Genomic DNA, 99,767 nt, shown 5'->3' with positions numbered 1-99,767 from the left:
CCCATGAAAACTTTATCTTCCCCGAAGAGGTACTCCCCCGTGGTAACGCTCTCTAGTAATTCAATTTTTGCCACCAATCGGGATCAGGAATCCTCTGGTTTCGCCTGGTGGGCCGGTAATGCTCGCTTAATCAATCTCTCTGGCAAATTGTTGGGTGCCCACGTTGCCCACGCTGGCCTGATCGTCTTTTGGGCCGGAGCCATGACCTTGTTTGAAACGGCTCACTTCATCCCCGAAAAGCCGATGTATGAGCAAGGGTTAATTCTCCTGCCGCACATTGCCACCCTGGGTTGGGGCGTGGGGCCTGGTGGAGAAGTCGTGGATACCTTCCCATTTTTTGTGGTGGGTGTCTTGCACTTAATCTCCTCGGCTGTGCTTGGCTTTGGCGGTATCTATCATGCCGTGCGTGGTCCAGAAACCTTAGAAGAATATTCTTCTTTCTTTGGTTATGACTGGAAAGACAAGAACAAAATGACTACCATTCTTGGCTTCCACTTGATTGTCTTGGGTATTGGTGCCTTGCTCTTGGTCTTAAAGGCCATGTTCTTTGGCGGTGTCTATGATACCTGGGCCCCCGGTGGTGGTGATGTCCGTGTCATTGCTAACCCCACCTTAAATCCAGCTATTATTTTTGGCTACATCCTGAAGTCTCCTTTTGGAGGTGATGGCTGGATTGTTAGTGTTGACAACATGGAAGATATTATTGGCGGCCATATTTGGTTGGGTATTATCTGTATTTCTGGTGGGATTTGGCACATTCTGACGAAGCCGTTTGGTTGGGCCCGCCGTGCTTTCATTTGGTCGGGTGAGGCTTACCTCTCCTACAGCTTGGGTGCCTTGTCCCTGATGGGCTTTATCGCCTGCTGTTTTGTTTGGTTCAATAACACTGCTTATCCAAGCGAATTCTATGGCCCCACAGGCCCCGAAGCGTCTCAAGCCCAGGCCATGACCTTCTTGGTTCGTGACCAAAAACTCGGTGCTAATGTCGGCTCGGCTCAAGGCCCGACTGGTTTGGGTAAATATCTGATGCGCTCTCCGTCTGGGGAAATCATCTTTGGTGGTGAGACCATGCGCTTCTGGGATTTCCGTGGCCCTTGGTTAGAACCGCTGCGTGGCCCCAATGGTTTGGACTTGAATAAAATCAAGAACGATATTCAACCTTGGCAAGCTCGCCGGGCGGCTGAATACATGACCCATGCGCCGTTGGGTTCCTTGAACTCTGTCGGTGGTGTGGCTACTGAAATCAACTCAGTGAACTTTGTTTCGCCCCGGTCTTGGCTCTCTACTTCCCACTTTGTCTTGGGCTTCTTCTTCCTCGTTGGCCACCTCTGGCATGCGGGTCGGGCTCGGGCTGCGGCGGCTGGGTTTGAGAAAGGGATTGAACGGGAAACTGAAGCTGTTCTCTCTATGCCTAGCTTGGATTAGTGATGATCTGAGTTTAGAAATCTAATTGATTGATTGAGGCTCCCATAATTTTGTGGGGGTCTTTTTTTATAGACTTGGCTGTATCTGCTCTAGCTGTGGAATCACTTATCGTCATTTCTGCTAAAGGTGAGATACTCAAGAGTAACGCTCGTAACGGTTTCAAGCTTTTTTGTGTTCCATTCCTAAGCGAAATGACTATAGATGTTGAATCGCATCACTCAGGTTTGGTTGCTGTTGTTAGCTCTCGGCATAGCCTTGTGGTGGGGGACTCGTTTTGAGATTGAGGGCCATTCCTTTCAAGTGCTTGGGCCCGTTAATCAGGAATTAGTCGGTCGCTACTATTTGCCTAACGATACTCAATCCCCTTACCCCACCGTGATTCTCTGTCATGGGATTTCCTCGCAAAAAGAGACGATGGAGCCGTTAGCTCTTGAACTGGCCAATCAGGGAATTGCAGCTGTGACGTTTGACTTTGGCGGGCAAGGCGAATCTTATCCACGGGAAATTAGTCAAGCCGATAATCAAACGGATCTTGAGCAGATTATGGCCTGGGTGAAAAAGCAACGGATATTTGATCCAATGCGTTTGGGGTTGGCCGGTCATTCCATGGGCGGAACCACAGCCTTAATCTATGGTTCTGGTGATCCCAAAATTCGGGCTACGGTGCTGTTGGGGATTGGCGGGGAAGCAACTCCAGATACACCTAATAATTTCATGGTGGGGATTGGGGTTTATGAGCAGTTAAATCCGGTTCCCGTGACCCAGGCCCTGTTTAACGCTGCCATCTCTCCCAGGTCTAATTTTGTCAAAGGAACTGCCAGAAATTTAGTTATTTCAACCACATCGGAACACGCCAACGCCCCCTATGACCCAGAATTAATTGCCCAAACCGTGCAGTGGATGCACCAGGCCCTGGGTTTACCGCCTCACCAAGTCAATATTCGAGGGCAGTGGCAGATTGTTGGCCTAGGTTTGATCTATCTTGCCGGAATTGGCCTGGGCACAGGCGTGTATCAATGGGTGGCAAGGAAGAGCAAGGATAAAATTCTCTTGCTGTTGATTCTCGTGGGATTTGTTCTCACCCAATTTCAGGGGGCAATGGGCGGCTACTTTATTTTGTGGGTTCTGCCAGTGGTTCTGTTAGCTCATTTCTGCCAGCGTTACCAGGCCAGCCATCTTAGAACCATTGCCCTCTATGGTGGGGTTTTCTATCTCATGTACAGCGTGAGTCTGGTTGCCCATGGCCTGTTCTCTGGGTCTTTGATCCGAGTTCCTACGGGATTCTTAGGTTTTCCGATTCTGCTACTTTATCTTCCCTTTGGCATTAGCTACAATCTCTTTTTCCTCCTGCTGCACAAACTTAACCATGGCCAGGCTTGGGTGTGGATCATGTTTCTCATTCTGTGGGGGGGAGAATTGCTCCGGCCGGGGATTGTCCTCCATTTGGGAGATTGGCTAATTCGAGGCGGGGCGGCATGGATACGGCAACCATTCAATTTGCAGTGGCGGCGACCCTCAAACCTGGCCTTGATTAGTTTACCCATTGCCTTGGGAATCTTGGGGGTGCTGGCCTGGCAACAATGGCAGGCGGGGTTCTTTACGGGGGAAGCATTTGTCTTTGCTGCGAATATTCTTGGCTTTTTTGTTGTGTTACCCGTGGGGCTAACCTTGGGGATTCTGCGCTCATCCTGGTTTGTCGGCCTGGAAACGCGGTTAGAAGGGGATTAAGGCAAATGGGTTCTCTAAAGCACGCATTAGGGCCTGAACTTTAGCCAAGTCTTTATTGCCCGGAGAGTGTTCAACGCCACTGGATAAATCAATGCCATCAGGTTGGGTTTGAGCGATGGCAGAGGAGGCATTATTGGGGGTTAATCCTCCTGCTAACCACCAGGGGCATTCGGGCTGAAAATGGCTGAGTAAATTCCAATCCCAGGCCTGGCCGGTACCGCCGAGTTGTTCAGGATGATAGGCATCCAAGAGCAAAATATCAACAAGAGGGGCATAGGCTTGGGCCTGGTCTAAGCTGGCTTGATCTTTGATGCGTAAGGCTTTGATTAAGGTGTGATTGGCAAATTTGGCTCTGATGGCTGTCACAAATTCTGGTGACTCTTGCCCGTGAAGTTGAATGGTGTTGATCCCGGAAGTATTGACAGTATCATTGATAGTCTCGAGTTCTGCATTAGCAAAAACTCCCACCGTTAAGAGCTGAGGAAACTCGGTGAGTTGGGTAATGATGTTCCCGATCTGGCCTGGGGCAATATAGCGGGGAGAACTGGGGACACAAATAAACCCAATGGCATCGACACCGAGTTGGGCAATGGCAACAGCTTGCGGGGCCTGGGTCAGTCCACAGATTTTGAGTTTCAGCATTTTCTCTAGAGCTAACAGATTATCATTTTTACACAAAATACTTATTTAATAAACTGCAGTAAATCAAACTCTTGCCGAATATGTAACAGAGATTGATCCAGTAATGGCTCAAATTCGAGAAAAGGAACGCGCTTTTGCCACTTACGAGTTTTGAACCAGGTTGCGATGAGTTCCGGAATAAGTAAAGGCAGGACTTTCAAAATGGCTCCATAAAGCCAAAGCACCCCCTTCTCCTTGATCATGTCATCGTACATCACATCTACGGCAGGTGTGCTTCTCATTTCCCGAAACTGCTGAAAAGTACACTCACTTGTCCACCAAAATAGGGGCAAAATTTTCAGTTCGTCATACATTCCTGTATCACAGCCATAAATGACATGACCAACATCGTGAGCCAGCAAGATTTTGGCAAACTCGGGTGGCTGAGTATCGGGAGGCGTGATATGGGGGTTAGACGCATAATACTCTGCCAACCCTTCCCGGAGCGTTTGCGTGCTATTTCTATCCATGTAGGATGGACAAGGAAGTTTACCCATGATATTTCGATACGACTTAGTTTCGTAATTAATCCTAACATACAGAGACAGAATGAATAAAAAATCTCCGGGGAGGCCCCGTAGTGCTGAATCTCATCAGGCCATTTTGAAAGCGACCACTGAATTGCTAGGAGAAGTTGGTTTTGATGCGATCAGGATTGATGCAATTGCGGCCCGGGCGGGAGTCGGTAAAACCACCATCTATCGTCGCTACAGAACTAAAGAAGAATTAGTTGCAGATGCAATTGAGAGCTTTCGGCAAGATATTGTCATTCCAGATACAGGTTATTTCTGGAGTGATCTGGATCAATTAATTGAAAATGCAGCACAGATTACTCTCAACCCTTTGGGACGACAAACTGCTGCCATGATTATTAGCAGTGCTTCGAGTAATTCTCAGTTTGCAAAAATATACTGGTCTAAATATATGAAACCGCGACGGGAAGCCTTTGCAGTTGTGCTAGATCGGGCAAAAGCCAGAGATGAAGTTCAGCCAGATTTAGATAGTGGTTTAATTTTTGACATTATGAGTAGCATTATGCTTTATGCACTCATCTTTGAACCCACTTCTGAATCATGGACGGAATATATTCATCGCGCTCTAAACCTGGTCTTTAAAGAGGCTTTAGCGTCATGCAATACAAACTCTGAGATGAGAATTTTTGGATCATTTAAATCTTAAACGACAAAACTGGCACTTTCTCCTTGGGCAGCTTGCCAACTGCGGGCATCATAGTATAAATCTTCTAGAGAAATATTAAATAGTGCCTCGCGCAGTTTTTGATGCAGGCGTTTCCATAAGCTGACTGTGACCCAATCCGCAGCAGCTAAATCTGGGGGGACATCCTCTAAAAATAGGGGCTGGATCGATTCACCGACGGCCTGGAGGATTTGCCCAAGGGAGATGTTGCTGGGGGGATGGGCCAATTGATAGCCACCTTGAGACCCGCGCAGGGAATGAACCAGGCCAGCCCGGCGCATTGCAATCAATAACTTTTCTAAGTAGGGAGCTGGCAGGTCTTGGCGTTGGGCAATCTCGCGTACGGAAGCAGGGCCAAAATTAGGGCGCAAACTTAAGTCCAACAAGGCTTTAACACTGTAATGACCACGAGTCGTTAATTTCATGGGCTTTAGGCGGGAACTCCCAAGGTGGTTAAATACAAAACGGCATCATCCACCGGAATCCCCAAGACTTCATTCACCTGATCATCAAAAAATCCGGCAATGCCACTGGCTCCTAAATTTAACTGCATCGCTGCTAAGTTTAAGCGTTGTCCTAAATGGCCCGCATCCAGGTGGAGGTAGCGATAGGCGCGTTCCCCATGAGCGGTAATAGCAGCGGCTAAGTTGGCCGTCTGAAAGACAACCGCAGCAGCATCTCGGCCTAAGTCTTGTCCTAAGCTGAGGTGGTGGAGTTCGGCCCGGAAATTTTTGAAGCGAATTTGCCGGAGTTCCTGGGACTGGGGCGCGTAGTAATAACATCCCGCTTCTAACCCTTGCACTCCTGAGATGGCGACAAAAGTCTTAATCAAGTCCAGGCCAAAATAATCTGGGGCGGCATCTAATCCTTGGGCTTGATAATGTTCGGGGTGGTAGGCAAAGTCTAAGATTTGAGCCAACTGGGCCTGGGTGATTGAACCTCCTGTATAGGAACGGGTCGAACGGCGGCGCAATATTGTGGTTTCCAGGCCTTGCAAATCCGGCTGCCAATTAATCGCAGGCGCGCTCAAATGGACACGGGTTAACCCTGGAAAATCGTATAAATCGGGGCTAGGGTCAGCGGGACTATCAACGTCAGACTCTGGTTCGGATTCCGATGTTTTCAGGGTAATCGTCCCCAGGCAGAAATCAATGATCACGCCATCGGGATTCCCTTGGGGTTTCGGGGTATAGGTGAGATCAGTGGCTGTAATTTGACTGGCCTGGTTTGATAAAGCCTAAAAAAAGACCCAAGCGGATCAGGCCTGGGTTATTCACTGAAAAAATCTTTCACTGGTGATTGTCCCATGTCTGAATGAACCTCCAAATTTCCAAAATCAAATAACAAGCTGACACCTTAACTGTCCATACCAGTTCTGGGGCTGGCAGATGAAACACCGAAGACAGGGAATTTAATCCCGGTCGTTTTGACTCCAGTCCGACCTGGGTCGAGGGATTTTGTCGGAAGAGGTTGAGAATTCTATGTCGAATCAAAGCAACGTTTTCAGGGGTATGGTCTTTGCAAATGCATGAATGCCCTTTCCTCAAGGCCACATCCAAGACCCAATGGCGTTGATGCTTAATTCCCCAATGGCTACGCACCGCTTGGGCAAAAGTTTGTGCTCCCAACGCCTACGGCAGGCTTTGCCAACGCAATCACCATCTGATTTTTCTGACTGGTCAGTATGGCTCCTTTTTTCCCGCCCCAGTTGTCGGTGTGACGCGCTGTTTCCCCATCAATAGTGATAATTTTCCCCTCATTCAGTTGAGCGACTGATTAGACCCAGTTGAGGAAACACTCTTTTGACATCCTCCCCGCCCTATAGCTTGCGTGCAAAGCAGGGCTAGGATTCCTTGTTTCACAGGGAGTCTCAAGACTTTGCCCTCCACAAGAGTTCTTTGCGATGTGTCCCACCGCTGTTGTTTGCCCTGATCCTCCAGGTTCCTCCGTTCTAAGACGTGAGCCTCTGGCGATGTGGCAGATTTCCTGTCCCGATTGTAACAAAGCCGCCCTAAAGTGCGGGGCTTGTATCCCATTTCTTTGGTACATTCCCATCTTTATTTCTTTGGGTATGCGTTTGCGCTGCTCTCCACCTAGGCACATCTGCAGCCCCCGCCCAAAACAAGCTAGGATCGAAGAAAACTTAATCACGGCAATTTTTAGCTCATGTCTGCTGGCCCCACTCGCTTTGCCCTGACCACTCCCCTCTATTACGTCAACGATCTCCCCCACATTGGTAGTGCATACACCACGATTGCCGCCGATGTTCTAGCCCGGTTTTATCGCTTACAGGGGGCAGAGGTTCTGTTGATTACGGGCACCGATGAACATGGGCAAAAAATTCAACGGACTGCCGAGAAATTAGACCGCTCCCCCCAGGCCCATTGTGATCAAATTGCGGCTGGCTTCCAAGACCTATGGCAAAAATTGGATATTCACTACGACCGGTTTAGCCGCACTACGGATCCCCGCCATGCCCAAATTGTCGAGGAATTTTTTCAACGGGTTTGGGCAAAGGGGGATATTTACCTCGGACAACAACAGGGTTGGTATTGCGTAGATTGCGAAGAATTTAAGGAAGAACGGGAATTACTGCCCAATCAACATTGCCCGATCCATATCAACCGGCCTGTGGAATGGCGAGATGAGCGCAATTATTTCTTTCGACTATCTGGCTATCAAGAAGCACTCTTAGCCCACTACCAGGCCAAGCCAGACTTTATCCAACCCCCTAGCCGCCGCAATGAAGTCCTCAGCTTTGTGGAAGGGGGCCTGCAAGATTTTTCAATTTCTCGGGTGAATATGAACTGGGGCTTTCCCATTCCGGTTGATCCTAGCCATACCATTTACGTTTGGGTTGAGGCCCTGTTGGGATATGTCACTGCCCTGTTGGAACCCGACCAGGCCCCGACCTTAGAAAATGCCCTCAAAACCTGGTGGCCAATTAACCTACATCTGATTGGCAAAGATATTCTCCGCTTTCATGCCGTCTATTGGCCTGCGATGTTAATGTCTGCCGAATTGCCTCTCCCACACCGGGTCTTTGCCCATGGCTTTTTGACAAAAGACGGGCAGAAGATGGGGAAAAGTTTGGGGAATACCCTCAATCCCTATGACCTGATTGCAAACTTTGGGGCCGATGCTGTCCGGTATTACTTCATGAAAGAGATTGAGTTTGGCCGGGATGGGGACTATGCCGAAACGCGATTTATCAATATTGTCAATGCCGATTTAGCCAATGATCTGGGAAATCTTTTGAATCGCACCTTGAAAATGGCCGGAAAATACTGCCAGGCCAAGGTTCCAGAGATTAATGTGGGCAGCCTCAGTCCTGAACATCCCCTGGTGATCTTGGGTAAAACGGCGGGAGAAACGGTGAACAATGCCTATGGAGACTTAAACTTCACCTTGGTGTGTCAAACCGCCTTGAACTTGGCCCGCACAGGGAATAAATATCTCGATGATCAGGCCCCCTGGAGCTTATATAAAAAAGGTGCGCTAGAACAAGTTGCTGAAATCCTCTATACCGTTCTAGAGGCGGTGCGGTTGGCAGCCTATCTACTCGCCCCGATTATTCCCAATACAGCGAGCAAAATCTATCAACAACTGGGCTATGGCATAGATTTTAATCACCCAGAAACATTGCAACATTTAGGATCTCATCAAGCCTGGGGCATCCTCCGGCCTGGACAAGCCCTCGCCCCACCCGAGCCTGTATTTCAGAAATTAGTCGCCCCAGAAACCCCAGTAGCCTAAGTTGCCCCCAACAAATGAGAGTTTGAGCTAGGCTGGAGTGAGTATTTATACTATAAAATTTTCTTTTTTGAAATTGAGGATAACATCGTTTTAATGATTACACCAGAGCAAGGGGTCATTTACACTCCTGAGCAGGTTCTAGAGAATCGCGGTCGGGTAGCCATTTTCATTGATGGTTCTAATTTATTCTATGCGGCCCTGCAACTCGGAATTGAGATTGACTATTCCAAACTTCTCTGTCGCTTGACAGCGGGGTCGCGGCTGTTTCGGGCCTTCTTTTATACAGGGGTTGACTCCACTAACGAAAAACAACAAGGCTTCCTCCTCTGGATGCGCCGCAATGGCTATCGGGTTGTTTCTAAGGAACTGGTGCAGTTACCAGACGGCTCCAAAAAAGCGAATCTGGATGTGGAAATTGCCGTCGATATGATGTCCCTGGTCGGCTGCTACGATACGGCAATCTTAGTGAGTGGGGATGGGGATTTGGCCTATGCCGTAGATGCCATTAGCTATCGAGGGGCGCGGGTCGAGGTTGTCAGTTTGCGTTCAATGACCAGCGATACCCTGATTAATGTTTCCGATCGCTACATTGATCTCGATACAATTCGGGAGGACATTCAAAAAGCCCCCCGCCCGGCCTATACCTATCGTCCCCTCTCTGGAGTGACCACCCCTGATGTTGTTTCGGAACCTTGGTTATCTCCCAAACGCCCGGAAGACATGGAAACACCCTAAAAAGGCTGGTGGCCATCCCTCTGCTGCTAAGTCCCTCATCCTTTCTGTGCTCTTGGTGACTGGCCTGGTGGGGGCATTGGCCGGCTGTCATTGGGGTCAAAGCACTTCTACCACAGATTCCCCTATTGAGACTGAAGTGGAAGGGGGCGTTAAGTTCCGAAATCTTGTTCTGCGCCAAACCAATCCCAAGGGAGAACTGCTTTGGAAAATTCAAGCGGAAACGGCCACCTATAGCCCGGATCGCAAAGTTGCCCACCTCAAAAATGTCCAAGGCGAACTCTTAAACGCGGGCAAACCTGTTTATAAACTCACCACCCCCCAGGCCCGGGTACAGCAGCAACAAACCCAACTGATTCTGAATGGGCCGGTGAGAGTACAGGACTTACGCAATCAAGTCGTCTTAGTCGGCCGAGAATTTATTTGGCAGCCCAATCAAAACCAACTCCTGGCCCGCCAAAATCCCCAGATCCGCTATCCGAAAATTACCCTGACCGCCAAAGAGATCACCGCCAATAGTAAAACCCAGCAGGTACGGGCCCAACAGAATGTCCAAGTGGTATCCCAACGTCCAGATTTCCAAGACTTGCAACTGACGGCCCAGGTGCTTTTGTGGAATGTGAACGAAGCCCAACTGATCGCCGGTTCCCTGACTAATCAAAAACTGCGGGGGGTAGAAGTCAAACGGATCAAGGGGCCCAATATGGGGGAGCGGGCCGTTGGGGCAGAACTGGCCTGGAATTTAACCGAGAAAGTCCTGACCTTACGGGAACAAGCCCAAGTGAATCTGGTGAATCCCGATGTCCAGGTGGCCGGCAATGCCTTAATGTGGCGGGTTGAGCAGCAGGAAATTTCTAGTCAGGCACCGCTCCAGATTTTTAGCCCCAGTCAAACCCTGACCGCCCAGGCCCAGGCCGGCCGCATGGATCTGGCTCAAGAACGAGTTGAATTACGGGGGCAAGTCCAACTCAATCGAACCCAAAATCCAGCCCAACTCAACGCCGATCAACTCACCTGGTTTTTGCCAACTCAGAAAGTCAATGCGCTGGGGAATGTATTTTATCAGCAGCAAACCCCCTTTCTGCGGGTCAAAGGAACTGAGGCGGTGGGTTGGTTAGATAAACAAGAGGTGATTGTCTCCGGGCGAGTTCAAACTCAGGTGATTCCGGTGCAGTGATCCTGGCCTATTCTTAAATTGCCGTGGTTAGTGAGAGAGGGTCAGGCTTTGCCCACTTGCTCTGGGATAGCTGCCAGGGGTTCCATGTCTTGATTAACCCGCCCATCTTCCCCCGTAATTAGCCTTGCTCCCCGATTGCGGGTGAAATAACTCCAGGCCCATTGGGTCATGACGACTAACTTATGATCAAATTCAATCAGGTAATAAATGTGGGCAAAGACCCAGATCAACCAGGCCAGGGGGCCAGTCAATTTCAACCCCCAAAGATTCACCACCGCTTCATTTTGCCCAATCACAGCTAGATTGCCAGAATCGCTATAACTAAAGGCAGGTAGGGCTTCCCCTTGGACTTTAGCTTGCAGATATTTGGCTAAAAATTCCCCTTCTTGAATGGCAACGGGGGCAATGCCGGGGAGAGGATTACCAGTTTGATGGGCATAGTGGGCCAAATCCCCAATCACATAAATATTTGGATAGTTGGGTAAGCTCAAATCCGGCTCGACAATCACCCGCCCCACACGGTCTAAACTCGCCCCCGTAGCTTCGGCCAAGACCCGCCCTAATCCAGAGGCCTTCACACCCGCGGCCCAGAGAATCGTCTGTGCGGCAATTTTCTCTACTTCTTCCCCCTGTTTGGTGGTGACAATCTCATCGGTAATGTTGGTAACGAGGGTGCGGGTTTTGACAGTCACGCCCAATTTAGTCAGAGAGGCCTCGGCTTTGGCAGACAAATCTTCGGGGTAAGGGGGCAAGACCCGATCCAGGCCCTCAAGGAGTAAAATCTTGGCTTCTCCGGTGTCAATATTGCGAAAATCCTGTTTCAATGTGGCATAGGCCAACTCGGCAATGGCTCCGGCTAATTCAACACCTGTGGGGCCACCCCCGACAATCACAAAGGTTAACCAGGCCTGGCGTTTGACGGGATCCGGTTCTTTTTCGGCAGCTTCAAAGGCCATAAAAATCCGGCGGCGCATTTCTAGGGCATCTTCAACCGTTTTCAGGCCTGGGGCTGTTTGTTGCCAATGATCATTGCCAAAGTAATGATGACTTACCCCGGTGGCCACCACTAAGCTGTCGTAATGCAGTTCTTTGCCTTTAGTTTTCAAGGTCTGGGCCTGGGGATCAAAACCAATCACTTCTTCGAGGAGGACTTGGACATTTTTGTAACCCCTGAGAATCGAGCGTAAGGGTGAGGAAATATTGGCCGGCGAAACGCTGCCCGTGGCCACTTGGTAGAGGAGGGGTTGAAAGAGGTGGAAATTGCGTTTGTCAATCAGAGTGACTTTAACAGGCCCATTACCGAGGGACTTGGCTGCATACAACCCGGCAAACCCACCGCCAACAATCACCACATGATGTAACGTTTTGCTCATACCACTCCAGGCCTGGAAAATAGCCAAAACTTTAAGCAACTTAACATTGTCTGACTCAGTTGTAACCTATTCTTTCAATTAAGTTAAGTGCTTTAGGTAACGAATTCTTGAAAATTAGGGGGAGTCTGAACGTTTATTCTGCCAGGCCAGGTAGTCTAGGAGCCATTGTCTGAGGTAATGCGCGTATGGTGGTAATAAGCTGTTTCTGTTCGTTTTCTGAGAGCCAGTCATTCATGTAAATAAAGCCAGTATGGCCGGCTGCTCGCGCCCGTTGCTCTCCAAGTTGGAATAAGGCCTTCATCTTTTCTTTTTCTTGCTTAGTATTGGTTTTAGTCATAATCACTACCTGCGCTAACTAAGTTACCATCTGGCAATATTCCTATCACGATTGTAATCGGTGGAAAAAAATCTATCCATAGCGTTCCAGTTTCAGGGTCTAATATTGCAAATCGAGCAACATCAATAAATTGATAAGTAGTGAGAATAATGTATTGTATTCCTGTTAAATTCATTAGACTTTTATATCCTGTTTGTAGAGTGATTTTAAGAGTTTTTCGAGTGATATTCCAGCTTTTGATTCCTAATGGGGGTGATGCTCATGTCCAGAATGATAGGCTCCCAATTCCGGCTGAAAGGGATGCGACCCTACTTCAACTTTTAGTCCCCGTTGGATCAGGAGCTTTTCTAAAACAGGATCGGGGCCAATGCGTAAATAGGTCGGTTGAATTTCGATGGGGACATGGCGATTGCCGAGGTGGTAGGCCGCTTGCAGGAGTTCCAGGGCAGTGGGGGCTGTGATCGTTAAGACGGGTTCGGCCTGGGCCTGGATGCCAACTATAATCGCTGCGGTCTGATTCTCGGCAATGGTGGTTGCTGGCTCGGCCTGGAGTAAGTCCCCATCCCGCAGAACTGTCCCCCGAGGTAATTGCAGAAAAACACGCTCTCCAGTGGTAGTGACAAACCAATGGCGCGATTTAGTCCGTTCTGTGGCCGTGAGGGCGAGAAAAAGACTCGGTGCTTGGTCTGGAGCAGGATTAAGGCGGGTGTGGGCAACTAGGTTCATGGGGATTTAAGCACAATTTAAAAAAAAATAGGTCAGGTGGCAGTCTTGAGGGCCTGGAAAAGTGCTTGGGCTTTTTGCAACGATTCATCCCATTCGCGCCTGGGATCACTATCGGCGACAATACCCGCCCCAATTTGTCCCCAGGCCTGGGTTTGGTCAGCATTTACCAATAGGGTGCGAATGAGAATATTCAAATCCAAATGGCCCCGCCGATCAATATAGCCACAGGAGCCATAAAATAAATTTCGCCGCACTGGTTCCAATTCTTCAATAATTTCGAGACAGCGCACTTTCGGACAGCCCGTAATCGTTCCCCCCGGAAACACAGCTTTAATGACATCCAGGCCACCAATCCCTGGTTTTAAGAGGCCGCGGATATTACTGACTAAATGCATCACATGGCTATAGGATTCCAACACCAAGAGTTCATCCACATTCACCGTCCCCCACTGACAAACTCGCCCCAAGTCGTTGCGTTCTAAATCCACCAGCATGATGTGTTCGGCCCGCTCCTTGGCATTGTTGAGGAGTTCTTGGCCTAACTGGGCATCAGTGGCAGCATCTTGGCCCCGTGGGCGCGTTCCAGCAATGGGTCGGGTTTGTACCTGTTGATTGTGGACTTGCACTAAGCGTTCTGGGGAGCAACTGACAATATGGCCCCAAGGGGTTTGGACATAGCAACTAAAGGGGGAGGGGTTAATGGTTTGCAGTTGTCGATAGAGAGACCAGGCCGAGATTTGCCCCGTGACTTGAAACCGTAAAGAGAGGTTGGCCTGGAAAATATCGCCAGCGTGGATATATTGCTTGGCCTGGTTGACGCGGGCTTCATAGTCTGTTTGGTTCAAACCTAGTTGGGGCGGCGTTAAATTGGGCCGAGGACGGGAAGACTGTTTTAATTCTCCGGGCTGATCACCATCTCTACCCAGTAACCGGTGAGTTAACGCCTCTAAGCCTTCTGAATCCCCAGCCGCTAACCATAGTTGATCCTGATGATGATCTAAAACAGCAAAACAAGCAGGTTGATACCAAAACGCAATGGGTAGGGGGAGAGAGTCGGGTCGGGTGTAGGGGAGTTGCTCAATTTCCCAGGCCAAGTCGTAGCCCAACCACCCCAACCATCCGCCAATAAACGGTAAATGGGCTGGGACATGATCAGGGAGTTCTGAGGTTGTAGCGGCAAAAAGATGTTCTAAACAGGGGATGATTTGCCCAAGTTCAGGAGTCCAGGCCTGGCCGGGTTGGGGATTACCAGCACAAATGGAATACCGGGCCTGGGGTTGGTCGCTATCCTGAGGACTTTCTAGTAAAACCGCAATGGCCTGGTCTAAAAAAAGTCGTCCAAAGATTTCGGAGCCAGTGCGCCCTTCTAAAGGTAAATTTTGCCAAAGTCGTTGATCCGTCACCCTTACAAACTCAGACCTTTTTAACTCAACTTTAGATAATTGGGTAACATAACTCGTCCGACCAAGACCAGGCCCATGACGGCCAAGGCCAACCAGTCCCGTCCCCGCCATTGGAGAGCTTGCCATTGATTCCGATAGTCACTGGCCTGGGTAAAGCCCCGTACCTGCATCGCCCCCGCCACCTGTTCGGCCCGCAGTAATAAATTCTCTAAAATCCGCCCGGCCAGCATCACCCAGATTTTAATCGCCCCCCCCAGGCCCAGTTTGCGCCAATCAATCGCCCTTGTCCGAATCGAACGCCCGAGGTTTTGAATTTCTTCTAAGACCAAGGGAATAAAGCGCAGGGATAGGGTCAAGGTCAAGGCTACTTCTGTCACCGGCACTTTGAAGGCCCGCAGGGGCAACATCAGGGCTTCCAGGCCAGCCGTAATTTCCTCAGGCGCAGTTGTCAGTAAATAGAGACTCGTCCCATAAATCAAGGTGAACAGGAGGGTACTCAGGCGAATCCCCAATTCTAGGGAGCGGCGGGTAATTTGCAGGGGCCCTTGGCCTGGCCAGAGGGGGGGATGACTCCAAAGCACATAGTTGTAGTCGGTGGTGGGAATTGTTTCGGGGGTAATTTGGCGGGGTTGGTAACTAAGGGCAAAACCATCGGGCATGAAGGAGGTAATCACCAAAATTAAAGACCCGACCACCACTAACCAGACCAACTGCCGCCCAAAGGCCCGCAAGGGGATTCTGGCCAATGCCGTTAAGAGTAAGAGTAGCCCCACTAAAAGCAATCGCCAGAGGGAATCAGCCATTAGCGGCGAGAGTAAAAAAGTCATTAACCAGGCCAGCTTCAGGCGTGGATCCAGCCGATGCAGCCAAGTTACGGGTTGTTCGAGGTATAGCCCTAAGGGTAAGGAACGCAATAAATCCATTGTGGGCAGGGTCTCAGGTTAAAGAGGCGGTTTCAGAGAAAGGCTTGGCCCAAAAAGGGTTGCAGGGCCTCAGGGATTTTCACAGAGCCGTTGGGTTGTTGATGATTTTCGAGAATTGCGGCCATTGTTCGTCCCACCGCCAGGCCAGAGCCATTCAAGGTATGGACAAAGTTGGTGCCTTTTTTCCCCGTTTCCTTATAGCGAATTTTTGCCCGTCGGGCCTGGAACTCACCAAAATTAGAACAACTGGAAATTTCCCGATAACAGCCTGCCGAGGGGAGCCAAACTTCCAGGTCATAGCATTTGTTGGCCGAAAAGCCTAAATCGCCCGTACACAGTTCTATGACTCGATAGGGTAATTCAAGGGCTTCCAGAATCCCCGTGGCATCCTGCACCAAGGCCTGGTGTTCTGCGGCTGAGGTTTCGGGAGTCACCAGCTTAACCAGTTCCACCTTATTAAATTGATGCAGGCGAATCAGCCCCCTGGTATCCCGCCCATAACTGCCCGCTTCCCGCCGAAAACAAGGGGTATAGGCACAGTGGTAAATGGGTAAATCCTCAGCCGCCAAAATCTCGTCTCGATACAAGTTGGTGACGGGAACTTCAGCCGTGGGGGTCAACCAGAGATCATCATCGGCACACTTAAAGCTTTCTTCGGCAAATTTTGGCAGTTGCCCCGTGCCTGTGAGGGAGTCACTGTTGATTAAAAACGGGGGCAGAACTTCCACATAGCCGTTTTGGGTATGCCGACTGAGCATGAACTGAATCAAAGCGCGTTCGAGGGCAGCAGCGGCACCGATCAACGTTACAAACCGGCTTTGGGCCACCTTAACGGAGCGTTGCACATCCAGCAGGCCCCGTTTTTCCCCCCAATCCCAGTGGTTAATCACAGCATGGGTCGGTTTGAGGTCATCCCCCCATCGGCGAATCTCGACATTTTCCGTTTCATCGCTCCCGATTGGCGTAGTCGGACTGGGTAGGTTAGGAATGATCAATAATAAAGCCTCGAGATCCGCCCGCAGTTGCCGCTCTTGGGGTTCTAGTTCGCTGAGTTGGCGTTTAATCTCGCTGGCTTCTTGACGGAGGCTTTGGAGTTCCGGGGCCTGGGGATCTGTGCCTTTTTTAATTTTTTGCCCAACTTCGGCTCCAATGGCATTACTCCGGGCCTGGAGTTGGGAGCGTTGCTGTTCCAGTTGCCGGATTTGGGTATCTAGGTCTAAGGGGGCCTGGAGATCATAAGTCCCGCGACGGCTGAGTTGGGCTTGTATGGCTGTCGGGTTTTCCCGCAACTGCTTGAGATCAATCACCGGCACATTTCCATCCACTAGCCCCGATCCTACAGTGATTCCAGGCCGGTGAGGAGCTACCCCCATGTCTAACCTGAAAACCCGGATTGTCAAGATTACGAAATTTTGTAAATGTAATGTCAGGGTTTGGCAACCTTATCTAAAAAACCGTATAATTAGATACAGAAAGAGCCAGAGTTAAGCCTATCAAAGCTGGCAACCTCAAGAAGGCAATCGAAGTCAAAGGGTGAGATTGTTGTAGCCATTAAATTAATTTTCGGGAGTTTTTAAGATGAAACTGACTTATCGTGGTATTCCCTATGATCGTCCAGACAACCAAGTAACCACTACCCCTGGGGATGTCATGGGCAACTATCGGGGGGCGGCCTGGATCGCTCGGATTGTGACTTCTCCTTTGAAATCAGTTCCTGCCCAGACGCTTTGCTGGCGAGGTGTTGTTTACAATACCGATGGTTCTGCTGTTCAGTCCGCTGAAGTTGTGGTTCCGGCCCTGCCGACCCCGGTTAAAGTTCAACATCAAGGGGTCAATCTGGGTGATGCCCATCGGCAATGGATTCTCAAGAGCCTAGAACACCGCATGGAAGTGGCTCGGAATCGGGGCGATCAAGGCCTGGTGCAGATGCTCGAAGATGAATGGAAACAATTTGCCTAGGGCCAACTGACAATAGATCTCCGAACTTAAGGCGTTAGTCTCCGTAATAACCCAGGTGATCACCATCCAATTTGGGCAGCTTATTCTTGCTCCAAACGGATTAGATTATAGGAGTTATGAATGAGGCTAACGCTTTACCAAGGCCCCATGATGATCGTTCCGGTTGAGCGGCTACAAATAACTTTTGCATGACCACCAATATCTTTCAGCAGTCTGCTTCAATCGGATTGTTATGCCGTGGCTGCTGCAATCATCTTTCTTCATGGAATACAGCTTTGTCTTGAACATATCTAAAGCCTAGTTGAATTGATAGTTCTGCCCTTGCTAATTCCTCTCCTAAATATGCAGCATGATCTAACTGAGTGACCCAACCATTTTCAATAATTGTCCAATACAAACTTCTGGCGCTATTACCTTCGATGACTCTCAAAAGGGTGTTGTCATAGGAGTAGTGTTCAGCTAAAATTATTCTCTTCTCTAATTTCGGAAGAATCACAAAGTAGCCTGTTTTATCCATCCGAAACCGTGTAGGCTGCTCTGCCTGAATTGTGGATACATCTGATAGTTGTAGCACCTCAGCTTTTTTGCTCTGTTTCGCGCAACCACATGAAGAAAACTCTTCTTGGGAGAGTTCCTTCATCTTCCCAACGATTCGGTCTACATCCTCACAGTCAATCAGATCAACAATCTGCACTTGTTTGCGGAAAACTTCAACTTCTTCATGAGTAACGTTTTTCAGGATTGGACGCTTGCCAGGAGAGCCGATTACCTTCATCCGATCGTCTACCCCATTTGCAGCAAGCGCAAGTAGAGTTTTTCCGCTGTAGTGTCCCTCAGAGTCTTTTCCTGTCAGCAGCAGAAACCGAATGGTTGGATTACTCACGATATTTTTAACAACCTTATCAATCCCAATGTTTTCTGTCTCAGTTTTACCAACGATACAGAGTTCTCTGGGTTTGAGGTTTGCGAGTTGTTCAGCCAGTCCAACGCTAGCAAGAGTTGAAACTGCCACTGGACAATCTCCACCATGACAAAATGCAAAATACTCACCAGGAACTGGGAAGCGAGCATCTTCTCGGATCTCAAAAGAGCAGCCCGATGAGTCATTTTGAGCAGATTCAGGAAAGGCTTGATGAATCAAATTGGTTGCCACTGCGGGGAAACAGTGAGCGCATCCAATACAGGGGTACTGAATTGGCTCCATTTGATCCAGCCAGTTTTGAGTATTTTTGAGCAAATCCGAGTTGGTGTCAGCCAGGTTGGAAGATAACGTGGATTCTAAATCTTCCAACGTTTCCTTCATACACCCACATTTTCGGCACTTGGCAAGTGACATTCCTTCTTGAAGTTCAGAGTGGATGTTGCTAATTTGACTGTCTTCTGGCATGTCCAGTTCTCTTAGTGTGAAGCCTAAACTTTATTGTGAATTCAACAATACTTTACTTTTAAGGAGCTTGTCCCCACAGATAACTTCTAAACTACTGCCTCACCCATATAGCAAACAGTAATGATTCGTGAGATTAGTCCAAGATTATTTGTGTCTGATAAATTTTGACTTAACCCTAGGCTTAAAGAAGGGCTACTCCTTACCAAGGGCATTCATGATCAAATAGTCTCACAAATGAAGACGGATTGCTATATCTCTACAGCATAACAATCATTCTCGCAAATCAAGACAGACTGCTATAGCCTTACTCATTTCGGGTGAGGTGGGGGCAAATTAGAAAATGATTTATGGGAAGTCTTCTAACAGTTCTCCTCTCTCAGAACAGTCTGCGTAACGCTATAGGGCTAGATCTGTTGTTCTGAGTTTTGATCTGGGTTCCTAGACATGAGGGCCTGGGCGGTTGTCAGATGATTGGCCAAAGTTTGCCTGGGTAAGGGCCCCTGTAAATGGTGCCAGGGTAAAACCCGCTCTAAGTTCCAGTCGGTAAAAATATAATCCTCCCAGGCCCCAAGATTATTTTTTAATTCCTTAAAAGCCCGCTTATAACTGCCCAAGGAATCTCCATAATGGCGCACCCTTTCCAAGACCGAACTCAAGCGGCGATCTCCCCGCGCTAACAGGGCTTGAATTACCGACCATTGATAACTTTCCGGGCGAAATTCCACCCCCACCTGTCCTAGGCCCTTTTGGAGTTGTTTCAGACGCTGTTGGGCTTGCGGATTAACACCCAGCCATTGGAATGGGGTCTGGGCCTTCGGGACAAAGGTACTACAACCGAGGGTAAAGCGAAATCCGGGGGTTCTTTTTTTCAACTGCTGCATTAACTCCAAGGTGGCGGCCACATCAGCCGGGATTTCACCAGGAATACCCACCATGCCATAGAATTTAATCCCCTTAAGTCCCCCGGCCTGGGCCTGTTTAGCAGCCTCCCAAATCTGATCATTTTCTAGTTTTTTATTCACAATTTCCCGCAGGCGGCTGGCACCACTTTCAATGGCAATCGTAATCGAGCGGGTATCGCGCTTGGCTAAGGTTCGGGCTAATTTTTCCGTGACCGTGTTTGTCCGCACCGAAGCAATACTTAAACGGAGATGATCAAACTGGGATTGCCCCAAATAATCCAAGAGGCTTTCAAATTCTGGATGCTGAGTCACAGAAGCCCCTAATAAACCCAGGCGATTCGTCACTGTTAGGCCCTTTTCAATTACCGGAATCAGTCCCTCTAAACTGGGTGTCCGAAATGGCAAGGTTAAATAACTCGCTAAACAAAACCGACACAGTTCGGGACAACTACGAACCACTTCCACGAGGTAAATGTTTTCCCAGGCCGCCTGGGGTGTCACAATGCAAGAGGCAGCTAAGGTATTTCCCCGATAGGTTTGTTTAACTACTGTCGTTGGAACATCAGGATGAATCCCTTGAATCCGCTCAATTGTTCCAGTTGGCTCCCGGTAAACAACTTCGTACAAACCAGGAACATAAATTCCCGGCACTTGGGCTAAGGTAAGCAGTTGTTCTAAACGGGGGGCAGATTGGACTGACCGATAGGCCTGGATAAAATTTTCGAGTAAATCCTCCCCATCACCAAGCAAAATAACATCAAAAAAGTCAGCATAGGGTTCCGGGTTTGCGGTTAGAACTGGGCCGCCGCCAAAAACGAGGGGATGATTAACCTGCCGTTGTTGGCTCCAAATTGGAATCTCTAGCTGCTCCAATAAACTTAATATATTCCCGTAGTCAAGCTCCCAGGAAAAGGAAAACCCCACTAACTTTGGCTCACGAGGCAACGACTCAGCTAAGTCTGTAAATAAACGACTCACGGCCAGGCCGGGGTGTTTGCGCAGCAGGCCATAGACGACTTGAAAGCCCAAACTGGTAATCCCGACACTGTAGGTATTAGGAAAGGCATAGATGAGGGGAATTGCATCGGCACAGACAGGGCCTGGGGTAAAAAGCCACTGTTCTTGGGCGAGGATGGCGGTTGATGGCGGGGTGGTGCGATTACTCACGCGGGAATAAGGGTTTCCTCAGAGAAGGTCAAGGCTCAAGATTAATCATCTCGCTCTAGTTGCATCGTCTTACACAGGTAGCAATAAACTTTGTTTATGGTATTCCTAAAAAAGCTTTGAGGGCTGTTTTATATCGTTTCTTTAACCGCTTAGAAACTAAGCCACCTTGCTGAATTTTTCTAAGAACCACAGAAGAACAGGCACCTTTGGGGATAGGGCTACCCGGAGTTATGAGACTAGCTAATTCAATTACATTCATCTCACGAGCAAACTGATAGGCAATAACAGATTCGTGAACAATAAAACTTGTCACCTGTGATCCTGGCAACAGAACACAAGAGGTGTCTGAATTATTTCTTCTAGTAGTCACATTTACAAATAGATAATCATTTTCAGTGGTTTGTGCAATTGCAATATAGAGATGTTGACCATTAGGAGGTGTATCGATCAAAAATGCATCTCCCAGATTAATAATGATGTTGGTCATGGAGGACTCTATCTAGATAAGCTTCTCGAATCACCTCTCTCTGAATTTGTTGTATTTCTTCATTCGTTTTGCCAATATTCCTCAGAACATCTTCTACTGAAATTGGTATTAGGCAGCCGTGGGGATTTGTCCATTCTGGAAGAGTATGCGTCCACCCAGCGACATCGAATGGATCAAGATGCCCAAAAGATTTATAAACCTCCTGAATGATTTCCTCTTCCTCTTCACAAAGATCTTCATTGCCTGGATCATTGATCAACGAAACAAATTTGTTATTCTGGGTGCAGATAAAATCAGACCATCGAGGTAAAGCCTGATCAACGGGTTGCCCTTTAATTAAATCGTAAACACCACCAAGCACAGGGCCATAATCCATCGCAACATAATGATCCCCAGTAATGGGTTGCTCGATCCGTTGAAGCGCAAGACGATCAGCCATATATAGCATCTTCAGCAAGCCTAGATAGTTCATCGGCTGGCCATGGAGCTTTAGAAAGGTTCCTGTAGCTTCGATTGCTTTTTCAGGATGAAACTGAAACTGGATTGACATAGCCACTTAGAAAATCACCCTATGCACCCTCATTGTAGGAGTTTTCCCTCCCAATCCCTCTTGTATAGAGCAGCCCATTTATACCTGCTTGTGTAAGTTCATAACTCAAAGTTGGCGGCTACGGTTTGCATATCGTCTAAATCCTCAAGGGCATCCATGAGCCGTAATATTTGCCGGGCCTGGTCGGGTTGAGTAATTTGGACTGTGTTCAAGGGCAGCCACTGTAACTCTGAGGACTCAATGGGATAGCCCGCCGCGTCTAGGAGGCCGGTTAGTTTCGCCAATCCGAGGGGAGCCACTTTGACGGCAACTAATGTTTGGCCTAGTTCTTCATCGGTAACTAGTTCATACTCCTCTGTCTCCCCTTGCAACAGCACCTCTAAAAATTGCTCTTCATCGGCTGGCAATGGCAAGGTAATCATTCCCCACTGCTCGAACATCCAGCCCACACAGCCCGTTTCCCCTAAATTCCCATCAAATTTGTTAAAGGCGGCACGAATATCCGCGGCGGTGCGATTGCGATTATCGGTTACTGCTTCCATCAAAATAGCGACCCCACCAGGCCCGTAGCCCTCATAGCGAATGGTCTCCCAGGCCCCGCCGTCTCCTGTCCACGTTCCCGCCCCCTTAGCAATGGCCCGCTCAATATTTTCCTGAGGAATCCCCGCTGCTTTAGCCTTAGTAATTGCCGTTCGCAACTGAAAATTCCCGGCCGGATCCGGTAAACCCTGGCGGGCTGCGACAATAATTTCTCGAGAAATGCGCGCAAAAATCTTGCCTTTTTGAGCATCAACCCGAGCTTTTTGGCGCTTAATATTCGCCCACTTACTATGTCCAGCCATCTGTGCCCGTCTAAAGTCTCAACATTATTCAGCCAGGATCAACCCATCGCCGATGCAGTAGCTAAAACCCAAAAAGATTAGGGATTGCCTGGGTTTTTCGGTTCAGTCGCGGCGGGCGTTGGTGGGTCTGGTTTGGGGTCTGGTGCTGGGGGCGGTTTGGGGGGATCCACCGGAATGGGTTCTGGTGAAACGCTCGGGGCTGGCTCTGGGGGTGGAGTTTCTGTACTCGGTGGAGTTGGAGTCACTTCTGGAGCCGGAGTCCCGTTCCCATCTGGAGTCGGGGTAGGCAGTTCTGGGCGAGGGGTCTCCTCTTCCGGCAGGGGGGGGGATATTTCCGGACTGGGCAAGGAGGGCGTTGGAGAACTCTCAAAGGGTGGGGGAAGGTCGAGGACCGGGGGTTGGGGTGTTACCGGCGGGCGGGTGGGCGGGAAGGATTCATCCTGCTGAATTAAGGGGGGTGCGCCAGGTATGCTGGTTTGTTGTCGTAGCCATAACCCCAGGCCCGCCCCGATGCCACTGCCCACAATTGCGGTTCCCAACAACCAAAACCAAGGACTGTGCCACATTGAGCGGGAGGAGGACGGTTGTGAGCGAGATTTACGGGCTGAAGCTAATTCTGGTTGAGTTGCCGGAATAATCGGGCGGGCTTGCGGGAGAACTGCTACGGTACTGGTAGTCATGGCCGATACCCCAGCGCGACCGTTGCCCGATTCGGTTTCATCAAGGAGATCTAGCCACTCTGCCACCGATTGGGGCCGATCCCGCGCATCCAAGGCCATGCCTGCTAAGACCGCAGCTTCCAGGCCAGGACTCAAATTTCGTTGAAACTTTTGCAAACTATCCAAAGGAACTCGATCCCGCAAGACAGAAGCAACTGGGGGTTTCGCTGCTAACAACGCATAGAGGGTTGCCGCCAGAGCATAAATATCGGTAGCCGGACTCCATTGATGCTTTGGTAAATATTGTTCTACGGGCGCATATCCGGCTGAGAGCATTCCCGTATTGGTTTCTACTTTGCCAGGGGTATATTCTCTTGCAATGCCAAAATCTATTAACACCACTGAGTCCGTGCCCTGGCGAAGCATAATATTGTCTGGCTTCACATCCCGATGCAGGAGGCCATGATCATGAACCAGAGCCAAGGCCGAACCCACCTGTTTGATGTAGTGAATGGCCTGGTCAGGGCTGAGGGGCCGGTTCCGGACTAAAGCCGCCAACGTTTGCCCCGGAATATAGTCCATGACAATAAAGGGTAGCCCCCCCTCAATGAAGCAATCGCTGACCCGGACAATGTGGGGATGTTGAAATTTGGCCAGACGTTGAGCTTCGTGGATAAATCGCTGCCCTATTTGGGCCAGTTGTTGGGGATCATGCTGGGCCGGGTTAATGGTTTTTAAGACCATCGTTTGGTGCAAAAGCGTATGGGTAGCCCGATAGGTGACCCCAAATCCACCTTGGCTCAGGAGGGCATCAAGACGATATTTGCCACCTTGGAGAGAGTTGCCGAGAGCGAGGGGAGTAACGGTCATATCACAAGCAGGGGTTAAGGGCCAGGACTAGGCAGCAGCGGAGGGGCGGGCGGAGTAAAGGGGGCATCAAGCACAGCCGGATTACTGGGGGGATCACCGAGGGGATCACTAGGCAATGGGCGAGGCGGTGGGGACAAAGACGCGGGGGGAGCACTCGGGGAGCTAAGTTGCAGGCTGACCAGGCGATAGGCTAAATAGGCCGGGAGAGCAGTCATCGTTACGGCAATGATTCCAGAAAGGATCGGGGTCAAGCTCCAACGACTCCCATAAAAACTCCGATAGGGATCGTAATTGGGATTGGGGTTTGTTTGCTTACGGCAGGTGGTGGGACGTTTGAAGCGTAATCGCCGATCATCTAACTTTTCCAGTAATATCCACCCCCCCTGACTCTCCTCTTGACAGACTGTTTTTAACGTTTCTGGTTGCTGAAAAATACTCCGTTGGGCCCGGACAATCTTAAATTCCCACCCAACCGTATTTGTCTTGGGGGCGGTGGCGGTGGGATTGGGCGGGGTTTGATACTGGGTCAAGTCTTCCTCTTCTTCTTGCTGAACCAAGGCCTGGTCACTGAGCCAAAACCACCACTGACTCGTGACGACCAAAGATAATCCTAAGCTACCACTGAAGAGACTCAGGAGGGTGATCAAGACAGGACTCCGGGGCAGGGCAAGGGTCTAGCTGGGCAAAGTTCTCTACATCTTACAAGTTAGGGGCAGGAAATGGCCCTTGGGCATATTGGCTGGGGGGGATATAGGCCTGGAGTAACATTTCGGTGCCAATGGGCTGCCACTGGACTCGTTCAAGGGTAATCGCCTCCGCCATCGTTTCCAGGCCCAGATCTCGAAACGGAGTCGCCTCTCCCTGGCCACCAATAATTTTCGGTGCAATAAAGGCCCAGATTTTTTGAATCATCCCCTCTCGCAAGGCCTGGGTACTGAGGATGCCGCCGGATTCCCACAGCACCGTATTGATCCCGCGCCCGCCCAGAACATTCAAGGCTGTGGTTGGGGTTAAGCTGGGCAAGGTTTGGAGTTCGACCCCTTGATTTTGCAGGGTTTGGGCCACGGGATGATCAGGGGCGGCTTCCGTTAAGACAAGGGTGGGGGCGATATCCGTTTGCCAAAGCTGGGCGGGGTAGGGCAGGTTTAATTGCCGACTCATGACGACGCGCAGGGGATGATGGTCACTGGCCTGGTGGCTGGTTAAGGAGGGGTTATCTTGCCGCACGGTATTCCCCCCGACAATCACCGCATCGGATTCGGCCCGGAGTTGATGAACCACATGGCGGGCTGTTTCCGAGGTAATCCATTGGCTGTGACCACTGCGGCTGGCAATTTTTCCGTCCAAAGTCATGGCATATTTGAGAATTCCAAAGGGCCGCTGGTATAAGACCCGATGGACAAACGCCTCATTCAAGTCCCGACAGGCCGCCTCTAAAACTCCGGTGATTACCTCCAGGCCAGCCTGACGTAAACGGGCCACTCCACTCCCGGAAACCCGTGAATCTGGATCAATCAAACCGACCACCACCGTCTTAATCCCGGCCTGGATCACCGCTTCAGTGCAAGGAGGCGTACGCCCATAGTGATTGCAGGGTTCGAGATTGACATAGAGAGTTGCCCCCCGCGAGTTATCTCCAGCCGCTTGTAAGGCAAAAACTTCTGCATGGGGTTGACCGGCCTGGGGATGCCACCCTTCACCGATAACTTCTCCGGCCTGGACAATGACACAGCCCACCAGCGGATTAGGCGAGGTGCGACCCCTGGCCTGGGCTGCCAGTGCTAAACATCGGGCCATGTAGGATTCGTGGAGAGTGAGATTGGCAGACAAAGGGGCAACTCTAGCGTTATACAGGCTGGTACATGGAAAATAAACGTTAAGGGAGATGGCTTCATGATTTCCTAACGGGCTGACGTTTAACCCACCATAGGCAACACCAGAGCCAGGCCAATCTTGGTTTACTGTCCGCTCTAGTCACTATGTAAGCACTGTTCTGAAAAAATCGCATCCTGGTTCAAACCCCGTTAGTAGGCCCCGTCTGCCATCAAAACCACCCAAATAGTCCGTAAGAGAATATAAAAATCTAGCCATACCGACCAGTTACGGACATAGTAGGCATCTAGGTTGACTCGTTCTTCATAGGAGATATTATTGCGTCCTGATACCTGCCACAGGCCCGTAATCCCTGGTTTGACGCGGGTATAGAGGGCATATTTTTCCTCATATTTGGGAATTTCATCGGTGACAATCGGCCGCGGCCCCACTAAGCTCATTTCCCCCCGCAGTACATTCCAGAGTTGGGGCAATTCATCTAGGCTTGTCCGCCGTAACCACCAACCGACACGAGTTAAGCGGGGATCTTGTTTCAGCTTGTGATCCTGCTCCCATTCCTGTTGATACTCGGGAAAACGTTCCAAATAGGCCGCCAGAATTTGATCAGCATCGGGGAGCATGGAGCGAAATTTCACGGCGTAAAAAGTTTTGCCATTGCGACCAAGCCGGGCCTGGGTGTAGAAAATCGGGCCCGGGCAGTCCAGGTAAATGAGAGCCGCAATGATCAGCAACAGGGGAAAGCAGGCCAGGCCAATCACCACCGAGAGGCAAAAATCAATGCAGGCCTTGGTAAATCGGGGTAGTGGCAGGAGGAGTTGTTGTCTGACTTCCAGGGATAATAAACCGGCTAAATCCTTAGACTCGACCCATAAACTGGCCAGGCCAAAGAGATCTGGAATCACTAACAGATGCTCAAAACAATGGCCGTAGTTTTCTAAGATTTGGACTAATCGCCGTGGATCAACCCCTGGCATGGCCACAATCGCATAGGAAATTTTCAACTTTTGGGCTAACTGCGGGGCCTGGGCGACCCCTCCCCGAATCACAACCCCCTCCAGCACCTCTCCCTGTTTAGCCGGATCATCGTCGAGGAGGACAACGGGTTTCAGACCCAGGCCAGGGTTATGGAGCAAGGTTCTTAAGACCAACTCCCCCGTTTTCCCGGCCCCCAAGATAATCACGGGTTGCCCCCACCAGGCCTGGCCACTGGCAAAATGCCGCAACATCCCCCGCCCGATTGGAATCATCAACAGCGATAAAACCCAGGCAATTAGAAAGACTAACCGGGAATAGGTCTCACCCTCTCGAACTAGAAAAATTACGGATCCCAGCACGGTATAAACCAGCGTGGTCATTAAACTCAGCCAGCGTAACTCATCCACCGGACTCATCCCCACCCCTGGATATAGACCGACAATGGCATAGGCCAGGGGAAAAAATACTAAGAGGGGCAACCAGGCCAGGTAGAGGGAGGGGTAATATTGTCCGTCAAAAATCCAACGTCCCCAAACACTGAGGGTAACGGCTAACCCGAGGCTCACCACATCCCCCGCCAGGAAGCCCAGGGACATCATCCATGCATAGCCCAGCCGTAATTTTGGCCAACCCCAAGCTTGCTGTCTGGTTTTTAACATTACCTGGCCTGGGCTAACCCATAAGAACCCATGCTTTGTCGATCCATCCCATTTCCAAGAGAACAGCCCAATCTTACCAAACCCCTTTCCCCTTCTAAATCTTGGGCCAAATCAAGGAACACTCTCGGCGGACTGACCTAAATTCAGAATCAACCAGAATAACCGTCTCAGGATAAAATTTTTCTATTGCGGTTAATCTCCGTTTCCAGCCCGATGATGAGTAACTCTCTATGACGACTGCCCTCACCCTGCTCGCCCCCGATACCTGGCAGATCCGGCCTGGAGATTATGCCTTACAGGGAACAGTCATGATTCCTGGGGACAAATCCATTTCCCACCGGGCCTTGATGTTGGGGGCCTTGGCAGCGGGGCAAACTGAAATTCGGGGCCTGCTGTTGGGGGATGATCCCCGAAGTACGGCCGCCTGTTTCCAGGCCTTGGGAGCAACCATTTCCGAGCTAAATAGTGATTGTGTAGTCATTCAGGGAATCGGAAATCTTCAGGAAGCGGCCGATGTGTTGGATGCCGGTAATTCCGGAACCACATTGCGCCTGATGTTGGGAATTTTAGCCAGTCAGCCCGGAAAGTTTTATGCCGTGACGGGAGATAGTTCACTCCGGGGCCGGCCGATGAAGCGGGTTGTCCAGCCTTTACAATCAATGGGCGCAACGATTTGGGGGCGGGGACAGGGGAATTTTGCGCCATTGGCGGTGCAAGGACAGACCCTCCAAGCCATCCACTACCATTCCCCGATTGCCTCGGCTCAAGTCAAATCCTGTCTCCTCTTAGCTGGACTCCATACCCCCGGCATCACCACAATTACCGAACCCGCCCTCTCCCGGGATCACAGTGAACGGATGTTGAAGGCCTTTGGGGCGACCTTAGAGGTGGATCCAGAATTATGTCAGGTCAGCATTACGGGGCCTGGGCAATTACAGGGGCAACAGGTCACAGTCCCAGGGGATATTAGTTCGGCGGCCTTTTGGTTGGTGGCGGCGGCAATTACACCCGGCTCAGAGCTATTTTTACCCAATGTTGGTGTTAATCCCACCCGGACAGGCGTTTTAGAAGTCTTGGAGGCAATGGGGGCAAACATTACCCAGGAGAATATGCGGATTGTGACCGGGGAACCCGTGGCGGATTTACGAGTCAGTAGTAGTCCCCTCCAGGCCACGGTGATTGAAGGTAAGATTCTACCTCGCTTGATTGATGAAGTCCCGATTTTGGCGGTGGCGGCGGCCTTTGCCCAAGGAACAACAGTGATTCGGGATGCGGCGGAATTGCGGGTGAAAGAAAGTGATCGCCTCCAGGCCATTGCCACCCAGTTAGGTCGGATGGGAGTGAAAGTCACGGAATTACCCGATGGCCTGGAAATTATCGGCGGGGAAGTCCTTCAGGGGGCAGAGGTGGATAGTTGGGGGGATCACCGCATGGCCATGAGTTTGGCGATTGCCGGATTACAGGCCAAGGGAACAACCACCATTCAACGCGGGGCAGCGGCCACAGTCTCCTATCCCAACTTCACCGAGAGCCTAGAGGCCGTGTTGCAATCCCCATAACCCTGGGCCTGTGTCACCCTAGAGATAGAATTTTTGCTTTAGAACCTCATGCCCCCCAGCCGCAGCACCATTCCCAGCCCCCAGACCCAACTTGATCTACTCAACTCCTTGGAGTTAAGCGGTGTATGTCATCAGGGGAATTTCCAGGCCACCTTAGCCGCCCATGATCAACATTCTCTCTGGCGGGGAAATTTGGAGATTTTGCAAATTAACTTGGGAAAGCTTTGTAACTTGGCCTGTGAACATTGTCATGTGGATGCCGGGCCAACTCGTACCCAAGAAAATATGGATCGGCGGCTGGTGGATACCTGCTTACGGGCCTTGGATTTGACGGCTGCAACAACGGTGGATATTACGGGGGGCGCGCCAGAACTGAATCCCCATTTTCGCTATTTGGTTGAGGAGTCTGTAGCGCGGGGCAAAAAAGTCATTGATCGCTGTAATTTAACGGTGCTGCTGTTACCAGGGATGACGGATTTACCGGCCTGGTTGGGGGCGCGCGGGGTAGAAATTGTTTGTTCGTTGCCGGATTTTGCCGCAGTAGGTACTGATCAACAACGGGGAACTGGAACTTTTGCTAAATCAATCACCGCCTTACAGGCCTTAAATGCCGCCGGTTACGGACAAGGGGATCCCCAACGGCAACTCGTCTTAGTTTCTAATCCAGTTACCCCCCAACTTGCTAAATTCAATCCTTGTATTGAAAAGTCTTGGCGCGACACCTTGCAAAGTAATTATGGAGTCACCTTTGACCGCCTGATTACCCTCAATAATATGCCCATTGCCCGCTATTTAGATTACTTACAAACTCAAGGAGAACTAACAACCTATTTAGAACTCCTCGTCAAATCCTTTAATCCCCAGACTATTTCTGGCTTGATGTGTCGCAACACCCTGTCCGTGGCCTGGAATGGCAAGTTATATGACTGTGACTTTAACCAAATGCTCGATTTACCGATCCTCAATGCCAAGGGAGAACCGCTTCTAATTCAGGATTTTGAGCCAAGCCAACTCCAGCGGCGTGCTATTATGACCAATCGGCATTGCTTTGGCTGTACGGCAGGAGCGGGGAGTTCCTGTAGTGGTGCAATAGCAACTTAACCTCAATGTTCTAGTGTAGCTCTAAGCAATGGAAATTGGGATTATTAACTAGTTCTTGAATGGCTGACATTCCAAAATGAATAATTGCTTCCATTTAATAGGTTGGTGCATTCCCACAACGGAGCTAGATCACTTTTGGTGGTGAGCCATATAAACGACTACGCTCAACAAAATCTGCATCTTGAGTGACAAGACAAAAGTTATAGATTTTGGCAAATTCCCAAATCTCAGTATCGGTCTTTTCTTGTCAATCATGTAGTTGAACATGACTAGAACCAGGGCAAATATCTGCCAACCTGATCACCAGTTTATGACTCAAATTTTGATCAAATAGAAACTTCAACTAATACCTGCTGAGGCAACAAGGCGATGGTCGCGATCGGCTGCAAATTCTCGGCAAGCGCTGATATCCGCTTCAGTTAACTCGGGAAAGTCATCTAAAATTTCAGCCTGAGACATCCCCACAGCTAACCAACCTAAGACATCATAAACAGTGATTCTCATGGGCCGAATCCAAGGTTGCCCCCACGTTGATCAGGCTCTATGGTAATGATGTGATGACAACTCATATCTTATCTGGAAAGCATTACGCTTATTTTAGGTTAACTGACCATACATTATGCCTGGAACTTCAATCATTATTCCCACCTTAAACGAAGCGAAAACCCTTGAACGCACCCTCAACCATTTAGCGATTCTGAATCCCACTCCCGAAGAAATCATTATTGTCGATGGGGGCAGTCAAGATGCAACCCTAAATATTGCCCAGGCCAGCAATCTCAAAAATCTCAAATTAATCACATCACCCCAACCCGGCCGATCCATCCAAATGAATTTAGGGGCAGCCCAGGCCAAGGGAGAGTATTTATGTTTCCTCCATGCCGACACCCTCGTTCCTGATGATTTAGTGGCCGTGATTTGTGAAATTTTAGCCCAACCTCAAATTGCTGGCATTGGTTTTATTTCCCTGATGACCGGGAGTCAGATCACACGCTGGGGAATTTCGCTCCATAACTATCTCAAAACCTATTATGCTCCGTTTTTATTTCGGCCTTATTTATTTTGGTGGCGAGGGTTACGGCTGCTGTTTGGGGATCAGGTGATTTGTTGTCGGCGGTCTCAATTCCAGGCCTGTGGGGGCTATGATCCAACCTTACCGATTATGGAAGAAGCCGATTTATGCTTAAAACTCACCCAATTTGGTGCCATTAAACAGGTGAATCGAATCGTGGTGTCATCAGATCGGCGGGTGGCAGCTTGGGGGGCCTGGAAAGCAACGGGAATTTATCTAGGAATTGGGGTTCTCTGGGGCCTGGGAGTGTCTGCCAATACCTTGAAAAAATTTTATCAGGATGTTCGCTAGGCTAGAAAAAGTCCCAATCAGAACCAACGCACCTTAAAAATGACAATGGCTTCATTTCAATCAATCATTATTTGCGTAAATTAGGCCGTGCCAAAGCTGTCTATGACTTAGATAAAACTGGTCGAGGGGCAACTTGTTCTAACCACCCAAACCAATCTCCCAGGCCGGCTCCAGTCTTGGCAGATACGGGAAAAATCGCAACATCCGGGTTAATTTCTCGGACATTACTGATAATTCTTTCTAAATCTGCATCCACATAGGGAGCTAAATCCGTTTTCGTAATCAGTAAACAATCCGCCTCCCGAAACATGATCGGATATTTGAGGGGTTTATCTTCTCCTTCCGTCACACTCAGTAAGGCCACCTTGTAATGCTCACCAACTTCAAACTCCGCCGGACAGACCAAATTACCGACATTTTCCACTAACACCAAGTCAAAATCAGCGGGATGGTAATGTTCAGAAAACTGATCTAACCCCCCGGCCACCATTTGGGCATCTAAATGACAGGAACGCCCCGTATTGATGGCAATCACTGGCACACCATATTGGCGCAAACGATTTGCATCTAACTCGGTGGTCATATCCCCTTCAATCACGGCCATTTTCAGTTTCAGGCTCAGGTGTTGCAAAGTGGCTTCTAATAAACTTGTTTTCCCCGCCCCTGGGCTACTCATGATGTTGCAGCAGGTGATTCCCCACTGGTCAAAATGGGCCCGATTATGATCCGCCCCGGTTTGATTGGCATGGAGCAGATTTATCCCTAAAGCAGCGTCAAAGGTTTGGTGCATTAACTTCCCCGACTCAGCGGGTTGAGGATTCAGGTTGTTGGGGTAATCAATACTCTAGCTCACCTTGGGGCAAAACTTTCTGATGCTAGGGTTGGCCCCCAGAACAGAGATTTAGATAACGCATTCCCGGCTGTTGGCTCACTAATCCTAAAAGTTCAAGTTGGAGGAGCGCGCTGGATACAGATCCGGAGTCAAGTTCACAGGCCTGGACAATCAAATCAAAGGGAATCCCGCTGGCCTGGCCTTGGTTGAGGTGGAGAATCTGATCTAAAACGTGATCCAGTTGGGGATCAAGCCGGGGCCTGGGGATTAGGTTAGCGGTCTGACTAGAAGCAGAATTAGGTGCATCCAGAATCGGAGTCCGGCCCAAGAGTTCCAGTAAATGCCCTGCGCCCAAAATCACCTGCGCCCCCCGATTGAGCAAACTTAAGCAACCGATGGCCTGGTCGTTATCAAGCATTCCGGGCAAAACATAAATATCCCGCCCATATTCGTTGGCCATGTCAGCGGTGATCAAAGCTCCAGATTTACGCGGAGCTTCCATGATTAAAATTGCCCGACACAGGCCCGCAATAATCCGATTTCGGCGGGGAAAGTGGGCCCGATCCGGTGGGGTTTGACTCGGGTATTCACTCACCACCAGGCCTTGGTTGATAATTTCTCCAAATAACTCCCGATTGCGGGGCGGATAAACTAAATCAACCCCTGTCCCCAACACAGCAATAGTGCGGCCACCCCCCTCTAAACATCCCCAATGGGCCTGGGTATCAATCCCCTCTGCCAACCCTGAAACAACTACAAACCCATGTCGCCCCAACAGTTCAGCCAGTCGTCTTGTCCAGCGTTTGCCATATTCAGTCGGTTCCCTTGTCCCCACCATGGCCACCATCGGAATTTGCCCAGCATTTTCTGCGGGTTGAGCTTGACCACTGTAATAAAGGATTGGTGGCGGATCGGGAATTTCGGCCAGGGTGCGGGGATAGTCGGGGTCGGAGAGAGTCCAAAACTGAGGATTTTTCTGCTGATGTTGCTCTAGAAGTTGACCCGGATTTATTTTTGTCCGATTGATTTTTAATTGCTCCAGCACCTTAGGGCCAATTCCCTCCACCTGGGCAATCCTGTCTAAATCCGCCTCCCAGGCCTGGGCCATGGAACCAAACCGCTGCCAAATTCGCTTCAGAAGCACTGGCCCCAAACCTGTCACCCGCGACCAGGCCAGCCAATAGCCCCTCTCTAAATCACTGACCATGAACGGATAATACATTCCCTGGAGGAGATTGTAGCTTGTTTGCAGAATATTAATTTTTCCTGATGATCTAATTCATGGCTTCGGTCAAGAGACTATAACAAAGGGGAGGGGCCTGGTCATCACGACAAGCGGGAGAGTTAGAAAATGGGTGAATTCTTTGGGTTTTTGATCCTGTTAGCCTTAGGCGGATCGGGAGTGGCCAGCACTGTCCGGATTATCAATCAAAGCAACATGGCCCTAGTCGAGCGGCTGGGAAGTTACAGTCGGCGGTTAGAACCCGGTCTCAATTTTGTCGTCCCAGTCTTAGATAAAGTCGTCTATCAAGAAACGATTCGCGAAAAAGTCCTCGATATTCCCCCCCAACAGTGCATTACCCGTGACAATGTAGCCATCAGTGTGGATGCCGTGGTCTATTGGCGCATCTTGGACATGGAGCGGGCCTACTACAAAGTCGAAAATCTGAAAATGGCCATGATCAACTTAGTCTTAACCCAAATCCGCTCTGAGATGGGGAAATTAGAACTCGATGAAACCTTCACTGCCCGCTCTCAAGTCAATGAAATGCTCTTGCAAGAACTGGATGTGGCCACGGATCCCTGGGGAGTGAAGGTAACAAGGGTGGAGTTGCGGGATATTGTCCCCTCCAAGGCCGTGCAAGAATCCATGGAAATGCAAATGACCGCCGAACGCCGCAAACGGGCCGCCATCCTCACCTCGGAAGGGGAACGGGAAGCTGCGGTTAACAGTGCTAGGGGGAAAGCGGAAGCCCAAGTGTTAGATGCAGAAGCTCAAAAAAAGTCCTCGATTTTAGCGGCCGAAGCCGATCAAAAGGTGGTGATTCTCAAAGCCCAGGCCGAGCAACAGGATCAAATTCTCCGGGCCCAAGGCACTGCGGAAGCGATGAAAGTGGTGGCCAAGGCGTTGCGAGAAGATCCCCAAGCTCGGGAAGCCCTCCAGTTTCTTTTGGCCCGTGGCTATTTAGATATGGGTGAGAAAATTGGCAACAGTGACAGCAGCAAAGTGATGTTTATGGATCCCCGAGCTATTCCGGCCACATTGGAAGGGGTGCGCGCCTTGTTGGAGAATACCCCGAACGCCTAAATTGGATGGTTGAAGCTCTCAAGAGATTTTAGCTCTATGCCCCAATTCCAGGCCAACGTGTATGTCACCTTACGCCCCTCGGTACTAGACCCGGCCGGTGTAGCCGTGCAAGCAGGTATCCATCACCTCGGTTACAGTGGGGTCGAGCAGGTGCGAATTGGCAAATTTATTCAACTATCACTGACAGCAACGGATGAAGCTCAGGCCAAAACCCAACTGGAAAGTATTTGCGATCAACTCTTAGCTAATTCTGTCATTGAAGTCTATCGGTTTGAGTTAATGGAAATTGTACCGAAAACTCCCTTAACCACTAATTAGTCTCCAAGTGCAAGGAATTGGTTAAACCCATCTCTGGCCTGGAGTAACGGATTGCCATAAAGTTTTACCCACTGATAATGAGTATTACCGATCATCAAGGCCAACCATAATCCTGAGCCAGAACTATTTTGGCGTATGTGTAAGAGTCAAATCCTGATGAGATATGAGCTATTCCAGTTTTAGTCAATGGTATCTTGAAACAGTGAAGGGCTTTTGCTGAGTAATCACGGAAAGGAGGTCGTTGATGAGCGAGTCTATAACCGCTTCAGAAGCCAAACAGATTTTAGACGCGATTCAGGCCCTGACCCTAGAAGTTAAAGTTAGCCAGGCCAGAACTGATGAGCAGTTTAATACGCTGCGGGCTGAAGTTAAAGCAGAAATCAATGAGTTACGGGTTGAATTTAAAGCTCTTAGTGACAAAGTAGATGAACTGTCAGAGCGGCAACGGGTTACAGATAATCGTCTCTGGAGTTTCATTGTCACCTTAATTGTGTTGCTGACGGGTGGCCTGGTGAAGTTGACATTTTTTGATAAGGTCTAATAACACTTGTAATAATCTATAACTCCCCATTTTTGTCTGCTGCACCCCCTATGAGTTTAATTGTTCAAAAATATGGCGGTACTTCCGTTGGTTCTGTAGAGCGCATCCAGGCCGTGGCCCAGCGAGTCATTCAGACGGTCAAATCCGGGCATCAAGTCGTGGTCGTGGTGTCGGCGATGGGGAAAACAACCGATGGCCTGGTCAAACTTGCCAATGAACTAAGCCCCAATCCGTCTTGCCGGGAACTGGATATGCTGTTGGCCACCGGGGAGCAGGTTTCCATTGCCCTTTTGAGTATTGCCCTCCAAGCCCTGGGACAGGATGCCATTTCCTTGACTGGGGCCCAAGTTGGCATCACCACCGAAACAGCCCACACCCGGGCCCGGATTTTAGATATTTCCACTGAGCGGTTGAAACGGCATTTGTCCGAAGGCAAGGTGGTGGTTGTCGCTGGATTTCAAGGGATTAGTAACAGTGCTGATTTAGAAGTGACAACCTTGGGCCGGGGTGGCTCGGATACTTCAGCGGTGGCCTTGGCAGCGGCCTTAGAAGCAGATCTCTGTGAAATTTATACGGATGTGCCAGGCATTTTAACCACTGACCCGCGCCTGGTTCCCGATGCCCAACTGATGGCGGAAATTACCTGTGACGAGATGCTGGAATTGGCCAGTTTGGGAGCCAAAGTCCTCCATCCCCGCGCTGTGGAAATTGCCCGGAACTACGGCGTGCAGATGGTGGTGCGCTCCAGTTGGACCAATGAACCGGGGACAAAAGTGATTTCCCCAATAGCCCCCAAAGCCCCAACCGCAAACTTAGAACTGGGTAAGCCGGTAGATGGGGTTCGCCTCGATTTAGACCAGGCCAAGGTGGCGTTATTGCGGGTGGCGGATCGACCGGGAATTGCTGCAAGCTTGTTTGGCGAATTAGCCCAGCAAAACCTGGATGTAGATTTAATTATTCAGTCCATCCATGAAGCGACCACCAATGATATTGCCTTTACGGTGCAAAAAGCTTGTCTCAATCCTGCTGCGGCCGTTGCTTCTGCCTTTAACCCCAGCAATCCCGGTCAATCCCCCCTCCAGGCCCCGGAAGTGCTTGTGGATGACAGTATTGCGAAAGTCAGCATTATTGGCGCGGGAATGATTGGGCGGCCAGGGGTGGCGGCGCAAATGTTTTCGACTCTCGCCCAGGCCGGGATTAACCTACAACTGATCTCCACCTCAGAAGTAAACGTCAGTTGTACCGTGAGCCAAGCCGATGCCACGAAAGCCGTACGATTACTCCAGGATACTTTTGACGTTCATACTGCCTTACCGGAATTTGACCCCCAAACCACAGCGGATCAGCCTCCTGTGCGCGGTGTTGCCCTAGATATTCAGCAAGCCCAATTGGCCGTGCGTCAGGTTCCCGATTTGCCGGGGATGGCTGCCCAAATTTTCCAGACCTTAGCCGATGCCGGGGTGAGTGTAGATATGATCATTCAGTCCCAGCGGTCGCGGCCAGTGAATCATCAAATGACCCGCGATATTGCCTTTACCGTGGCCCAAGCGGATGCTGATATTGCCCATGGAATCTTGAAAGATCGCGCTCCAGCCTGGGGGTGTGGCGATATTGATCTCCTGCTTGATGTGGCGAAAGTTAGCATTGTTGGGATCGGAATGATTCGGCGGCCAGGGATTGCAGCGAAAATGTTTGCGGCCTTGGCCCAGGCCGGGATTAACATTCAAATGATTGCCACCTCGGAAATTCGAGTCAGTTGTGTGGTCGCCGAAACCGATGGGATCACAGCCCTCCAAGCGATTCATGCGGCCTTTGGCCTGGGAACACCAAGCAAAATTTAATCTATGCCACTAGTGTTACCAATACAGGTGAGGAAACACCACCGGGCCTGGGTCAAATCTTGATGAATTTCTATAGCTCTCCTTAGCATCAGGAATTAGAAAAGCCGCTAAAAATGCCTCTCTGAAAATCGTTAGAAAACCTAAACCATCATGACGATTCAATATACCCCCCGTGCACATGGCTTACTCACCTATCTGGTCAGCGATCGTCTGAATACTTCTGGTCAGAGCAGCTCCCTGAATACAAATATCCTGCTCAATAGTGATTTATTTTCAGTCCAAGCTGGGATATTTACCGCCAATTACGGCTTTGAGGGCTACATGGGTATTCCAGGTATGGATAGTACCGATGCCACCTCCCAGCAAATTGCCTTTGACAACAATGTGGCCTGGAATAACCTCGGCAACCTGACTACTACTCTTCAACGGGCTTACACATCGGCCATTAGTACCGATACAGTTCAGCGGACTTACGGAGTTGACCTAGAGAAAAACGATAATATTCCGATTGTACTCACATGGCCGCTATTACCTAAGACAGTTAACCCCACCGACTTTCAAGTCATTCTCAACACTGGCACTATTGTCACCCCGGCGATTGCTTCTTTTCTGCCCAATAGTGAATATAACGAGCGACAAACTGTTGTGATTACCGGCGAATTTGGCAATCGTTTAACCCCAGGCCAACCAGGTGCCATTTATCCCATCTCCGTCAAAACGATTTTAGATAGTACGCCGTTAGAAATGGTGGGGCCAAATGGGCCAATTAGTGCCGTTGGGTTGACGATTGACAGCCTCAATCCCTATGTAGAAGGTAATGGGCCCAAAATTATCGCTGCCAAACTCAACCGTTTTAGTGACCTCGGCGAAGGCGCGCCCATTTGGTTAGCAACTAATCAAAAAAATAGTGGCTCAGACCTCTACGGCAACCAATCCCAATTTCGCTTACGAACTTACACCAGTGCTGGATTTTCCCCGGATGGTATTGCGAGTTTATTGCCCACAGAATTTGGACGCTATTTTCGACTCCAAGCGGAAGGTATTAATGGACAAACGATAAACCTCACCCAAACTGGCATTAATTATGACATCCCTGGATTTGGCATTGTGCGTGTTGTGGGTTTAGCAGACTTGGCCGCAGTGCAAGATACCTACGATCTAACTTACATTGAAGACCACGACAACTATTACGACATTATTTTGGCCGGAGATGAGACCGCAGTTCAGCAAATTAGACGGGTAGAAATGCCTTCCGCGGGAGATTACTCACCCGTTTATAACCCCGGTGGGCCGGGTAATGATCCTGAAAATGGCCCGCCTGGCCCCTTTACCGTCCCCAGTAGCCCCCACAGCATCAACGTTCAAGATAACCTGACTCAAAACTCCAATGTCTCCTATGTGGAGGTGGATGGCCCAGTTATGCGCAACCCCTTCAGTGGCACTCCCATCGGTAACAATCTTGGTTTAGCGGTCAAAGACTTGGCAACAGGCCATCAGATCTATCAATATGTTGACCCCGATGGCAAGAATTTTTATGCGTCTTTTGCTGCGGCTACGGATGAGGCAACGGATTTAGCTCTACCCCTGAGTCATCCCATTCCCATAGATTTAATTGATGCTAGGAATTTCACCCAAGGGACAACCGTAACGGTTTCTGGTTCCTATAGTCGAGAAGCAGCGTTTGAAAGCTCGATGGGTTTTTATCGCCTGTTGGACAGCAATGGTAGTGTCCTAGATCCCCTGACGGGCACTATTCTGGCTCCAGGCCAAGCAGGTTATTCTGAAGCTGCCTTATCAACCGCAAACCGTCTCCAAACGTCCGGCTCCACCCTAACCATTGGTAATCTGGAAACCAAGAGTTTTTCCTTCAATATTATGGGTGGAGGGTTATATGCACCGTTCTTGCAGGTGAATGCACTTGATGCCAATGGTGTAACCAAAATAGTTTATTTTACCTTTGGAGCCGCCAACCAAGATGGACTCAGCCACGGGACTAAATGGGGAGCTAATGTGATTGGGTTTGAAGATCTGCTTGGCGGAGGAGATTTTGACTTTGATGATATTATTTTGCGCTTTAGTTTAAATCAGTAAGTTGCTAACGATTCGATCAACTCACTGCACCTTAGTTTTATTAAACCCACGAGCCATTCCAGCCCCTATCGTCAAACCCAATATCTCTCTAGGCTAACTATGATTACCCAGCCTGAAAATCTCGCCCTCTCACCTCAGGAGTATTTGGCCTGGGAAGCGACTAGTGAGACAAAACACGAATATTATCAAGGGGAAATCTATGCCATGGCCGGGACTACTCAGGCTCATGGTTTAATTACCCTCAACTTGGGAACCCTCTTCCGTCAACAACTCCGGGGACAAAATTGTCGGACATTTGTCACAGATATCAAAGTTAATATTGAAGCTGGAGCCTTTTACTTTTATCCCGATGTTGTTGTTACCTGTAATCCTCGCGACCAGAACCTAATGGCTTCCTTGGTCAATTATCCAATTTTGATTGCTGAAGTGTGATCAGAAACTACTGAAAGCTTTGATCGAGGACGCAAATTTATCGCCTATCAAAAATTAGACTCTCTCCAGTACTATCTCCTGGTTAGCCACACCGAGGCTCGCTTAGAGTGTTATCACCGCCAGGCTCCGCAGCAATGGCTCTTAACAACCTATAAAGCTGGAGATACGCTGATTATTCCAGGCCTGAACTTTACCTGTGCAATTATGGATATTTATGAAGATGTAAACTTGAAACTTGGGCTAATGGGTGAAGGCGCGCAACCGGAACGGCTTGAGGGAAAATAGAACTTATGGACACAGGTACACCCTCAGACTTCCAGGCCGGAGATCAGGTTCAACTGATTCGTTTGCCTAGTTATGTAAAAACCGCTGAACCCATGCCCATGCTGCGCCCACCGGACGTTTTGACTTTGGGGGAAACAGGGGTCATTTTGGGCCGACATCCGGGAAATTATTGGGCCGTGCGTTTAGGGCGGGGGGCATTTTTACTAGAGGCTCAATATCTCGCTAAACTTGAAACCCAGAACTCCGAGGCCTAAACCAATGCCAACCATTGCTAGTTACGGGGCCTGGGAGTCACCGATTACAACGGAAGTTTTAGTCGCTGATGCGGTTGGCCTGGACGGGATTGGGCTGGACGGGATTGGGCTGGATCAAGATCGGGTTTATTGGTTAGAAAGTCGTCCCCAGGAAAAAGGGCGCACCGTCTTAGTCCAGCAAACAAACCCTGGCCAAGTCCAAGACTTAACTCCTGACCCTTGGAATGTCCGTTCCCGAGTGCATGAATATGGGGGCGGGGCCTACGGCGTGAATCAGGGGGAGATTTACTTTATTCACAACGCCGACCAACAGGTTTACTATCTCCCGACCAATTCCAGCCAACCCCAGGCCCTGACCAACTGCCCGACCTGTCGCTATGCCAATGGAATCTGGGATCGAACTCGGCAGCGTTTAATTTTTGTCCAGGAAGATCATCAGTCACCCCCCGTCAGCAATACCCTGGTGACAATCCCGCTCCCGGATTCTGTGTCATATCTCGATGCCCCCACCGTTCTCGTAGAAGGAGCCGATTTTTATTCTTCCCCCGCTTTAAGTCCTGATGGGCAATGGCTGGCCTGGTTGAGTTGGCATCACCCACAAATGCCCTGGGATGGTTGTGAATTATGGGTTGCGCCAGTTCTGGAGACAGGGAAACTAGGGGATAGGCGCAAAATTGCTGGCAGTCAAACTGAATCGGTGGGGCAACCGCGCTGGCTGGACAATCAAACCCTAATTTTTATTAGTGATCGCAGTGGTTGGGGCAATCCCTATCAATGGCAGGTCAATCACCCCCAACAAATCCTTCCCCTCCTTCCCCAGGCCTTGGAGTTAGAATTTGGGACTCCCCACTGGGTTTTTGGCCAATCAACCTATGCCATCGCCGATCAAACACGACTGATTTGCACCGTCGGCCATCAAGGCATTGGGCAACTGGGAATTCTCGACCTGGCCCATCAAACCTGGGAGATCATTGATCTGCCCTTCACCGACTTTCACAGCATCCAGGCCAATGCCCAGACCGCCTACTTTGTCGCCAGTTCCCCAACCAACCCCAGCGCAATTATTAAACTAGACCTCAGGAGCATGACCTCAGAATCTACCTCCTACAAAATCCTCAAAACCTCAACCCACCTCCCGATTGACCCAGATTATTTAGCCGTTCCCCAGGCCCTTTGCTTTCCCACCACCGCCGATACCGTTGCCTATGGCTTTTATTACCCCCCCACTAATCCCAACTTTGTCGCCCCTGCTCGTGAAAAACCACCCCTACTGGTCAAATGTCACGGTGGCCCCACTGCCGCAACCAGCACAGGCTTTAACTTAGGGATTCAATTTTGGACGAGTCGGGGCTTTGCTTGCTTGGATGTGAACTATCGGGGTAGTACGGGCTATGGCCGGGACTATCAGGATGCCTTGCAGGGACATTGGGGGGTTTATGATGTCGCTGACTGTATTGCGGGGGCGGAATATCTGGTTCAGAACGGCCGGGTTGATCCGCAAAAATTAGCGATGCGGGGGAGTAGTGCCGGGGGCTATACCACCTTGGCCGCCTTGACCTTTAGCAAAACTTTCCAGGCCGGGGCTAGTTATTACGGGATCAGTGATCTCGAAGCCCTGGCTCAGGATACCCACAAGTTTGAAGCCCGCTATTTTGATAGCCTGGTGGCTCCCTATCCCGCTGGTCAAGAGGTTTATTACCAACGCTCCCCGATTCACTTTGTTGAGCAACTGGCTGCCAGTGTGATCTTTTTCCAAGGTCTGGAAGATAAAGTCGTCCCCCCCAACCAAGCGGAAATGATGGTTAATGCCCTAATCGCCAAAGGCATCCCGGTGGCCTATCTCACCTTTCCCGCAGAAGCCCACGGATTTCGCCAGGCCAGCACCATCCAGCAGACCTTAGCAGCTGAACTGTATTTTTATGGTCAAATTTTTGGTTTCACTCCTGCCGGAGAGATTCCCTCAATTCCAATCCAAGGGCTATCTGAACCGACTTAGGGCTGCGCTCATCTTGCGTAATTCCTTGGCTGACTGCTATCCATTGCCCGTCCAAAAAGTCGATGAAATGCAGCAGTTGCTTGGGGAAGAGGTTTTGATTAAGCCCGCAGATTATGAGTATTTTCTGGAAATTCCCACAGCCAGCTAACTGTCTTCCCCCAGGCCCGGTTTCACACCTTATCAATTTTGATCGAGGCTTCCGCATCAATCAATCACGGTTGAGCAATGTCAGGCTTAATTACGGCGGCGGCCATCGGGCATGATCGTTCCCCGCAAATCCACTTCACTGAGATTAGAACTACTTAAATCGGCGGCGGTCAGATTAACACGAGTCAGGTCTGCCCGAGACAGGTTAGCCCCAAGGAGTTGCGCATCTCCCAAATCAGCCCCACTCAAGTTCACACCGCTTAAATCCACTTTGCCAATGGTGTCCCCACTGAGGGTAACGCGGCTGAGGGTGGCTCCACTGAGGGTGGCTCGGCTCATATTGGCTTCGCTGAGGGTGGCCCGACTCAAGTTAACGCCAGCCATTTTAGCCCGACTCAGGTTAGCCTCAATCAGATCAGCGCGACTGAGGTTGGCCTGGTTGAGTTCGATTTCCCGTAAATTAGCCCCGCTGAGATTCGCGCCCCGCAAAATCACCCCATTTAAGAGAAGGCCACTCAGGTTGGCACTGCGCATATCGGCCTGGGATAAGTCCGCCCCATCTAAAGTTGCCCCGGTCAAATTGGCCCCGACCAAGTTCGCCCCCCGTAAATTAGTCCCCACCAGTTTGGCCCGACTGAGATTAACCCCCCGTAAGTTGGCCCCACTCAGATCGGCCCGACTCAGATTAGTATTGGCCAAGTTAGCGCCACTTAAGTTAGCACCGCTCAAATTGACATCACACAACTCGAGGGCGGAGAGATCGGCTTTCCCCAGTTCTGCCCCGCTGAGGTTAGCTTTGGTCAGGTTGGCTTCACTAAGCTTGACTTCCGTTAAATCCACCCGACTCAGATCCGCCCCACTTAAATTCGCATTAGCCAGATTGGCACGACTGAGGTTAGCTCCACTCAAATTGGCCCCACTGAGATTGGCATTGCTTAAATCGGCCTCAATTAAGTCGACTCGTCCTAGGTCTGCCTGAACTAGTTCTGTGTTGTGGAGATTGGCCCCCTGGAGATTTGCCCCCCGCAGGTTGACTTGATTAAATCCCAGGCCCCGCAGATCTGCCTCAGCTAAATCCACCCGACTGAGGTCAGCCCCCTCTAGATTCGCCCCCCGCAGTGTCGCTTCGCTGAGTTCCGAGCGACTGAGGTTTGTGTGACTCAGGTTAGCCCAACTCAAATCTGTGCGGCTGAGGTTAACACCCGTGAGGTTGGCCTGGGAGAGGTCTGTTTTAATCAAGATGGCATTGATCAGTTCGGCCCCACTTAAGTTAGCGTTGTTCAGCTTGGTGCCACTCAGGTTCACCCATTCCAAGTCAGCCCGGGCTAAATTAATCCCAGATAGGTCTAGATTAATTAACTCAGCATTGCTAAGACTGGCCCGGTTGAAATCGCGCTGACCACTGGCATAACGCTTCAGTAATTCCTGGGGGTTCATAGAATGACGATGCCCTGTAAATACCGAAGATTCAAATCAGCCAGTCGGTACAACGCTTCTATCCTAACGACCGAGTCAAACAATTGGTTTCATATCCTTATGTGGTGTACTCAGCATTGATTTTTACATAGTCATAACTCAGGTCGCAGCCCCAGGCCCGCCCAGTTCCCGGCCCTTGACCAATGCTGACTTTGACGAGGACGGGATGTTCTACAGATTGCCCCCCTTGGTTACTGAGTTGGGCCTGGTGAGTCAGGTAGGCATTGGCGGCGGCTTTGTCATAGTTCAGGGGTTGGCCCCGCTGCATCAGTAAAAAATCTCCCAATTGAATTTGTAAGTTTTCCTGATCAAAAAAGACACCTGCCCGCCCGGCCGCTGCTGCAATCCGGCCCCAGTTGGGATCTCGGCCAAAGACAGCCGACTTAAACAACATGGATCCGGCAATGGTACGAGCGACTTGGCGGGCGGCGGCCCCATCACTGGCTCCACTCACTTCGACTTCTAACAAACAGGTGGCCCCTTCGCCGTCGCGAGCAATGGACTTAGCCAGATAGGCGCAAACTTCAGTTAACATCCCTGCTAAGAGATCCGCGGCTGGGCCAGGTTCAGTAATGGCGGGAGTCCGGGATTGACCATTGGCCAGAGCAATCAGGCTGTCGTTGGTGCTGGTGTCGCCATCTACGGTGATTTGGTTAAAGCTGTTGTCATTGGCCTGGCTAACCATTTCTTGCCATAAGTGGGGGGAAACCGCTGCGTCACAGGTGACAAAGGCCAGCATTGTGGCCATGTTGGGATGAATCATACCTGAGCCTTTGGCAATGCCCCCGACCCGAATCGTTTGATCCCCTAATTTTGCTTCTAGGGCAATAGTTTTGGGAACCAGATCCGTGGTCATGATGGCCTGGGAGGCGGATTCTGACCCTGTTTCCGAGAGCAGCGTTTTCAGTTCGGGGACAGCGGCACGAATTTTCTCAATCGGGATTTGTTTGCCAATCACCCCCGTGGAGGCCACCAAGACGGCATCAGCGGAAATCTCCAAGGACTGGCTGACAATTTGGGCTTGTTCTAGGACGGTGGCCCAACCCTGTGCCCCAGTCGCAGCATTGGCCTGGCCGGCATTACACAAAATGGCCTGGGCCGTAGATTTAGCTTGTAAACGTTGGCGACAATAATCCACGCAGGCGGCTCGGACTTGGCTGGTGGTAAAAACTCCCGCAGCAATGGCCGGCACATCAGAAACAATCAAGGCTAAGTCAGGGAGTCCTGATGGTTTTAGCCCAGCCCGCATCCCAGCGGCTCGATACCCTTTTGGGGCTGTAACTCCCCCCGGAATCCGTTGCCAGTTGGTCATTGCCGCTCCTTTTAGACTGAGGAAATCGCTGTAATTATACCAAGATCATTTAGTCTTCTCGAAAACTGTTAAAAAGCCTTAAGTATTAAAGTATCCACGCATCTGCTTCCTTAATTAAATTCTGAGGAAGTAGGATTACCGTGGCTAAATTCATCGAAATCTTCCAAAGAATAGATAAAATAGGCTCAAGGATGGGAGACCAAAATTATGGGTGATTCAAAGCGGCGGAAAGAAACCTTAGGTGAAAAATATGGGCAGGAGGAGCCTGTTGTCTCCTGGTTGCCGTTAACAAAGTCCCAGGCCAGTCAAATTCAAAAAATTGTGACCCGGAGCACTTGGACTGGGATTGTTCTTTTAGGCCTGATTTGGATCATGGTGCGGTTTATTGGCCCAGGCCTGGGGTGGTGGCACGTTAGCGATGTTTAATGGGGTAATGTATCTAAATTTCTAGAAATGTTACTCATTGCAAATAATCATCGGGTTTTGTTGCATTTATTGATTAAGTTTTATGTCTGCATATATCCCAACATGAACAACTGTAAATATATTTCAATAATTAACGGCCAGTCCGGGTAATTGTTTTAGAGTATTAACTAATCTGAGGGCTTACTTATTACTTCAATTAAGCAATCAGAAATCTTGCTCTTTATTTGGCCTTATACCAATATGACTACGACCATTCAACGCCGCGAGAGTGCGAGCGCATGGGAGCGGTTTTGTAATTGGATCACCAGTACCGACAACCGGATTTATATCGGCTGGTTCGGCGTGATCATGATCCCAACCCTCTTAGCCGCTACGACTTGCTTTGTAATTGCCTTCATTGCTGCTCCTCCTGTCGATATTGATGGCATCCGGGAACCCGTTGCTGGTTCTTTGATCTTTGGCAACAACGTCATTACGGGTGCTGTAATTCCGTCTTCCAACGCCATTGGTTTGCACTTCTACCCGATTTGGGAAGCTGCTTCCTTAGATGAATGGCTTTACAACGGTGGCCCTTACCAGTTGGTGATTTTCCACTTCTTGCTCGGGGCTTCTTGCTACATGGGGCGGCAGTGGGAATTGTCCTACCGTTTGGGAATGCGCCCCTGGATTTGCGTTGCCTACTCCGCTCCTTTGGCTTCTGCTTTTGCCGTTTTCTTGATCTATCCCATTGGTCAAGGTTCTTTCTCAGACGGGATGCCTTTGGGTATTTCCGGTACTTTCAACTTCATGATTGTCTTCCAGGCCGAGCACAACATTCTCATGCATCCTTTCCACCAAATTGGTGTGGCTGGTGTCTTCGGGGGTAGCTTGTTCTCTGCCATGCACGGTTCCTTGGTAACTTCTTCCTTGATCCGGGAAACCACCGAAACCGAGTCGCAAAACTATGGTTACAAATTCGGTCAAGAAGAAGAAACCTACAACATTGTTGCCGCTCATGGTTACTTTGGCCGCTTGATTTTCCAATATGCCAGCTTCAACAACAGCCGGGCTTTGCACTTCTTTTTAGCGGCTTGGCCGGTGGTTGGCATCTGGTTTACTGCTTTGGGCATCAGCACCATGGCTTTCAACCTTAACGGCTTCAACTTCAACCATAGTGTGATTGATTCCAAAGGTAATGTGATCAATACCTGGGCTGACATCATCAACCGGGCCAACTTGGGCATGGAAGTCATGCACGAGCGGAATGCTCACAACTTCCCCTTGGATTTGGCTTCGGCTGAGTCTGCTCCTGTGGCTTTCATTGCTCCGAGCATTAATGGTTAAAACCTGACTCTAAGTCAATAATTGATGGTCTATGAAACCGCTTTCTTGATTGAGGGCGGTTTTTTGTTTATGAAAGTTGCGATCTCAGCAGGTATGGGATTAGCCAAACTGTTCTGTAAACTCACAGTCGCAATCTTATGAATCTTTTGATATTGACTTTGACATCGTTTGGGAGGTCATCACTGAAGATTTCCCGATATAGCGTTAAAGTTGACCTTGAGCTTTCCTGATCCGAGGGATATCTAATTGTCGTTGCGATAGAATTAGCCACGATGTAATTAAGTCCGGCCCGTGAACACTGCCCATTAACGCAGAACGTAGGGATCGCATCACCAGGCCCTTTTTGACTCCCAACTCTTTAGTTACTTTTTTAATGACTTCGTTGACAATTTCAGGGGTTAGTTCAGATGGCTCTTGCCGATAGGCCAGGATCAACTCTAGAGCTTTTCTGCTATCGGGTTGAGCGAGTTGGGCCGTTGCTTCCGGATCACAGGTAATCATGGTTGCAAAGAAAGGTGCTGCTTGCTCAATGGCATCCGTCAGTTTGGTCAGGCTGGCCTGGAGCAGTGCGGTTAAAGGTTCTAACCAGGCCTGGTCGGTTTCAATCTCAAACTGATAGCCAGCCCCTTGCCAAATTGGCATTAATGCTTGCAGTAAATCAGGAACAGGCATGGAGTGGAGATATTGACTGTTGAGCCAATTGAGTTTGTCCCAATCAAACTTGGCCCCAGCCCGATTGACTCGTTCAAAACTGAAGTATTTGGCCGCTTCCTCTAGGGTAAAAATTTCGGCCATACCTTCCACCGGCGACCATCCCAAAAGGGTCATGTAGTTGACTAGGGCAGGAGCGACATAGCCCATGGCCTGAAAATCAGAAATTGAGGTTACACCATCGCGCTTTGAGAGTTTCTGGCCAGACTGATTCAAAATTAAGGGGGTATGGGCAAATTGAGGTACGGTTGCTTGCAGGGCCTCGTAAAGGAGAATTTGCTTGGGGGTGTTGCCAATATGATCCTCACCGCGAATCACCTGGGTAATCCCCATGTCAATGTCATCCACGACCACGACTAGGTTGTAGAGGGGCGGGCCAATTTCTCCAGCCGGGGCAGCGCGAGCAATCACCATATCACCCCCCAGATCGCGCCCCTGCCAAGAAACCTCACCCCGCACTAGGTCTGTCCAGCGAATTTCTTGGTCATCTGCAATTTTGAAGCGAATTACGGGCTGACGGCCGGCGGCAACAAAGGCGGCTTGTTCGGCTAGGGTTAAATTTCGATGGCGATTATCATAGCGGGGGGCCTGGCCGCTCGCCTTCTGGGCCTGGCGCATGGCATCAAGTTCTGCTGGAGTGCAATAGCAGTAGTAGGCCTGGCCATTGTCTAGGAGGGTTTGAATGGCCTGTTGATAGAGTTCCGTCCGTTGAGATTGAAATGCAGGCCCCTCATCCCACTGCAATCCCAACCAGGCCAGGCCCGTCAAAATATTGTCTGTATATTCAGGGCGTGACCGTTCTAGATCTGTATCTTCAACTCGGAGAATAAACGTCCCGTTGTGATGTCGGGCGTAGAGCCAGTTAAAGACTGCTGTACGGGCTGTCCCAATGTGTAAATTTCCGGTCGGGCTGGGGGCAATACGGACACGCACAGTCACAGAGGGTTTCTCCTATGATGCTTAAGGTTAGTCATCCTGGAGCTTTAATTTTATCCCTTGTTTGACCCTCTCACCGGTGGTGGTGGTGGATTGGCTTTGACCTTCTAAAAGATTGCTCAAACAAGGGAAACGGAAAGAAGCTTGACTGGCCCAATTTAAAATAGCCGTGATTCTCTTCTTCATGATCCACAGGTTTTAAATCTTGAGATAGGGATGTGGCAATTTCAACAATTCCCTTTTGCTCTTGAGATACACAAATAGGATGCTTGTTATTTTAATGAAAGGATGGCCGCGCGTTGTTTATCCCTAAACCCTATGACTAATGCCCCTGCAATGATCACCCCAAAGACACAACCCCTGATTCTGTTTTGGCATCGCCGGGATCTCCGCATTCAAGATAACCGGGGCCTGGGGGCAGCGCGGGAAAAAACCGCAAAAGTTGTCGGCTTGTTTTGCTTTGACCCTAAAATTTTGGGTGGTGATGATATTGCCGCAGTGCGGGTTGCCTATCTGGTTGGTTGTCTCGAAGATTTAGCCCAACAGTATCACCAGGCCGGGAGTCAACTCCTCATTCTTCAGGGTGAACCCGCAACGGTAATTCCCAAACTAGCCCAGGCCCTCAACGTTCAGGCCCTGCATTGGAATTGTGATGTCGAACCCTATGCCCAGGCCAGAGATCAAGCCGTCACCCAGGCCCTGAGCAAACTCAACATTGAAGTCAATACCTTTTGGGATCAATTATTAGTCGCTCCTGATGCAATTCGGACAGGGGCCGGAGCCATTTATACGGTTTACTCTCCCTTTTGGAAAAATTGGCAACAACAACCGAAAGCCCAACCCACTAAAGCACTCCACCAGGCTCAGGGGTTAACAACTCAAGAACTTGAAATTGCCAAAAAACAAGGGATGATCCCATTGCCAACTGCCAAAGAATTAGGATTTATCTGGAACGCTCCCCTATATTTAGACCCTGGAGTTGCGCCGGCCCAGGCCCGTCTTGCGGAATTTTGTCAGCGAGCCATTAATAGCTATGAACCGGATCGGAATTTCCCAGGAATTGCCGGAACCTCAGGCCTGAGTGCGGCCTTGAAATTTGGGGTTTTGGGGATTCGAGACATTTGGACCGCAAGTAGGGAAGCCCAAGCCCAGGCCCGCAGTGAAGAAGCCTTAGGCGCAATTCGGACATGGCAACAGGAATTGGCCTGGCGGGAGTTTTATCAACACGTTATGTATGCCTTTCCAGAACTAGAACAAGGCCCCTATCGGCAACCCTTTCAGAATTTTCCCTGGAGCAATAATCAAGACCATTTCCAGGCCTGGTGTGAGGGCAGAACGGGCTTTCCAATCGTGGATGCGGCCATGCGGCAACTCAACCAAACCGGCTGGATGCATAACCGCTGTCGGATGATTGTGGCCAGTTTTTTGACTAAAGATTTGATCATCAATCCTCAATGGGGCGAGAAATACTTCATGCAACGGTTGATTGACGGGGATTTATCGGCCAATAATGGCGGCTGGCAGTGGAGTGCTTCCAGTGGGATGGATCCCAAACCCCTGCGGATTTTTAACCCCCATACCCAGGCCCAGAAGTTTGATGCTGAAGCGGAGTACATTCGTCACTGGTTGCCAGAATTGAGAGGTGTAGAGACAGCAGATTTATTAACCGGCAGAATCAGTCCCTTAGAACGCCAGGCCTGTGACTATCCGATGGAAATTGTTGATCATAAGGTGCAACAACAAAAATTCAAGCAACTCTATGCCCAACAGAAAAATTAGGAAATTGATCCACCATTAAAGTATTCTTAGCTACCCCCATAATCCCGCCCAAATTAACGGCAAAATTGTCCCAAGGTTGGGATTGGCATAGTAATGAACCAGAGCTTTTGAAAGTGCTAACAAATTACGATGATCCACAAACCAGGCCGGGGTCGGGACAATCATAAAGGGGGCGTGAATCACTGACTTCTGGGGATAGTCAAACAGAAAGGTGTTGTGGACAAACCCCAGGCCAGAGCCAGCCGCTTCTAGGTCATGTTTTGGAAAAGCCCCCCAAGGTGTCACTCCCAGAGAAAAGGCAACGGCAGCCCAAAGATTAATCGTAATCGTGCCATAGTCCAACTCACTAATGGCCTGGTCAAATTCTGGTTGATATTCCGTTTCTGTCCGCGGATCAATGATTAAGTTACATCCTAAGGTGCCTTGAACCCGTTGATTCAGACAGTCCACCATTAACTGGAGAAAAGTGGGAGTATCAGCAGCATTGAGGGCAACAATTCCTAAGATTCCACAAAAAACTTCCTGCTCTAGGAAAAACTCCCCGGCCTGATCGGGAATATTGGGAATGAGCGTCCAAGGAATTGCCTCGTCTGGGGTTAACCCATTGCTAGGACTGGTGATCACCTTGGCCTGGGGATAGTGGCTTAAAAAGTGGTGATAACGTTCTTTGGCCCCAGGATAATAGGCCTTGCGTTGCGGGGTTTGGGCCAAAATTTGCTGGATGCGACTCAGGAATTCCTGTTTTTGGGGCCAGGCCTGACTGATGACCAAAACTTGCGCGCCGACACAATTAAAACTGGCATTATGGGTTAATAAACTCACGACTTGCCGGGCCTGGAACTCCAACTCGGAGGCTGACCATTGCCCGGGGATAAGCACCACTGGGGTAATATTGCCCAATTCGGAGGTAATGGTTTTTTGGAGGCGGGGGGTTTGGTTTTGTTTATTTTCCGTTTGTTCGGCTTTTGTTTTCCCCCAAACAATCAGATCATGGGTGGCCTGGGAACCGGTAATATGGACGGACTCAACACTGGGATGCTGACACAGATAGTCCCCAACTTCTGCCCCCCCATAGACAATGGCCAGATACCCGGCCTCGATCAACGCCCGCCAGGCCCGTTCCAGATATGGCCCCAAGGCTGCATTTAAGGGATTCATTTTCAGAATCACAACTTGGTTTTCGGCGAAGAGTTTATACAGGACATCTAACGGGGCAATGGAGCTAATATTCCCGGCCCCCAAAACTAAGGCTACTCCCCCCGGCCCCGGTGGTTGGCGATAAATTTTCCCCTGAGTCCGAGGTTTGCCCGGCTCTAACCAAACTTCAGCCCGATAGCCAAACCAAATAAACTTCTCTTGCCAATTGGCCGGTAAGACTTGGGCAATATCCTGACCTTGGGGGCCGGTGCGCCATTGGGGAGGTTGGGGTTGGCCCTCGGCCTGGAGGGTGACAATTAACTGTTGGAGCTGAATCAGAATTGCCGCGGGGCCGGTTGTCCACTCTTCTCCAGCCAGGTTGCCATGGGGGTCTATGCCTTTAAGCTGACAACTGGTGTTAGCCCAATCCTCAGCCACTGCGGTAATGCCCTGAATCAATTGCTGGATAATCCTAATTCGCGCTGGGATTGGCACGTTGGGCCATTGAGACTTGCGGGCCTGGAGTTGATCTAAGCTGCTGTCTAGGATTTGAAAATCTGGAGTCAAAATCGTCATCGGAACGTCAGGGGCAATAAGAATGGGAGCCTGAAGGGTTAGACATTAAAGAGGGCCTGGAGACGCTGACGAAACCAAGCAAAGGAAGGGAGAGGACGGTCATTATTTCCATCTTCACTCATAAACCCCAGTTCTTGGAGGACTTGTTGCCGGGCTGATAAATCATTGGCAATACTTTCGGCGAGTTGGGGATCTTCTTGGAGGAGATTCTTTAAGGATTGCAAATTAATCACAAAGACATTACAAGACTCAACCGCAATCACAGTAGATAGACGGGCCATGCCAGTTAAGACGGTGACATCCCCAAAACTTTCTCCCCCATGGCAGGTGGCCAAACTTTGGTTTAATCGTTCTGAACGAATCTCTACACTGCCGGAAATGATCAAATAGATTTCATGGCTGGGATCTCCAGGGCGAAAAATGACAGTCCCAGTGCGATAGGTGCGAGGCTTGCCTTGTTCAATGAGTAAATCCAATTGCTGATCCGTACATTGGCCAAAATAACTCACCTTCCTGAGCATATTCCGTAATTCCCGGTGTTGACGGGTTGGAGTGGCTGGGCTGGTTTCCGGGGCCTGGTTGCGAAGTTTTTGCACGGCACTGGTCAAGTTCTTAGAACTACCCTCAAGTCCATGTAAATAAATATCCCGTTGGGGAAAAGGAATTTGGATCCCTTGGCGTTGGAGTTCCTGCTCAATCAAAAAATTCAAGGCACTTCTAATCGGTTCCGCGTCTTGGGGGCGATTGATCCACACCAACAGTTCAAACAGATAGGCGTTATCACCAAAGCCCCGAAACCAGACACAGGGCGGTGGATATAACAAAATTCGGGAATCTTTCCGGGCCGCATTCAGTAAAGCTTCTGTAACTTGGCCCGTGTTACTCCCATAGGCAACTCCGACCGGAATATGGAGCCGACTTTCGGGACTTTGGTAGCTCCAGTTAATCACATTTCGTTCAATAAAACGATTATTGGGGACAATCACAAATTGGCTATCATTGGTGCGCACGACTGTAGAGCGAATCGAAATCTTCTCGACTGTGCCTGATAGGCCATCAACTTCAATAAAATCGCCAACTTTAATTGGTTGTTCAATCAAAATCGCCAGGCCACTGACAAAATTACTGGCTAAATTCTGGAGGCCAAAGCCAATCCCAATCCCCAAGACCCCAGCAACGACCGTCAGGGAACTGAGATCCAGCCCGGCTGTTTGGAGCAAAATCATCAAGCCAATTAAGGTGAGGCAATAGCTAATGATCCGGGTAATGGTTTCTTGGGCCCCCCGTTCAACCTCCAGGCCGCGGAGAACACTGCGCTTAAACCATTCGCTTAGCCAATGGGAGGTAAAGAAAACCGCCACACTCAGAACAATCAGTAGGACTAAAAATCCTAGGGATATTTTATTGCGGCCCAAATCCAAGAGGGGGCGATTAAATAACAGGCTAATTTCCAGCCCAGCCCAGCTAACCAAATTCCCCAGGGGCTGCTCTAGGGGTTGCAGGGCGACACTCAGACGGATAATTGTTGTTACTAAGGCAATCCAGAGAATAATTCGCCCGGCCTGGCGCAATAACCCCGAACCAAATTTCAGCCAGGCCCGCTGGTTAGGATGAATTTTTTGAATCAGGAGCCGCTCCAGGGATTGCCAGCCCCGACCCAACACCAATCGATCGAGGGCAACAGCCACGCCCACCAGGCCGGTCATTAACAGCAAATCGGCAAAGACCGCCATCCAATTGGTCGTGACATCTGACTTCTTGGCAGCAACTAGGAGGGGAATCAACGCCAAGATGAGGAAAAAACGAAAGTTAACAGCAATCATCCCACCAGTTTGGCACGGGCAGCCTTGAGGGCCTGGACAACTTCAGTATGCCCTGCTTCCAAGGCCCAGACCAAGGCTGTCCAAGAATTTTGATCGCGCGCTCCCAGGTTGGCCCCCGCTTTTAAGAGAAACTCTGTCGTTGCCAATTGTCCTTTAGCTGCGGCCGCCATTAGGGGGGTTAATCCAAAGCTCGTTTGAGCATTGACATCAGCCCCAGCCCCCAAGAGGAGTTCGACAATCTCCAGGTAATTGCCCCCGGCCGCTGCCATCAGGGGAGTCCAATGATCCCCATCCCCTTGATCAACAGTTGCCCCAGCGGCTAATAGTAGCTTCACGGATTCCACTGCGCCCACCTCTGCGGCCAACGCCAATAGGGGAATCCCCTCCGCATTGACACTATTCGGGTCTAGGCCTGTTCCTAGGGCATCAGCCACAGCCCCACTATTATCATTTTCCAGGGCGATAATTAAAGATTCCAAGACCGATTGGCTAGGGACTGATGCCGCCATAGATTTTCCAAATGCGAGGGGTTCTAGTTTGGGATTTTACCCTGAAAGGCCCTAACGCCAGCCAGCCCGATCCATTAACCGCAGTGCTTCAGGATTGTTCCGGCCAAATACGGCTGCACTCACGGTTTCGGCTTTGAAATTTCCGAGCTTGGCGACCGCAGGATAAAGCGGAACACCTCGGACAACTGGAAATTCAAAGTTCCCTTGGGCAAACATGGCCTGGGCTTTGGGGCTAACGAGATATTCCAAAAAGCGAATTGCCGCCGCTCGGTTTGGTGCTCCCTTGGCAACGCCAGCCCCGCAGATATTCACATGGGTTCCCTGAGCTTTTTGATTGGGGAAAAACAGCCCGACCTTGGCAGCCACGTCCCGATCCTCTGACTTACTCGACTCCATTAACCGGACCAGATAGTAATGGTTAGCAATGGCCACTGAACCAATCCCTGCCGCAACAGCCCGAATTTGATCTGTATCACCACCTTGGGGAGAGCGGGCAAAGTTGGCGACTAAGCCTTTGGCCCAGGATTCAACCTTCGGCACACCGTGAATTGCAATGAGAGCTCCTGTCAAAGATTGGCTATAAACATTGCTAGATGATCGCGTTAAAACTTGTTTTCGCCATTGGGGATTTACAAGGGCTTCATAGGTGGAGAGTTGACTGGGCTTAACCCGAGCTTTGTTGTAAATCAACACCCGGGCCCGGCGGGATAGTCCATACCAGTTGCCTTGGGGATCCCGTAAATTGGCAGGTACAGCCCGATTCAAAACCGCCGACTGAATAGGCTGAAACACCCCTTGCTCTTGGGCCCGCCACAACCGACCTGCATCTACGGTCATCAGCACATCCGCCGGACTGTTGGCCCCTTCATTTCTGATCCGCTCGATTAAAGCGTCCGCCTCAGCCTCAATCACATTGACGCGAATCCCAGTCGCCTGGGTAAATCCGGTGTAAAGGGCTTTGTCCGTGTCGTAGTGGCGAGCCGAATAGAGGTTGAGGACCCGATTGGCTTGGGCAATCTGAGGATTAGCAGCATCAGCCTCATCCCAACCTGACCCACCTCGATAGAGTTCGTGGGCTAAATATGCCGTTGCCGCAGCACCCAACCCTAATACGCCGCGTCGGGTCAACTTGTCCATAGTTGCGAATTACTCCTAGTAACTTTCCGTAGAATATGATAGCAGTTCATCATGACTATTGCTACTAATTCTTATTTGATTAATTTTGGTCTGGATTACCTTGTGCTTGGGGATAGTGCAGAACTATGCCAGAACCCCATAATTTGCAGGACAGTCCCTACAATAAAAAAGGTTTGGGCTTGTGCTGTTGTGGAGTTTATTGGCCGGATGGAGCAGTTATCTGATACAACAATTTGGGTGTGTGAACAGCTAGACCCCTCTGGGTTACTCTATGCCTGTATTGCTTGCTGTGACCAGGCCCAAGGGGAGGAATGTCAACACTCCTTTGAAGAAAACCTGACCCCAGAACAAAAGTCTGCTGGCTGGCTGACCCGCTTACGCACCGTGAAAACTTGGGATGATGTGCCGGCATCAGCGTTGAAGCTCAGTTAAGGCTTTTCCTTTGACCGTTGCGGGTAATCTCTTCACCACCACAGGCATCCATGTTATGAAAATTGCAGTTACTGGCGGCACTGGCCTCGTTGGCACCCGACTAATCACCCGACTCCAGGCCCAGGGCGATGATTGTTTATTGTTAACGCGGGATCCAGTCAAAGCAACAGCCCAATTTCCCCGAGTGGAAGTTGTGGCCTATACCCCCCAAACCTCCGGGGCCTGGCAGCAGGCGATTGCGGGTTGTGATGCGGTGATTAATTTAGCCGGTGAACCCTTGGCCCAAGGTCGTTGGACTCCAGCCCGTAAGCAAGAAATTCTCAATAGCCGTCAAGTCGGGACTGCAAAACTTGTCGAAGCTATTGCCCAGGCCAATCCCCGGCCACCAGTTTTGATTAGTACCTCGGCCATTGGCTATTACGGAACCAGCGAAACAGCCACCTTCACGGAAACGAGTCCAGCCGGCCAGGATTTTCTAGCCTCGGTCTGCCAGGCCTGGGAAATGGAAGCCGCAAAAGTTAGCGCATTGGGAACCCGATTGGTAATTTTACGCTTTGGGATTGTCCTGGGCCTGGGGGGGGCATTGGGGCAGATGTTACCCACCTTCAAGCTGTTTGCGGGTGGCCCCATTGGTTCAGGGCGACAATGGTTTTCTTGGATTCATCAAGATGATTTAGTAAACATCATGCTCCAGGCCCTTCAGGATGGGCAAATGGCAGGAATCTACAATGCCACGGCCCCTACCCCGCAACGGATGACGGATTTTTGTCAAACTCTGGGGCAAGTAATGGGGCGGCCCTCTTGGCTACCCGTGCCGGATTTTGTCTTGGAGTTACTCTTAGGGGAAGCGGCCCAGGTTGTTCTAGAAGGACAACAGGTTTTACCCCAACGGCTCCAAGCAGTGGGTTTTAGGTTCAAGTTTCCCGATGCCCAGGCGGCTTTGGCCGACATTCTCAAGGAGGATGCTTAGGAACACCATGACCCCAACTGAAGGCACTGGCAAGGTGAAGAAGCAGGCTGTTTACTCTCCAGTTTTGCGGCCTCCACTGGACAATGGCCACGGTGCAGAGTAGCCATTGAACCCCCTCGGCGATTGATTCAGGCCCCTCTATTGAAAACTATCCGAGGCGATAAGAAGGGGATAAGATCAGAAAAGTTACTCTAGGGCATGGGTTTGACAATGCAGCCACTTGAATGGATTAACTTGGGTCTGGGCCTGGTCTTGGGGCTGTTGACGTTGTTGTTTATTTTACGCATCGTTTTAACCTGGTATCCCCAGGCCAACTTGGGACAATTTCCCTTTAATTGGGTTGCGACACCAACGGAACCTTTTTTAGTCCCGACCCGGAAAATTATTCCTCCCATTGGTGGTGTGGATATTAGCCCGGTGATTTGGGTGGCGATTATTAGTCTATTGCGGGAATTATTAGTCGGTGAACAGGGATTGCTCTACTTACTCTGGCGGTAGTTCATCGTCAAAGGGCTGGGGAGAGGTTGGGCTGGGTGAAGGTTGATCTGGGCCAGATGACACGGCTGTAATCGGTGAGCAATTTCCCCCACAGGCCGGGGCGGGATAGGGAGATCTATAGGTCTGACTGCGGCCCCCAAACCAGGCATAGCGGTGATCGCGGAGGGTGGCGTAGGTTGCATCTCCCAGGCCCTTGAGGGTGGCCCAATTTCGATAGGCCGCAATTAAACCATTTCCACCAGGTAATAAACGGGTAATTTCCTCAGCCGCAGCACTCCCTTGAACATAGGCTTGGGGATGAGCCGGATCCAACAAAATCATGCCGGCCTGGCAAGCTGCTGGGGTGATGTGCCATTGGGCTAGGGTGGCTTCATCCTGCATTGGAACATAAACAAAGCGTTGCCCCTGATCCCATTGCTCCAACAGTTTGACAAAGGTGACACAGAAATTACAGTTGCCATCATAAATGACGACCGCTGGCAGGGTGATACTTGGGGCTAGGGGAGGAGTGGTTGCAGTCATGGCTCGGCCTCAAGAGTAATTGGCGCAGGGGGATATTACAGATTGTAAAGTGAGCTAGGCTAAACTAAAGTCACCGTCAAAATTATTAGAAAGTGCCAGGATCGCGAGGCCCAGTCATTATGTCTGTGCAAACCATTGAAAAAACATCTACAGTTCGGAAACTTGCGCCCCGTTATCGGGTGTTGCTCCATAACGATGACTTTAATTCAATGGAACATGTGGTGGAAACCCTGCTGAAAACAGTCCCCAGTCTGACCCAACCCCAGGCCGTGGACATCATGATGGAAGCCCATACCAATGGTGTGGCCCTCGTGATTACCTGTGCCTTGGAACATGCTGAGTTTTATTGTGAAGCTCTGAAAATGGCTGGATTGACAAGTACCATTGAACCGGACGAATAAGTATTCCCAGGCCCGGCCCCAACCATTGGCCCGCCTCCCAGCCGCGGCCCGGGTGGGTATGTTTTTGTTGACATTGTTGGCCCTCTGGCTCCCTTGGGCAATTCCCTTCTATCTAATTTGGGGTGAGGTTGGCCCCGTGAGTGGGTTAAGTCTGGGCCTGCTTTACAGTCTGTTTATCCTCCTCCTCCGGGAGTGGGGACAGCGGGTTCATCGGCAAAAACAGCCCTTCAGGTTCTATGGCTTACCCTTGAGCCGGCAACTTGGACGGGAAGCGGGCCTCGGCTGGTTGCTGGGCCTGGGGTTGATTGGGATTCTTTTTGGCAGCCAGTGGGGCCTGGGTTGGGTCGGCTTTGAGGGCTTTTCGGGACATTTCCTGAAGATTGTGCCTGAGGGGCTACTGGTTGGCCTGGGGATAGGGTTTGCGGAGGAATTGCTCTTTCGGGGCTGGCTGCAACAGGAGTTAGAACTGGACTATCAACCCAACAGTGCCGTGCTGATCCAGGCCCTGATCTTTGCGGCGTTACATTTTATTCGCCCCTTAGAGGTCATTTTGGCGACGGCTCCCCAATTTCTCGGTCTGGTTCTCCTCGGCTTGAGCTTGGGATGGGCCAAACAGGCCTGGGGCCGGCGGTTAGGAATGGCCATTGGACTGCATGGGGGTTTGGTTGCGGGCTATTACTGGGTCAATGTGGGTGGTCTTTTTCGGCCCAGTGCGGGTATTCCAGAGTGGTTAACGGGGGTGGGTGGAAATCCCTTAGCCGGATTGATGGGCCTGGTGTTGCTATTGGCCTTGGCTGGGGTCATGGGGTATCGCGCTGCAACCGCACCATAAAAAATCCATCCATTTGTTGGCGCTGGGGCCAGGCCTGGAGCCATCCTTGGGCCGACTGGAGATCGGGGCGGGGAAAGGTTGGCGGTAAGGGGGCAATATGCCAATGGGGGTGAGTCTGGAGAAAATTCGCAATTTGCTCTTGATTTTCATCGGGATGCAAACTACAGGTGGCATAGACCATAATTCCCCCTGGTTTAACCCAGGTTGCGGCATTTTGCAGGAGTTGGGACTGGAGGCTGACTAATTGGGCCAGGGTCGTGGGGGTTTGTCGCCAACGGGCATCGGCATGGCGGTGGAGAGTTCCCAGGCCGGAACAGGGGGCATCAACTAGGACGCGGTCGGCCAGGGGTAACATGGTTTGCACTTGGGTACTATCGGCCAACTGGGCCTGGAGGCAGGTTAACTGGAGCCGTTGTTGATTTTGCTTCAGTTTCCGGAGGCGTGAGGCGACCCGATCCAGGGCAATCACCGTACCCCGATCCTGCATTAATTCAGCGATGTGGGTGGTTTTTCCCCCAGGGGCTGCACAGGCATCAATAATCGTCTCCCCTGGTTGTGGATCCAGTAAATGAGTGACAAGTTGAGCCGCGGCATCTTGGACAGACCACCAACCTGTGTCATAACCGGGCAACGCGGCAATAGCCCCCAGGCCAGGCCCGAGACGAATTCCCCCCGGTAAGTTGGCAATCGGGGTAGCCTTGATTTTGGCACTGGCCAGGGCCGCTAAAACCTCTGTGGGGCTGACTTGGAGAGAATTAACCCGCAGGTCAAGGGTGGGGGGCTGGTTAAAAAACTGGCAAAGAGCCGTAGTTTCCGGGAGATCCAATTGGCCCACCCAGGCCTGGACAATCCAATCGGGAAAACTTTCTTGAACAGCCAAATTGAGGAGGGGATCCGCCACGGGAGGGAGAGGGTCTCGATCTTGACTGATCCGTAAGTAGGCCCGCAAGACCCCATTCACCACTCCAGCCAGGCCCGTCAGACCACAGCCCTTAGCCAACTCCACACTGGTATTCACGGCCGCTGCGGCGGGAATTTGCCCCAAGTACCGTAACTGATAGAGACCCAAGCGCAAAATTAACCGCAGGTTTAAGGGCTGTTGCCGCTGCCGACACAGGTGATCAATCAAAACATCGAGGGTGCGTTGCCGCCGGACTGTGCCATAGACCAATTCCGTGACCAGGCCCCGATCTACAGCACTTAAGGGCGACTGATGTAAAACCCGACTGAGGGCAACATCGGCATAGGCTCCCTTGGCAATGGCTTGGAGCGTCAGATAGGCCTGGTAACGGGGGGTTGCTTTGAGGTTGACCGCAACAGAGGACAGCAAGCTAGGGGCAGACATGGACAACAGTGAGCCAAGGGTAGAAACGTAAGGATGTGGACTTAAGAGCGTAACCGATCCCCAGGCCCTTGACTAGGTTGGTGAATTAATCTCTAGTCCTTGATTTAATCCTCAATCCCCCAGCACCCAGGCCAACAACCCGACCAAAACCCCAAGCCAAATTAGTTGGGGCACATGAATCCAGTTGAGAATATCCAAGGGCAAATGCACCGTTAGCTCAACAATCCAAACACTCAAAAAGGCAAAAAAGATCACAAATAAAATTTGCATCGGCGCTGTCCCTCTCCACCCAGGCGGCAAGGCTGATTTTATAGCTCACGACTGGCCAGGGGCCATCAATGGATAATTTGCGAAAAGCTCCACTGTAAACTTAAGCCATGCCTGTCCCTTTTTCTAACGGTATGCCTGATCATGGTCTCCCGGATGCGCCAAACCCTCACGGTCTGGATACAGCGGTTCTATGCCCAATCTCCCCGCCAGCAAGCCCAACCCCTGAATAAACTCAGTCTGGGCATCATTATCGTTATTGATATCTTCATTCTCTGGCAGGTTTTTTCGGGGCTATCTGATATTGCACGTTGGCCCCTGAGTCCAAGTCAAGCCTATCCCTGTTACTCGGCCTGGTACGCCTATCGAGAGCAGACCACAGAGTCCCAACCCAACCGTGATTTTGCCCAAGTTCGGACTGCCCTAGAGAACGCAAGTAATGATTCTTTAGAGTTGCAATATCGCCGCCAAGCCCAGGATCGCCTCGGTCAACTTTCCCCCGTTTGCTTAGACTATGCTGCTCGCCGTGATGCCATGGTTACCCCCAGCAGCCGTAATACCCTGACTCGGATTAAACAACAGGAACAGGCCATCGATTCCCTTGCCGCTGCTAATCGCCAAATCCGCCAGGAATATGACTCAACTTTATTAGAGCAAATCGCCGGCCAGGCCCCCTCCCAATCCATTAATACCGTTGCCGCGGCCCAAGCCCGCCAAACCCTACAAGCCAATGAAGAAAAAATTCAAACCCTGAAACAAGATATTCAGCAACTCCAGCAAACCCTACTCCAGCAACCCAACAGTCAAAAATTTATTCAATTCCTCCAGGAAGATTCCGCTTTTCAGGCCGTCCAACAGGGCTATGACAGGGCACGCTTTTGGCATCCAACCCAACAATTAATCCTTCAAGTCCTCTTTTTAGCTCCCTTAATTGGGATTGCGGGCTGGGTACAAGGCTGGGCCTGGCAGCGACAATTTGGCCTGTTAGCCCTGATTAGTTGGCATTTATTTATTATCTTTTTGATTCCCCTAGTTCTGAAAATCTTTGAGGTCTTGCAATTTGGGGCAGTCTTTTCAGTTGTTTTCGGCCTGGTGACGACCCTGTTTGGGCAACTTTTATTTTTAGTTAGCTATGTCTATATTTTCTTAATTCCCCTCGTGGGTTTTGGGTTAATTAAATTAGGGCAGCGACTGTTTTTTCATCCCGCGACCCAGGCCAGCAATCGCTATCAAAAATGCCGTTGTCTCCAATGCGGTCGGAAAATTCGCTTAGCAGATCCCCATTGTCCCCACTGCGGTTTTCATCAATATCAAGACTGTCCCCACTGTCATCAACCCACCTATACCTATCTTCCCCATTGCAAAGAATGTGGAACTCCCCTAGAACAGTCCGGCCATTCTTAAACCCAAAGCTATGGCGTGAGGCAGACTGTTCTGAGAGAGTAAAAATATTAAAAGAACCGCCCATAAAGAATTTCCTGACTTATGCCAATTACGGCTCAAAAGCATAACGCTATCAATCAGTTTGGCTGGCGATAATCTCTGCATAGCTTTGGCCAATTTTAGCCGTCACAGTTTGGACTATTTGGCGGGCCTGGCGACGATTCTCTTGGTAATTGGGCCAATAGTCCCGCAGCGGAATTGCCGGGGCAACGGTTAAACAAACGCGGCGCGGGCCAAGGAATAAACTATCGGGCTGGGGTTTATCTTCAATCCAACACAGCGTCCGGGCCAGGATAAATAAAACTTCGGCAAAGCGGTCGGGGCTAGTTTTCTCACGCACATATTGCCCCGTGATGGAGGTAAATCGTTCTGCCAATCGCATATGCCGGAGTCGGAGTTCTGCTTCTTGGACTAACCAATTGGCAAATCCGCGCTCAACCGGTGACAACTGCTCCAAGTCTTGGCGAAACATCCGCTCCCAGGCCGCCTGTTCAACTTTCCGACACCGATCCACGAGGTTTTCTGAAGGTTTAATCCCAAAAAATTCCTCCGCAACTTGCAAGACAATATTCAGGAGCCGTTTTAAGCGTGTGCCTAGTTCTTGATTTGCACCTTGACAGGGGGGTAATTCTGGCATTGTGATCTGGTAGGAGGCAAGATAAAATTTTTCAATAATGCTCAAGAGATGGGTCGCTAGGTGAAAGAGCCGCTGATATAGACTTTCTGGATCCTGAGCTTGGGTGGGGGGCTGACAGCCAGACTGGGTTTCCAATTGCCTGAGAACTTGCCCTAATTTATCCCAGCTTGGTTTCAGTAAGGAATATTGAATCCCAATTGGGATGATCAGCACCTCTTCAGGCCGCCCAGCTTTGACTAAATCTTCCAAACACCAAAATCCCATCTGGGCAATTCCGGGTTCTAGAGGGCTAACCAGTTCACTCTGATTATTGGTTGCGCCTTCCGGGGCCGCCGCTAAGGGAAATTCACCCTGGACTAATAGCTCACGGGCAGCGCGCAGGGCCTGGGTATCCAACTTCCCCCGCATGATGGAACTGCCCCCCAATTTGCCAAACAACCAGCCCACCCCATCCCCGGCCCATAGGGGAATCCCCCGGTCATAAAGAAAATAACTATGAATTGGATACTTGAGCTTGATCCCCATTTGCCGGGCCTGGCGGGGGACTAAATGCCAGAGTAAATAGCCCATACAGAGGGGATCATCGGTACTTGGATGGCGAAAGGCTAATAAAATCCGGGCCTGGCCCTGTTGAAACTGTTCATAGGCCTGGACAAGCCGCTCTAAATGAACTCCTTCAATTTGCTCCAGGCCCATTTGCCAGCGCATCCACAGGGGCAACAGTTGGGCAAATCCCCAGCGCACGGCAGGATTGTAGGTCGGGGGTAAAAACTCTAAGGGAGGTTGAGCTTGCCGGCCAGCACTAGACATGGGGAGTTCTCACAAGGAAGATTGAAGGGAGGGGATAAAACCCAATCGCCTCGAGTCTAGCATTATTATATCGAGACGAATATTTACCATGTGCCAATCCCGCCCCTGGGCTACGGTCATTTTAGCGATGAGTTTAGATGGCAAAATTGCGGCGGCGCGTGGGCCAGATCAGTTATTTGGTTCCCGCCATGATTATGACCATTTAGAAGCATTAGTAGCCCAGGCCGATGGGGTGATTTTTGGAGCAGCAACCCTCAGATCCGGTGGCACAGCGATGCGCGTCCAACGGGAATTCCTAATCCAGGCCCGACTAGCCCAAGGGAAATCTGCCCAACCGATCCAAATTGTCTGTTCCCAGTCTGGAAAAATTGACCCGAATTTACGCTTTTTTCAACAACCCATTCCCCGTTATTTGTTAACAACCAAAGCTGGAGCCAGGGCCTGGTTAGATCAAGACAATTTGGATCAAGACAATTTTGCACAGGTTCTTTCTCCCACCACGTCTGATGATCAAATTGATCTGGTTGCGGCCTATGAACAACTCCATGGCCTGGGCATCAAGAAATTAGCTGTTTTAGGGGGGGGTGTTTTAATTGCATCCCTTTTGGCGGCTGGTTTGATTGATGAATGGTGGGTGACGCTTTGTCCTTTGGTTTTAGGGGGAACAATGGCTGCAACTCCTGTGGCGGGATTGGGTTTTTCTGTCGCAGATGCCCCCCGGTTTCAGTTAGTTCAAAGCAAGCAAATTGGAGATGAATTATTTTTGCATTATCAGGTCAAATCCAATAAAGATGGGGCGTTGACGGATAGTTCTGCGAATTGGTCTAACACATAAAATAGGGTTTGTTCTAACTCTAGTAAATACTGACATTGGGCTTGAATTGCTGTGGCAGATTGAATGTAGGTTCCTGGAACTAATTCATCAGCACAATGATTTAATAAGGCTTGAATACTCTCTTGGGTAGATTCTAAATGGCATTGCAAACCCAAAACCCGCTGATTATAGAGAAACCCTTGCTGGGCACAGGCATTACTACTGGCCAAGGCCCAGGCCCCGCTGGGAATCGTAAAGGTATCCCCATGCCAATGAAAGACCATAAATTGATCCCGGCCGGGGGGAAACAGTTGATATTGCAAACCCTTCACCGTCAGTTCAATCGGAAACCAACCAATTTCTTTGGCGGGGCCTGGGTAAACCACACCACCCAAGACAGAGGCGATCAACTGTGCCCCTAAACAAACTCCCAGAACCGTTTTGCCCCGATCAATTGCGCTGAGGATAAAAGCCTTTTCTACTGCCAACCAAGGATAGTCGGCTTCTTGATCCACATTCATCGGGCCACCCATCACCACCAGCCAATCAAAACTGTCCAGGCCCGGCAAGGGGTCATTTTGATCCAGATGAGTGCCTGTTAAGGAATAGCCCCGGCTTTCTGCCCATTTAGCAATATTTCCTGGGCCTTCAAAGGGAACATGACGGAGGTAATGGAGGCGAGACATAGGAAAGAGGGGAAAGGAATTTAACAAGAGGCAGACTGATTACATCTTAACCAATTGCAACCTATCCCCAAGAGATCAGCCGATAGAATCAAGAAGTAAGTCTTTTTAAGGTTCCTGGGCTAATCATGGCGAATCCGACTCTCCCTGGCCAAGATCATGATGTAGTGATTGTCGGAGGGGGCCTGGCGGGCTGTCGAGCGGCCTTGGAACTCTGTCGGAAATTGCCGGATGTCAATATTGCCCTGATCGCTAAAACCCATCCGATCCGATCCCATTCCGTTGCCGCCCAGGGGGGAATTGCCGCCACCCTGAAAAATGTGGATGATACCGATACCTGGGAAGCCCACGCCTTCGATACGGTCAAGGGTTCTGACTTTCTAGCGGATCAAGATGCGGTGGCGATTTTGACCCAAGAAGCCCCCGATGTGGTTATAGATCTAGAGCATTTGGGCGTGTTATTTTCCCGTTTACCCGATGGTCGCATCGCCCAGCGCGCCTTTGGCGGCCATAGTCACAATCGCACCTGTTACGCCGCCGACAAAACCGGCCATGCCATTCTCCATGAGCTTTATTGCAATCTCCTCAAGTACGGGGTGCAGTTTTATGAAGAGTGGTATGTGATGCGCCTAATCTTGGAGGATAACCAGGCCAAGGGGGTCGTGCTCTATCACATTCGGACAGGTTCAATTCAGGTGATTCGGGCTAAGGCGGTGATGTTTGCCACAGGCGGCTATGGGCGGGTCTTTAACACCACATCCAATGACTATGCCTCTACAGGGGATGGCCTGGCGATGACAGCAATGGCAGGGTTACCCCTGGAAGACATGGAATTTGTGCAGTTTCATCCCACGGGGTTATATCCGGCCGGAGTTTTGATTTCCGAGGCTGTCCGCGGTGAAGGGGCTTACTTAATCAACGCCGAGGGAGAACGGTTCATGGCCCGCTATGCCCCAAGTCGGATGGAATTGGCCCCCAGGGATATTACCTCACGCGCGATTGCCACCGAAATTCGGGCCGGCCGGGGGGCAAACAAAGATGGATCAGCAGGTGGGCCGTTTGTCTATCTGGATTTGCGCCACATGGGGCGGGAAAAAATTATGAGTCGGGTGCCATTTTGTTGGGAGGAGTCTCATCGGCTGGCAGGTGTGGATGCTGTGGTGGAGCCAATTCCGGTACGGCCGACTGTGCATTACTCCATGGGCGGAATTCCGGTCACGACTCACGGGCAAGTTAAATCGGGCGCGGATCAAATTGTCACGGGCTTTTTTGCGGCCGGGGAAACCTCCTGTGTTTCAGTCCATGGGGCCAATCGTTTGGGCAGTAACTCCCTCTTGGAATGTGTGGTTTATGGCCGGCGGACAGGGGCAGCGATTGCCAACTATCTCCAAACCGCGAAACTCCCGGAACTATATGCCCAACCCTACTATCAAACTGCCCAGGCCCAGTTAGACAACCTACGCCAAAAAAATGGCCCCTATCGGATTGCCGAGATTCGCCAACAGGTGCAGGACTGTCTAACCGAGCATTGTGGCGTGTTTCGGACGGCAGAACTGATGGCAGAAGGATTCAAACAACTCCAAGCCCTCCAGGCCAAAGCCGAGCAAATTCGCTTGGATGATGCCGGCTTAGTTTGGAATACGGAAATTACGGAAGCCCTTGAGTTACAAAGCCTAATTATTGTTGGCGAGATGATCTTAACTGGAGCCTTAAACCGTCAAGAAAGCCGCGGCGCCCATGCTCGGGAAGACTACCCCAATCGAGATGATGAAAAATTCCTCAAACATACCTTTGCCTACTACTCCCAAGCGGGTGTGCAACTGGAATATGTCCCCGTGAATCTGAGTTTATTCCCCCCCCAAGAACGGAAGTATTAGATGTTTACCGGATTGATTCAAGGCCTGGGAACCATTTCCCTCACCTCAGCCTCCCAACTCAAAGTCCATTGTCCTAACTGTCAATTCTTAAAAGCTGTAGAAATTGGCGACAGTATTGCCGTGAATGGGATTTGTTTAACTGTCGAAACCTATGATGCCCAATCCTTTACCGTCACCGTCTCCCCCGAAACCCTATCCCGCTCTAATTTGAAAAACATTGCCCAGACCCAGGCCCCAGTGAACTTAGAACCGGCCTTAAGGGTTGGAGATAAAGTAGGCGGACATTTTGTCAGTGGTCATGTGGATGGGGTGGGCACACTGACTCAAGTTGAAGACTCAGAAGCCAGTTGGGAATTGAGTTTCCAGGCCCCCAAGAGTGTGGCCGCGTATATTGTCCCCAAAGGCAGTATTGCGATTAACGGCATTAGTTTAACCGTGGCAAATTGTGATCCCAGTGGGAGCGTATTTACCGTTGCTGTGATTCCCCACACCTACCAGGCCACGAACTTAAAAGATTTATCCCTTGGCTCACCTGTGAATCTTGAGGCGGATCTGCTGGGAAAATATGCCGCCAAGTTCCTCCAACCCCATCGAGACACAGAACCACCAAACTCTAACTATGGCCATGATTTAATTACCCTTGAGTTTCTGGCGGAACATGGTTATGGTTAGCTAAAATAACCCCATGAATCCCAAGACTCCCCAAACCCGCGCCGAAGCTGAATTTCGCCAACGTCTCCTCAAAGAAGCCCAGGCCCCCTACCGAGGATTACGCCAAGTCATGTATTTGGTTTTTGCCGCCTCGGGACTGATTGGGGCGATGATTTTTTTACTGAAATTGATTGCTGGCCAGGCCGATCAAGAACTATTAGGAAACTTTGCTCTCCAACTGGGGGTGATTGCCCTGATGATTAGTCTCTGGCGGTGGGAACAAAAAAACTCAACCAAGTCATAATCAAACCTGATCAAGCCCTCGTTCAATTACCCCAGGCCGTTGCGTAAGATAACAACATAGTTCTTTTAGTCCCTGAGTCGGAAGCCCTATGACTGTAAAAAAAGGTGATTTTGTCCAAGTTATTGCCGAGAAACTGACCAACAGCCTTGAGAGCCAGGCCAGTGACCCCCGCTTTCCCAGCTATATTTTTGAGGGACGGGGAGAAATTGTGGATATCAAAGACGACTATGCCCAAATTAAATTTCCAGTCCCAACTCCGACCATCTGGTTACGCCTCGATCAAGTGGAAGCTGGCAAATAAGTGGTTGGGCGGCAGGCCAGGGTTGGGATCATTGGGGCCGGCAATGTTGGCAGTACCCTAGCGCGCCGGATTCTGGAACTGGATCTAGCCCAAGTTGTGCTGTTGGATGTCATCCCCGGCCGGACCCAAGGGCTTGCCCTCGACTTAAACCAGGCCCAGGCCATCAGCGGCAATCATTCCACCATCCTCGGGACTGAAAGCTATGGGGATTTAGCGGGGGTAGATATTGTCGTGCTCACGGCTGGGTTCCCTCGTAAACCGGGCATGAGTCGGGAAGATTTACTCAAAATCAATGGCCAACTGGTTCAAGAAATTACCATCAAAGCCATCAACCAGGCTCCCAATGCTGTTTTAATTGTTGTCACCAACCCCTTAGATGTGATGACCCACCTGGCCTGGCAAGTCAGTGGCCTGGAAAAAGAACGGGTTTTGGGAATGGCGGGGATCTTAGACTCGGCCCGGTTTGCCAGTTTTATTGCGGCAGAAATGGGCATCAGTGTCCGTGACATCAGGGCCATGGTGTTGGGGGGTCATGGGGATTTAATGGTTCCACTGCCCCGCCATACCACGGTCAATGGCATTCCTTTACCGGAATTATTGCCCCTGAGCGTTATTGCCCCCCTGATAGACCGAACTCGGAATGGGGGAGCCGAAATTGTTAGCTTCTTGAAATCGGGAAGTGCCTACTATGCCCCTGCCGCTGCCACAGCCGAAATGGTGGCCGCAATTTTAGCGGATCAACACCGGATTCTCCCCGCCTCAGTTTATTTAGAAGGGGAATATGGTCTGACAGACGTTTGCATGGGTGTCCCGATTAAACTGGGAGCTAGGGGGGTTGAACAGGTTATTGAACTGCCTTTAATTGGGGAAGAATTAACTGCCTTACAAACTTCGGGCGCGAATATTAGGGACAACATTCAACTGCTGAAGACAATGTTGGTGTAATGGACTGGAGAACTGGCCAATGAACAAGACTTTAGCAGCAACCTATCACAACGGGAGTTTAGGATTTAAAGACCATAGCTGGATCCAACCGAGTCACTTTTTGAATTGCAAAGACTGCAGCCCCACTACACATGGCCACCGTTACCCCAAAAATAACCGCAGCGGAGGTGGGGCTAACTAAAATCTGAATTGCCCGAGTTTGCATCGTCCAACTGCCTAAGCCCATGGCTAACCCCAGGCCGGGTAAGTAGCCCAACACTGCCATCCACAGGGCCTGCTCAAGGATCACCCGATAGAGATAGCGATCACTGGCCCCCATGGCTTTGAGGGTTCCATATTCCTTCAGATGATCCGCCACAGAGGCATAGAGGATTTGCCCCACTACCACCGTACCCACCACAATGCCGACAATCGCCCCCAGGCCCAGGATAAACCCGACTCCCGTACTACTGCGCCAATAGACTTGGGTAACTTTGGACATCTCGGCCTGGGTCAATATCCGACTATTGGGAATTGCGTCTGCCAGCTTAGTTTTTAGGGCCGCTAGATCCGTACCGGGCACAACCTGTACCAGCACATAGCTAATGGGAGAGTCGGGGGCCAGGGGCGGGGCTGCATTGAGGGGCAGTTGGCCGGGAATTTGGACGAGATTGGTATAGAGATTGGCATTTTCAGTGGACATAAACACATAGGGACTCGCCACCAACGACCGGACTCCCACCGTCATCCCCTTCACCAATAATCGCTGCCCATTTAAGGCGGCCCCTTGGCCCACCGCCGTAATCCCCAGGCCAGTTGCATCAATCCGGTCAATAAAGGCTGTATTGGGACGTTCTAAATCCTCCAGGGAACCCGTTTGAATATTCCAGGGTTGAAATAACTCTCCTTTCGGGTCAAATCCAATCACTCGCACGGGGGCAATATCACTGGAACTCAACCGTTGCCAGATACCGCTTTGAATAATCAATGGCTCGGCCCGCACAACCTCTGGTAATTGTTGGATGGTGGCAACACGACTGTAGGGCAAGGGTAGGGTGAGATCAAAAAAACGCATACTTTTGGAAGCCACCCAGAGATCTGCTTTCACCCCATCAATTAATAAACTGGATGACTTGGTAAATCCCTCCAACAGGCCCGTCTGCACCGTCACTAAGGCCACCGCAAACATAATCCCGGCCTGGGCGACCATAAAGCGAGGAAAGTCTTCAAAGAGGTTTTTGCGGGCAATGGAAACCATAGGACGGCGGTTAAATTCCTTGGGGGTGAGTCATGCAAGGGAGATTGTTACTAACCATGACAAAAAAACGGGCCGGGGTTCCCAGAAATTCTGCCTTGCTACAATCAACAACAATAGCGGTTCTTGCTTCCCTTAATACCCAGGAAATTCTCAGTTCACGATTTCCAAATGTTTCTTGACTGAGTCCATTTAGGCAACATTCACGCTCACAACGGTGTAATTCTCAGGAAGGAACTTAGCTCCATGAACGTCAAACCCCTTAGCTCCATTAGCCGCAATCCCGCCAAACTATTGAAGCGGCTGACCCTGCCTGGGATTATTTTCCTGTGGACTATTGCCAGTCTCAGTTACGAAGCCCAGTGGGATTTTAATCTCATTTTTCGCTACTATGGCTGGGTTTTTACGGCTCAGGTGGCATTCTTGATTTACTTTTTACCTAAGATCAATTGGCAACAGATCAAGGGGTCTTTCCTGAACAAAAACAATTCCTAGGGATGGGCCCGGGGCTGGGAAGCTCGCCAGATGCCAATCAACAAACAGGCCACACCAAGGTTAATCCAAACATCTGCCAGATTAAAAATGGGAAACCGAATCAGCCGGAAATCTAAAAAATCAACGACTTCCCCCGTTAAGAGCCGATCCACCCCATTGCCCAAGGCCCCAGCCAAGAGAAACCCATATCCGAACTGCTCCCAACGCCCTAAGCGCGGCCCCCAAATTCCATAGGCAACCAGGCCCAGGCTGACCCCCAAAGACAACCAGCGCAACCAACCACTGCCATTGGCAAAGAGACTAAAGGCGGCCCCGGAGTTAGTCACATAGGTAAAATGAAATATTCCTGGCCAAATTGGGATAGATTCGGGCGGACTGGTTAGATCAAACACAGTGATCACCCACCATTTCGAGAGGCGATCCGTCAGAATCCCCAGCCAGGCCACCAGCCAAAACCAAATATTTTTCTGCTTCATAGCTTCATTTTCTCCCATGCCAGGCCTGGAGTGGAAACCAGTTGCTCCTCGTCCCGATGGAAAAGGCAGACTCCTGATGCCCAAACGGAAAAAGGTATTCCCCTGTGGTCACAAAGGCTTTAGCCAATCCTGTCATCTTTGTCAGCAGAGGGATATCCAACGTCAACAGCATTTAGCCGAATTAGGGATTAAAAAAGAAGAAAAGCAGGCCTGGTTAGCGACATTTGCTGAGGATGTAGTGGATTTCCCAAGCCGATTGTGATCAAGGCCCGCACATTATCACTCGATTAGATCAGGGGGCTAGTTATCTGGAATTTGGAGGTAAACGCCTCAGCTATAATCGCAACATCATCAGTATTCCCATCACCCATCACTACCGGATGATTTGTCAAGATACAGGTAACGACATTGCTCCCAAGGAAGTTTTATCCCATGAAGCCTACAATATGACCAAATCTGGCTCTCGGATTTCATGAGCTTTGGGCAAGATTGAGTGTGGTAAATCCAGGCCAACTTGCGCCTAGAGACCAGAGCCGATTACTGTAACGATGTTTAGACCTGGTAAAAGGATTGGCGTTCATGGCAGAGCAACTCAATTTATTAAGCGAGGGTAATATTATCCCGACGGCTTTGCACACCGAAATGCAACAGTCCTACCTTGAATACGCCATGAGTGTGATTATCGGGCGGGCTTTACCGGATGTGCGGGACGGGCTAAAACCAGTGCATCGGCGAATTTTATATGCCATGTATGAGTTGGGCTTAACACCGGATCGGCCCTATCGCAAATGTGCCCGTGTTGTTGGGGACGTGCTCGGTAAATATCATCCCCACGGTGATCAGTCGGTTTACGATGCCCTGGTGCGGTTGGTCCAAACCTTTAGTAGTCGCTATCCCCTCTTAGACGGCCATGGCAATTTTGGCTCTGTTGATGATGACCCGCCCGCGGCCATGCGTTACACAGAAACTCGGTTAGCCCCCATTGCCAATACGGCCATGTTGACGGAAGTGGGCCTGGCAACCGTGGATTTTGCCCCCAACTTTGACAATTCCCAACAGGAACCCCTTGTCCTCCCGGCCCAGTTACCGATTTTGCTCTTGAATGGCTCTTCAGGCATCGCGGTGGGAATGGCAACAAATATTCCGCCCCATAACCTGAATGAAGTGGTGGATGCCCTGATTGCTCTGATTGACCGGCCCGAGATTTCTTTACCAGATCTGATGCAGCATCTCCCCGGCCCTGACTTTCCCACCGGCGGGCAGATTATTGATACGAAAGGAATTATCCAGGCCTATGAAACGGGGCGCGGCCTAGTCACGATGCGGGGGGTAGCTCAAATTGAGGAAATTCAACCCGGCCGGGGGCGGCATCTACGAACGAGCAAGGCTCTACGGCGCAGTGCGATTATCGTGACCGAACTCCCCTTTCAAGTCAATAAGGCGGCCTGGATTGAAAAAATTGCCGATCTGAGTAACCAAGGGCGTTTAGAGGGCATTGCCGATCTGCGGGACGAAAGTGATCGGGACGGAATGCGGGTGGTAATTGAACTGAAACGGGAAGGGCATCCTCAAAAAGTCCTTGAGCAGTTATATCGGCAAACGGCCCTACAAAGTAATTTTGGTGTGATTCTCCTGGCCATCGTCAACGGTCAACCCCGGCAACTTTCGCTGGTAGAATTATTACAAGAATTTCTGAAATTTCGGGAAGAAACCCTTAGCCGCCGCTATCAACACGAACTGGATCAGGCCCAGGCCCGCAGTCATATTGTTGAGGGTTTATTGGCGGGCTTGAATGGCTTGGATCGGTTGATTGATCTCCTCCGCCAGGCCCCCGATGGCCCCACTGCAAAAATTAACCTTCAAGAGGAATTTGACTTAAGCGACCGTCAAGCCGATGCGATTTTAGCGATGCCCTTGAGACGCTTAACTGGCCTGGAACGGGAGAATTTAGAACGGGAATTTCAAGACCTTAGCCAGCGCATCCAGGAATTGCAAACCCTCCTTGGTAGCCGCCATGAACTCCTCAAAGCCCTGAAAAAAGAACTGCGCCACCTCAAACGGCAATTTGCAGATCCCCGCCGGACGCAGATACTGACTGATGTGCCAAGCCTGCCAACCCTAACCACCGCAGAAATTGACATCAATCCCGATCTGCCCGTCATGGTGGAAGTGAGTCAAAAAGGCTATGGCCGCTGTTTAACCTCCCTGGCCCGGAATAGTTTTGTGATTCCCCCCCAGGCCAAGGAGCAATGGCAAGAGGCCAAAAAAGACTATCCAATGTTCCAGGCCCCCAGTCAACGTCAAAACACCCTTTATTTAGTTGGCAGCAATGGCAAAGCCTATAGTGTTCCCGTGGCCCAAATTCCCCTCACTGAGCGCAACCAAAAAGGTCAACCGCTGCAAACCCTCTTACCCACCTCAGCCCAAGGGGAACAACTCCTTCAAGTTTGGTTAGAGCCAGCCACCGATGCCCCGGAAAATTACCCTGATTTTGTCCTGATTACCCACCAGGCCAGGGTCAAGCGAATTCCAGCCACCGAACTTACTAGCATGAATCAACGGGCATTGCAGTTAATCAAATTAAAAGACGATGATGCCTTGGCCTGGGTAATTCCGATGCTGCCAACCCAAACCCTCATTGTCGCCACCTCTACCAGTCGAATTTTACGCTTTCAAGGGGAAACCATACCGATCATGAATCGGGCCAGTGCCGGGATTGCGGCCTTTAAGTTGGGCACTCAGGAGCGAATTATTGGCGCAATTGCCACTTCAGAGACAACTAATCTGCTGCTGGTAACAGCCCAAGGGTATGCCAAACAAATTTCCTTGAATGAGGTGCGGCCAATCCAACTGGGACAACTGGGAACAATGACCCTTAAGTTTACCAATCCTCAAGATTATTTAGCAGGTCTGGTGGCGGTTTCCCCCCCAATTGGTGCAGAAGTGCCTGAGGTGGGCCTGGTCACGAATCGGGAGCGGTGGCGGCGAATGACCATTGATCAAATTCCCTGTGGCCGGAATAGCAGCAGTGTTCAAGTTGTCTCAATGGAGCCGGAGGAAGTGATTAGCCAAATTTTGTCCAGCAGTTAATTTATGCTTATAAGGATACAAGCTGAATCAAAAGAATAAGGCCTTTGTTTTGTCCGATTCAATAGGTTTAAACATCATGACATCTGAAAAACAATTCTACCCTCTCGCAAGGTTCAAGAAAATATTTTCGTTGTTGAGGAAGATATTGAAGGTGGCTATGTTGCCTGTGCCGTAGGAGAGTCGATCTTCACCCAAGCTAATGATTTGGAAACGCTGAAAATGATGGTTAAAGATGCAGTGAAATGTCATTTTTTTAAAAATAATGACTAATAAAAGTGTTGAACAGTTGATGTCCACCGAACATTTACCCGAAAACTTCCAGGCCATGGATGGGTACTTTGGTGATTTCTTTGGTTTGATGCGTTCAGCCCTATCAGCGGGGGGATCAGAATTTGGTTTGGGCATGAGTTTATTTTCCTTAGCAGTCAGTATCAAAGCAAATCGGATTGTGGAAATTGGCCGGTTTAAGGGATTTTCTACCCTCTGTTTGGCCAGTGCCTTAAAGTTCTTAGATATTGGTTGGCAAGAGCCGCAGCAACATAAACAACGACCGGATATAAACTATCCTGAACTGGAAAAACCTCAGACTCGGAAATTATATTCAATTGATCCATTTCCAACAACAGAAGCAACTGAATTAATCACTAAAGCCAATCTTTCAAGTTATGTAGAACTTATCAACACCCGCTCCGATCAAGTCACCATTAATGAAACTGTAGATTTGATTTTTATTGATGGTGATCACAGTTACGAGGGGTGTAAGGAAGATGTTTATAACTATGTGCCGTGGATACTCAGGCCCGGTGGCTATTTTATTCTCCATGATTACTATGGTTGGTATGATGCCCAAGGAATTAATAACTCACCGATCAAAAAAGTTACAGATGAAATTATTGCTGAGGGAATTTATGAACATATTTTGATGGATACCGGGTATATGTCCTTCACGATTTTTAGAAATCCCACTGACTGATTGGCATTTGGTCATTCCCATCTGCGCTAACAGTGCCAGAACCTCCCACCGTGAAAATTGCCGAAATCAGGCCCGATAATTAAGATTATGGATGCACAAAATCAATCAATCAATCAATTTCATCTCGCCCAGGCCTGGTTGGTCAAGCTCTGGAAAAAAGACATTCTCCCGATGCTGGCCGATTTGCGCTTGGCGATTGTCCTGCTGTTGGTGATTGCCCTGCTGAGTATTGCCGGAACTGTGATCGAACAGGGCCAGGCCCCGGAATTTTATTTTGCTAACTATCCCGAAAGTCCAGCCCTCTTTGGTTTTTTAACGGGAAAACGCCTCTTATTTCTGGGCTTGGATCGCGTCTATCAAACCTGGTGGTATTTAGCCCTGCTGGTTTTGTTTGGGACGAGTTTAACTGCCTGTACCTTTACTCGCCAATTTCCAGCCCTTACTGCCGCTAGACGGTGGAAATATTATGATCAGCCCCGGCAATTTCAAAAACTAGCTTTAAGTACGGAACTGTCTGGAGTTGAGCTAAGGGATATTGGGGAAATATTGGCCACCAAGGGCTATAAGGTGTTCCAGGCCGATGATCGTCTCTATGCACGCAAGGGCCTAGCCGGACGGATTGGGCCGATTATTGTCCATGCCAGTATGATTTTGATCCTGTTGGGGGGAATTGTCGGCTCCTTGACTGGATTTATGGCTCAGGAGTTAATCCTCAGCGGGAATACATTTAACATTGCCCATCTGATCCAGGCCGGGCCCTTTTCCCATGCGCCTCAAGATTGGTCAGTCCGGGTAAATCGCTTTTGGATTAACTACGATACTGCTGGGGAAATTGATCAGTTTTATTCCGATTTGTCGGTTCTCGATCAGCAGGGCGCAGAAGTTAAGCGGGATACGATTCATGTCAACCAACCCCTAAAATATCACGGTGTCAGCCTTTACCAGGCCGATTGGTCAATTGGCGGCGTGCGGTTTCGGATTAACCAAAGCCCCGTCTTACAACTTCCCATGGCTCAACTGGATACGGGGGGCAAAGGGCGGCTTTGGGGCACTTGGATTCCGACCAAGACTGATTTGAGTGCTGGAATTTCCTTAATTGCCCGAGATTTACAGGGAACTCTGCTGGTTTATGACACCGATGGTAAATTCCTGACCAGCTTACGAGCCGGGGTTAGTCAAGAAATTAATGGCGTGACCTTGACTATTGAGGAAATTCTGGGTAGTACGGGCTTACAAATTAAAGCGGATCCGGGGATTCCTCTGTTCTATTTGGGGTTTGCCCTCTTGATGGCGGGGGTGATCATGAGTTACGTCTCCCATTCTCAAACCTGGGGCCTGGTCCAAGGGGAAACCCTGTATTTCGGCGGGCGCACCAATCGGGCCCAAATTACCTTTGAGCAGGAACTCTGTCAGATTATCGAATGTCTCCAGGCCCGCTCAATCACCTGCCCCAGCAACGCCACATCTAAACAGGGATAAACCGCCACACCGGGAATTTGATAGGCTTGGCGCGTGATTTGCTCATCCAAGGTGACTAAGGGTAAACGGGATAACAGGGGATAGTCCGGTAAGGTTGTCAGTTCGTTCAGGCCTGTTGGGAGGGGTAAGTCCCAAAGTAAAATATCCGGCTGCCAAATTTCAGCTAAAAGTTGCCCTTGTTCCAGATCCGTTGCCTCTAGAAATCGGTGGAGTTGAGGCGTAAAGGCATGGGTCGCCCCCAGACGCAAAACAGTTAAGACCGTTGTTGGTGCTGAGGTCTTCACGGGTAAGGATTTAACCGGGGTGAGCGGAGGGGAACTGCTCGGAAATTTTACCGTCGCCAGTTGGTTAATCAAGGCGGCTAATCCAGACAAATCTTCTGGTTCAGTGAGGAGATACACACCGGGATGGGGTTCTGGGACGCTCCCTTGACTCCAAGAAATTAAGGGGATTTTGGCAGTTTCCGCCATTGCGGTTAAAAGATTCCGCAGGCTGGCTAAGAAGAGATGTTGCCCACCGGACTGATAGAGTTGGGGTTCCAAAACAATGGCCTGGGGTCGGAGTTGGCGACTTTTATCCAGAAGTTCTAAATCTTGCCGAGCAATAGCCGTTGCATAACCCAGGCCCGCCCAATAATCTGAGAGTTGTCGCAGCCAGGCCGGGTCATGGCCATAGAGCAAAATCAACTGCCCCTGATGCTCCAAATTGACCGGAAACAAGAGACTAAATTCCAGGCCAGCCCCAGCAGCCCCATCTTTAGCCCAAAAGGATAGTTCTCCCCCGTGGAGGCGAATGAATTGTCGGGATAAGATGATCCCCAGGCCAACCCCGGCCCCCGATGTCCCTGCCTCAGGCATTGCATCGAGTAAGTGACATTGTTCCGTGATCGGAATCCCCCGACCGGTTTGCCAAAACTGCAACTCTTGCCAGCCCGGCCATTGTTTGACCCGGCAGCCCCAATCCTCCCCCTGTGGACTGTCTAAATTCCCTTGCCCCAGACCAGCCAACACCATCAAGAGATAGCCACAACTCTGCCGCAGTCGTAACCGATCCCCAGAAAGATGGGTCAAGCCAGGGGGTATTTCTATGTGAAAGTGCTCAAAACGTTGGCCAAGTTCCGCAGCCGTTAAGCCACCGCCAAAACTGGGTAACTGTTGAATCAGCCATTCCTGGGCCTGGTGAACAAGGAGCCGTAAAGCTAGGGGTTCCCAGGTTAAATCCACATTCCCTTGGGCCGCCTCCGTTAACTCTAACCACTGATTCAGCAAAAAACTCAGTTGACGACTGGCCCGCTCCATCAATGCTAGGCAATCCTGTTGGCGCAACTCCCCATGCTCTGGATCAGATTGCAGTAGCAGTTGGGTCAGGCTGAGGAGGCTAGTGACTGGGTTTTTTAGCTCGTGATTGAGGGCAGATAAAAACTTTTGTTGGTATTGATAACGTTGCCGCAGGGCGGTCAGGTTGGCATTTAGTTCCTCTGTCCAGGGTTCTAGGTGGGGAATTTCCAGGCCGAGGACTAGCCAAAGGGTGACAGAGGCGGCGGTGGCGATCTCAAGACTATTCACCAGCGACTGCCCCAGGCCCGTTAGACATAAGGCAGGTAAGAGTTCTGGCTGGGTTTTTAAGATGTGAGTCGAGGCTAAGATCCCATGATGACTACTGAGGGGCAAGGGATAGAACTGCCAGCGGCTGCCATAGGTCGCATTGAGGTTCAACCCAGGCCGGCTCCCCTGCCGATCTACGTTCAAGGCAATGCCCCCAGGCCCCAGTTGAGTTTGCCAGGCCGAGTTTTGCCAAATGGCCTCCCCTTCCCCTGTTTGAATTAAGACTGGCCAAGCCAACGCCTCCCAGGCCCGCAGCAACTCTGGGGGAATTTCACTCCCGTCACCGCCCTGCCAACTGACCTCTGCGAATAGGCAATATCGTACTAAAGCCCCTAAATCCAATAGACCCAAGTACTGGCCATTCAAACCCACCAAGGCCACCAAGTCTGGCAGGGTTGGAGTTTCGAGCCACTCTTCCACAGCTAAATCGGCCCGGACGGTAATCATCGGTAACGCCCAGGCCTGGAACTGTTCACAGTCTAGGGTTTTAGACTTCAGTTTCGGATCGACTTGTACCTGCGCGGCAATGGCCCAACCATTGACCACGGCCTGGGGACACCCTAAGTGATCCAGTAGCATCACCGCCCCCTCCCTGGTCTGATCCGCTGACCAATGCCCTAACCAATCCGCCACCCCCATGGAGGCTCTGTAGGTCGGGACAAGCTTGAGAAATGCACCCAGGGTGATCCTAGTCATGGGAGCAAACAGCTACTACTAAACAAAAACGTGAATTTTATCAATGCTGACGATAGTATCTTTTCCTATTATGCGCTGAATTTCTCAGGCCTACGGCTCAAATCCGGGGGATTCCAACTAGATTTCAGTCCGATGATTGTTCTTCCCCATTAAAATCAGGGATAAACCTTGATCTTGTTTCTACGCCACCTTGGCCCAACCCAGTTTCTAGTTTCTCTAGGATTGAAAATAGCCTAGACCATCCCCTCCATCCACGAGCAACGCTCTACAACTAGCCATGAGTCACGCGACGATTCAACCTGCCCTGATTAGTGGGGTTCTCCCAGATTCCATTGCCGCTGAGATTGGCTTTGAGCCAGGAGATGCCCTAGTAGCGATTAACGGAGAACGGCCGCGGGATTTGATTGATTATCGGTTTTTATGTGCCGATGAAGTTCTGGAGCTAGAAGTTTTGGATCAGCGGGGAAAAACCCACCATGTCGAAATTGAAAAAGACTATGACGCTGACCTGGGCCTGGAGTTCACCACGGCTTTATTTGATGGGCTGATCCAGTGTAATAATCGCTGCCCCTTTTGTTTTATTGATCAGCAACCCCCCGGCAAACGGGCCAGTCTCTACGCCAAAGATGATGACTATCGCCTCAGTTTTTTATATGGCAGTTATTTAACCCTGACCAACTTAACCCCGGCCGAGTGGGAGCGAATTGCCCGTTTACGCCTGTCACCCTTATATGTTTCCGTTCATGCTACAGAGCCAGAGGTGCGGATTCGCCTGCTCAAAAACCCACGGGCCGGTAAAATTCTTGAACATCTGGCCTGGTTTCAGGAGCAAGGGTTACAAATTCATGCCCAAGTGGTGGTTTGTCCAGGCCTGAACGATGGCGACCATTTAACTCAAACCTTGCAGGATTTAGCTCAATTTCATCAACTCCCTTGGCCAGCGGTGGCTTCCATTGCGGTGGTTCCCCTGGGCTTAACTCGATTTCGTCCAGAGGAGGACGAACTGACTCCTGTTACCCCGGCCATCGCTCAAACTGTGATTAGTCAAGTGCAAGCATTACAGGCCCAGTTTCAAAAAAAAGTTGGCAGTCCCCTGGCCTGGTTAGCGGATGAGTGGTTTTTAATCGCTGGTCAAGATTTACCCCCCGAAAGTCACTATGCAGACTATCCACAACTGAGTAATGGGGTCGGTTCAATTCGTTTATTTTTAGATGAATTTCAACAGATGGAGCCAACCTTACCCACTGTCCTAGACATTCCCCGCTCCTTAACTTGGGTAGTCGGGAATACCGTGGAAAAAGCATTTAGGCCCATCTGTACACGTTTGAATCAAATTGCCGGGTTGAGCTTAAATATGGTGGCCCTTAACAGTAACTATTGGGGCCAGGCCATGACCGTAACCGGCCTATTAACCGGCCAGGATTTAGAACAAGGCTTACAACATTTGGATTTAGGGGATGGGGTTTTAATTCCCGGTGTGATGCTAAAGGCTGACCAGGCAGTGTTTTTAGACGATATGCCATTAGAGGTGTTAGAACAATCCTTGGGTGTGCCGATGCGGGTGATTACAGGTGGCATCAATGGACTGATCCAGGCCTGCACAACTCCAACCCTCATTGAACAGCCAGCTAATTTCCGACAACCCAGGCGTTAAAATGGGATATTCTCACCTGGCACTGATCCTATGCTTGCTTCGACTCAGGAGTTACTCGAAACTGCCCGGATTAATAGCTATGCCATTGGCGCATTTAATGTTTACAACTTAGAAGGGGTCAAAGCCGTTGTTAATGCCGCCGAAGATGCCGCCAGTCCCGCCATGTTACAAATTCATCCCAGTGCTTTACGCTATGGCCGTTCCAGTTTAATTGCTCTGTGCTTAGAAGCGGCCCGCAGTGCTACCGTCCCAATTTCTGTCCATCTCGACCACAGTACCCAGGCCAAAGACATCCAAGCAGCCCTCAAAGCGGGTTTAACCTCCATCATGGCGGACGGCTCCCACCTGTCTTATCCTGAAAACCTGAAATTTACCAGAGAGATGACCCAGTTGGCCCATCAATACGGGGCCGTTGTGGAAGCAGAAATTGGCCGCATTAGCGGAACAGAAGATGGCTTAACCATTGCCGAAAAAGAAGCCAAAATGACGGATCCTGACCAAGCCGTAGAATTTGTCCAGGCCACGGGGGTTGATGCCTTAGCTGTAACGATTGGGAATGTCCACGGAGAATATAAAAGCCCGCCCCGCTTAGATTTTGATCGTCTCCTCAAGATTCGCCAACGTCTGAGTATTCCCCTGGTGTTGCATGGGGCCTCGGGCTTACCAGCAGCAATGATTGGGCGTTCGATCCAACTGGGGGTTTGCAAGTTCAATGTGAATACGGAAGTTCGCCAGGCCTACATGAGTTCTTTGCAACAAGAAATTTGCCATGATACCGATAAAGATCTTTTAGAAGTAGCGGGGGCCGCAATTTCCGCCATGAAATCCGTCATTGAAGATAAACTCCTCCTCTTTGGTTCCGCCCACACCGCCCATCTCCACGACACCCCCTACGCCCATCTCTTAGCCAGCCAATCCAAAATGTCCAAAATGTTATGAGTAACCGCTTATCCCTGCCCTGATCCAATTTCCCAAATCCTATGCCCTTAAACTTGCTCCAACTGCGCTATGCCCTGAGCCAAAACCGGGCCGACTTTCATCATTTTGATCACGGATTTACCGAAACCTACCAGGCCTATGAACGGGCATTTGAGGACATTTCTCACCTCAGTGATGCCGAATTAAACCTCCGTCTGCCACCAGAACAATGGATTGGGGCCCGGCCATTGGAAAAAGTCACTCCGGCCTGGGCTGTGGATTTTCCCTATCAATGGCAGCATCGCGATCAAAGCCGGGCCTGGGCCAAAACCTGTTTGCAAGGGGTGACAACCGTAGCGGTGGATGGGTCGCAGTTATTACCCTCTGAAGACATTTCCATCCCCGTGGGTCTAGTACAAGTGGCCTGGTTTGCTAATCCCCATCAAGGAGGCCTGGGCTATGAAAAACAGACGCAACTGGAGATTCTCACGCCCCTGAAATTACAATCCGACCCCCACCATCGTCCCCCGGATCGGTTGGTTAATTTGCGCCGCTTTCAAATGGAGATTGAGCAACTGATTAAGGATATGACTAGCCACCCCCAGGCCCGAGATCGGTTGCTTTTTTTTGATGGGTCATTGATTGCCACCTTTGCTGAAACCTTTGATCCAACCAGTCGCCAAGATTATGTCCAGGCCTTGATCAAGTTAATTACCGCCAGTGAAGCCCAGCAAGTGCCGTTGATTGCCTATATTGATCATTCACGCGCTCGGGATTTATGTAGTTTATTGGCCCACCTGGCTGATTTACCGCCTACGGATACGGTGTTTGATAGTCATTTGCTGGGGGGCCTGGCCTGGGGTCAGCGAACTCCGGTCTTTCAGGCTCAACGGGTCGGGAGTGATGGCCGGCCGGGGATATTGAGTGATTATGGTGATGTTGCGGAAAAAGTTGCCTTTTCTTACCTCAAGGCCCACAGTGGACAACCTGTTCGTCTAGAATTCCCTAGCTGGCTGGTTGAGTCTGGGCAAATCGAAGTGATTATGGATTGGGTCCGCGCCGAGATTATTGCCGGTCAAGGGTATCCTTACGCCATCGAAACCGCCGATCAAGCCGCCGTGATTCAAGCCACCGATCGCCAAGCCTTTTTGAAAATCTTCCAGGCCTGGGCCACAGAACAAAACCTGAATCTCCACTTTACCCGTAAATATGTCAGTAAAACCCAACGCCGATAATATCCTTCATGAGATCAGTTTTCATAGAGGCGACTCACCATTGCATCTAGTTCTTGATAAGTCCGGCGAATATCGGCAATCTTTTGACGAACTTCAGCGGTCAATCGGTCACGCTCGGTAAAAATTCTCTCAATATCTGCATCTGTTTTGGGAATCTTGCCTTCTGTTAATAAATCTGTCCAAGTTAAGCCTCGTTTTTCGTATTGAGGTAAATAATTTTGCAAGAACTCCAAAACTAATCGACTATCTGATCGTAATAATTCATATCGGCCATTGAGGAGAGTATTATTTTTGACTTTGACTTTAGTAATGGGTTGATTCCGATCACCAATCACTTCAAAACGCTGAGGTTCGGCATTGAGGAAATTCCAGCAAGAAACATTAGCTACATGAAAAGAGTACAAAAAGCTTATTTGTATTTCTGGAACATCATCTAAATAGCTAAACTTAATTATATTTCCAAATCGTCTCAGATTTTGTAACTCTTGATTCCATAAAATCAACAAATCAACTCTGCTTATATATTCTTGTTGATCTTCTATTGAAAGTACTTTAACAGGAATCTTTCGTAAATCTTCAGGAAATATATCGTTTCGTGTTCCAGTACTTATTGACGTGAAGAATTTTTTAATGACACTTGAGCAAAGTATAGCTGTTAAATACTGTAATGTGAAATTTTTAGATGTAGTTTTTTTCGCGTTAACTAATGCTTGAGAGACAGATCGAGTACTTAACCCTTCAAGAAGATACCAAGGTAATAATACCCTAACACTATCATTACTAAATATATATTCATCAACGATTGTTACTCCCCCTGTCTTACCAATAGCAATATGCTTGTGGGAGTATAGTTCAGGAAAAGTAGGTCTACTAACTTTCGAGGGTGCTCTTAAACCTTCTCCAAATTCTAAGTATCTAATGCGATTAATTTGATAATCTGAAATATCCTTACCTTCTATATAAGGAACAGGATGTTTTAAATCTTGAACATCAGAGATTAAGTCATCTTTGACAAACTCATTGGGGAACTTTTTCTCATGACAGTTCAAGACCATTCCTTTACTGATATAAACAATCTCATTTAGTAAAATTGTATTATCTGCATTGATTTCAACTGCTCCAGTTCTAAAAATTTTTTCACCCAGGCCAACTTGTGAAACTTGATCAGATTTTAAGATGCCAAAGGATTTGTAATGCCAATGACGATGAACTTTAAAATTAGTTTTAGGCGTTCTGTTTTGACCAATGATGATTATATTAAATACATCCGCATCGGCAAAGAGTTTAACTTGTTCAAAAAAATCAACTTGAGTTATTGTTAGCAATGATGACAGCATCTCGCGAGACTTTTCAGCATAACTAGCAACCTTATAAGCATCGGAAATAATAATTCCTATTTTTCCTGTGTTAGTAGTTAAAATTCTTGCACTCAATTCGATAAAAGGAATATATAAGTCCCACTTCTTATGAAGAGTTTCAAATCTACCCAAAGTAACAATTTGTTCTCGATAGGCATCAACTCCAGGTTCATCAGCCCGGACATAGGGAGGATTACCCACAACATAATCAAATCCCTCAGCAAACTTACCTGTCTTCGTTTTAATTTGAGACACTGTTGAGAGTTCCAGATCAAGCACAGGATTTAATAACGGTGTTCTAATCTCTTGAGACCTAGGCAAAAGCAGCGAGTCCGTATTATAAACATTAAAGCGATCAATACTACACTCCTGTAATTTGTTTGCATCCTTGGCCTGTTTCAGTAAATCAATCACCTGAATTAACAAATTAGTCTCTGCCAAATAACAAGCAAACGGGTTAATATCCAAACAGAATAAGGATTCCTTAACTTGGCGAATCACTGAAGGTAGATATTCCAGTGGAATTTTTTTGGTTGTCGGTGAACGGTAGGAATCAATTAAACGCCGGGCCGCATGAACCAAGAAACTCCCTGATCCACCTGCTAAATCTAATACGGTCTTATCTCGAATCTCTGGATTATCAGGCTTATAGCCAATCGAGTCGAGAATATATTCAACCACATTTTTAGGGGTAAAATATCTGCCCTGCTCGTGTTTTCCTTCCTCCACATATCGGCCATAGACCATGCCAATAATATCGCTGTCAATTTGTTGCAGGTTAAACCGATTGAGAATATGTAACACCTTGATCAGGGTATTTGTATTAATCCGATACCAATTAAATAAATCCGCACTATTGAAGAAATGAGCATAAATACTTTGAGCAGAACGATACGACATCTCTAAGAGATAATCCATCGAAACCCCTTGGGCCAAGTCTAGATATCGCCGCTCAACTTCTTCTTTCCAATATCTAAACCCACCATCTGAAAACTTCCGATCAATTAACCCTTTATCTTCACAAATTCGTACCATAAATAAGCGAGTCACATAAACATAGGCCGTTTGTCGTGCAAATTCTTCCTTTAACTGCTGCTCATCGACTCCCTGTAAAACCGTTTTGGTAACAAGATTACGCCAAGAAATAAAATATTGCTGGGTCTTAATGGCATTAACATGGGTCAAACTTTGCTTGGCTTGCCAGGCCTTCCAGTCAAAAACAATTCGCTCATATTCACGTAATAACTCGACCATTTTCGGATCAAGTTTGATGATCTTAGATTTTTGGGATAACTTAATCCCCAGTTCTTTTTGTTTGGCTTCGGGTAACGGTTGAATTATATCCAGTTGCACCGTATCTTCTGATTTGCCTGGCTGTTTTTGCTGTTGAGCCTCCTTTTTTTCTTGAGCCTGCATCAGTTTTGTAAGGATTCTTTGCCCTAACTCCTGAATTGAGCCTATAGGGGTTTCAGCAAAGCTACTAATTTTCTCATCAATCCAGGTGTAGTCATCAACTTCTAAAACTCCGTATGCTCTCACATAATTCAAAATTTGCTTGCGGATTCTGATCAGAACTTTAGGAGCTGTTTCTGCATCTTCTAAATCTGAATGACTAGAACCGTTCCCATTGGGTAAGTATCTGGCCTGGCAGTATTGATCATATTCTTCAAGTAGCAAATCTAATTGATAGAGAACATCTTCCTCTAAAAGACTAATCGCTGCTTTTAAGTCTGTAATCAATAGCTCATCAAAGTCAGGGGAATTTTGAGGATTTCTGGCAAAACTTAACCATTCATCTTCCGGCCTGCTAATTTCTTGAATTAAGGTTTCAATATCATCAAAATTTTGCCTGTGAAATCTCCGATATAAGCCTTTAAGGTCTTGTACTTGTTCGGATGCAAGAGCATCAAACCCAGTGTTACCAGCCGCGAATAAGTTTCGACCATGATAAGTTTCAACAATCTCCTCAATATCAAGATGTAACACCGGACTGGGAGAACCCTGATCGGAAAGATCCCAGCCGAAAAGGAGTCTGCCATTACAAATCAACCCTAGTTCATACCCACGACTGGGGGCATAATTCATCAACTGCTGTAGAGGTTCGGGCTTACTCAGGTCATAGGCTGTATGCTTATCTTCTACTAAAAAACAACGAATATTACCACTGGCAAGTTTGACTTGAAAATCTGGGCGTGAATTATCCTTACCACTTGCTGTTGTGTTTTTAGCAATATCCCCAGACTCAAAACCCAGAGCATTTAAGAGAGGCAGCACAATTTTAGTATCAACAATATTGTCTTCGTCATTGGTTTGTGGCTCGGCAATATAGTCTAAGTAGCTTTTACCTTCATAGAAATTGATACTACTAAATATTTCAAAAAACTTGGCCTGGAATTCTTCAAAGGTGACCACTTGCTTTTCTCCATATATCAACCTCTCATGTTAGCAGCAGTGAGAGTAGGAGCTAGCTATTGTTAAAAAATACAGACTCTCGAAGTATAAATTCCATTAAAAAACCGCCCTCGTTTATGGAGAGCGGCTTTCTAGCTTTAGGTTGACTTAGAGAGTCAGAGATTAACCATTGATGCTAGGAGCAACCAAAGCAACAGGAGCAGACTCAGCAGAAGCCAAATCTAAGGGGAAGTTGTGAGCATTGCGCTCGTGCATCACTTCCATCCCCAAGTTAGCCCGGTTGATGATGTCAGCCCAAGTGTTGATGACATTACCTTTGGCATCGACAACGGAGTGGTTGAAGTTGAAGCCATTGAGGTTGAACGCCATGGTGCTGATCCCCAAAGCGGTGAACCAGATACCAATCACAGGCCAGGCAGCTAAGAAGAAGTGCAAGGCACGGCTGTTGTTGAAGCTAGCGTATTGGAAAATCAAGCGACCAAAGTAACCGTGAGCGGCAACAATGTTGTAGGTTTCTTCTTCTTGACCGAATTTGTAACCGTAGTTCTGAGATTCGGTTTCGGTGGTTTCCCGAATTAAGGAAGAGGTCACCAAGGAACCGTGCATGGCAGAGAACAAGCTACCACCGAAGACACCAGCGACACCGAGTTGGTGGAAGGGGTGCATCAAGATGTTGTGCTCAGCTTGGAACACGATCATGAAGTTGAAGGTACCAGAGATACCGAGGGGCATACCATCAGAGAAAGAACCTTGACCAAGCGGGTAGATCAAGAAGACAGCGGTAGCAGCGGCCACAGGGGCAGAGTAAGCTACGCAAATCCAAGGACGCATACCCAAGCGGTAAGACAATTCCCATTCCCGACCCATGTAGCAGAAGACACCGATCAAGAAGTGGAAAATCACGAGCTGGTAAGGACCACCGTTGTAAAGCCATTCATCCAAGGAGGCAGCTTCCCAAATCGGGTAGAAGTGCAAACCAATGGCGTTAGAGGAAGGAATAACAGCACCAGTGATGATGTTGTTACCAAACATCAAGGAACCAGCCACAGGCTCACGAATCCCATCAATGTCAACGGGAGGAGCAGCGATAAAGGCAATTACGAAACAGGCGGTTGCAGCCAAGAGTGTCGGGATCATCAGAACGCCGAACCAGCCGATGTAAATCCGGTTGTCGGTGCTGGTAACCCAAGAGCAAAATTGCTCCCAAAAGTTTTCACTCTGGCGACGTTGTAATACAGTCGTCATCGTTATAAGTCCTATTCAAGAGAATGAATAATGTCAGTCCGAGAAAAACCTGAAATCTGAGGGAGATGAGAGGTGTTTGCTGGACTATGTACTTATATTAAGCAAGTCTTCAGGTTTTGTAAAGGTCTTTTAAGGATTTGTTTAGAATTGTGCCAAAGTGGGGATTCCCGTAATCGCTCTGTAACAATTCTGCAATCTCCTTGAGCGGTCAACCCGGTGGCCAGTGCAATGGCCGGCCGCCCAAGAGGTGCAAATGCAGATGATTTACGGTTTGCCCACCATCCACACCGGTGTTGATCACGACTCGGTAGCCATTTTCCAGGCCCACTTGCTCGGCGACTCGCTTAACCGTCATTAACAAATGTCCCAAAACTCGATGATCCTCAGGAACAGCATCGGCCAGACTGGGGAGAGGTTGCTTGGGGACAATTAAAACGTGAATCGGGGCCTGGGGGTTAATATCCTTAAAGGCAATGGCCAGGTCGTCCTCATAAATGATCTCGGCTGGGATTTGGCGGTTAATGATTTTGGTAAAAAGAGTCTCAGTTGGGGGTGTCATCGGTTAATTTGCCTCCAGGCCTGGGGTTTACTTAGAAAATTCTGTGAACAATCTCTACTGAGTGCAGCGATCTATTAAGAGTTACGCTACTATTTTTCATGCAGCAATTTTCTGATTCCAAGGGCTTAACCATGATTCATCCTCGCTTAGTCTCAGCTTTGGCACACCGTAATGCTCTGAAGGTGATCAGTGGTTTACAAAACTTTAATTATGAAAGCGTGGCAGCGGTCGTCCAAGCAGCAGATCAAGGGGGGGCAACCTTTGTAGATATTGCCGCAGACCCAGGCCTGGTGAAGCTGGCAAAATCTTTAACTGACTTACCAATCTGTGTTTCAGCGGTTGAGCCACAAGCATTGTCTGTCGCAGTCCAGGCCGGGGCAGATTTGGTGGAAATTGGTAACTACGACAGTTTCTATGCAGCGGGCCGGGTATTTAGCTCTGAAGAAGTCTTAGAACTCACCCGCCAAACCCGGATATTACTGCCAGAGATCACTCTTTCCGTGACAGTCCCTCACACCCTGCCCTTGGATCAACAGGTGGAATTGGCCCTTGCGCTTGTCCAGGCCGGAGCCGATATCATCCAAACTGAGGGCGGAACCAGCAGCCAACCGACTCATCCCGGAACTTTAGGATTGATTGAGAAAGCTGCCCCTACCCTCGCCGCTGCCTTTGAAATTTCCCAGGCCGTGGATGTTCCGGTTCTCTGTGCCTCTGGGTTATCAAGCGTGACAATTCCCATGGCCATTGCCGCCGGAGCCAGTGGAGTCGGGGTGGGGAGTGCAATCAATCAACTGAATAGCCCGATTGCGATGGTTGCCGCTGTCCGTTCTCTTGTGGAAGCCTTAGCCGCCAACTCTAGCCCAGTGAGCCAGGTTAGTTAATTCGAGAAACGAGTATGGGACGTTATCAGTGAGGTGTATCTAAATCCCGATGCTTCACAATTCAGTGTTCTGATTCGTCTGCTCCAAGGTTTGCTCAGACTAGGCGGGGGTGACAACTTTCCTGTTCCTAGCTCCTTATTGGCGCGCATATCTGTCAATATTGCATCCAAGTCATCATGTAACGACTGTGCCTACCCTGAGCGGACTTGGTAAATCTCTTCAATAATCTCACCTAATCCACAGGCTCTAACCTCCTATTAATCCAATGGGAAGGCAAAGGATGGGTAAAAGCATCACAAAACTTGAATTGACTAAATATCAGCCTCAGAAAAAAGCTGACTTCCTACCTCGAACAGGATTAACCCTGTGTAAATTTTCGCCAAAGAACTTACCCCCCAAAAGATACTGATATTAAAACACTCATCGTTTGTAATAGATGTATTGAGGTGTTGAGGCCTAAGAGCCAACCTAGCTCCCGATTCTCATCAATTTGCAGAAGATCATTATGGTTGTGTTGGAGCCTTTAAACAGCTTCATGAGTAAACTTTCTGATGACGTTGCGACACTAGCTCTTTTGGCTAAATCAGTATTCTTGACTCAATCTACATTCTAGAAATTACGATCACTTTGGAGTCAATTTATCATGCTTAAATTTCACTGGCTACCTGTAGTTTTGCTAACTGTCTTGTCCGGGGGCCTGGGAATCATTAGTTCGGCTGATGCCCAAACAACTATGCCTCAGGAATCCGGCTCATTACCTGTTACTGTTAATCAATTTGGAGTGGGTAGTTCAACCTTACAACGGGCCCAAAATCTAGCTCGCCAGGCGGCTGAACGGGCAAATGGGGGCCTAACCAAGTATCGGGCAGATGCCGCTATGTATGGCTGGGCTAATCAATCACCTTTTGTCAGTAATTCGGACGGCAGCTTGACATTCTCATTCATTGGCGGTAAACCAACTGCCCGACCCAGCATCCAATCTGTGGTGACGGTTAGTCAAGATGCTCAAATTGTAACTATCGACTACAACGGCCCCATCCGCGACGCAGACCTCAACAGCCGCTATACCCCATCAGCATTGCTGACCACTAATAATATTGGAGATGAAAGCCGTCAAATCCATCGGGCGATGAACTTAGCCAGACAAGCTGGGATTAAAGCCAATGGTGGCCTCAGTCAGTATCGGCCTCAGCTATCGATGTTTAATATGGATTTATCCAAGTATGTGGTCAATGAGAATGGTACGGTCACGTTTAGTTTTTTGGGTGGCCGACCGAACAGTAACAACCCTACGATTGAGAGTGTTGTCACCGTAGCTTTGGATGCTTCTCAAATCACAGTTGACTATAACGGCCCCATCCGTAACCCAGGCCTGAGTATTCATGCCAATTAAGCCATTCAAAAAAACTATTCTCATGACCAAAGTCGAGACTCATTCCCATCAACTTTCCCTGAATTTGTGCATTGGCCATAGGTTTAGTTGTGTCTGTGGAGTTCCCAAAGCTGAAGAAACTTATCTTGGAAAATCAGGACTGCGGATAGATTCTGGGTATTTTCCAGGCCTGTGAGTAATTCGGGTGTGGGGTTGAGGAAGAAAATTGGTTCTTGTCCCTCTGGAATGATGGGCAGTTTTGGCGGTTGCTCAGGATCCCAAGCATCAATTAAAAGAAACTGGGCCTGGGGAGTAATGCCGTGGGCGAGAGCCAACATGGTGCCAGTGTTGATGTTCCCCGATAAGCCAATCACTAGGGGTTGGGGATGTTGATTAACGTGGCGATAAATTTGCGGGAACGAGTAGTTGAGTAGTTTAATCCAACTGGTTTCGGCAGAAGTAATTAGCACCCCAGAGACCAGGCCCAGACCCATGACCAAAGAAGCCATAGTCCAGCCCAGGAACCGCTGTTTAGTTTTAATGTGGCTGACATAGAAAGCGAGAGAGTAGGCAACGGTTATTTCCATCACTAAGATTGTCGGGATTAAATACCGCCCAGAGGTGGAACGTTGCCCGCCCCAAAGCAAATCCGGCAAAAACAAGGGCAGAAAGGTCGCGCCCGCCAGAATCAATAAAAACAGCCCAATGCGGGGGGGAGTTGTTCGCCAAAGGGTGTAAATGCTGACCGCAAGTAGGCCCAACAAGGCTGTAAATAAGATGCCGAGGATGCCCCTGGATAAATCAAAGCTGTCATCAGTCCAAGCAAAGACCCGCACTAGGTTTAAGCCCATCGCTTGCCAAAGACTGGCCGGAGGAATTGGTAGGGCGGTCCAAGTTGCCCCAGTGACATTCCAAGTCGTGACTAAAATATAAAGCCAAGGAGCAAACAAGCCCAAACTGATTAAAGTGCTTACACCCCAGGCCTGGAGCTTTTGCCGATTCATCAGTAATAGATAAAATCCATGCCCAACGCTGACAAATCCGGTTAAGGGAAAGGTATAAAGCCCTAAGGTGAGGCAACTCCCATAGGCCAGCCAATTTCCCCAGCCTCGGCCCCTCAGCCCTCGCCAGAACAGAGCATTAACCACAATAGTCAATAAAATCCAGAGGGCATACTCCCGCGCTTCTTGGGCATAGAGAATATGAAACGGGGATAGAGCCACGATTAAGACCGCAAATCCACCAATTAACTTTCTGTCCACTTGAAGTTGGGGATAATCGGCAACCCGCCCTTGGCCTGGTCTAAAGAGTTCGTCACACCACCAATACAGGGCTGGCAAACTCAAACAACTAAAGATCACCGACAGACTGCGAATGTTTGAACTTGAGGCCCCCAATATCTTCAGCCACAGCCAAGCGAGTAAATAATAAACTGGGGGATGTTGGGCATCATCTATAGCTAAGGCCTGGACGGTATCCCAAATGCTGCGGACTGAATTGGGCCATTGATAATCCATCACCTGCGCAACCCTAACAACTTCCCCTCGAAATAGATGTTGATTTAACTCTTGCCCGGTAAAGCCTGATAGTCGTAGTGCGGTATAAGCTTCATCATGCCAATAGACTTGTCCCAGATTAGCCCAGCGAAAGGCAATCCCTAGCCCAATTAAAATTAACCCCACCCCTACCAGGCCGGGCGACCAAATCTCAACTACGGTACGGGAACGTAAGGGCATAGATGAAATCCTAAACTAGGCCAGTCCCCGCAACTCTGGCAGGGCTAAGGCAATCTGGGCGGGTTCGGCAATCCGGTTGATCTCAGTCACCAGTCGGCCTTGGAGTTTGCTATGTTTTCCCTGTGGCATTGGCTTTTGGCTCAGTTGACCCTCAAGATATTCATTCCCAGGCTTTGTTTCGGGGCGTTGCAAAAACTCCGCCATTGTGAGTGTTTTTGCGGGAGTTTGAACCACAGGCAGAACCTCAGATTGGCGTTAATCGAGATACTTAAATCATGATACTAACCAGACTCAGGCGATAACTGCTCAATGGATATCCTAACGCCCCAACTCACCGCCGATGGTTCATTAACCTTTTTTTCCAGTACCTTTCAAGAGGCCTTTCATAGCCACCACGGGGGCAAACAAGAAGCGGAGTCTAAGTTTGTCATGCCTTGTCGGGTTGGGGCTTGGGCCAAGACTGGACACGTGCGGATTTTAGATATTTGCTTTGGCCTGGGTTATAACAGCGCGGCGGCTCTGACGGAAATTTGGCGGGTGAATCCTGATTGTCAAGTGGAGTTGCGGGGCCTGGAATTAAACTGGGATGTTCCTCAACAGGCCATAGCTCAGGGTGGTTTGGGCCGGTGGCCAGCCGAAATTCAAGAGATCATCAGTGGCCTGGTAACTCATTTGGACTATCAAGGAACTAACCTCCAGGCCAGGCTATTGATTGGGGATGCCCGTCAAACCAGCCAACATTTGATCACCGATCATTGGCCAGCGGATGTGATTTTTCTAGACCCGTTCTCCCCGCCCCATTGCCCCCAACTCTGGACTGTAGAATTTTTAAAACAAATTAGCCAACTCCTAGCTCCCAGAGGATATTTAGCCACCTACTCTGCCGCCGCCGCTGTTCGTGCTGCCCTCCAACTTGCTGGATTAAGGGTCGGTTCAACACCCCCAGTTGGCCGCAAATCTCCGGGAACCCTTGCCCGTTGGCTCAATGCAGATCTTCCACTCCTCACCCCTGCCGAACAGGCCCACCTGCAAACTAAAGCAGCGATTCCCTACCGTGACCCAGGCCTGGATGCAACTGCCACCGACATTATCCACACCCGCCAACAAGAACAATGCCAAAGCAGCCTCATCTCTACTAGTCAATGGCGACGCGAATGGCATATCTCTAACTCAAAGTAGGCAACCCGGCCAAACCTGTTAATTGAGAGTCAACCGTAGCTAATTGAAGACCATAGTAAAGAGCACTGGCGACAATAAAGCGATCAGCCGGGTCTTGGTGGGGCAGTCCAATTTGGCGACTAAGAATCGCAATTTGATGATTGAGGGTTGCTTCACAGATTTCTAATGCTTCCAAGGATTGACCAATCCAATCAGTAGTTTTTACTTGGAGGGAGATACGTCCTTTTTCAACCAAAAGTAGCACTTCCCAAATACTAATGGGACTGAGCCAAAGTTCTGTCGTCTTTGAAGCTATGATTTCTCGTAAATTCTGTGAAAGTTGGGTTTCTCCCAGGGAGTACCAAAGCCAAATATGGGTATCTAGAAGGAGCCTCACTGCAGAACATCCCATTGCGTTTCTGGGATAACAGGTTCAACAACATCACCCAGAATTTTGCCTGTATTTTTCATAAAGCCAAACGCAGAACGTTGCAGATCAGCAGCATCTTCTTCAGAAACTTGAGTTAATTTAATATGCCCGGATCCAAGGCTAATTTCAAATTCGTCTCCGGGTTTCAAGTTCATTTGCTTGGTGTACGCGGAACCAATCAGCAAGTCGCCATTGGCCTGGACACTAATCCGATAGCTGGCACTCCGTCCACCCCGACTGCTACCCAAGGCTGATTTACCATCCAAGTTCAAACCTTGGGCATCGGCCAGCCCTTTATAAAATTTCAGCGTGCTGACCCGTTCTGAGCCACCTTTTGTTGTTGTGTAATAACCACCAGCCTTAGCGATTTCTTCCTTCGATGGCGAAATTACTTCAATCACAGCAATCCGATCTTCAACTGAAGCATTTTTCAGCTTTTCAACCATTTCTGAATCAAGCATAGATTGAACTAATCATAGATATTTACAGCCTATCCTATCAGCCATAAGGACGAGGGAAACAGGAGTCCACAATCATTGCGCCCCCTGCAACATAACCTCACTCCAGAGTTGATCGTACTGGGCCTGGCTACTGGGGCTGAGGGGCAAGATAACCTCGCTGGTTTGAAAGGTGGGTTGATTGGGCAGGAGTAATGTTTTGGCGGGGCCATTGGCCTGGAAATCGGTGAGAAAGGGGGAAATCGCTGGACTAAATTGGGAGAATAAATTGGCAACCTCGGCCTGGCTCCAAAACTCTAACCAACCCCCATCCGTTGTATCAGTCGTTTGTGGAGATTTAACCCAACAGTCTGCCCAAAGAGCCGTACCTGATTTTGGCACAATGGCTTTAATGTTGCTGTAGCGGTTAAGAATCGGTAAAACATCCGTTGACCAGGCCTGGGCTATCCAAGTATCTCCCATAATCAAAGATTGCAAATAGTCTGTAGAAGCGAAGAATCTTGTTTGTTGCCGCAATTGTTCAAGGGCTGGTTTTAACCCCGAAACCTGATCAATATTCGCTGTATTGTAGCTCTGTCCCAATTTTTTCAAGACTAGGCCAATGACTTCTCGGGGTTGATTGAGTAAACTAAGTTTCTGGGTCAGTTCTGGTTTCCAGAGATCCGCCCAATCTTGAGGCCGCCAGCCAGTCGGTTGAATCAAATCTTCGCGATAGGCAATGACGGTTGTTCCCCAGCGGTAAGGCAAGCCCCAAATTTTCCCCTGTGGATCGGGATCACCTTTGGCATTCCGTTGGACTAGTTGTTGCCAGCGGGGTTCAAGATTAGCCCAATGGGGGAGGGTATCTAAAGGCTTGATGGCCCGGGTTTCAATCGCCAGCTTCAGCCAAGCACCCCCTAAACTTAGCCATTGGGATGGGGAGTTATTGACTTCCAGTTGCTTAAAAATATCTTGGGGAGTGGTTTTAATTTGCAAGCGCAAGGCCTGGGCCGGAAATTCTTGGCGAAAGCGATTAATCAGTTGGGGGGGGAGAGTGTTCCGAAGAATCGTCACATTCAAAGCAGTCGGATCATCCCGATTACAACCAGCTAGTCCAGCCCCTAAGCCCAGCGCGGCCAGGCCCCGTAACAGAGATCGCCGCTGCATTACCTCTGCCATGAATAAAGTAGTTCTCCGGGTTTTGTGGGTGGTCCCTGAATTTTAACCCCCCGCTGATTGGCCGCCAAATGTCGCAAGAGTAAATAGATCGTCTCGGCCTGGGCTTCGGCTCCAGCAATCAGAGCAAGTTCTGTCAATTTCAGCGGCCGGGCTTCCTGTTGGAGCGTTTTGACCAGTTGTTTTTGGAGAGCCAAGTTAACCGCCGCCGCCTTTTTCCCCGCTTCTACCCCGGGCTGATGGTAGGCATTGACATTGATTAAAAAGCCATAGAGACCAACGGCCCGTTCATACAAGGCAATTAAGGCCCCCACGGTTTTGGCTGAGGCATCGGGAACTGTAATCGTCAGGGAGGGGCGACCTTTCTCAAACAGGGCCTGGCGTGTTCCCAACAGCAACCCACAAAGATAGTCCCCTGAGGTAATTCCCGGTTCCACATCCACAGAATCCCCAGGCCGGTCGGCTAAAACTTCAATAAAGGTGACAAAAAAGTTATTCAACCCATCCCGCAGTTGTTGGACATAGGCGTGTTGATCCGTAGTGCCCTTGTTGCCATAAACCGCAATTCCCTGGTTGACGGTATTTCCGGCCAGGTCTTTCTCTTTCCCCAAAGACTCCATCACCAGTTGTTGTAAATAGCGGCTAAACAGTTGCAGGCTATCTTTATAGGGCAACACCACCATGTCTTTTTCGCCCCGCCCTTGACCAATCACATACCAACTCAGGGCTAAAAGGGCCGCTGGATTCGTTTTGATCTCTGCTACTCGGGTGGCTACATCCATGATTTTGGCTCCGGCCAGCAGCTCTAAAATTGGAATTCCCTGCAATGCGGCTGGCAACAACCCCACGGGAGATAGTTCTGAAGTTCGGCCCCCCACCCAGTCAAACATCGGGAAAATCGCCAACCAACCATTGGACTCGGCCTGTTGGGACAGTAAACTCCCCGCCATTGTAATTGCCACCGCATGATCGGCAAACACCAGGCCCCGTTTCCGAAAGGCCTCCTGAACTTCCACCATGCCATTGCGAGTTTCCGGTGTGCCCCCAGATTTAGAAATCACCAGCACTAAACTACTGACTAACCGATTCTCCACATGACTAAGGGTGCGATCAATGCCAGCGGGATCCGTATTGTCAATAAAGTGAATTGTTAGGGGGGGATGATCCGGGGCCAAGGCCTGGGAAACAAACTGCGGGCCAAGGGCAGATCCACCAATGCCAATGGAGATTACATCCGTAAACTTTCCGCCTTGGGGGGGGGCAATCTGACCAGAGTGAATTTGGGCGACAAAGGTTTGGATTTGCTGAATACTGTCGGTAATTTCTTTGGTTAACTCTGGGCTAGGAGCTAAATTCGCATCCCGTAACCAGTAATGGCCGACCATCCGCCCTTCATCAGGATTAGCAATGGCCCCCGCTTCCAAGGCGTTCATATCGGCAAAGGCCTGGGAAAACTTCGGCTGTAGCTGGGCTAAATCCTGAGTGGTCACCCCTGTCCGGCTAATATCGAGGTAAATCTCTAAGTCTGGGTTGTAATATAACCAGTCTTGATACTGCTGCCAGAGGGCCAGGGTGTCCATAGGGGTTTAGTTCTCCACGTCCAGGCCTAAGATACCGCTAGTTTGACGATTCTGGCAGAATATTTTACCCCTCTTTAGAATTGCTGTTAGTCTTATGGCTATGGCCGAGTTGGGGGTAGATACTAAGATCAAGGAGTCACAACCCGCCCAAACAAATCATAGGTATCAGCCGCCGTAATTTCTACAGGGACAATCGTTCCTAAGCGAGCCGCTCCTTTGACATAAACAACTCCATCCACATCCGCCGCAAACCGTGTTGACCGGCCAATTAACTCCCCAGTCTCAGGATTTTCCTGCTCAATTAAAACATCCGTAATTGTCCCCAGTTGGGCCTGGTTATGGGCATAGGAGATCGGTTGCTGTAAGACCATCAACTCATGACGGCGTTGCTCCATCACCTCTGGTAAAACCTGTGTCGGCAGATCAAAAGCAGCAGTGCCTTCCTCCGCGGAAAAGGTAAACACCCCCAGATGATCAAACTCATGATGTTGGACAAACTGACAAAGATGTTCAAAATGAGCTTCTGTTTCGCCGGGAAAGCCAACAATAAAGGTTGTCCGCATTGTTGCCTGGGGTAAAGCAACTTTCAAATGTTCAATCACCCGGTCATTAACATTGGCCTGCCAGGGACGATTCATGGCGCGTAAAATCTCTGGATGGGAATGTTGGAGGGGTAAGTCCAGATAAGGCAAAATGTTTGGGGTCTCCTGCATGGCCTCTAAGACGTTGGGGGTTAAACCCGTTGGATAGGCATAGTGCATCCGAATCCAAGGAATATCTACTTGTCCCAAGGCGCGTAATAGCTCTGCCAAGTGAGGTTTACCATAGAGGTCTCGGCCGTAGTTAGTCGTAATTTGGGAAACTAGGCTAATTTCCTGAACCCCCTGGCTAGCTAACTGTTCGGCCTCCGCAACAATTGATTCAATAGGCCGAGAGCGTTGATCACCCCGCAAATGGGGAATGATACAAAAAGCACAGCGATAATCACAACCCTCAGCAATTCGGAGATAGGCAATTGGTTCTGGTGTGGTGCGATAACGGGGGATGGTCTCATCAGCAATGTAGGTGGGATAGGGGGTGATCAGTTTAACTCGCTCCCCAGCTTCGGCTTTTGCAATCACCTCGACAATGTGCTGATAATCCCCCGTACCCACTACAGCCACCGCCTCAGGAATTTCATCAAGCAATTGCTCCTGAAAATGCTGGGCCATACAGCCGGTGATGACAATTTTCTTGTCTGCTTCGGCTAACTCCACCAAGGTTCGCACCGACTCTTCCCGAGCAGATTGGATAAAACTACAGGTATTTACAATTACATAGTCGGCTTGGGCTTCATCATTGTCTATGCCATAACCGGCCTGGGCCAGGAGTCCCAACATATGCTCGGTATCCACTCGGTTTTTGTCACAGCCAAGATGGGAAATCGCAATCGTGGGTTTTGGCATAGGTAGCAGCAGTAACTTAGAGACTTGGAGCGATTGTTGGCACTTCAAAAGTGTATAACTCTATACTAGGCCGATTTTTTTGAGAACGCCAAGCGGGCAATACTCGCGCTCCACTCCCAGCATTCAGGAACATTTTCAGTCAACCATTCCATCATCCATAAAGGCGACAATCAGCCCAAGTTACCCCCAGAGTCTGAGCCTAATTCCGAGAATGTCCGGTTGAGGACAGGGAATGCCACCCCAAAACTATCTGTTACGATCCATAGGAACTAATTAACCTGAGTTCGGGATAAGAAAATGGCTGAAAATTAGGCCAGCATGGCTTTAGAAGAAAGAGAGACAGGTAAACTAAGCAAAAACCATACCCTGTCTCTCATTACAGCGTATTCTAGAACTTTATGGTACGATTCCCGAGATTAATGTGAGTCGGG

The 99,767-nt window shown here is 49.6% G+C and carries 88 protein-coding genes and 7 pseudogenes; 46 read left to right on the top strand and 49 right to left on the bottom strand.

All coding sequences use genetic code 11. The annotated features are described in order from the left end of the window. Positions 1-39: 39 nt before the first annotated feature. The gene (gene psbC / locus RIF25_RS11315; RefSeq protein ID WP_322878647.1) at positions 40-1,425 is read left to right on the top strand and encodes a photosystem II reaction center protein CP43; all 1,386 of its coding nucleotides are present in this window, start codon (positions 40-42) and stop codon (positions 1,423-1,425) included. Between the two features lie 201 nt (positions 1,426-1,626). After that, complete coding sequence (locus RIF25_RS11310) at positions 1,627-3,153, top strand: alpha/beta hydrolase (RefSeq protein WP_322878646.1); 1,527 nt, start codon at positions 1,627-1,629, stop codon at positions 3,151-3,153. On the opposite strand, the gene RIF25_RS11305 is transcribed toward RIF25_RS11310, so the two are convergent. Both RIF25_RS11305 and RIF25_RS11300 read right to left on the bottom strand, forming a co-directional pair. Next, positions 3,139-3,795: a phosphoribosylanthranilate isomerase gene (locus RIF25_RS11305; protein WP_322878645.1), complete on the bottom strand. Its 657-nt coding sequence runs from the start codon at positions 3,793-3,795 to the stop codon at positions 3,139-3,141. The two genes, RIF25_RS11310 and RIF25_RS11305, sit on opposite strands and share 15 nt — an antisense overlap. A gap of 41 nt (positions 3,796-3,836) precedes the next feature. Further along, positions 3,837-4,304 (bottom strand): hypothetical protein, encoded by a 468-nt coding sequence (locus RIF25_RS11300; protein WP_322878644.1) that lies wholly within the window; start codon positions 4,302-4,304, stop codon positions 3,837-3,839. A gap of 79 nt (positions 4,305-4,383) precedes the next feature. Between RIF25_RS11300 and RIF25_RS11295 the strand changes: the two genes are divergently transcribed. Beyond that, positions 4,384-5,013 carry a TetR/AcrR family transcriptional regulator gene (locus RIF25_RS11295; RefSeq protein WP_322878643.1) on the top strand — a complete coding sequence of 210 codons (630 nt, stop codon included), beginning with the start codon at positions 4,384-4,386 and terminating at the stop codon, positions 5,011-5,013. Here RIF25_RS11295 and RIF25_RS11290 read toward each other — a convergent pair. Beyond that, positions 5,010-5,456 carry an Rrf2 family transcriptional regulator gene (locus RIF25_RS11290; RefSeq protein ID WP_322878642.1) on the bottom strand — a complete coding sequence of 149 codons (447 nt, stop codon included), beginning with the start codon at positions 5,454-5,456 and terminating at the stop codon, positions 5,010-5,012. The genes RIF25_RS11295 and RIF25_RS11290 overlap by 4 nt on opposite strands. Positions 5,457-5,461: 5 nt before the next feature. Then, positions 5,462-6,199 (bottom strand): annotated as a pseudogene (locus tag RIF25_RS11285) (SagB/ThcOx family dehydrogenase); the annotation flags it as partial. 998 nt (positions 6,200-7,197) lie between these two features. Between RIF25_RS11285 and metG the strand changes: the two are divergent. The 3 genes from metG to lptC all read left to right on the top strand — a co-directional run bounded on the left by metG (position 7,198) and on the right by lptC (position 10,696). Further along, entirely contained in the window at positions 7,198-8,787 is a 1,590-nt protein-coding gene (gene metG, locus RIF25_RS11280; protein ID WP_322878640.1) for a methionine--tRNA ligase, read from the top strand. Between the two features lie 93 nt (positions 8,788-8,880). After that, entirely contained in the window at positions 8,881-9,522 is a 642-nt protein-coding gene (locus RIF25_RS11275) for a LabA-like NYN domain-containing protein (RefSeq protein ID WP_015123053.1), read from the top strand. A 46-nt stretch (positions 9,523-9,568) separates the two neighbouring features. Next, a complete protein-coding gene (gene lptC, locus RIF25_RS11270) occupies positions 9,569-10,696 on the top strand; it encodes an LPS export ABC transporter periplasmic protein LptC (RefSeq protein ID WP_322878639.1) in 1,128 nt (375 codons plus the stop codon). Positions 10,697-10,737: 41 nt separating this feature from the next. On the opposite strand, the gene RIF25_RS11265 is transcribed toward lptC, so the two are convergent. The 7 genes from RIF25_RS11265 to serS all read right to left on the bottom strand — a co-directional run bounded on the left by RIF25_RS11265 (position 10,738) and on the right by serS (position 16,765). Continuing rightward, entirely contained in the window at positions 10,738-12,069 is a 1,332-nt protein-coding gene (locus RIF25_RS11265) for an NAD(P)/FAD-dependent oxidoreductase (protein WP_322878638.1), read from the bottom strand. 133 nt (positions 12,070-12,202) lie between these two features. Further along, positions 12,203-12,406 carry a hypothetical protein gene (locus tag RIF25_RS11260; protein ID WP_322878637.1) on the bottom strand — a complete coding sequence of 68 codons (204 nt, stop codon included), beginning with the start codon at positions 12,404-12,406 and terminating at the stop codon, positions 12,203-12,205. After that, on the bottom strand, positions 12,399-12,581 hold the full coding sequence (locus RIF25_RS11255) for a hypothetical protein (protein ID WP_322878636.1): 183 nt from the start codon (positions 12,579-12,581) through the stop codon (positions 12,399-12,401). Before RIF25_RS11255 ends, RIF25_RS11260 begins: the two co-directional genes overlap by 8 nt. Before the next feature lie 68 nt (positions 12,582-12,649). After that, the gene (gene ureE / locus RIF25_RS11250) at positions 12,650-13,132 is read right to left on the bottom strand and encodes an urease accessory protein UreE (RefSeq protein WP_322878635.1); all 483 of its coding nucleotides are present in this window, start codon (positions 13,130-13,132) and stop codon (positions 12,650-12,652) included. A 32-nt stretch (positions 13,133-13,164) separates the two neighbouring features. Then, positions 13,165-14,661 carry an anthranilate synthase component I gene (locus RIF25_RS11245; RefSeq protein WP_407682396.1) on the bottom strand — a complete coding sequence of 499 codons (1,497 nt, stop codon included), beginning with the start codon at positions 14,659-14,661 and terminating at the stop codon, positions 13,165-13,167. Further along, complete coding sequence (locus RIF25_RS11240; protein WP_322878633.1) at positions 14,556-15,458, bottom strand: energy-coupling factor transporter transmembrane component T family protein; 903 nt, start codon at positions 15,456-15,458, stop codon at positions 14,556-14,558. Before RIF25_RS11240 ends, RIF25_RS11245 begins: the two co-directional genes overlap by 106 nt. Before the next feature lie 32 nt (positions 15,459-15,490). Continuing rightward, on the bottom strand, positions 15,491-16,765 hold the full coding sequence (gene serS / locus RIF25_RS11235; RefSeq protein WP_322878649.1) for a serine--tRNA ligase: 1,275 nt from the start codon (positions 16,763-16,765) through the stop codon (positions 15,491-15,493). A 271-nt stretch (positions 16,766-17,036) separates the two neighbouring features. Here serS and pirA point away from each other — a divergent pair, with 271 nt between their 5' ends. Further along, on the top strand, positions 17,037-17,417 hold the full coding sequence (pirA, locus tag RIF25_RS11230; RefSeq protein WP_322878632.1) for an arginine synthesis PII-interacting regulator PirA: 381 nt from the start codon (positions 17,037-17,039) through the stop codon (positions 17,415-17,417). Positions 17,418-17,667: 250 nt separating this feature from the next. Here the strand turns inward: pirA and RIF25_RS11225 are convergent, their stop codons facing one another. The 9 genes from RIF25_RS11225 to wbaP form a co-directional block, all read right to left on the bottom strand. Then, a complete protein-coding gene (locus RIF25_RS11225) occupies positions 17,668-18,804 on the bottom strand; it encodes a DUF4346 domain-containing protein (RefSeq protein WP_322878631.1) in 1,137 nt (378 codons plus the stop codon). A 404-nt stretch (positions 18,805-19,208) separates the two neighbouring features. Continuing rightward, on the bottom strand, positions 19,209-20,873 hold the full coding sequence (locus tag RIF25_RS11220; RefSeq protein WP_322878630.1) for a B12-binding domain-containing radical SAM protein: 1,665 nt from the start codon (positions 20,871-20,873) through the stop codon (positions 19,209-19,211). A gap of 94 nt (positions 20,874-20,967) precedes the next feature. Continuing rightward, positions 20,968-21,360 (bottom strand): hypothetical protein, encoded by a 393-nt coding sequence (locus RIF25_RS11215; protein WP_322878629.1) that lies wholly within the window; start codon positions 21,358-21,360, stop codon positions 20,968-20,970. After that, positions 21,341-21,910 carry a Panacea domain-containing protein gene (locus RIF25_RS11210; RefSeq protein ID WP_322878628.1) on the bottom strand — a complete coding sequence of 190 codons (570 nt, stop codon included), beginning with the start codon at positions 21,908-21,910 and terminating at the stop codon, positions 21,341-21,343. The genes RIF25_RS11215 and RIF25_RS11210 overlap by 20 nt, the downstream gene beginning before the upstream one ends. A 98-nt stretch (positions 21,911-22,008) precedes the next feature. Beyond that, complete coding sequence (locus RIF25_RS11205; RefSeq protein ID WP_322878627.1) at positions 22,009-22,752, bottom strand: YebC/PmpR family DNA-binding transcriptional regulator; 744 nt, start codon at positions 22,750-22,752, stop codon at positions 22,009-22,011. 77 nt (positions 22,753-22,829) lie between these two features. Further along, complete coding sequence (locus RIF25_RS11200) at positions 22,830-24,281, bottom strand: serine/threonine protein kinase (protein WP_322878626.1); 1,452 nt, start codon at positions 24,279-24,281, stop codon at positions 22,830-22,832. A gap of 14 nt (positions 24,282-24,295) precedes the next feature. Next, complete coding sequence (locus RIF25_RS11195; protein ID WP_322878625.1) at positions 24,296-24,928, bottom strand: hypothetical protein; 633 nt, start codon at positions 24,926-24,928, stop codon at positions 24,296-24,298. A gap of 52 nt (positions 24,929-24,980) precedes the next feature. After that, complete coding sequence (gene ribD / locus RIF25_RS11190) at positions 24,981-26,111, bottom strand: bifunctional diaminohydroxyphosphoribosylaminopyrimidine deaminase/5-amino-6-(5-phosphoribosylamino)uracil reductase RibD (RefSeq protein WP_322878624.1); 1,131 nt, start codon at positions 26,109-26,111, stop codon at positions 24,981-24,983. 194 nt (positions 26,112-26,305) lie between these two features. After that, positions 26,306-27,748, bottom strand: a complete 1,443-nt coding sequence (gene wbaP, locus RIF25_RS11185; RefSeq protein WP_322878623.1) for an undecaprenyl-phosphate galactose phosphotransferase WbaP — start codon at positions 27,746-27,748, stop codon at positions 26,306-26,308. A 230-nt stretch (positions 27,749-27,978) separates the two neighbouring features. Between wbaP and aroA the strand changes: the two genes are divergently transcribed. Then, complete coding sequence (aroA, locus tag RIF25_RS11180; RefSeq protein WP_322878622.1) at positions 27,979-29,307, top strand: 3-phosphoshikimate 1-carboxyvinyltransferase; 1,329 nt, start codon at positions 27,979-27,981, stop codon at positions 29,305-29,307. Between the two features lie 48 nt (positions 29,308-29,355). Further along, positions 29,356-30,408: an arsenosugar biosynthesis radical SAM (seleno)protein ArsS gene (gene arsS, locus RIF25_RS11175; RefSeq protein ID WP_322878621.1), complete on the top strand. Its 1,053-nt coding sequence runs from the start codon at positions 29,356-29,358 to the stop codon at positions 30,406-30,408. A 10-nt stretch (positions 30,409-30,418) separates the two neighbouring features. Here the strand turns inward: arsS and RIF25_RS17295 are convergent. Together RIF25_RS17295 and RIF25_RS11170 are read right to left on the bottom strand one after the other, a co-directional pair. After that, a pseudogene (locus RIF25_RS17295) lies at positions 30,419-30,751 on the bottom strand (DUF5615 family PIN-like protein). Further along, a pseudogene (locus tag RIF25_RS11170) lies at positions 30,748-30,977 on the bottom strand (DUF433 domain-containing protein). Before RIF25_RS11170 ends, RIF25_RS17295 begins: the two co-directional pseudogenes overlap by 4 nt. Positions 30,978-31,027: 50 nt before the next feature. Here RIF25_RS11170 and RIF25_RS11165 point away from each other — a divergent pair. Beyond that, positions 31,028-31,771, top strand: a complete 744-nt coding sequence (locus RIF25_RS11165) for a TIGR04283 family arsenosugar biosynthesis glycosyltransferase (protein WP_322878619.1) — start codon at positions 31,028-31,030, stop codon at positions 31,769-31,771. Between the two features lie 100 nt (positions 31,772-31,871). Here the strand turns inward: RIF25_RS11165 and hypB are convergent, their stop codons facing one another. Further along, positions 31,872-32,561, bottom strand: coding sequence for a hydrogenase nickel incorporation protein HypB (hypB, locus tag RIF25_RS11160; protein WP_322878618.1), 690 nt, complete (start codon positions 32,559-32,561; stop codon positions 31,872-31,874). An 85-nt stretch (positions 32,562-32,646) separates the two neighbouring features. Further along, the gene (dprA, locus tag RIF25_RS11155; protein ID WP_322878617.1) at positions 32,647-33,810 is read right to left on the bottom strand and encodes a DNA-processing protein DprA; all 1,164 of its coding nucleotides are present in this window, start codon (positions 33,808-33,810) and stop codon (positions 32,647-32,649) included. 144 nt (positions 33,811-33,954) lie between these two features. Here dprA and RIF25_RS11150 point away from each other — a divergent pair, with 144 nt between their 5' ends. The 9 genes and pseudogenes from RIF25_RS11150 (at position 33,955) to RIF25_RS11110 (ending at position 42,817) form a co-directional block, all read left to right on the top strand. Then, positions 33,955-34,911, top strand: a complete 957-nt coding sequence (locus tag RIF25_RS11150) for an SPFH domain-containing protein (protein ID WP_322878616.1) — start codon at positions 33,955-33,957, stop codon at positions 34,909-34,911. A 36-nt stretch (positions 34,912-34,947) separates the two neighbouring features. Continuing rightward, on the top strand, positions 34,948-35,229 hold the full coding sequence (gene purS, locus RIF25_RS11145; RefSeq protein ID WP_322878615.1) for a phosphoribosylformylglycinamidine synthase subunit PurS: 282 nt from the start codon (positions 34,948-34,950) through the stop codon (positions 35,227-35,229). 244 nt (positions 35,230-35,473) lie between these two features. Further along, positions 35,474-35,770 carry a hypothetical protein gene (locus RIF25_RS11140; RefSeq protein ID WP_322878614.1) on the top strand — a complete coding sequence of 99 codons (297 nt, stop codon included), beginning with the start codon at positions 35,474-35,476 and terminating at the stop codon, positions 35,768-35,770. 50 nt (positions 35,771-35,820) lie between these two features. Next, entirely contained in the window at positions 35,821-37,611 is a 1,791-nt protein-coding gene (locus tag RIF25_RS11135) for an aspartate kinase (RefSeq protein ID WP_322878613.1), read from the top strand. A gap of 150 nt (positions 37,612-37,761) precedes the next feature. Then, positions 37,762-39,702, top strand: coding sequence for a DUF4114 domain-containing protein (locus RIF25_RS11130; protein ID WP_322878612.1), 1,941 nt, complete (start codon positions 37,762-37,764; stop codon positions 39,700-39,702). A gap of 99 nt (positions 39,703-39,801) precedes the next feature. After that, positions 39,802-40,419, top strand: a pseudogene (locus RIF25_RS11125) (Uma2 family endonuclease). 5 nt (positions 40,420-40,424) lie between these two features. Continuing rightward, positions 40,425-40,673 (top strand): regulatory protein SipA, encoded by a 249-nt coding sequence (sipA, locus tag RIF25_RS11120; protein ID WP_322878611.1) that lies wholly within the window; start codon positions 40,425-40,427, stop codon positions 40,671-40,673. Between the two features lie 4 nt (positions 40,674-40,677). Continuing rightward, the gene (locus RIF25_RS11115; protein ID WP_322878610.1) at positions 40,678-42,669 is read left to right on the top strand and encodes a dipeptidyl-peptidase 5; all 1,992 of its coding nucleotides are present in this window, start codon (positions 40,678-40,680) and stop codon (positions 42,667-42,669) included. Positions 42,670-42,682: 13 nt separating this feature from the next. Further along, the gene (locus RIF25_RS11110) at positions 42,683-42,817 is read left to right on the top strand and encodes a hypothetical protein (protein WP_322878609.1); all 135 of its coding nucleotides are present in this window, start codon (positions 42,683-42,685) and stop codon (positions 42,815-42,817) included. Positions 42,818-42,903: 86 nt separating this feature from the next. Here RIF25_RS11110 and RIF25_RS11105 read toward each other — a convergent pair whose 3' ends face one another. Together RIF25_RS11105 and argJ are read right to left on the bottom strand one after the other, a co-directional pair. Beyond that, a complete protein-coding gene (locus tag RIF25_RS11105; protein WP_322878608.1) occupies positions 42,904-44,253 on the bottom strand; it encodes a pentapeptide repeat-containing protein in 1,350 nt (449 codons plus the stop codon). Between the two features lie 97 nt (positions 44,254-44,350). Then, a complete protein-coding gene (argJ, locus tag RIF25_RS11100; RefSeq protein WP_322878607.1) occupies positions 44,351-45,604 on the bottom strand; it encodes a bifunctional glutamate N-acetyltransferase/amino-acid acetyltransferase ArgJ in 1,254 nt (417 codons plus the stop codon). A gap of 207 nt (positions 45,605-45,811) precedes the next feature. Here argJ and RIF25_RS11095 point away from each other — a divergent pair, with 207 nt between their 5' ends. Together RIF25_RS11095 and psbA (RIF25_RS11090) are read left to right on the top strand one after the other, a co-directional pair. Then, positions 45,812-46,030: a DUF2839 domain-containing protein gene (locus RIF25_RS11095; protein ID WP_322878606.1), complete on the top strand. Its 219-nt coding sequence runs from the start codon at positions 45,812-45,814 to the stop codon at positions 46,028-46,030. Positions 46,031-46,270: 240 nt separating this feature from the next. After that, positions 46,271-47,353 carry a photosystem II q(b) protein gene (psbA, locus tag RIF25_RS11090; protein WP_322878605.1) on the top strand — a complete coding sequence of 361 codons (1,083 nt, stop codon included), beginning with the start codon at positions 46,271-46,273 and terminating at the stop codon, positions 47,351-47,353. A gap of 204 nt (positions 47,354-47,557) precedes the next feature. Here the strand turns inward: psbA (RIF25_RS11090) and gltX are convergent, their stop codons facing one another. Next, complete coding sequence (gltX, locus tag RIF25_RS11085; RefSeq protein ID WP_322878604.1) at positions 47,558-49,003, bottom strand: glutamate--tRNA ligase; 1,446 nt, start codon at positions 49,001-49,003, stop codon at positions 47,558-47,560. 315 nt (positions 49,004-49,318) lie between these two features. On the opposite strand from gltX, the gene RIF25_RS11080 reads away from it, so the two are divergent. Then, the gene (locus RIF25_RS11080) at positions 49,319-50,779 is read left to right on the top strand and encodes an FAD-binding domain-containing protein (RefSeq protein ID WP_322878603.1); all 1,461 of its coding nucleotides are present in this window, start codon (positions 49,319-49,321) and stop codon (positions 50,777-50,779) included. Between the two features lie 30 nt (positions 50,780-50,809). Here the strand turns inward: RIF25_RS11080 and RIF25_RS11075 are convergent, their stop codons facing one another. From RIF25_RS11075 to RIF25_RS11060, 4 genes are read right to left on the bottom strand one after another with little or no spacing between them, the layout of a single operon-like run. Then, positions 50,810-52,492 carry an aldehyde dehydrogenase family protein gene (locus RIF25_RS11075; RefSeq protein ID WP_322878602.1) on the bottom strand — a complete coding sequence of 561 codons (1,683 nt, stop codon included), beginning with the start codon at positions 52,490-52,492 and terminating at the stop codon, positions 50,810-50,812. Between the two features lie 38 nt (positions 52,493-52,530). Then, on the bottom strand, positions 52,531-54,315 hold the full coding sequence (locus RIF25_RS11070; RefSeq protein ID WP_322878601.1) for a mechanosensitive ion channel domain-containing protein: 1,785 nt from the start codon (positions 54,313-54,315) through the stop codon (positions 52,531-52,533). Further along, on the bottom strand, positions 54,312-54,824 hold the full coding sequence (locus RIF25_RS11065) for an ankyrin repeat domain-containing protein (RefSeq protein WP_322878600.1): 513 nt from the start codon (positions 54,822-54,824) through the stop codon (positions 54,312-54,314). Before RIF25_RS11065 ends, RIF25_RS11070 begins: the two co-directional genes overlap by 4 nt. A 51-nt stretch (positions 54,825-54,875) precedes the next feature. Beyond that, a complete protein-coding gene (locus RIF25_RS11060; protein WP_322878599.1) occupies positions 54,876-55,961 on the bottom strand; it encodes a Fe(3+) ABC transporter substrate-binding protein in 1,086 nt (361 codons plus the stop codon). A gap of 207 nt (positions 55,962-56,168) precedes the next feature. Between RIF25_RS11060 and RIF25_RS11055 the strand changes: the two genes are divergently transcribed. The 3 genes from RIF25_RS11055 (at position 56,169) to RIF25_RS11045 (ending at position 57,861) form a co-directional block, all read left to right on the top strand. After that, positions 56,169-56,393 (top strand): glycogen debranching protein, encoded by a 225-nt coding sequence (locus RIF25_RS11055; protein WP_322878598.1) that lies wholly within the window; start codon positions 56,169-56,171, stop codon positions 56,391-56,393. Between the two features lie 55 nt (positions 56,394-56,448). Further along, entirely contained in the window at positions 56,449-57,363 is a 915-nt protein-coding gene (gene thyD / locus RIF25_RS11050; RefSeq protein WP_322878597.1) for a thylakoid membrane protein ThyD, read from the top strand. 210 nt (positions 57,364-57,573) lie between these two features. Next, entirely contained in the window at positions 57,574-57,861 is a 288-nt protein-coding gene (locus RIF25_RS11045; RefSeq protein ID WP_322878596.1) for a YggT family protein, read from the top strand. Here the strand turns inward: RIF25_RS11045 and RIF25_RS11040 are convergent. Next, positions 57,847-58,383 (bottom strand): thiol-disulfide oxidoreductase DCC family protein, encoded by a 537-nt coding sequence (locus RIF25_RS11040; RefSeq protein ID WP_322878595.1) that lies wholly within the window; start codon positions 58,381-58,383, stop codon positions 57,847-57,849. The genes RIF25_RS11045 and RIF25_RS11040 overlap by 15 nt on opposite strands. A 119-nt stretch (positions 58,384-58,502) precedes the next feature. Between RIF25_RS11040 and clpS the strand changes: the two genes are divergently transcribed. Beyond that, entirely contained in the window at positions 58,503-58,784 is a 282-nt protein-coding gene (clpS, locus tag RIF25_RS11035; RefSeq protein WP_015123005.1) for an ATP-dependent Clp protease adapter ClpS, read from the top strand. Then, on the top strand, positions 58,768-59,616 hold the full coding sequence (locus RIF25_RS11030; RefSeq protein WP_322878594.1) for a CPBP family intramembrane glutamic endopeptidase: 849 nt from the start codon (positions 58,768-58,770) through the stop codon (positions 59,614-59,616). Before clpS ends, RIF25_RS11030 begins: the two co-directional genes overlap by 17 nt. Here the strand turns inward: RIF25_RS11030 and RIF25_RS11025 are convergent. Next, positions 59,585-60,961, bottom strand: coding sequence for a 16S rRNA (cytosine(967)-C(5))-methyltransferase (locus RIF25_RS11025; protein ID WP_322878593.1), 1,377 nt, complete (start codon positions 60,959-60,961; stop codon positions 59,585-59,587). The two genes, RIF25_RS11030 and RIF25_RS11025, sit on opposite strands and share 32 nt — an antisense overlap. A gap of 111 nt (positions 60,962-61,072) precedes the next feature. After that, positions 61,073-61,231 (bottom strand): hypothetical protein, encoded by a 159-nt coding sequence (locus RIF25_RS11020; RefSeq protein WP_322878592.1) that lies wholly within the window; start codon positions 61,229-61,231, stop codon positions 61,073-61,075. A gap of 141 nt (positions 61,232-61,372) precedes the next feature. Between RIF25_RS11020 and RIF25_RS11015 the strand changes: the two genes are divergently transcribed. After that, positions 61,373-62,632: a hypothetical protein gene (locus tag RIF25_RS11015; protein ID WP_322878591.1), complete on the top strand. Its 1,260-nt coding sequence runs from the start codon at positions 61,373-61,375 to the stop codon at positions 62,630-62,632. Positions 62,633-62,744: 112 nt separating this feature from the next. Here the strand turns inward: RIF25_RS11015 and RIF25_RS11010 are convergent, their stop codons facing one another. After that, positions 62,745-64,118 (bottom strand): 1-acyl-sn-glycerol-3-phosphate acyltransferase, encoded by a 1,374-nt coding sequence (locus RIF25_RS11010; RefSeq protein WP_322878590.1) that lies wholly within the window; start codon positions 64,116-64,118, stop codon positions 62,745-62,747. 88 nt (positions 64,119-64,206) lie between these two features. On the opposite strand from RIF25_RS11010, the gene RIF25_RS11005 reads away from it, so the two are divergent. Beyond that, positions 64,207-64,953 carry a RibD family protein gene (locus tag RIF25_RS11005; RefSeq protein ID WP_322878589.1) on the top strand — a complete coding sequence of 249 codons (747 nt, stop codon included), beginning with the start codon at positions 64,207-64,209 and terminating at the stop codon, positions 64,951-64,953. Here RIF25_RS11005 and RIF25_RS11000 read toward each other — a convergent pair. Then, a complete protein-coding gene (locus RIF25_RS11000) occupies positions 64,890-65,618 on the bottom strand; it encodes a type 1 glutamine amidotransferase (RefSeq protein ID WP_322878588.1) in 729 nt (242 codons plus the stop codon). The two genes, RIF25_RS11005 and RIF25_RS11000, sit on opposite strands and share 64 nt — an antisense overlap. Positions 65,619-65,743: 125 nt before the next feature. Between RIF25_RS11000 and RIF25_RS10995 the strand changes: the two genes are divergently transcribed. The 5 genes from RIF25_RS10995 (at position 65,744) to mdh (ending at position 69,693) form a co-directional block, all read left to right on the top strand. Then, complete coding sequence (locus tag RIF25_RS10995; protein WP_322878587.1) at positions 65,744-67,492, top strand: succinate dehydrogenase/fumarate reductase flavoprotein subunit; 1,749 nt, start codon at positions 65,744-65,746, stop codon at positions 67,490-67,492. After that, positions 67,493-68,164, top strand: a complete 672-nt coding sequence (locus RIF25_RS10990) for a riboflavin synthase (protein ID WP_322878586.1) — start codon at positions 67,493-67,495, stop codon at positions 68,162-68,164. A 13-nt stretch (positions 68,165-68,177) separates the two neighbouring features. Further along, entirely contained in the window at positions 68,178-68,447 is a 270-nt protein-coding gene (locus RIF25_RS10985; protein WP_322878585.1) for a DUF3493 domain-containing protein, read from the top strand. Positions 68,448-68,535: 88 nt separating this feature from the next. Next, positions 68,536-68,748: an NAD(P)H-quinone oxidoreductase subunit O gene (gene ndhO / locus RIF25_RS10980; RefSeq protein WP_322878584.1), complete on the top strand. Its 213-nt coding sequence runs from the start codon at positions 68,536-68,538 to the stop codon at positions 68,746-68,748. Further along, complete coding sequence (gene mdh / locus RIF25_RS10975) at positions 68,749-69,693, top strand: malate dehydrogenase (protein ID WP_322878583.1); 945 nt, start codon at positions 68,749-68,751, stop codon at positions 69,691-69,693. 58 nt (positions 69,694-69,751) lie between these two features. Here mdh and RIF25_RS10970 read toward each other — a convergent pair whose 3' ends face one another. After that, complete coding sequence (locus tag RIF25_RS10970) at positions 69,752-70,930, bottom strand: FtsX-like permease family protein (protein ID WP_322878582.1); 1,179 nt, start codon at positions 70,928-70,930, stop codon at positions 69,752-69,754. Positions 70,931-71,173: 243 nt separating this feature from the next. On the opposite strand from RIF25_RS10970, the gene RIF25_RS10965 reads away from it, so the two are divergent. After that, the gene (locus RIF25_RS10965) at positions 71,174-71,422 is read left to right on the top strand and encodes a hypothetical protein (RefSeq protein ID WP_322878581.1); all 249 of its coding nucleotides are present in this window, start codon (positions 71,174-71,176) and stop codon (positions 71,420-71,422) included. On the opposite strand, the gene lspA is transcribed toward RIF25_RS10965, so the two are convergent. Then, positions 71,419-71,898, bottom strand: coding sequence for a signal peptidase II (gene lspA / locus RIF25_RS10960; protein ID WP_322878648.1), 480 nt, complete (start codon positions 71,896-71,898; stop codon positions 71,419-71,421). The genes RIF25_RS10965 and lspA overlap by 4 nt on opposite strands. Positions 71,899-71,974: 76 nt before the next feature. Here lspA and RIF25_RS17490 point away from each other — a divergent pair. From RIF25_RS17490 to RIF25_RS10940, 5 genes and pseudogenes are all read left to right on the top strand, one after another. After that, positions 71,975-72,374, top strand: a pseudogene (locus tag RIF25_RS17490) (DUF7682 family zinc-binding protein). Between the two features lie 103 nt (positions 72,375-72,477). Then, positions 72,478-74,988 (top strand): DNA gyrase/topoisomerase IV subunit A, encoded by a 2,511-nt coding sequence (locus RIF25_RS10950; protein WP_322878579.1) that lies wholly within the window; start codon positions 72,478-72,480, stop codon positions 74,986-74,988. A gap of 93 nt (positions 74,989-75,081) precedes the next feature. Further along, the gene (locus RIF25_RS17290; RefSeq protein WP_407682399.1) at positions 75,082-75,258 is read left to right on the top strand and encodes a 2-oxoisovalerate dehydrogenase E1 subunit beta; all 177 of its coding nucleotides are present in this window, start codon (positions 75,082-75,084) and stop codon (positions 75,256-75,258) included. Further along, a complete protein-coding gene (locus RIF25_RS10945) occupies positions 75,251-75,961 on the top strand; it encodes a class I SAM-dependent methyltransferase (RefSeq protein WP_322878578.1) in 711 nt (236 codons plus the stop codon). The genes RIF25_RS17290 and RIF25_RS10945 overlap by 8 nt, the downstream gene beginning before the upstream one ends. An 87-nt stretch (positions 75,962-76,048) precedes the next feature. Continuing rightward, positions 76,049-77,440: a cytochrome c biogenesis protein gene (locus RIF25_RS10940; RefSeq protein WP_322878577.1), complete on the top strand. Its 1,392-nt coding sequence runs from the start codon at positions 76,049-76,051 to the stop codon at positions 77,438-77,440. Here RIF25_RS10940 and RIF25_RS10935 read toward each other — a convergent pair. After that, the gene (locus RIF25_RS10935) at positions 77,371-79,740 is read right to left on the bottom strand and encodes a sensor histidine kinase (protein ID WP_322878576.1); all 2,370 of its coding nucleotides are present in this window, start codon (positions 79,738-79,740) and stop codon (positions 77,371-77,373) included. The two genes, RIF25_RS10940 and RIF25_RS10935, sit on opposite strands and share 70 nt — an antisense overlap. Positions 79,741-80,017: 277 nt before the next feature. Here RIF25_RS10935 and RIF25_RS10930 point away from each other — a divergent pair, with 277 nt between their 5' ends. From RIF25_RS10930 to RIF25_RS10920, 3 genes are read left to right on the top strand one after another with little or no spacing between them, the layout of a single operon-like run. Continuing rightward, a complete protein-coding gene (locus RIF25_RS10930) occupies positions 80,018-81,394 on the top strand; it encodes a TIGR03279 family radical SAM protein (protein WP_322878575.1) in 1,377 nt (458 codons plus the stop codon). 30 nt (positions 81,395-81,424) lie between these two features. After that, positions 81,425-82,333, top strand: coding sequence for a class II fructose-bisphosphate aldolase (locus RIF25_RS10925; protein WP_322878574.1), 909 nt, complete (start codon positions 81,425-81,427; stop codon positions 82,331-82,333). Positions 82,334-82,374: 41 nt separating this feature from the next. Continuing rightward, positions 82,375-83,547 (top strand): DNA double-strand break repair nuclease NurA, encoded by a 1,173-nt coding sequence (locus tag RIF25_RS10920; RefSeq protein WP_322878573.1) that lies wholly within the window; start codon positions 82,375-82,377, stop codon positions 83,545-83,547. A 14-nt stretch (positions 83,548-83,561) separates the two neighbouring features. On the opposite strand, the gene RIF25_RS10915 is transcribed toward RIF25_RS10920, so the two are convergent. The 3 genes from RIF25_RS10915 to RIF25_RS10905 form a co-directional block, all read right to left on the bottom strand. Beyond that, on the bottom strand, positions 83,562-87,317 hold the full coding sequence (locus tag RIF25_RS10915; protein WP_322878572.1) for an Eco57I restriction-modification methylase domain-containing protein: 3,756 nt from the start codon (positions 87,315-87,317) through the stop codon (positions 83,562-83,564). Positions 87,318-87,479: 162 nt separating this feature from the next. Beyond that, positions 87,480-88,562 (bottom strand): photosystem II q(b) protein, encoded by a 1,083-nt coding sequence (psbA, locus tag RIF25_RS10910; protein WP_322878571.1) that lies wholly within the window; start codon positions 88,560-88,562, stop codon positions 87,480-87,482. A 208-nt stretch (positions 88,563-88,770) separates the two neighbouring features. After that, positions 88,771-89,121: a histidine triad nucleotide-binding protein gene (locus RIF25_RS10905; RefSeq protein WP_322878570.1), complete on the bottom strand. Its 351-nt coding sequence runs from the start codon at positions 89,119-89,121 to the stop codon at positions 88,771-88,773. Positions 89,122-89,252: 131 nt separating this feature from the next. Here RIF25_RS10905 and RIF25_RS10900 point away from each other — a divergent pair, with 131 nt between their 5' ends. Both RIF25_RS10900 and RIF25_RS10895 read left to right on the top strand, forming a co-directional pair. Continuing rightward, complete coding sequence (locus tag RIF25_RS10900; protein WP_407682398.1) at positions 89,253-90,002, top strand: DUF561 domain-containing protein; 750 nt, start codon at positions 89,253-89,255, stop codon at positions 90,000-90,002. 643 nt (positions 90,003-90,645) lie between these two features. Further along, on the top strand, positions 90,646-91,395 hold the full coding sequence (locus RIF25_RS10895) for a hypothetical protein (RefSeq protein ID WP_322878568.1): 750 nt from the start codon (positions 90,646-90,648) through the stop codon (positions 91,393-91,395). An 83-nt stretch (positions 91,396-91,478) separates the two neighbouring features. Here RIF25_RS10895 and RIF25_RS10890 read toward each other — a convergent pair whose 3' ends face one another. Together RIF25_RS10890 and RIF25_RS10885 are read right to left on the bottom strand one after the other, a co-directional pair. After that, positions 91,479-93,110 (bottom strand): glycosyltransferase family 39 protein, encoded by a 1,632-nt coding sequence (locus RIF25_RS10890; RefSeq protein ID WP_322878567.1) that lies wholly within the window; start codon positions 93,108-93,110, stop codon positions 91,479-91,481. A 27-nt stretch (positions 93,111-93,137) separates the two neighbouring features. Further along, a pseudogene (locus tag RIF25_RS10885) lies at positions 93,138-93,344 on the bottom strand (Uma2 family endonuclease); the annotation flags it as partial. A gap of 75 nt (positions 93,345-93,419) precedes the next feature. Between RIF25_RS10885 and RIF25_RS10880 the strand changes: the two are divergent. Beyond that, complete coding sequence (locus RIF25_RS10880) at positions 93,420-94,289, top strand: tRNA (5-methylaminomethyl-2-thiouridine)(34)-methyltransferase MnmD (protein ID WP_322878565.1); 870 nt, start codon at positions 93,420-93,422, stop codon at positions 94,287-94,289. On the opposite strand, the gene RIF25_RS10875 is transcribed toward RIF25_RS10880, so the two are convergent. The 5 genes and pseudogenes from RIF25_RS10875 to rimO all read right to left on the bottom strand — a co-directional run bounded on the left by RIF25_RS10875 (position 94,276) and on the right by rimO (position 99,336). Continuing rightward, positions 94,276-94,665 (bottom strand): type II toxin-antitoxin system VapC family toxin, encoded by a 390-nt coding sequence (locus RIF25_RS10875; RefSeq protein WP_407682397.1) that lies wholly within the window; start codon positions 94,663-94,665, stop codon positions 94,276-94,278. The genes RIF25_RS10880 and RIF25_RS10875 overlap by 14 nt on opposite strands. A gap of 107 nt (positions 94,666-94,772) precedes the next feature. Next, positions 94,773-95,159, bottom strand: a pseudogene (locus tag RIF25_RS10870) (AbrB family transcriptional regulator); the annotation flags it as partial. 72 nt (positions 95,160-95,231) lie between these two features. Continuing rightward, complete coding sequence (locus RIF25_RS10865) at positions 95,232-96,314, bottom strand: extracellular solute-binding protein (protein ID WP_322878562.1); 1,083 nt, start codon at positions 96,312-96,314, stop codon at positions 95,232-95,234. Continuing rightward, complete coding sequence (locus RIF25_RS10860; protein WP_322878561.1) at positions 96,302-97,891, bottom strand: glucose-6-phosphate isomerase; 1,590 nt, start codon at positions 97,889-97,891, stop codon at positions 96,302-96,304. The genes RIF25_RS10865 and RIF25_RS10860 overlap by 13 nt, the downstream gene beginning before the upstream one ends. A gap of 128 nt (positions 97,892-98,019) precedes the next feature. Next, complete coding sequence (gene rimO / locus RIF25_RS10855; protein ID WP_322878560.1) at positions 98,020-99,336, bottom strand: 30S ribosomal protein S12 methylthiotransferase RimO; 1,317 nt, start codon at positions 99,334-99,336, stop codon at positions 98,020-98,022. Between the last annotated feature and the right edge of the window lie 431 nt (positions 99,337-99,767).

This window comes from Pseudocalidococcus azoricus BACA0444, assembly GCF_031729055.1.
GTDB lineage: Bacteria > Cyanobacteriota > Cyanobacteriia > Thermosynechococcales > Thermosynechococcaceae > Pseudocalidococcus > Pseudocalidococcus azoricus.
The sequence above is the reverse complement of the archived record's forward strand: the minus strand, read 5'-3'. Positions and strand labels throughout refer to the sequence as shown.

Bases quoted from the DNA above. Each gene is read 5' to 3' on its own strand.
- RIF25_RS11310 (WP_322878646.1), top strand. From the start codon at position 1,627: ATGTTGAATCGCATCACTCAGGTTTGGTTGCTGTTGTTAGCTCTCGGC.
- RIF25_RS11305 (WP_322878645.1), bottom strand. From the start codon at position 3,795: ATGCTGAAACTCAAAATCTGTGGACTGACCCAGGCCCCGCAAGCTGTT.
- RIF25_RS11300 (WP_322878644.1), bottom strand. From the start codon at position 4,304: ATGGATAGAAATAGCACGCAAACGCTCCGGGAAGGGTTGGCAGAGTAT.
- RIF25_RS11295 (WP_322878643.1), top strand. From the start codon at position 4,384: ATGAATAAAAAATCTCCGGGGAGGCCCCGTAGTGCTGAATCTCATCAG.
- RIF25_RS11290 (WP_322878642.1), bottom strand. From the start codon at position 5,456: ATGAAATTAACGACTCGTGGTCATTACAGTGTTAAAGCCTTGTTGGAC.
- metG (WP_322878640.1), top strand. From the start codon at position 7,198: ATGTCTGCTGGCCCCACTCGCTTTGCCCTGACCACTCCCCTCTATTAC.
- RIF25_RS11275 (WP_015123053.1), top strand. From the start codon at position 8,881: ATGATTACACCAGAGCAAGGGGTCATTTACACTCCTGAGCAGGTTCTA.
- RIF25_RS11265 (WP_322878638.1), bottom strand. From the start codon at position 12,069: ATGAGCAAAACGTTACATCATGTGGTGATTGTTGGCGGTGGGTTTGCC.
- RIF25_RS11260 (WP_322878637.1), bottom strand. From the start codon at position 12,406: ATGACTAAAACCAATACTAAGCAAGAAAAAGAAAAGATGAAGGCCTTA.
- RIF25_RS11255 (WP_322878636.1), bottom strand. From the start codon at position 12,581: ATGAATTTAACAGGAATACAATACATTATTCTCACTACTTATCAATTT.
- ureE (WP_322878635.1), bottom strand. From the start codon at position 13,132: ATGAACCTAGTTGCCCACACCCGCCTTAATCCTGCTCCAGACCAAGCA.
- RIF25_RS11245 (WP_407682396.1), bottom strand. From the start codon at position 14,661: ATGGCAAGCTCTCCAATGGCGGGGACGGGACTGGTTGGCCTTGGCCGT.
- RIF25_RS11240 (WP_322878633.1), bottom strand. From the start codon at position 15,458: ATGGATTTATTGCGTTCCTTACCCTTAGGGCTATACCTCGAACAACCC.
- pirA (WP_322878632.1), top strand. From the start codon at position 17,037: ATGAAACTGACTTATCGTGGTATTCCCTATGATCGTCCAGACAACCAA.
- RIF25_RS11225 (WP_322878631.1), bottom strand. From the start codon at position 18,804: ATGCCAGAAGACAGTCAAATTAGCAACATCCACTCTGAACTTCAAGAA.
- RIF25_RS11215 (WP_322878629.1), bottom strand. From the start codon at position 21,360: ATGACCAACATCATTATTAATCTGGGAGATGCATTTTTGATCGATACA.
- RIF25_RS11210 (WP_322878628.1), bottom strand. From the start codon at position 21,910: ATGTCAATCCAGTTTCAGTTTCATCCTGAAAAAGCAATCGAAGCTACA.
- RIF25_RS11205 (WP_322878627.1), bottom strand. From the start codon at position 22,752: ATGGCTGGACATAGTAAGTGGGCGAATATTAAGCGCCAAAAAGCTCGG.
- RIF25_RS11200 (WP_322878626.1), bottom strand. From the start codon at position 24,281: ATGACCGTTACTCCCCTCGCTCTCGGCAACTCTCTCCAAGGTGGCAAA.
- wbaP (WP_322878623.1), bottom strand. From the start codon at position 27,748: ATGTTAAAAACCAGACAGCAAGCTTGGGGTTGGCCAAAATTACGGCTG.
- aroA (WP_322878622.1), top strand. From the start codon at position 27,979: ATGACGACTGCCCTCACCCTGCTCGCCCCCGATACCTGGCAGATCCGG.
- arsS (WP_322878621.1), top strand. From the start codon at position 29,356: ATGCCCCCCAGCCGCAGCACCATTCCCAGCCCCCAGACCCAACTTGAT.
- RIF25_RS11165 (WP_322878619.1), top strand. From the start codon at position 31,028: ATGCCTGGAACTTCAATCATTATTCCCACCTTAAACGAAGCGAAAACC.
- hypB (WP_322878618.1), bottom strand. From the start codon at position 32,561: ATGCACCAAACCTTTGACGCTGCTTTAGGGATAAATCTGCTCCATGCC.
- dprA (WP_322878617.1), bottom strand. From the start codon at position 33,810: ATGGTCAGTGATTTAGAGAGGGGCTATTGGCTGGCCTGGTCGCGGGTG.
- RIF25_RS11150 (WP_322878616.1), top strand. From the start codon at position 33,955: ATGGGTGAATTCTTTGGGTTTTTGATCCTGTTAGCCTTAGGCGGATCG.
- purS (WP_322878615.1), top strand. From the start codon at position 34,948: ATGCCCCAATTCCAGGCCAACGTGTATGTCACCTTACGCCCCTCGGTA.
- RIF25_RS11140 (WP_322878614.1), top strand. From the start codon at position 35,474: ATGAGCGAGTCTATAACCGCTTCAGAAGCCAAACAGATTTTAGACGCG.
- RIF25_RS11135 (WP_322878613.1), top strand. From the start codon at position 35,821: ATGAGTTTAATTGTTCAAAAATATGGCGGTACTTCCGTTGGTTCTGTA.
- RIF25_RS11130 (WP_322878612.1), top strand. From the start codon at position 37,762: ATGACGATTCAATATACCCCCCGTGCACATGGCTTACTCACCTATCTG.
- sipA (WP_322878611.1), top strand. From the start codon at position 40,425: ATGGACACAGGTACACCCTCAGACTTCCAGGCCGGAGATCAGGTTCAA.
- RIF25_RS11115 (WP_322878610.1), top strand. From the start codon at position 40,678: ATGCCAACCATTGCTAGTTACGGGGCCTGGGAGTCACCGATTACAACG.
- RIF25_RS11105 (WP_322878608.1), bottom strand. From the start codon at position 44,253: ATGAACCCCCAGGAATTACTGAAGCGTTATGCCAGTGGTCAGCGCGAT.
- argJ (WP_322878607.1), bottom strand. From the start codon at position 45,604: ATGACCAACTGGCAACGGATTCCGGGGGGAGTTACAGCCCCAAAAGGG.
- RIF25_RS11095 (WP_322878606.1), top strand. From the start codon at position 45,812: ATGGGTGATTCAAAGCGGCGGAAAGAAACCTTAGGTGAAAAATATGGG.
- psbA (WP_322878605.1), top strand. From the start codon at position 46,271: ATGACTACGACCATTCAACGCCGCGAGAGTGCGAGCGCATGGGAGCGG.
- RIF25_RS11080 (WP_322878603.1), top strand. From the start codon at position 49,319: ATGACTAATGCCCCTGCAATGATCACCCCAAAGACACAACCCCTGATT.
- RIF25_RS11075 (WP_322878602.1), bottom strand. From the start codon at position 52,492: ATGACGATTTTGACTCCAGATTTTCAAATCCTAGACAGCAGCTTAGAT.
- RIF25_RS11070 (WP_322878601.1), bottom strand. From the start codon at position 54,315: ATGATTGCTGTTAACTTTCGTTTTTTCCTCATCTTGGCGTTGATTCCC.
- RIF25_RS11065 (WP_322878600.1), bottom strand. From the start codon at position 54,824: ATGGCGGCATCAGTCCCTAGCCAATCGGTCTTGGAATCTTTAATTATC.
- RIF25_RS11060 (WP_322878599.1), bottom strand. From the start codon at position 55,961: ATGGACAAGTTGACCCGACGCGGCGTATTAGGGTTGGGTGCTGCGGCA.
- RIF25_RS11055 (WP_322878598.1), top strand. From the start codon at position 56,169: ATGGAGCAGTTATCTGATACAACAATTTGGGTGTGTGAACAGCTAGAC.
- thyD (WP_322878597.1), top strand. From the start codon at position 56,449: ATGAAAATTGCAGTTACTGGCGGCACTGGCCTCGTTGGCACCCGACTA.
- RIF25_RS11045 (WP_322878596.1), top strand. From the start codon at position 57,574: ATGCAGCCACTTGAATGGATTAACTTGGGTCTGGGCCTGGTCTTGGGG.
- RIF25_RS11040 (WP_322878595.1), bottom strand. From the start codon at position 58,383: ATGACTGCAACCACTCCTCCCCTAGCCCCAAGTATCACCCTGCCAGCG.
- clpS (WP_015123005.1), top strand. From the start codon at position 58,503: ATGTCTGTGCAAACCATTGAAAAAACATCTACAGTTCGGAAACTTGCG.
- RIF25_RS11025 (WP_322878593.1), bottom strand. From the start codon at position 60,961: ATGTCTGCCCCTAGCTTGCTGTCCTCTGTTGCGGTCAACCTCAAAGCA.
- RIF25_RS11020 (WP_322878592.1), bottom strand. From the start codon at position 61,231: ATGCAAATTTTATTTGTGATCTTTTTTGCCTTTTTGAGTGTTTGGATT.
- RIF25_RS11015 (WP_322878591.1), top strand. From the start codon at position 61,373: ATGGTCTCCCGGATGCGCCAAACCCTCACGGTCTGGATACAGCGGTTC.
- RIF25_RS11010 (WP_322878590.1), bottom strand. From the start codon at position 64,118: ATGTCTAGTGCTGGCCGGCAAGCTCAACCTCCCTTAGAGTTTTTACCC.
- RIF25_RS11005 (WP_322878589.1), top strand. From the start codon at position 64,207: ATGTGCCAATCCCGCCCCTGGGCTACGGTCATTTTAGCGATGAGTTTA.
- RIF25_RS11000 (WP_322878588.1), bottom strand. From the start codon at position 65,618: ATGTCTCGCCTCCATTACCTCCGTCATGTTCCCTTTGAAGGCCCAGGA.
- RIF25_RS10995 (WP_322878587.1), top strand. From the start codon at position 65,744: ATGGCGAATCCGACTCTCCCTGGCCAAGATCATGATGTAGTGATTGTC.
- RIF25_RS10990 (WP_322878586.1), top strand. From the start codon at position 67,493: ATGTTTACCGGATTGATTCAAGGCCTGGGAACCATTTCCCTCACCTCA.
- RIF25_RS10985 (WP_322878585.1), top strand. From the start codon at position 68,178: ATGAATCCCAAGACTCCCCAAACCCGCGCCGAAGCTGAATTTCGCCAA.
- ndhO (WP_322878584.1), top strand. From the start codon at position 68,536: ATGACTGTAAAAAAAGGTGATTTTGTCCAAGTTATTGCCGAGAAACTG.
- RIF25_RS10970 (WP_322878582.1), bottom strand. From the start codon at position 70,930: ATGGTTTCCATTGCCCGCAAAAACCTCTTTGAAGACTTTCCTCGCTTT.
- RIF25_RS10965 (WP_322878581.1), top strand. From the start codon at position 71,174: ATGAACGTCAAACCCCTTAGCTCCATTAGCCGCAATCCCGCCAAACTA.
- lspA (WP_322878648.1), bottom strand. From the start codon at position 71,898: ATGAAGCAGAAAAATATTTGGTTTTGGCTGGTGGCCTGGCTGGGGATT.
- RIF25_RS10950 (WP_322878579.1), top strand. From the start codon at position 72,478: ATGGCAGAGCAACTCAATTTATTAAGCGAGGGTAATATTATCCCGACG.
- RIF25_RS10945 (WP_322878578.1), top strand. From the start codon at position 75,251: ATGACTAATAAAAGTGTTGAACAGTTGATGTCCACCGAACATTTACCC.
- RIF25_RS10940 (WP_322878577.1), top strand. From the start codon at position 76,049: ATGGATGCACAAAATCAATCAATCAATCAATTTCATCTCGCCCAGGCC.
- RIF25_RS10935 (WP_322878576.1), bottom strand. From the start codon at position 79,740: ATGACTAGGATCACCCTGGGTGCATTTCTCAAGCTTGTCCCGACCTAC.
- RIF25_RS10930 (WP_322878575.1), top strand. From the start codon at position 80,018: ATGAGTCACGCGACGATTCAACCTGCCCTGATTAGTGGGGTTCTCCCA.
- RIF25_RS10925 (WP_322878574.1), top strand. From the start codon at position 81,425: ATGCTTGCTTCGACTCAGGAGTTACTCGAAACTGCCCGGATTAATAGC.
- RIF25_RS10920 (WP_322878573.1), top strand. From the start codon at position 82,375: ATGCCCTTAAACTTGCTCCAACTGCGCTATGCCCTGAGCCAAAACCGG.
- psbA (WP_322878571.1), bottom strand. From the start codon at position 88,562: ATGACGACTGTATTACAACGTCGCCAGAGTGAAAACTTTTGGGAGCAA.
- RIF25_RS10905 (WP_322878570.1), bottom strand. From the start codon at position 89,121: ATGACACCCCCAACTGAGACTCTTTTTACCAAAATCATTAACCGCCAA.
- RIF25_RS10900 (WP_407682398.1), top strand. From the start codon at position 89,253: ATGATTCATCCTCGCTTAGTCTCAGCTTTGGCACACCGTAATGCTCTG.
- RIF25_RS10895 (WP_322878568.1), top strand. From the start codon at position 90,646: ATGCTTAAATTTCACTGGCTACCTGTAGTTTTGCTAACTGTCTTGTCC.
- RIF25_RS10890 (WP_322878567.1), bottom strand. From the start codon at position 93,110: ATGCCCTTACGTTCCCGTACCGTAGTTGAGATTTGGTCGCCCGGCCTG.
- RIF25_RS10880 (WP_322878565.1), top strand. From the start codon at position 93,420: ATGGATATCCTAACGCCCCAACTCACCGCCGATGGTTCATTAACCTTT.
- RIF25_RS10865 (WP_322878562.1), bottom strand. From the start codon at position 96,314: ATGGCAGAGGTAATGCAGCGGCGATCTCTGTTACGGGGCCTGGCCGCG.
- RIF25_RS10860 (WP_322878561.1), bottom strand. From the start codon at position 97,891: ATGGACACCCTGGCCCTCTGGCAGCAGTATCAAGACTGGTTATATTAC.
- rimO (WP_322878560.1), bottom strand. From the start codon at position 99,336: ATGCCAAAACCCACGATTGCGATTTCCCATCTTGGCTGTGACAAAAAC.